The sequence below is a fragment of the Streptomyces catenulae genome, from assembly GCF_000718015.1.
GTDB classification, from domain to species: domain Bacteria; phylum Actinomycetota; class Actinomycetes; order Streptomycetales; family Streptomycetaceae; genus Streptomyces; species Streptomyces catenulae.
Map to the genome: position 1 here is coordinate 1 of NZ_JODY01000003.1, position 115,343 is coordinate 115,343.

A 115,343-nucleotide genomic window follows, 5' to 3' on the forward strand; every position below is an offset into this window, starting at 1 on the left:
GATGAGTTTGGTGGGGTCGGAGTCGAGGTCGACCATGTTTCCGGCCTCCTTGGCGGCGGAGGTGCCGGTGTTCATGGCGACGCCGACGTCCGCCTGGGCGAGGGCCGGGGCGTCGTTGGTGCCGTCGCCGGTCATCGCGACGAGTTTGCCGCCCGCCTGCTCCCGTTTGATGAGGGCCATCTTGTCCTCGGGGGTGGCCTCGGCGAGGAAGTCGTCGACGCCCGCCTCGGCCGCGATGGCCTTGGCGGTGAGCGGGTTGTCGCCGGTGATCATGATGGTCTTGATGCCCATCCGGCGCAGCTCGCCGAAGCGCTCCCGCATCCCCTTCTTGATCACGTCCTTGAGGTGGATGACACCCAGCACCCGCGCCGTCGCGGAGCCGCCGTCCCGGACGACCTCACCGACCACCAGCGGGGTGCCGCCGCTCGCCGAGATGCCGTCGACATGGTGGCCGATCTCCGCGGTCGGATGGCCGCCGTTGTCGCGGACCCAGCGCATCACCGCGGTCGCCGCGCCCTTCCGCAGCGACCGGCCGTCCGCCGCCAGATCCACACCGCTCATCCGGCTCTCCGCGGTGAACGGCACGAACCGCGCCCGGTGCAGCTCGCCCTCGTCCCGTCCGCGCAGCGCGTACCGCTCCTTGGCGAGGACGACGATCGAGCGGCCCTCGGGCGTCGCGTCGGCGAGCGACGACAGCTGGGCGGCGTCGGCGAGTTCCCCGATGTCCACCCCGTGCGCGGGCAGGAACGCCGCGGCCTGCCGGTTGCCGAGGGTGATGGTGCCGGTCTTGTCGAGCAGCAGCGTGGTGACGTCGCCCGCCGCCTCCACCGCGCGGCCGGACATCGCCAGGACGTTCCGCTGCACCAGCCGGTCCATCCCGGCGATGCCGATGGCCGAGAGCAGCGCACCGATCGTGGTGGGGATCAGCGCCACGACCAGCGCGGTGAGGACGACGAGGCTCTGCCCGGCACCCGCGAAGAGGGCGAACGGCTGGAGCGTCACCACGGCGACCAGAAAGATGAGGGTCAGGGAGGCCAGCAGGATGTCGAGCGCGATCTCGTTCGGCGTCTTCTGCCGGGCCGCGCCCTCGACCAGCGCGATCATCCGGTCGATGAAGGTCTCGCCCGGCTTCGAGGTGATCTTGACGACGATGCGGTCGGAGAGCACCTTCGTGCCGCCGGTGACGGCCGACCGGTCGCCGCCCGACTCCCGGATCACCGGCGCCGATTCCCCGGTGACGGCCGATTCGTCGACGCTGGCGATCCCCTCGACGACATCGCCGTCCCCCGGGACGGTCTGCCCCGCCTCGACCACCACATGGTCGCCCTGGCGCAGTTCGACGCCGGGCACCTCCTCCTCGGCGAGGTCGGCGGCGCCCGGCCGGTAACCGGTCAGCCGCCGCGCCGTCACCGTGGTCCGGGCCCGCCGCAACGCCTGGGCCTGCGCCTTCCCCCGGCCCTCGGCCACCGCCTCGGCGAGGTTGGCGAAGAGGACCGTCAGCCACAGCCAGGCGGTGATCGCCCAGGCGAAGACGCTCGGTGCCTGGGCGGCGGAGAGCGTGGTGAGGACCGCGCCGACCTCCACCACGAACATCACCGGATGACGGAACATCACCCGCGGATCGAGCTTGCGCGCCGCACCGGGCAGCGACCGCACCAGCTGCCCCGGATCGAGCAGCCCGCCCGGTACCCGGTCCCGGGCCGGGGTGGAGAGGGGCGTGGACATCAGTGCAGCGCCTCCGCGATCGGGCCCAGGGCGAGGGCCGGGAAGTACGTCAGCCCCACGACGACGATGACGACGCCGGTCAGCAGCGCGATGAACAGCGGCCGGTGGGTGGCGAGCGTCCCCGCGGTGACCGGGACGCGTCCCTGCCCGGCGAGCGAACCGGCGAGCGCCAGCACGAACACCATCGGCAGATACCGGCCGAGCAGCATGACGACCCCGAGGACCGTGTTGTACCAGCCGGTGTCCGCGCTCAGCCCGGCGAACGCCGAACCGTTGTTGTTCGCCGCGGACGTCAGCGCGTACAGCACCTCGGAGAAACCGTGCGGACCGCCGTTGAGCATGGCCGCCCGCTCACCGGGGAGCGCCATCGCCAGCGCCGCACCGGCGAGGACGAGGCCGGGCGTGGTCAGCAGATAGAGCGAGGCGCACTTCATCTCCCGGCCGCGCAGCTTCTTGCCCAGGTACTCGGGCGTCCGGCCGACCATCAGCCCGGCGACGAAGACCGCGACGATCGCCAGGACGAGGATGCCGTACAGCCCCGAGCCGGTGCCGCCGGGCGCGATCTCGCCCAGCATCATGTGGAACATCGTCATCCCGCCGCCGCCGGGCGTGTACGAGTCGTGGGCGGAGTTGGTGGCGCCGCAGGAGGTGAGCGTGGTGGCGACGGCGAACAGCGCCGAGCCCCAGATCCCGAACCGGGTCTCCTTGCCCTCCGTCATCCCGCCCGCCGCCCGCCCGGCGGCGGAGCTGACGGCGTGCAGTTCGTTGACGGTGACGATGACCAGGGCGGCGATCCAGATCAGCGCCATGACGGTCACGACGGCGTAGCCCTGCCGCTGGTCGCCGGTCATCGTGCCGAAGGTCCGCGGCAGCGCGAACGCGATCACCAGCATCAGATAGATCTCGATGAGGTTGGTGAGCGCGGTGGGGTTCTCGAAGGGGTGCGCGGAGTTCGCGTTGTAGAAGCCGCCGCCGTTGGTCCCCAGCTGCTTGACGACCTCCTGGGACGCGACGGCACCGCCGGGCACCCGCTGCCGGTCACCCGCGAGCGTCAGCACCTCCTGGGCGCCGTGCAGATTCTGGACCACCCCGGAGGCGGCCAGTACGAGTGCGAAGACGACGGCGAGGGGGAGCAGGACCCGCAGCACGATCCGGGTCAGATCCACCCAGAAATTGCCGACCAGATCGGTCCGCCGCCGGGTGAAGCCGCGGATCAGCGCCGCGACGACGGCGATGCCCACGGCGGCGGAGACGAAGTTCTGCACCGTGAACCCGGCCAGCTGGACCAGATGCCCCATGACCGACTCGCCCGCGTACGCCTGCCAGTTGGTGTTGGTGGCGAACGACGCCGCGGTGTTGAACGACAGATCCGCGGGGACCGGCCCCCGGCCCAGGGAGAGCAGCAGATGGTGCTGCAGCCGCAGGAAGGCGTACAGGAAGAGCACCGACACCGCGGAGAACGCCAGCATGCTGCGGAGATAGGCGGGCCAGCGCTGCTCCGCCCCGGGGTGCACCCCACCGGCGCGGTACACCAGCCGCTCGACCCGCGCATGGCCGGTGGCGGTGAGCACCCGCGCCAGATGGTCGCCCAGCGGCCGGTACGACAGGGCCAGCGCCGCCACCAGCACCAGCGCCTGGAGGCATCCGGCGAGCGTCTCGTCCATCCGCGCCCTAGAACTTCTCGGGGCGGACGAGGCAGACGATCAGGTAGATCACCAGCGCGACGGCGACCACCAGGCCGATGATGTCGTCCACGCTCACAGCCGCTCCGCCCCTCGGGCGGCCAGCTGGATGAGCGCGAACACCACGACCGTGAGGGCGATGTGGACGACGTCCGACACAGCTGAGCCACCTCGCAGCACCGGGGGAGCGGATCTGGGGACCCACTCTCCCCGAGGAACCCCGGATCCCGGCGGCGACGCGGCTGACGACCGGGGGTTCCCGCGGTGCCGCGGGGCCGACGGGGTGACGGCGGCCCGGCTAGTCCGATGAGCTGAGCGCGCCTTCCTGCGCGGCGCCGGAGCGCAGCCCGGCGGTCCACTTCTCCTCGATACGGCCGAACTTCCAGACGGCGAGCGCGACCACCCAGGTGGCGAAGAAGAGGCCGACGATGACGAAGCCGACGAGGTTGAGGTCGAGCCCGGCGATCCAGTCCCAGAAGAAGCCGTGCAGATCGAGCTTCTCGGCGAGCAGCCCGAGGAGTTCGACGGTGCCGATGAGCAGCGCGACGGCGACCGAGAGCCCGGTGATGGTGAGGTTGTAGAAGACCTTGCGGACCGGCTTGGAGAACGCCCAGCCGTAGGCGAAGTTCATGAACGAACCGTCGATGGTGTCCAGCAGCGACATCCCCGCCGCGAACAGCACCGGCAGGCAGAGGATGGCGTACCAGGGCAGCCCGGAGGCGGCGCCGGACCCGGCCAGCACCAGCAGCGCGACCTCGGTCGCGGTGTCGAAGCCGAGACCGAAGAGCAGGCCCAGCGGGTACATCTGCCAGGGCTTGGTGATCGACTTCATGACGCGGCCCAGGAGGCGGTTCATGAACCCGCGGTTGTTGAGCTGCTCCTCCAGCGCGTCCTCGTCGAACGATCCGGCCCGCATCCGCCGGAAGACCCGCCAGATGCCGACGAGGATGACGAGGTTGACGGCGGCGATGATGTAGAGGAAGACGCCGGAGACGGTGGTGCCGATCAGCCCGGTGATGTCGTGCAGCCGGGAGTTGTCGTCCTGCACCGGTCCGGCGAGTGTCTTCACGCCGAGGGAGAGCAGGAAGGCCAGCGCGAAGACGACGCTGGAGTGCCCCAGCGAGAACCAGAAGCCGACCGACAGCGGCCGCTTCCCCTCACCCATGAGCTTGCGGGTGGTGTTGTCGATGGCGGCGATGTGGTCGGCGTCGAAGGCGTGACGCATGCCCAGCGTGTACGCGGTGACCCCGATGCCGATCCCGAAGGTCTTGGTGCCCAGGCTGTAGTGTTCCGGCGCCACGATGGCGATCAGCGTGAACCACCCGATGACGTGCAGGGCGATGATGAACGAGGCCATGCCCGCCATCCGCCCCCACTCGGCGCGGGTCATCGAGCGGGCGATGCGCTGACGGCGGGTGAGCGCGGTACCGGCCGCGGACGGGGACGGGGACGTGGGCATGGACACTGCTTTCTTCCGAAGGACGTACCTCTCCACATTCCTGCGGGTCGGTTTTACTTGCAACCAATGTGCAGTAAAGCTTCGGAACGGCCCCCTCCGGTGAAAACCGCCACCGGACGGCGCCGATCGGCAGCGGATTTCCGCGCTCCGCCGCCCCTTTCGGAGGATGAACCCGCGCGGCGGCCCTTCCCGGAAAGGCGCGGTGTACGGGGTGAAGAGGCACACACAATCCCGACGCGGGAAACCGCCCGGGCTGTCGGTTCCGGCCGGTGGGGATGGTGCAGGATGGGCCGCGGATGTGGTGCGATGTGTACCGCACCCGGCGGTGTTTGTATGTTTATCCCTGGAATTGATCGATGTGGATATTGCGTCAGGCAGTGCCCCCACGAATGAGGTGAAGCGGTGAACGGCCCCGATGCCACCGATGAGCAGTGGGAGGGTCTGGCCGAGGTCGTCCCGCTGCGTAGCGGCAGTGAATGGCCTTCCTGGCCGGATCACCGTGCGCTCCCCGAAGACGATCCGACCGAGGAGAGCCGCCGTTTCGTCGTGATCAGGGTGCAGACTTTCGCGGACGCCCGCGAGGTCGCCGAGTACCTGATGGCGCAGATCCCCGTACTCCTCGACCTCAGCAGCGCCGACGCGGATGTCGCCAAGCGCATCCTCGATTTCTCCAGCGGCGTCGTCTTCGGGCTGGCCAGCGGAATGCACCGGGTCGACACCAATGTCTTCCTGCTCGCACCCCCGGGAACGGAGGTCGCGGAACCGGCCGTCGGCGGCGTCCCTCATTCGTAGGAAGAGCCGACGGTGTAACGGTTCTCCGACGGGCGCCCCGTGGGACCCTGCATAGCGTCGGGCTATGCATAGCGACAGCGCGCGTCCCGCGCTCACCGAGTTACGGCTCTCCGCCTTCCGCAACCACCGGGGCGTCAGCCTCCCGCTGAGCCCCGTCACCCTGCTCACCGGCCCGAGCGGCAGCGGCAAGACCGGGGCGCTCCAGGCGTACGGCATCCTCGCCCGGCTCGGCGCCGGGGAACGCCTCGCCGACGCGCTGGCATCCGTACCCGGCGGCGCCCCGGCGTGCGTACCGGCCGACGCGCGCCCCGACGAACAGGGCCGCCGGGGGTTCCGGATCGGCTGCACCGTCGACGGGCCGGCCGGTCCGGTCCACCTCGATCTGGCCGTCCAGACCGAGCCCGACCTGCGGATCGCCGGGGAACGGCTGACCGGCGGCGGCACCACCCTCCTCACCACCGCCCTGACGGACCCGGCCCGCCGCGCCGTCCAGGCCGCCTGGCACACCGCGGGCGCGGCGCCCGTCACCCGCGCACCCCTGCCCGACGACCGCCTCGGCACCCCGCTGCTACCGCTCCGCGTCGCGGGCAAGACCGCGGGTCAGCGCCTGGTGCTCGCCGCCGCGGAACAGGTCGTGGTGGCGCTCAGATCGGTGTTCCGGTGCGATCCGCGGCCGGAGGCGATCCGCGGCGAACGGCCCGCCACCGGATGCGCCGACACCGAACGGCCCGGGGGAGCGCCGGACGACCGGACGCCCCGGGAGCGGCGCACCGCCGTCCGCCCGGGCGCCACGAAGCGGACGGAGCCCCGCCCGGCCAGGGGCGAGGCGGCGTACGTGGCGCGGCTGCGGCCCTCCTGCGACAACCTCGCGGTGGTCCTGGAACGGATGGCCGAGGCGCGGGCACGGCGCCGTACCGGCCTGCTGACGGCGGCGCAGGGTGCCTGGACGGCGCCGGTCGAGGGGCTGCGCGCGGTGCCCCGGCAGCCGGACCGGCGGACGGCGGCCGACGGTCGGACGGCGGCCGACGGGCGGAGCGCCGCGGAACCGGCGCCGGGCCCGGTGGCGCTCCGGGAGGGGTCGACCGGACCGGCGGGCATCCGGGCCGTACTCGACCGGGTGCGCCCGGGGGAGATGCCGCTGGACCGGCTCGGCGACGGCGAACTGCGCTACCTGGGGCTCGCCGTGGTGCTGCTCACCGGGCCCTGGGCGCTGGCGATGGACCCGGTGGCGGAGATCCCGGAGGCCCGTCAGCAGCTGACGGTGGTCGCGGACGGCGCGGACCGCTGTATGGACGCCCGGCAGGCCGCCGAACTGATCGCGCTGGCCGCGCGGATGGCCGACCGCGGCCGGGTGCGGCTCCTGGGGACGGTGCGGGATCCGGTGGCCGCCGACGGACTGCCCGGGGTGCGGGTGCTACACCTGGGGGCATGAGTGAAGATCTCCCCACCCTCCAGCGGCGACTGGCCGCATTCGCCGCCGCCCGGGACTGGCAGCAGTACCACAACCCCAAGAACCTGGCGGCGGCGCTCAGCGTCGAGGCGTCCGAACTGGTCGAGATCTTCCAGTGGCTGACCCCTGAGCAGTCGGCCGCGGTGATGTCCGAACCCTCCTCCGCACACCGGGTGGAGGACGAGGTCGCGGACGTCCTCGCGTATCTGCTGCAGTTCTGCGAGGCCCTGGGGATCGACGCCCTGGCGGCCCTGGCCGCGAAGATCGAACGGAACGAATCCCGCTTCCCCGCGGTACGCGACGCCCGCCCGGACCGCGACCGCGCCGCGGACGGGACGCCGGAGGGGACGCCGGACGGGCCCGGCGGGGCGGATTCCGCCTCCTGAGCTTCGTCCGGCGGCCCCCCGCCGTTCCCCGGGAGCGCCCGCGGACCGGGCAGGTACGGGGCGAGGGCCGGGTGACGCCTCCGGTTGCGAGAGGAGTGAGGACGGCCGGGCCCGCCGGGGACCGGCCGTCGGCATCGCCGGGGGTGGCCGGTTCGGGCACCCCCGCGGGGCGCTTTCGGGCGTTTCCCCCGGCACCGGACCGGGGCGTCCCTGCTGCGCCACCCGCCGACTGCCGTGGCGGAACGGAGCGCCGTGCCGTCCGGGACCGGGGCGACGGTCGCGCTCCGCGGGTGCGCCGGAGCGGGCCGGGGAGACCGTGCCGGAAGGGAACGGAGGGGCTCGGGCACGCCATAAGTCACTCTCCGGAGTTATCGATCTCTCCACACCGCCTTGGTTGTCCACAGATTTGCGAATTCCCCTGGAGTTTTTGGGTGTTCACCCTCACTCTGGGTAGTGGAAGAGTGTGGGGTGAGACGGATGACGACGAAGGGAGGAACGCGCATGGACGCGGTGCGGATCATCGCGGCCAGTCGGCGCGGTCTGGCAGAGGCGAGCACGGTGCACGAAGTGGTCGTCGAGGCATGGCAGGCGCAAGCCCTGGCCGAGGCGGTCGGGAGCCATCTCGCGATATTCGGTCCGTACGAAGTGCGGTCCCGGGCACGGGGTTTGGGTGATGCGGGCGGGCGGTTCAGCGGGGGACTGCTCTGCCCGGTGACGGGAGGCGGTGGCCTGCGGGCGGCCCGGCTGACCGAAGTGAGGGACGTCAGAGCTGCGTTGACGGGGCTGAGCGGACTGCTGCGGGAGGTCTGCGAGGTGCTGGTCGGCGTCGTGTGCACGGCGGACGAGGAGGGCGTGTACTGGACCTGCGTCGAGGTGATGGACTCCGCGGACGAATCACGTGACCGCATAGCCGGAATACTCGAAATACTGGAGGTACGCGACCGCGACCTCGCCTGAGACACGGCACCGCGGACCGGCCGGCTTCCCCCGGCCCTCCGCAGACCTGATGCCGACGGCTGCGCGCTCCGGCCCTCCCCGGGCCCGATGACCCCAGCCGTCCGCCCCGGCCTTCCCCCGGGCCGGTCCCCGCCGGGCCCCTCCGGGTGGTGCCGGAGCCGCGCTCCCCGACGCGACGCCCGCCCCGGCAGGCCCGCGCCCCGGGGACGCACCCGCGGCTCCGCCGGTGGCTCCTTCCGTTCGCCGGATGCCCCGATCCGGGGCGCGCGGTCCGCGGCGACGGTTCCGCGGGGGCTGAGCGTGCAGGATGGAGTCATGGATCTGCGTATTTTCACGGAGCCTCAGCAGGGGGCTTCCTACGACACCCTTCTCACCGTCGCCAAGGCCACCGAAGACCTCGGCTTCGACGCCTTCTTCCGCTCCGACCACTACCTCGCGATGGGCAACTCCGACGGTCAACCCGGCCCGACGGACGCCTGGATCACCCTGGCCGGTCTCGCCCGCGAGACGCGGCGCATCCGCCTCGGCACCCTGATGACCGCCGGTACCTTCCGGCTGCCCGGTGTGCTGGCGATCCAGGTCGCCCAGGTCGACCAGATGTCCGGCGGCCGCGTCGAACTGGGCCTGGGCGCGGGCTGGTTCGAGGAGGAGCACAAGGCGTACGGCATCCCCTTCCCCAAGGAGAAGTTCGCCAGGCTGGAGGAGCAGCTCGCGATCGTCACCGGACTGTGGGGCACGGCGGCGGGCGAGGAGTTCTCCTACGACGGCACGCACTACCAGCTGACCAAGTCGCCCGCGCTGCCCAAGCCCGCCCAGCACAAGCTCCCGGTGCTGATCGGCGGCCACGGGGCGACGCGCACACCGCGGCTCGCCGCGCAGTACGCCGACGAGTTCAACATCCCGTTCGCATCCCTCCAGGACAGCGAGCGCCAGTTCGGCCGGGTGCGGGCGGCGGCGGAGGCGGCCGGACGCAAGGGCGACGACCTGGTGTACTCCAACGCCCTCGTCGCCTGTGTCGGCAAGGACGACGCCGAGGTGGCGCGCCGTGCGGCCGCCATCGGGCGGGAGGTGGACGAGCTGAAGGCCAACGGTCTGGCCGGTTCGCCCGCCGAGGTCGTCGACAAGATCGGGCGGTACGCCGAGATCGGTGCCTCCCGCGTCTACCTCCAGATGCTGGATCTGGACGACCTCGACCACCTGGAGCTGATCTCCGCCCAGGTGCAGTCGCAGCTCGGCTGAGCCCTGCGGTCGCCGCACCGGACCGGGATCCGGGGCACGGCGACCGCACCGGGCACAGGGGGCCGTCGGCCCGGCGGGTCACCGCCGGTCGGCGGCCCTCGTGCCGTTGGCGTGCCGCCCGGGGTGTGCGGCGGGGCGTGCGGCGGGGCGTGCGGCGGGGCGTGCCCTCAACTTCCGGGGCGGTCGGTCATCGCGGTCCGGGGCCCGGTGGGCGCGGTCCGGCACGGCCGTTCGCCGGGCGCCGGGTGAGGAGCGCGGACCGCCGGGCCGTGCGGGCGTTTCGTCGCCGCCGTCCATATGGTGCTTTGCCGTAATCGTCGTCAACCTGACGCCTCGCCGGACGGGTTTTCACGGCCCGTGAGGCGCCAAGTTGACGGCGGCTCGACGGAGGGCGGCGGCGCGCCGGTGGGCCCGATCGCCGTACCGGAATCCCGCCGCGCGCCGCGCCGGAGCCCGGCGGAGACGCTCCGGACCCCGGACGGAAGGGGCACAGGCGGGAAACCTGAGGCGAACGGAACCGGCCATGGAGGAGACCGCGGGCGGCCCGTGAACGGCGCGGCCCGGGCGGTCGCACGGGCCTCGGGCGCCCCTCGCGCAGCCCGTCCGTGGGCGCTCCGTGAGCCGCTTCGGCGGCCCCCACGGGAGGCGTCCGAGCGGTGTTCGCGGCGTCGCCACTGAAAAGATCCCGTTCTCCGCGGCACCGCACCGGCGCACCGATCGGGCGGGCGCAGGCACCGGGGAGCAGCGCCGACGCCGAACGGCGGTGCGGAGCGTACGCCTGGGAGGGGGCCCGGCGCTCACGCGGTGCACGGCGCCAGGAGCGGAGCGCGGCGCGGACACCCGGCGCACGGAGTCTCCGGCGCGCCCCCTGGGGAACGCGCCCGCGCGGGTCCGGCCGTGCCCTCATGCCGACTCGGGGAACACCCCGACGCGTCCCCGAGCCGTACCCCCACTTCTCCCCCGAATCGCGCCCGTGGCGTTCCCCGCGGGGCGGAAGCGGCCAAGATGGAGAGATGGGATTCCAAGTCGATTCCGAGGCCGGGCGGCTGCGCCGCGTCATCCTGCACCGTCCCGATCTGGAGCTGAAGCGGCTGACGCCGACCAACAAGGACGCGCTCCTCTTCGACGATGTGCTGTGGGTGCGCCGGGCGCGGGCGGAGCACGACGGGTTCGCCGATGTGCTGCGTGACCGCGGGGTGGCGGTGCATCTCTTCGGTGATCTGCTGGCCGAGACGCTCGACCTGCCCGCCGCGCGCGAGCTGGTCCTGGACCGCGTCTTCGACGAGAAGGAGTACGGCCCGCTCGCCACCGATCATCTGCGGGCCGCGTTCGACGGGCTGCCGGTCGAGGAGTTGGTCGAGGCGCTGGTCGGCGGGATGACGAAGCGGGAGTTCCTGGAGCGGTACCCGGAGCCCACCTCCGTCCGCTTCCATGTGATGGAGCTGGACGACTTCCTGCTGGGCCCGCTGCCCAACCATCTCTTCACCCGTGACACCTCCGCCTGGGTCTACGACGGGGTGTCGGTCAACGCCATGCGCTGGCCGGCCCGGCAGCGCGAGACGGTGCACTACGAGGCGATCTACGCCCACCATCCGCTCTTCCGCGACGAGGACTTCCACATCTGGTCGCAGGGCCAGGCGGACTATCCGTCCACCATCGAGGGCGGTGACGTGCTGGTGCTCGGCAACGGCGCGGTGCTCATCGGGATGAGTGAGCGGACCACGCCGCAGGCGGTCGAGATGCTGGCCAGAGGGTTGTTCGCCGCGGGATCGGCCCGCACCATCGTGGCGCTGGACATGCCCAAGAGCCGCGCCTTCATGCACCTCGACACGGTCATGACCATGATCGACGGCGACACCTTCACGCAGTACGCGGGGCTCGGCATGCTCCGCTCGTACACCATCGAGCCGGGTGGCGGCGAGGGCGATCTCAAGGTCACCGACCATCCGCCGGAGCACATGCACCGCGCGATGGCGGCGGCGCTCGGGCTGAGCGACATCCGGGTGCTCACCGCCACCCAGGACGTCCACGCCGCCGAGCGGGAGCAGTGGGACGACGGCTGCAACGTCCTCGCGGTGGAGCCGGGCGTGGTGGTCGCCTACGAGAGAAACGTCACGACCAACACCTTCCTGCGCAAGCGCGGCATCGAGGTCATCACCATCCCGGGCAGCGAACTGGGCCGTGGCCGGGGCGGTCCGCGCTGTATGAGCTGTCCGGTGGAGCGCGACGCCATACCGGGCACGGCCTGAGGCGGCCCGGCCGCGGGGCGCCGCCCGGCCGTTACCGGGGCGGCGCCCGATTAGGCTCCGTGCGGGTCCCGGCCCGGCTCCGGCCGTTCCCCGGCCATCCCTCGGCTCGCCCGGGGCCGCTCCCGCGTCCGCCCGGGGCCTGCCCCCCCGGCCCGCCCGGGACCCGCTCCCGGACCGCTCCGCCCCGTCCGCAGGCATCCGGACCGGCCGTCGCCGGGCGCGCCGAGACGGCTCCGGCATCCCACCTCTGAATAGTGATACGGCGGCTCGTATACACTTCCAGAATTCGTTGTCCGAAACACACCCTCGTGCCCCGATGCCGTGAACCAGGAGTCACCATGGCGATAGATCTCACCGGCCGCCACTTCCTCAAGGAGCTGGACTTCACCGCCGAGGAATTCCGCGGCCTGGTCGACCTGGCGGCCGAGCTGAAGGCCGCCAAGCGCGCCGGGACCGAGACCCAGCGGCTGCGCGGCCGCAACATCGCCCTCATCTTCGAGAAGACCTCGACCCGCACCCGCTGCGCCTTCGAGGTCGCCGCCGCCGACCAGGGCGCCTCGACCACCTACCTCGACCCGTCCGCGTCCCAGATGGGCCACAAGGAGTCCGTCCGCGACACCGCGCGGGTGCTGGGCCGGATGTTCGACGGCATCGAGTTCCGCGGCAACGCCCAGGCGGACGTCGAGGAGCTGGCCGCGCACGCCGGTGTCCCGGTGTTCAACGGTCTGACCGACGACTGGCACCCCACCCAGATGCTCGCCGACATCCTCACCGTCGTCGAGCACGGCGGCGGCCGCCCGCTGACCGACACCGCCTTCGCCTACCTCGGCGACGCCCGCTACAACATGGGCAACTCCTACCTCGTCACCGGCGCCCTGCTCGGCATGGACATCCGGATCGTCGCGCCCCGCCTGCTCTGGCCTTCCGACGAGGTCGTGGCCCAGGTCCACGCCCTCGCCGCGGCCAGCGGCGCCCGCATCACGCTCACCGAGGACGTCGCCGAGGGCGTACGCGGCGCCGACTTCGTGACCACCGACGTCTGGGTCTCCATGGGCGAGCCCAAGGAGGTCTGGGACGAGCGGATCGCGCTGCTCTCCCCGTACGCCGTGACCATGGACGTGCTGCGGGCCACCGGCAGGCCGGACGTGAAGTTCCTGCACTGCCTGCCCGCCTTCCACGACCTGGGCACCGCGATCGGCCGGGAGATCCACGCCCGCCACGGACTGACCTCGCTGGAGGTCACCGACGAGGTCTTCGAATCCGCGCACTCCGTCGTCTTCGACGAGGCGGAGAACCGCATGCACACCATCAAGGCAGTCCTCGTCGCCACCCTCGGCCGCTGACGACCGCCGCCCGCGGGGTGCGCCCGGCGCACCCCGCACCGCATACCCATACGCACAAATGGGCGATCATGCAGTCATAGCGGTTACCATCGACCGCTCACGGGAAAACCGGCCCACCGGCCGCCACCCGTTCTCCGCCCGCCGGACTCGACCAGCACCGGCAGCGCGCCCCGCACCACCAGAGATGAGAACCACCCCATGCGCCCGTCCGCATCCCCCCGCCCGTCCCAGGCGCGGCGCACACCGCTCGCCGCCCGCCCCGTGCTGCGCATCAAGTCCCCCGATGCGCTCCTCGCCGAATCGGGCACGGACCTCGACGGCAACGGCCTCACCCGCAGCATGGGCCTCTTCCAGGTCGTCTGCTTCGGCATCGGCGCGATCGTCGGCACCGGCATCTTCGTCGGCCTCTCCGACACCGTCGCCCACGCCGGTCCCGCCGTCCTCATCTCCTTTGTGCTCGCCGCGCTGACCTGCGTCTTCACCGCCTTCTCCTTCGCCGAGCTGGGCGGCGCGATACCGGTGTCCGGCAGCTCGTACTCCTACGCGTACGCCACCCTCGGCGAGCGGACCGCGTTCCTCGTCGGCTGGTGCCTGCTGCTGGAGTACGGCGTTTCGGTGTCGGCGGTCGCGGTCGGCTGGGGCCAGTACCTCAACGAACTGCTCGGCAGCCTCACCGGCTGGGAACTGCCCGCCGCGCTGGCCAGCCCGCCCGGTGACGGCGGCATCGTCAACATCCCGGCGGTCGTCGTGATGCTGCTCGCCGCGACGCTCCTGGTGCGGGGCATCCGCGAGAGCGCCCGTGCCACCGCCGCCATGGCCGTCCTGAAGATCGTGGTGCTGCTGCTCTTCTGCGGTATCGCCCTCTCCGCCTTCCGCGACGGCAACCTCACCCCGTTCGCGCCCGAGGGCGTCGCCGGGATCACCTCCGGCGCCTCCGTCGCGTTCTTCTCGTACATCGGCTTCGACGCGATCACCACCGCGGGCGAGGAGGTCAAGAACCCGCGGCGGAACATCCCGCTGGCGATCATGATCTGCATCGGCGTGGTCACCGTGCTCTACTGTCTGGTCGCCCTCAGCGCCATCGGCGCGCTCTCCGCCGGGGACGTCGCCGACAAGCCCGCCGCGCTCTCGCTGATCGTCAACCACGTCACCCACTCCGCCGTCGGCGGCGGGGTGATCGCCTTCGGCGCGGTCGTCGCCATCGCCTCCGTCGTCCTGGCGGTCATGTACGGCCAGACCCGCATCCTGATGTCGATGTCGCGTGATGGCTTGATCCCGAGGGTCTTCGCCCGGATCTCACCCCGTACCGCCACGCCCGTCGCCAACACCTGGATCGTCGCGGTCGTCTTCGCGATCCCCGCGGCCGTCGTCCCGCTCGACGTGGTGATGAACCTGACCACCATCGGCACCCTGTCGATCATGGCCGTGGTGAACATCAGCGTCATGGTGCTGCGCCGCACCCGCCCCGGTCTCGCCCGCCGCTTCCGGGTCCCGCTTTTCCCGCTCAGCCCGATCCTCGGCATCGCGTTCAGCATCTATCTGATCTACGGCACGGGCCGCGCGACCTGGCTGGAGTTCGCCGGATTCCTCGTCGTCGGCGCGATCGTCTACGCGTGCTACGGACGCCGCCACTCCCGCCTGCGGGACGCCGGGGAGGCGGCGCCGGACGCGGCGGGCGCACCGTCCGTCGAGGAGGCGCACCGCTCGGAGCCCGCGCCCCTGAGCTGACCCGTAGGGGGCCGGGGCCGCCCCGCGGGCGGTGGCCGGTCCCCGGGGCTCAGACCGCGGCGCGTGCCTCGCTGCCGCGCGGCTCCAGGTGGCTCAGCGCGCCCGCCGTCGCGAGCCCCGGCAGGGTGTGCTTCCACAGCGTGGTGACCCGGTCCGGCAGGTCGTTACGGTCGCTCGCCGCCAGCGAGAACAGCTGCACACCGAAGTACGACGAGACGAAGAACTCCGCCGCCCCCTCGGGCGAGACGCCGGGCAGCAGCTCGCCGTTCTCCTTGGCGTCCGAGAACATCCGCACGATGATGTCGATCCACGCCTGGTACGGCACCAGCGGTTCCTCGCTGAACGTCGTCTCCAACGCGATCCGGGTACCGGCCTGGAGCAGCGGGTCGTCCCGCAGGGCCACCGCCACCTGATGCGTGAAGTCGATCGCGTCCTGGAGCCGGGACTCGCTGACCTTCTGGTCGAAGTGCTGGGTCTGCTCCATGATCACCGCACGGGCCAGCGCGTGCTTGGAGGAGAAGTGGAAATACAGCGCGCCCTTGGTGACACCGGCCCGCTGGATGATCTCCGCCATCGTCGCGGCCTCGTATCCGCGGACGCCCATCACCTGCGCCGCCGCCTCAAGGACCGCACGCCGTGTGCGCACTGCGCGTTCCTGCTTGACCACCGATCGCCCTCCGTCTGCTCTCGTGGAGTTGTTGTGCCCGAGTGCGCCCGTCGCACGTGGCGGGGGTCTCGTTCCGCATCATAAGGATCCAACCGCTCGGTACGGCCCGGGAATCGGTGCCGGTCCGTGCGTCACGGAGCGCAATCGTCGCACCGGGCGACCCCCGCCGTTCACCCTCGCCCGCCTCGCCGTTCACCGTCGTGTCCGATGTGTCGCCCCTCCCACCGGCCCGCCCGTGGGGGAGCGCTGCCGCCCTGTCGGGGAGTCGGTCCGCACCCCTGGGACCTGCGTAATTACCGGCGCGTAGGCGGGAGAAGGGCGGTGCGGCGGTGACGGAGGGCTGTCCGGCGGGCCGTTGGGCGGCGGCGTCGCCGGGCCGCCGGGGCGGAGCGGTACGGGGTGCGGATACCGGTGGGAAGGGCGTGGATCCGTACGTCCGGTTGACGCACGGTGAAAATGTCCAACACCCCGGGGGTTGGCGGAAATTCATCGCCGTCGGTGTCTGACGGGTCTGACGGCTCGAACGGGACGGGCCGTTCAGGGGCTGCCGCCCGGGGTGTGGGGGCCGCGCGGTTCAGCTCGCGGCGGGGGCCGGGACGGCGACGGGGGCGTTGGGGAGGAGCGTCCAGACGTCGGCGAGCGCCGCCTCCGCCCACCAGGCGGGGTCCTCGTAGCCGAGGTGCAGCAGGCCCACCACGACCGACGTCAACAGCTGTGCGGTGCGGCGCGGTTCGATTTCCGATCGCGAAGCGCCACCGGCGCCGCCGGTCATCGCCTTGTCGAGGAAGAGCGCGTACCAGCGCCGCTCCAGCGAGGTGATCTCCAGCCCCGGTGCGGTCTCCGGGCGCAGGCGGAGCCCCGCGCGCAGCACCGGGTCGCTCTCCACCCGCAGGAACAGCTCCGCGGCGAAGTCCTGTACGGCGGTGCCGATCGGCTGCGGGGAGCGGATCAGACCCTCCTCGATGTGCTGGAGGGTGCTCAGCGCCGTGTCGCGCACCGCGAGGGTCAGGTCGTCCTTGGAGGTGAAGTGGAAGTAGAGCGCACCCTTGCTCAGCCGGGCCCGCCGGCTGATCTCGACCATCCCGGCAGCGGCCACCCCTTTCTCCAGGAAGGTCTCGGCGGCCGAGCGGATGAGCGCCTGGCGGCTCTGGATGGCGCGATGCTGCGTGGGCACGGTGTCCGTCCCGTCTCTAGTGCGGCTGCGAGCTGGCAGGACAGTCTACTGAGAAAACCAACCATGCGGTTCTGTATGGGGTTCCGGAATGGCCGGTATGGGGTGCGTGGCGTCGCATATCGTTCGCCCGTCCGGCCGTGGGAAAATGGTTGAAGAGCCCACGATTTCCGTGTGGGGCCTGGGATCACGCGGGTGAGAGCCTTCTGGGACGGGAGTGCATTGACAAACAGCGCAGACGGTTTTTAAATCTGCGAAGGCGGTAAACGGGATCCTCCTCTTCCGTGGTGACCGCCACGGCGGTGGCGCACCGCGTCGGGACAGCGGTGTGCCACGGAGGACCCTCCCCAGCCGTCGCCCGTCGTCGACCGCGGGCCACCGGGACCAGCCGGACGGCCACGCTCCCCAGCCAGTGCACCCATCGGAATCCGGAAAGGTCTCCAGCCATGCGCGTATCAGCGGTAGTCGGCGAACGTCCTGTGAGAGGCGTACGGGGCGCCGGAAGCGAGACGATCAAGGCTGCCGTCTTCGATCTGGACGGCACCCTCGCCAATACGCGCCCGGCCATCGCCAAACTCCTCGTCAAGGTGGCCGCCGAGCAGGGCCGTACGGTGACCCCACGGCAGGCCGCGGCCGCCGTCGGCAAGCCTCCGGGCCAGGCGTTCGGACGGCTGCTGGGCAAGCCCGAGGACGATGCCCAGGTGCTCGCCGCGATCAATCGCTACCGCGAGCAGTTCGCCGTCGACGTCATGTGCCTGGGGCCGCAGTTGCTGTTCCCGGGTGTAACGGCCGGACTCTCCGCGCTCCGCGCCCACGGTGTGGAGCTGGCGGTCGCGACGTCCAAGTCGACCCGTGGCGCCGAGGCGCTGCTGGATGTCATGGGCATCCGGGAGCTGGTCGGTCCGGTCATCGGCCAGGACATGGTCCGCCGCGGCAAGCCGCACCCGGAGATGGTGCTGCGGGCCGCCGGGCGGCTCGGCGTCGCCGCCTGGGAGAGCGCGTACGTCGGCGACACCGTCGGCGACATGCGGATGGCGGTGACCGCGCGGATGGAGGCGGTGGCCGTCACCTACGGCGCCGGGACGTTCGGGGAGCTGGCGGCGGTCGCCGGTACCCGGATGTGCAGCTCGTTCAAGGATGTGGTGTCGGTGATCGCCGCGGCCCGGCCGCGGCGGATGCCGGCTCCGGCGCTGGCGGCGCAGCGACGCCGCCGGTGACAACCGTGCGGGCGCGGTGTGCGCCCGTGGCACGAACCTGAAGGGCCGACGGCCCTGACGGGGCAGCGGCGCCGGGGGGCGCCGCTGTCCGGTGCCGGTACCGGGGGGTGCCGTCACCGAGGGGGAAGGGGCTGCCGCCGGGGGGCGGTGCCCGTAGGGGGAACGGGCGTCCGTGGGGACGGACGCCCGCAGTGATGCCCGCCGGGGGGCGGGTTGCAGGAGGGGCGTTCCGGGGGGAACCGGATTCCGCGGTCACCGCGGCCTGCCGCAGAGCCGTGCGGCGGGCCGTCGCGCCGTGGTGCCGAACCGAAACGCCCACCCGTCCGTCGCCGCGTTCACCGGCGACGGACGGAGACCGCCGCGCGGGCCCCCGGTCAGCCCTCCGTAAGGAGGGGAGAGGGCAGACCGGGGTCCGCCGAGCGGACGGGGGCACTTCCCGGGACCACCCGTACGAGCGAGGGCATGGCGCGGGGGCCGCGCCTTTCGGGCGCCGTTGCCGCGCCGGGCGGCGCCGTCGGGTGCCGGGCCGCTTCCGGGCGGCGGGGCGTCGGGCGGCGACTGTCAGTGGTGGGTGTCACGCTGGGTCGGGAGTGCCTCGTGAAAGGGACAGTCATGATCACCACCGAATTTCTGCTCGGCTCGCCCTGCTGGCTCGATCTCGGCACCCCGGATCTCCGGAAGTCCACGGCCTTCTACAGCGAGGTCTTCGACTGGACCACCGAGCCGTTCGGCGGCCAGGAGCCCGGCGGGTACACGGTCTGCCGCCGGGACGGGAAGGTGGCCGCCGCGATCGGCCCGTCGGCGGAGGACGGCGCCGGAGCCTCCTGGACGGTCTACTTCCACACGCCCGACGCCGAGGAGACGGTACGGGCGGTGCGGGAGGCCGGTGGCGAGGTGCGGGTCCCGCCGTCGCCCGTCGGGGGTGACAACGGATGGCACGCCCAGCTCACCGATCCGCAGGGCGGCCGGTTCGCGGTCTGGCAGCCCGGTGCGCATCCGGGGCTGGAGGTGGCGGACGTCCCCGGCAGCCTGGAGTGGACGGAGCTGTGCACCACCGACACGGCGGCGGCGCAGCGGTTCTACGGCAAGGTCTTCGGCTGGCACACCCAGGAGATCCCGCTGCCCGGTGGCGGCGGGGGCAGCTACACGCTGGTGACACCGCGCGGCGGCGGGCAGGAGCGGACGCAGGGCGGCATCGTGCAGCTCCCGGCCCAGGCGCTCTCCGGGACCGGCGGCGCGGCGTACTGGCACCCGGTGTTCGGCTCCGCCGACTGCGACGCCACGGTCGCCGCCGTCACCGCGCGCGGCGGCGCCGTCCGGATGGGCCCGGAGGACGCCGAGGGCGTCGGCCGCCTCGCGGTCTGCACGGACCCGGACGGCGCGGAGTTCGTGGTGCTGACACCGGAGAGGAGCTAGGGGGCGACGGCTCGGGCGGCGTGACCCCGGGGCCCGTCGCTACCCCGCGGCCGTCTCCCGGTGGGCCCGTAGCGCCCGGGAGAAGAGGTCGCGGTCCTGGCCCAGGACGAAGGCGGTGACGCCGTCGGCCCGCCACTCCCGGCGGCGTTCCTCGGTGGTGGCCATCGCGCAGAACGGCACACCGTGCCGGGCGCAGGCCGCGCGCAGGGTGTTCACCGCCTCCCGGACCCGGGGGTGGCGCACCTGCCAGGGCACGCCGTACGACTGCGACAGGTCGCCCGGCCCGGGCAGTACGAGGTCGATGCCGCCGCCGGCTTCCGCTTGACCTCGTCGGGGCGCAGCGCCTCATGCCTCCCCGCCGGAGGTGACGAAGTGGAAGCCGGGGCGCGGATGCATCAGGAAGTCGTGGTGCGAGATGTTCCAGGCGTACGCCCCGGCCAGGCCGAACGCCACCCGGTCACCGGCGCGCAGCCCCGGCGCCGCCACCCCGCGGGCCAGCAGGTCCTTCGGGGTGCACAACTGGCCGGTGAGGGTGATCCGGTCGCCCCGGGCGGCGGGCCGCGGCCACGGGTGCGGCCACGGCGCGTCGGACGGCAGCACGGTGCAGGGCTGGTCGTGGCCCTTGGTCGCGGGGGTGCGCAGATGGTGGGTGCCGCCGCGCACCACCGCGAACTCCTCGCCGTGGCTGGCCTTCACGTCCAGCACCTCCGTCGCGTACCAGCCGCAGTACGCGGTCAGCGCGCGGCCCGGTTCGATCCGCAGCGTCAGTTCCGGGTGGGCGCCCGCGAGTCGGCCCAGCCCCCCGCCGTACGTCTGCCAGGCGAAGCGTTCCCCGGGCGCCCCGTAGTCGACGGCCATACCGCCGCCGACGACGACCTCGGCGAGCGGGACGCCGTGCCGGGCGGCGAGCGCCGCCGCCCAGGTGACGATCGCGGTGGCCACCGCCAGCTGCTCGGGCGCCCGCAGACCGCTCGCCAGATGGGCGTGGACGCCGCGCAGTTCCAGCTGCGGCAGGGAGGCCACCGCCTCGACCAGGGCGTCCGCCTCGGCGGGGTCCGCGCCGAACGGGGTGGGGCGGCCGCCCATCGCCAGCGACACCCCGTCCAGGGCGTCGCCGTCCACCGGCAGGTTGAACCGCAGCAGCACCGCGATCCGCCGCCCCGGGGCGTGCCGGGCGGCGAGCGCACCGAGCATCCGCAGCTCGTGGCCGGACTCCACATGGAAGCGCGCCACGCCCAGCTCCAGCGCCCGGACCAGCTCCGCGGGCGTCTTGCCGGGGCCGCCGAACGCCAGCGGCGCGTCCGGCACCGCCCCGTGCACATGGGCGAGTTCACCGCCGGACGACACCTCGTAGCCGTCGACGTGCGGGCGCAGCGCCGTCAGGAGCCGCGGTTCCGGGTTGGCCTTCGCCGCGTAGTACAGCTCGACGCGGGGCGGCAGGGCGGCGCGGACCCGGGCGGCGTGGGTGGCGAGCGCCGTCAGGTCGTAGACGTAGGCGGGCAGGGCGTCCGGCGGCAGCGTGGCGATACGGGCGCGGACGGCGGGGGTGGGGTCGGTCACGGGGCGTTCCGGGGGGTGGTGCCGGCGCCGGTGAGGACGGATTCGGCGAGCGGGGAGGGCAGCCGGACGTATCCGGCGTCCCGGTCGGCCTTGCGCTCCCAGCGGGTGAGCAGATTGGCCTTGGCGGGCAGCGGGACCCCGGCCAGCAGCGCGGCCAGCCGCGGCGGGCAGCCGTACCGCTCGGCGTGCGACGCCAGCGTGGCGCGGACCCGCGCCCACAGCGCCGCCTCGGTGCCGGGGTGCAGATCGGCGAGGGCGGCGAGGAGTTCGGCGACGTGGTTGACGAGCAGGCAGTACACGACGCGGTCCCAGCCGCGCTGCGCGTCGTACGTCAGGGGCCCGGCGACCTCGGGCGGCAGCGCGGCGAGGGTGGCGGTGTGGTGTTCGGGGACGAGCTTGGTGCCCTCCAGGTCGCGGAAGAGGACCTGCGCGGGCATCCCGTCGCCGTCCACGCAGATCAGCACGTTCTGCAGATGCGGTTCGAGGACGAGTCCGTGGTCGAAGTAGGCGGCGAGGACCGGCGGGATCAGCAGGTCGAGGTAGGCGGCCCACCAGGCCAGCGCCTCGGCGGGGCCGCGTCCGGCGGGCAGACGGGAGACGTGCGCCGGGCTGGTTGGGTACTCGTCGGCGACGGCACCGGCCAGCAGCGGGGTGGTGCCGGGCAGCAGCCGCCGCGACAGCCCCTCGCGGACGATCACCCCGAACCCCTCGAAGAGCGCGGTGTCCGGCGTGCCGTCCGGGCCGGGCAGCGCCACGCTGCGGTAGGCCGGTTCGCGGAGCACGGCGCTGCCGGGGAAGCGGGTGGCCAGCTCGTCGAGGGTGGGGGCGAGCAGCCGGGTGAGGGCGACCGCGCCGGAGAGTTCGTAGGTGGCGTTCTTCCGCAGGCAGTTGGTGATCCGCACGTTCAGGCTGAACTTCAGGAATGTGTCGGGGGTGTGCAGGGTGCGCACCGAGGCGGTCGCGGTGAACGGGGTGGAGCCGGTGCCCAGGACGCGCAGGTCGCCGCGGTCGACGGCGGCGCGGAGCACCGGGTTGTCGCGGAGCAGGGCGTACTGCCAGGGGTGGGCGGGGAGCAGGCGGTAGCCGTCGGGGACGTCGGCGAGCGCGTCCAGCGGGGCGGCGGCGCCGTCGGCGGCGGTCTCCTGCGCCAGGAGGTCCTCGCGGACGGCGAGGTGCAGCAGCCCGAAGCGGCCGCCGGTCTCCGGCGCGTACGTCCGCCAGGCCGCCGGGTCGCCGGTGCGGGCCTTGGGGGTGGGGTGGAAGCGGTGGCCGAAGAGGAGGGCCTGTTCGGAGGCGACATAGGCGCCGGTCCACTCCGGGGCACCGGCGGGCACCGGCGGCTGCGGCAGCGGCCGGGCGGCGAGGGCTCCGGCCAGCGCCCGGTGGCCGGAGGCGAACTGGTCGAGGAACTCGTCGTTGTCGACGCCGGTGCGCAGCGCCAGCTCGGTGTGGACGTACTCGGCCAGGCGCCGCGGGCCGATCTCGCGCCAGCCGTCGCCGTCCCGGGCGGTGACCGGGCCGGTGAAGCGGTGCGCGCCCAGCAGCGAGGTGCGGCGCAGCGCGACCCGCAGCAGCACCCCGCGGCGCGGCAGCCGGAGCAGCAGATGGCCGCGGTCGACGGCGGTCTGGTGCTCGGGTCCGGAGACCTCGCGCAGCAGGCAGTTGAGGAGGGTGTGGGCCGCGGCGTGGTCCGCGGTGGGCAGGGGGCCGGGGGAGGCGGCGGGCACGGTCGTGGGACCGGCGGGGTTGGTGAGCGGGGGCATCACAGGCTCCTGCGGAGGCGGGGACGGCGGATGAGGGGGAGGGCGCAGGCGAACACCGTGGCCAGGGCGAGGGCGGTGCCGATGAGCAGCGGCGCGGACGGCCCGAACCAGGCGTTGCCGGCCGCGGCGGCCAGACCGGCGGCGACCGCACCGGCCTTGGAGAAGAATTCGATGGAGCCGAAGAGCCCGCCGGGCGCCCGGCCCGCGGCGCAGTCGGCGGCCAGCACCGACAGGCCGACCAGGCCCAGCGTCAGCCCGGCGCCCAGCACCAGCCGGACGGCGGCGAACCCCGCGAGCGAGGTGGCGGCGGCGTGCCCGGCGGACCCGGCGGCTGTGCAGGCGAAGCCGAGCACCAGGCCGGGGCGGGGGCGGCGTCGGCAGAAGCGGTGCGCGGCCACCGCGCCGACCAGGTAACACATGTGCGGCAGCGCGAACAGCGCACCGGAGGTCACCGGTCCGGTGCCCGGCAACCGCTCCTCGACGAGGGAGAGCAGATAGGGGAAGGAGATCACCGTCGAGAGGACGAAGACGAACTCCAGGGCGTAGAGGGAGCGCAGGGCGCCGGGGGCGGCGACCGCGGGGGCGGCGCCCACAGCGGTATCGGGCCCGTCGTCCCCGGCGGGGGTGTCGGCCGGTGCGGCGGTGCGCGGCGGCTCCGGCAGCGCCGCCAGCATCCCGGCGGCGGCCAGCGGCAACACCGCGAGCAGCGCGTACTGCCGGTGCGGGGAGAGCCACGGTGTCAGCGCGCCGACGACGACGGGCGCGCAGACCAGCGCGGCGCGGGCGCTGCCCTGCATCAGCGTCAGCGCCCGGGACAGCTCCGCGCCCTCCAGCGTCGCGCCGAGATAGCCGTTGGACGCGGCGAAGGTGCCGCCCAGCACGCCCTGGAGGACCAGCGCCGCGGCGAACAGCTCCAGCGAGTCGGCGAACCCGGCCAGCAGAAACGCCGCGGCCAGCCCCAACTGCGCCCGCAGCAGCAGCCGTTTGCGGCCGTAGCGGTCGGCGAGGCGGCCCCACAGCGGGGCGCCCACCGCGCCGAAGACGGTGGGGACGACGTAGAGCAGCCCGGCCCAGCGGGCGGCGCCCTCGCCCAGCTCCGGCAGGATCGCGGTGAGGTACGGCGGCAGGCCCAGCGCGGCGAACGACGCCACGAAGTAGCACCCGGCCACGGCGTGGACCTGGCGGCGGCCCGGCCGGGCGGGCGCCGGGGCGGCCGGGGCCGGGGCGGAGAGCGTCACCGCGGATCACCGCCGGGCAGCAGGTAGTTGGGCCCCTCGGTGTAGTACTTGTTGATGTCGGCGGCGCCGGAGCGTTCCTTGGAGAGCAGCGTCCCGGCGCTGACCATCGCCTTCACCGGCAGCGTCGGCGCCTCCAGCACCCGGGCCCGCAGCACCGCGCCGGGCGTGCCGGGCGCGGTGCCCTGCCGGTCGGCCGCCTCGGTCAGCCGGTCCCGTATCAGGTCCAGCAGGCGCGGCAGCGGGGCGCGGCCGGTGCGGGCCAGCCCGAACGCGTACGAGGCGGCGCAGAGGTGGACGGTGATGGTGGTGAAGACGGCGGCGAGGGCGGCTTCGTCGTAGGTGAAGATCCGCGGGTCGTCGAAGTCGGCGAGGCCCGGCGTGGCGTCGCCCAGGCGCTCCCGCATCCGGCCCGGGTGCAGCCGCGGCGCGTCGTTGTCCTTGAAGAGCAGCCGCAGCCGGGTGGGCCCGCCGTCGGGCCGGTCCAGCGCCACCGAGACGTTCTGCTGGTGCGACTCCAGCGCGATGCCGTAGCCGAAGAGGGTGGCCTGCCAGTCCAGGAGCAGTGCGAGGACCGCGTCGAGCAGGGCGAGCGGATCGCCGCCGTGGAAGCGGTCGGCGAGGTGGTCGAGGACGGAGCCGCCGCCGGGCGCCGGGGCGAGCAGCGCGGCCAGCGGCACCACGCAGCTGTCGTCCAGCCCGGCCGGGTAGCGGCGGCAGAGCACCGCCAGCATCTCGTGTCCGGCGTGCGCGTACACCGTCTCGTCGGCCTGCAGTATCCGTCCGGCGAAGCGCGGCTCGCGGGCGAGGACCTGGTCGAGGAGGTGCTGTGCGGCGGCGCCGTCGACGAGGGTGCGGGGCTTGATGGTGCGCCGGTTGCGCAGGCCCAGGGTGGCGGTGGCCAGCGGGAGCTTGAGGTGGAGCAGCGGGTCGTCGGCCACCGCCACCGTCCGCATCGACAGCGTCGGGACGGCGTCGAGGTACGGCCGCTCCGCGAGGACCGCCCGCTCGGTCAGCCCCCGGTCGCGCAGCGCCTGCACCAGCGGGGTGCCGGTGCTCAGCGGGTGGACGGGCAGCACGAAATGGCTGGCGTCCAGGTGCTCCAGGCCCACCGCGGCGGCCGTCGGCAGACACCCGGCCAGCGCGCCCGGGGCGCCCGCGACGTCCACCGCCTCCCGGGGCAGCGCCAGCCAGCGCAGCGCGAAGCGCGGATGGAACTCCGGTGCGTACGAGCGGAGCTGCTCCTCGGTCAGGCCGGAGCGGCCCCGGGAGGTCGGGTAGACGGGGTGGTCCAGACGGGCGGCGAGGGTGTCGTACGCCAGGCTCGCGGCGGGGCCCGTCCAGTGCGCCGGATCCGCGCCGTGCCGGGCGGTGAGCGCCGCCTCCACCGTGTGCCGGGTGCGGGTGTGCAGCCGCAGGGTGGCGAGGGTCTGGTGGCACTCCTCGGCGAAGGCGTCGTGGCCGCCATGGTCGACCGGGTCGGCGTGGGCGCGCAGCGCGCCGAGCGCCGCGCCGAGGGTGTCGAGGCGGGCGCCGTCGGCCTCCCGGACCAGCAGCGGCAGCCGGGCGGCGTCCGTGCTCTGGTAGCCGTCGCCGGTCACCGGCAGCAGCAGCGCCGGGGCCGCGCCGTCGGCGGGCAGCCGCAGCCACCGGCCGCCGGGGCGCACCAGCGGCGTGGTGCGGGTGCGCAGCCCGGCGACGTCCTCGCGCAGCAGGGCGCTCAGCACCCGCAGCAGCAGCGCGCCCTCGTCGTCGGCGTCCCCGGCGGTGTCCGGCGTGGTGGCGGTGGCGGTGGTCACGCGGTGATCTCCCAGCGTCCGTCGGCGAGGAAGGCGTCCGTGGCCCGGACGACGGCGTCCCGGTCGTCGCCGGTGGCCCGGATCACGCCGAGGTAGTCACGGTTGGTGTGGTGGTGCGGCCGGGTGGTGCCGACGGCGCGCAGCGGGCGGTAGGCGAGGTGGACGCCGTCGGCGGTGCGGTCGGTGGCGGCGGGCGCGGCGGTCAGCGTCCCGGCGCGGTCGGCGAGGGCATAGACGACGCGGGCGGCGCGGTCGGTGCGGGTGCCGAGGTCGGCGGGGAGCGGCTCGCCGAGGTGGGTGCGGAGGATGAGGGCGAAGAGCGGGACGCCCAGGACGTCGGCGAGTACCTGGTCGCACTGGTCGCCGATGGCACGGTAGTTGACCTCGATGAGCCGGGCCCGGCCCTGGTGCACCACGAACTCGGTGTGACAGGCGCCGAACCCGACGCCCAGCGCGTCGAGTTGGGCCAGCACCTGCGCGGTGACCGGCTCCGGTTGGGCGGCCACGAAGTCGTGCTGCGCCTCGATGAAGGCGGGTGGGGCGGAGACGGTGGTGCGGAAGCCGCCCAGGACGTGGCGGCAGTGGCCGTCGCCCAGCGTCTCCAGTGTGTACAACTGCCCGAGCAGGAACTCCTCGGCGAGCAGCGGGGCGTCCGGGCGGCGGCCGCGGATCGCGGTGGCGTGCGCCACCAGCTCGTCCGCGTCCCGGGCCAGCAGCACGTCCTCGCTGGCCACGCCCTCGCGCGGTTTGACGACGCACGGGTAGGGGAGCGCGGCACCGGCGAGGGCGGACGGGTCCTGGCCCGCGGGGAGTTCGGTGGCGTGGACGGTGTCGGCGCCGCGGGCGGCGAGGTGGCGGCGGAGCTCGGCCTTGTTCTTGGCCCGCAGCGTGGCCCGCCAGTCCTTGCCGGGCAGCCCGAAGTAGGCGGCGGCCAGCGCGGTCTGCGTCTGGAGATGGTCGCTGTTGGTGAAGACGGCGTCGGCCCGGTGGTGGGTGGCGATCCGCCCGATGACGGCGGCGACATCGGTGACCTCGCAGGCCAGGACCTCGACGCCGGGGCAGGCGGCCCGGTGGTCGTCCGGGTGGTCGGTCAGCACGGTGACGTCGAGGCCGAGCGCGGCGGCGGCGGGGAGGAAGCCGTCGGTGACCGAGTCGGTGGGGTTGCGGGCGAGCAGGTACATCCGCATGAGCGGGAACCCCTTCAGGGTCGGGGGCGGTGCGGGGGAGGGGAGCGGGCGTTCCGGAGACGTGAACCGCTCGCCCCGGTGGATCACTTGGCGGGCAGCGGTACGCCCGCGGCCTTCGCCACGTCGGCGAACATGTGCTCGGCCGCCTGGATACCGATGCCGGACATCCAGGTCTCGTCCGGCACCTCGAAGACCTTGCCGTGCTTCACGGCGGGCAGGCTCTTCCGGACCGGATTGGAGGTGACGTCCTCGCGCCGGGTCTTCTCCGGCACGTCCGCGACGGTGACGAGGACCAGGGTGCCGTGGTTCTTCCTGCGGATGGCCTCGCCCAGGTGGTGGGCGCGCTCCCGGTAGCTCGCCATCGCCGCGTCGGCCTTCTTCTCCAGGCCGGGCTCCGGCAGTGGCCCGGCGTCGGTGACCCCGCCGATCTCCGGCTTCAGGTAGGTGGGGAAGCCGCCCTCGGTCCTCATGTGCGGCGAGACCGCGCCGACCGGGTCGACGCCGAGCAGCGTGACGTCGTCCAGCTCCCCGGTGTCCGGCACCACGACCCGCTTGGGCTTCGACGGGACCGTCACCTCCGCCATCGCGGTCCTGATCGTACGGGGGAAGGCGCCGCCCGCGGTGTCCTTCGCCCCCGCGCCGCCGGAGCCGCCGCCGCACGCGGTGAGCGAGGCGGCACCCAGGACGGTGGCGAGCAGCGCGGCGGTGAACCGGCGACGGCCGCGCGGTACGGATCTGATGCCCATGAGTGGTGTCCTCCTCGGTCGGCGGTGTACGGGGTGCGGGGCGGGCGGGTCAGGCGGTGCCGGTGCCGCGGCGGGCGGCCCGGCCCGGCGGGACGACCAGCGGGGTGCCGGTCTCCGGGTCGGGCACCACCCGGCACTCCATGCCGAACACCGACCGGACCAGCTCCGCGTCGAGCACGTCGGCGGGGGCGCCGGACGAGGCGAGGCGGCCGTCCTTGAGGACCACGAGATGGTCGGCGTAGCGGGCCGCCTGACCGAGGTCGTGCAGGACCCTCACCACGGTCCGGCCCGCCTCGGCGTGCGGTTCGGCGACGAGATCGAGGACATCGAGCTGGTGGCGCAGGTCCAGGAAGGTGGTCGGCTCGCCGGTATCACCGTCGACGTCCAGGAGAGCAGCACCGGTTGGCGCACCGTGCCGCCGAGCGCGAGCCGGACGGGATCGAGGTCCCCGGCGCGCCGGGCGAGGGCCCGGGCGAAGAGCGCGGCTGCCGCGGCGCCCGCGAAGGCGAACCAGACGTACCGGCCGGGCCGGGTGAGAGGGGGCGCGTGGACGGCGGTGACGACGGCGGAGCCCGCACCGGCGTTGATGCCGAGAGTGGTGGGGGAGGCCAGGGGGTTGCGGGTGCTGCCCTGGACGACGGCTCCGGCGACGCCGAGCGCCGCGCCGACCGCGAGCCCCACCAGGGTGCGCGGCAGCCGCAGTCCGGTGATCACCAGGGCGTCGCGGCCGTGGGCGGTGCCGGTCAGGGCGTCCAGCACGGTGGAGAGCGGCACGGAACGGGTGCCCCGGGCGAGGCCGAGGGCGGCGCAGAGTGCCGGCGCGGCGAGCCCGGCGGCCGCTAACGGCAGCCGACGCAGCAGCGGCGGCGGCAGGGCCCGCGCGGACCCCGAACGGGTCACCGTCGCAGGGGGTTTGGTCGTCGACACGCGTCGTGACATTAGGTTAGGCAAACCTAAAGATGCAAGCGGCGGGCCGGGGATCCGGGGATACGTCCGCTTCTGCGCCACAGTCGCCCCACCAGCACCTCCGACCCCACCCCCGATTCCCGGCCCGCCGCAACGCGAAGGCGGCCGCCGGTACGGAACCGACGGCCGCCCGAGAAGGGAGGATCAGTGGCCGAACGACCGCTCGAACCGCTGGAAGGCGCCCTCCTGACGCCACTCCGCGGCCGCCTTCGGGCTGGAGTCGAGCAGTCGGCGGCACGCCGCCCCCGGCGCGGGGCTGCCGGGCCGCACCCCGCGGCAGGCGTCGACGGTGCGGTAGCCGTCACGGGTGGGGTTGCCCCGCCACAGATCGGCACCTTGCAGGAAGCCGTACTCCAACGACGCCCGGGCGAGGTCCTTCAGCTCCGGGTACGACAGACCGTAGGTACGGGCGGCGTAGGCGTACTCGTGGCTGATGTCGGTGCGGCTGATGCCCGGGTCGTCGGTGGACAGCACCACGGGCACACCGAAGGCGCGGTACGTCTGGAAGGGGTGCTCCGCACCGCGGACGCCGAGGATCTGGGAGTTGCTGGTCAGCGGGACCTCCACGGCGGTCTCCCGGGCGGCCATGGTGCGCGCCGTGCGCTGCCAGTTGTCCTCGTGGACGAGGTCCACGCCGTGGCCGATACGGTCGGCGTGCGCGACGTCGACCGCCTCCTGGATGTGGAACTTCAGCGCCTCCGGCTTGACCAGACCGGGCCACAACTCACCGGCGTGCAGCGTGACATGGGCCTTGGGGTAGACCGTGCGCAGATACTTCAGCATGCGCATCTGCAGACGGTAGTCGCGCACCGCCGTCTCCCCGTCCTCCGGCTGGACGAGGTTGATCGCGACGAACCGCCGGTCGCGCTCGGCCAGCCGCAGCCCGACGGCCATCTGGGTGAAGACCCGCTCCGGCGCACTGCCCCGGGAGACCTGGGAGATCCAGCGGACGGGCAGTCGGCAGCCGGGCTCGGCGCGGTCGGTGCCGCAGTGCGCGGTGGTGCGGAACTCCTCGTCCGTGGCGTCCGCCTCCCGCCGCGCCTCCGCGACGACGCGGTCGAGTCGGCCACCGGCCACCAACTTGTGGTGGAGCGCGGCGAAGTCGTCGTCCCAGCCGACCGCGTCGGCCAGCTTCTTCGCCCCGTCGGACGCGGGCGTGACCATCGTCTCCAGGTAGAACTGGTGCTGCGCGGCGGCGGTGTTGGCCACCTGGGCGAGCTGCTTGCCGCGGTGGCGCCAGGTCACCTCGCCGAACTTGCCGAAGGCGTCGAAGAAGTGGTCGTGGCCGTTGCCGTCGGCGGGGAAGTCCTGCATGGACCAGGCGCGTACGAGGGCGTCGTGGAACGCGCGGTCGTGGCGGGCGTCGGCGGCGGGGCGGGTGCCCGCCTTGCAGGGTGCGGTGACGGCGGTCATCGTGGCGGTTTCGATGCAGAGCCCGTCCTCGGCCGCCTGCGCGATGAGGTACTCGGGCGTGACCGCGCCGGAGAGGTGGTTGTGCAGGTCACCGCCCTTGGGGAGCCGTTTGAAGAAGGACTGCAGGGCACGCGGGTCGTGGCGGATGGACGCCAGATAGGCGTTGGTTCCCCACTCCGCCGCGGTCGCCGGGCGGAGGGCGGGGGCCGCGGCGCGGCCGCTGCCCGCGGGGGACGGGTCGGCGTGGGCGACGGGACCGGCGGTCACCGTGGCCACCAGGGCGAGGACGCCGAGTCCGGCGACGGCAGGGGTGCGGGGCCGGAACCGGCCCGGAGTATTCACAGGAGTCACTCCGGCATGATTGTGGCCCGACGCCCCGTACGTCCCCGAGCTGCCGTTCCATCACTCGTGTGGGTGATAGCGAGCGGCCCCGCCCCCGGAGGGACGGGGCCGCCGCGGAACGGTCCGGATTCAGCCGCGGGACGCCTTCGCCGCGACATCCTCCCGGTCCGGCTCCGTACGGGCGGCGGGCACCGGCGCGGAGATCCGCCCGGTCTCGGCGAGCACCACGATCGCGTCGTCCGCCGCCAGCGAGAGCGGCGCGCTCTTGGGCGGGTTGAGGACGACGCCGTACCCGGGCGGGGTGTCGCTCTCGCTCGCCCGGCGGTAGCCGATGGCGGTCTCCCCGCGCTGCCGGGCCGCCTCGATGACCGTCGCGAAGTTGGCCGGGGTGTCCGGCGCGAGGTAGCTACCGGCGGGCTTGAGGTAGATCTCCGAACCCTCGGGGTCGAAGAGGTCGCTGAAGACGGCGTACAGCTTGCGGTCCTCGACGAGTTGGGTCAGCAGCAGGCTGATGATCTTGGTGCTGACGATGAAGTCGTCCGCCTTGGTGACCTGCGCGATCTCCCGGTTGGCGTCGCTGTTCATCTCCGTGACGATCGAGTACGGGCTGCCGGTGCGGGTCGCGATGTCCCGCAGGTGCAGCAGCGTCACCAGGGTGCGGTCGTCGGCACGGTCGGAGCCGATGTCGTCGTCGGTCAGCACGATGATGTGCCGGTAGCGGTCGAGCCCCAGCGCCTCCAGCGACGGGCGGTGCGTCGGCTCGCAGCGGCGGAAGCCGACGGCGAGGTTCTCCAGCCCCTCCCGGGGCAGCGCCGCGGGTTCACGGGTCGCCGCGATATCGATCACCGAACCGGGCTCCACCAGCCGGTCGAGCAGCGTGATGATCTTCGCCGCACGGGAGTTCCAGCCGATGACGAGGGTGTGGTCGGGCCTGGACTCGCCGCCGCTGCCGGTGGTCATCGCCGACTCGACGATCTCCGGCCGGGTCTGCGCCCGCCGGATCAGCAGATCGTCCTCCGCGACCACCAGGATCTCGTCCCCGTCCGCGATCACCGCCTCCATCGGCGGGTTGACCTGCACCTCCCCGTTCTCCCGGCGCAGCCCGACGGGCACGCCCAACTCGAACCCGTTGAGCGCCTCACCGTACGTGCCACCCGCCAGGGGGCCCGCCGCGTACGGGTAGATCTCGTTGCCCTCGAAGCTGAGCAGCTCGTTGAAGACGGTCGACAGACCGGACTGCCGGTGCGACTGCACGATCAGCCGTACGGCGATGTCGTCGGCGTCGATGACGAGCGCCGCGTCCCCGGCCGCCAGCCGCGCCGCCGCCAGGTTCGGCGAACTCTGCACCGCCGCCACGATGTTGGGCCGCCGCCGCTTCCAGACCCGGCTGTTGAGCAGCAGCAACACCTTGATGACCTCGGTGTCGTTGTCGTCCCCGACCGGCGGCAGCACCATGACGGACTTGGCCGCGTCCAGGCTCACCAACTCCAGGTCCTGCCGCTGCAACGGGCTCCCGGAGCGGCAGATCACCCGGGTGCGGCCGGTCTCCGGGATCCGGCGGCGGATCTCCTCCTCCATCTTGACCTTGTCCCGGTCGGCGAGGATCACCACACACGAGCGCCGCTCGCTCTGATTGGCCTCCACCAGCTCCGCGAGCACCGTGAACACCTGCTCCGACCAGCCCAGCACCACGGTGTGCCCACGCTCGACCAGCCGCGACTTCCCCCGCCGCAGCTCCTCGATCCGCGCCTCAAGTCCGGTCGTCAGCACACCGATCAGGGCGCTGACGATGAAGATCCCGCCGATCGTCACGATCAGCATCAGCCCGAGGAAGACCGGCCCGCCGGTGTCCCCGCCCATCGTCCCGGGGTCGAGCGTGCGCAGCACACTCATCCAGACGACACCGGCCCAACCGCCGTTCTTCTCGGTGTCCTCGTCGGTGAAGAGCACCACCAGCACGGTCACCGCCGCGATCAGCACCACCGAGGCGAGCCCCAGCCAGCCGATCAGCGCGGGCGTCCCCCGGTCCATCGTCCCGTCGAACCAGTACCGCAACCGGCCCCGCAGGCCCCGTAGTTTTCTGCCCACCTGAAAAACTCCCTCACCGCGACCGGCTTCCCCCGCGCTCCGGCACGTCGCCATATTTGAAGATCAGTTAACCCTGAACCCTTACGCGATAAGGAACTTGAGCCTCCGATTGACCCGTTCGGGGACTTTCGACGAGATCAAGCCAGGCACGGACGAACACGCTTCGGGGAACCGCCACGCCCCCGGGTCCGCGGAGCTGCGGTACCCGGGGGCGTGGCGGGGGAGCGCCGGGGTGCGGCGCGTCGGCCGATCAAATATCCCGGAACGTCTCGATCTGGGCTCCGACGGAGTTGAGGCGTTCGGCCAGGTCCTCGTAGCCGCGGTTGATGACGTAGACGTTGCGGAGGACGGAGGTGCCCTCGGCGGCCATCATGGCGAGGAGGACGACGACGGCGGGGCGCAGGGCCGGGGGGCACATCATTTCCGCCGAGCGCCAGCGGGTGGAGCCGTCGACCAGGACGCGGTGCGGGTCGAGCAACTTGACCTGGGCGCCGAGGCGGTTGAGGTCGGTGAGGTAGATGGCGCGGTTGTCGTAGACCCAGTCGTGGATCAGGGTCTGGCCCTGTGCGGCGGCGGCGATGGCCGCGAAGAACGGGACGTTGTCGATGTTGAGGCCGGGGAACGGCATCGGGTGGATCTTGTCCAGCGGTGCCTGGAGTTTGGATGGGCGGACCGTCAGGTCGATCAGCCGGGTGCGGCCGTTGTCGGCCGGGTACTCCGCGCTGCGCTCGTGGTCGAGGCCCATCTCCTCCAGGACCGCCAGCTCGATCTCCAGGAACTCCACCGGGACGCGCCGGATGGTGAGTTCGGACTCGGTGACGACCGCGGCGGCCAGCAGGCTCATCGCCTCGACCGGGTCCTCGGAGGGCGCGTAGTCGACGGTGCGGTCGATGTGGGCGACGCCGTGGACGGTGAGGGTGGTGGTGCCGACGCCCTCGACCCGTACGCCCAACTGCTCCAGGAAGAAGCAGAGGTCTTGGACCATGTAGTTGGAGGAGGCGTTGCGGATGACGGTGGTGCCGTCGTGGCGGGCGGCGGCCAGCAGCGCGTTCTCGGTGACGGTGTCGCCGCGTTCGGTCAGGACGATGGCGCGGCGCGGGGTGACGGTGCGGTCGACCTCGGCGAGGTAGACACCGTCGGTCGCGGTGATCTCCAGCCCGAAGTGGCGCAGCGCCGTCATGTGCGGGGTGACCGTACGGGTGCCGAGATCGCAACCGCCCGCGTACGGCAGCCGGAAGTGGTCCATGCGGTGCAGCAGCGGGCCGAGGAACATGATGACGCTGCGGGTGCGGCGGGCCGCCTCGTTGTCCATCGAGGCGAGGTCCAGTTCGGCGGGCGGCACGATCTCCAGGTCGTTGCCGTCGTTGATCCAGCGGGTGCGTACGCCGATGCTGCCCAGGACTTCGAGGATGCGGTAGACCTCCTCGATCCGGGCCACCCGGCGCAGGGTGGTGCGGCCCGCGTTGAGGAGTGAGGCGCAGAGCAGCGCCACGCAGGCGTTCTTGCTGGTCTTGACGGCGATGGAGCCGGAGAGCCGGCGGCCGCCGACCACGCGCAGGTGCATCGGTCCGGGGAAGCCGAGCGACACGATTTCGCTGTCGAGGGCCTCGCCGATGCGGGCGATCATCTCAAGGCTGATGTTCTGGTTGCCGCGTTCGATGCGGTTGACCGCGCTCTGGCTGGTGCCGAGAGCGTCGGCGAGCTGCGTCTGTGTCCAACCGCGGTGCTGTCGGGCGTCACGGATCAGCCGGCCGATGCGTTCGAGGTAGTCGTCTGCCATGACATGACCGTATCTCAGATATGAGATGTGTTCATTTTCGCTAGTTGTTCTACTACTATGCGAATAACTGGAGGTTGACATGAACCCTGCCACTCCCTTCACCCGTCCCCCGGCCGACACCCTGCGGGTCGCGATCGCCGCGTTCCCCTTCCTGGTCGCGGTCGCCGTCGTCGTCGGCGTCCATCACCAGACTGCCGACCGGTTGCCGGATCCGCTCGCCACCCATTTCGGTGCCGACGGCACCGCGGACGGCTTCACCTCGGTCCACGGGTTCGTTCTCGGCATCGTTCTGGCGCTGTTGGCGCTGGGGATCGGCGGCGCCGTCCTCGCCCACCTGAAACGCCTGGTCCCGGCCGCGCCCTGGCTGCTCGCCACCGGCTGGTCCCTCGCCGCCGTCCTCGCCGTTCCGGCCTGCGCGACGCTGCTGGCCAACGCCGGTGCGGGGCGGGCGGAGGCGGCCCGGCTGCCGCTGTGGCAGCTGCTGCCCGCGCTCGCCGCCGGGCTGCTGGCGGGCGCCGTCGGACTGTGGCTCGGGGGCCCGCGGCGCCGCCCGGAACCGTCCGGTGCGCAGGGCGGTCCGCGCCTGCCGCTGGCGGCGGGGGAGCGCGCCGGATGGAGCCGGACGACCGGCTCCCCGCTGCTTGCGGCCCTCGGCCTGTTCACCTGCTGCGCCGGGGTCCTGCTCGGCTTCGTGTCCGGGCCGTTCGCCGGGGTCGCGCTGGGGCTGACGGGCGTGGTGGCCGGGGCGCTCGCCTCGGTCCGGGTGACCGTCGACCGGCGCGGGCTGGCCCTCGCGCCCGCCCTGCTGCCGTACGCTTTCCGGCGCATCCCCCTCGACCGGGTCACCGAGGCCACCTGCAGAAATGTCGAACCCTTCGCCGAGTTCGGCGGCTGGGGCTACCGCGTCCGCGCACACCGCAGCGGGCTGGTGCTCCGATCGGGTGAGGGGATCGTCCTGCAGCTGCGCAGCGGCCGGGAATTCGTGGTGACGGTCGACGACGCGGCGACCGCCGCCGCGCTGCTGAACACCCTGCTCGACCGCGCCCGTCCGCACCGAGGAGACTGAGTGCTGTTCCGGGTCGACCCCCGCTCCGCCGTGCCGCTCGGTGACCAGATCGCCGCCGCGGTCCGCGGCGCCATCGCCGACGGCTCGGTCCGTGCGGGGGAGCGGCTGCCCGCGGGCCGGGAGCTGGCCGCCTCGCTCGGCGTCAACGTCCACACCGTCCTCCGCGGCTACCAGCGGCTCAAGGAGGAGGGGCTGATCGAACTCCGCCGGGGCCGCGGCGCGGTGGTCACCGGCGCCGCGTCCCCGGCCCGCGCCCGCCTCGGCGAGGCGGCCGAACACCTCATCGCCCAGGCGCGGCAGCTCGGGCTGACCGACGACGAGATCGTCGGCGTGGTGCGCCAGGGGCTGGCCCCGCGCTGACCCGCCCGTACGGTCACCGGTCCCGAGGTCAGGCTCCGGTGGTCCCGTCCAGGGCCTCGCGCAGGAAGTCGGCGTGGCCGTTGTGCCGGGCGTACTCGTGGACCAGATGCAGCATCACCGTCCGCAGCGACACGTCCTCGCCCCACCGGGCCGCGTGGTACGCGGTGTCGAGGGACGGCGCCGCCGCCTCGATCCGGCGGGCGTGCGCCGCCTCTGCCTCCCAGGCGGCGAACGCCTGCGCGCGCGTCGCGCCCCGCGCGTCGTACGCCGCCTGGTAGTCACCCTCCGGCGACCAGACCAGCGGGACGTCCTCGCCGCCCACCACCCGCCGGAACCACGCCCGCTCCACCTCGGCCAGATGCCGTACCAGCCCGAGCAGCGAGAGCGCCGAGGGCGGACTGGCCGGGCGGCGCAGCTGGTCGTCCGTCAGGCCCTCGCACTTCATGGCGAGCGTGGCGCGGTGGAAGTCGAGAGCGGCGCGGAGCGTCTCCCGCTCGCCTCCGGTGCGCGGCGGATCGATCCGTTCGACGGCCATGGGTCCCCCCGTTCCGGCCCGGTCCCGGCGCGCCGCGGGCGCGGCGCCCGGCCGGGCAGCGGCCCGAACCTACCGCCCGTACCGCGCCCCTGTCCGGCGGATGCGCGGCAGGGCGGGCGGCCAGGGGGGCGACCCGAACAGCCCCGTCTGCGCGCGCGGACCCGGTCGCGGGCCTACGTTCGTCCTCGCGGCGGGAGGCGCGATGCGGTATCGGGCCCGCCGGGGCATGACCAGGTCGCGGCGATGTACTAGAGTTATCTCGACATCGAGATATCTGCCCAGAGGCGTACCGCTGCCGCGCCAGTAAGGCATGCCTTACTAAGGCTCACCTTACCGGATCGGCGCGGACCTGCGACGGCAGGATGCGGTGGTACGCGCGAATTCATGCATGAAGGAGACTGTCGTGTCGGCGAACAGCTTCGACGCCCGCAGCACGCTGCAGGTGGGCGACGAGTCGTACGAGATCTTCCGGCTGGACAAGGTGGAGGGCTCCGCCCGTCTGCCCTACAGCCTGAAGGTGCTGCTGGAGAACCTGCTCCGCACCGAGGACGGCGCGAACATCACCGCCGACCACATCCGGGCGCTGGGCGGATGGGACTCCCAGGCCCAGCCCAGCCAGGAGATCCAGTTCACGCCGGCCCGCGTGATCATGCAGGACTTCACCGGCGTCCCCTGCGTCGTCGACCTCGCCACCATGCGTGAGGCCGTCAAGGAGCTCGGCGGCGACCCGGCGAAGATCAACCCGCTGGCCCCGGCCGAGCTGGTCATCGACCACTCCGTCATCGCCGACAAGTTCGGCACCAACGACGCCTTCGCCCAGAACGTCGAGCTGGAGTACGGCCGCAACCGCGAGCGCTACCAGTTCCTGCGCTGGGGTCAGACCGCCTTCGACGAGTTCAAGGTCGTCCCCCCGGGCACCGGCATCGTCCACCAGGTCAACATCGAGAAGCTGGCCCGGACCGTCATGGTCCGAGGCGGCCAGGCCTACCCCGACACCCTGGTCGGCACCGACTCGCACACCACGATGGTCAACGGCCTGGGCGTCCTGGGCTGGGGCGTCGGCGGCATCGAGGCCGAGGCCGCGATGCTCGGTCAGCCGGTCTCCATGCTGATCCCGCGCGTCGTCGGCTTCAAGCTGACCGGTGAGCTGCCCGCCGGCACCACCGCCACCGACCTCGTGCTGACCATCACCGAGATGCTCCGTAAGCACGGTGTCGTCGGCAAGTTCGTCGAGTTCTACGGTGAGGGCGTCGCCGCCACCTCGCTGGCCAACCGCGCCACCATCGGCAACATGTCGCCGGAGTTCGGCTCCACCGCCGCGATCTTCCCGATCGACGACGAGACCCTGAACTACCTGCGTCTGACCGGCCGTGACGCCCAGCAGGTCGCGCTCGTCGAGGCGTACGCCAAGGAGCAGGGCCTCTGGCTCGACCCGGCCGCCGAGCCCGACTTCTCCGAGAAGCTGGAGCTCGACCTCTCCACGGTCGTCCCGTCGATCGCCGGTCCGAAGCGTCCGCAGGACCGCATCGTCCTCGCCAACGCCGCGCAGCAGTTCGCCACCGACGTGCGCAACTACGTCTCCGTGGACGAGGAGGCCGGCAAGGAGTCCTTCCCGGCGTCCGACGCCCCGGCCGTCTCCCCGAACGGCGTCCCGTCGAACCCGGTCACCGTCACCGCCCCCGACGGTTCGACCTACGAGCTGGACCACGGCGCCGTCACCGTCGCCGCGATCACCTCCTGCACCAACACCTCGAACCCGTACGTCATGGTCGCCGCCGCGCTGGTCGCGAAGAAGGCCGTGGAGAAGGGCCTGACCCGTAAGCCGTGGGTCAAGACCACCCTCGCCCCGGGCTCGAAGGTCGTCACCGACTACTTCGACAAGTCGGGTCTGACGCCGTACCTCGACAAGGTCGGCTTCAACCTCGTCGGCTACGGCTGCACCACCTGCATCGGCAACTCCGGCCCGCTGCCGGAGGAGGTCTCCAAGGCCGTCAACGACCACGACCTCGCGGTCACCTCGGTCCTCTCCGGCAACCGGAACTTCGAGGGCCGGATCAACCCCGACGTCAAGATGAACTACCTGGCGTCCCCGCCGCTGGTCGTCGCGTACGCGCTGGCCGGTTCGATGAAGATCAACATCACCGAGGAGGCGCTCGGCACCGACCAGGACGGCAAGCCGGTCTTCCTCAAGGACATCTGGCCGACCGAGGCCGAGGTCAACGACGTCGTGGCGAACGCCATCGGCGAGGACATGTTCAACAAGTCCTACGAGGACGTCTTCGCGGGCGACGCCCAGTGGCAGGCCCTGCCGATCCCGACCGGCAACACCTTCGAGTGGGACGGCGAGTCGACCTACGTCCGTAAGCCCCCGTACTTCGAGGGCATGGCCATGGAGCCGTCGCCGGTCGGCGACATCGCGGGCGCCCGCGTCCTGGCCAAGCTGGGCGACTCGGTCACCACCGACCACATCTCGCCCGCCGGTGCCATCAAGGCCGACACCCCGGCCGGTAAGTACCTCACCGAGCACGGTGTGGAGCGCCGCGACTTCAACAGCTACGGCTCGCGCCGCGGTAACCACGAGATCATGATCCGTGGCACCTTCGCCAACATCCGCCTGCGCAACCAGATCGCGCCGGGCACCGAGGGCGGCTTCACCCGCGACTTCACGCAGGAGGGCGCGCCGGTCTCGTTCATCTACGACGCGTCGCAGAACTACCAGGCCGCCGGTACCCCGCTGGTCATCCTGGCCGGTAAGGAGTACGGCTCCGGCTCCTCGCGTGACTGGGCCGCCAAGGGCACCGCGCTCCTCGGCGTCAAGGCCGTCATCGCCGAGTCGTACGAGCGCATCCACCGCTCGAACCTCATCGGCATGGGCGTCCTGCCGCTGCAGTTCCCCGAGGGCGCGTCCGCCGAGTCGCTGGGTCTGACCGGTGAGGAGACCTTCTCGGTCACCGGCGTCACCGAGCTGAACGACGGCACCACCCCCCGCACGGTCAAGGTCACCACCGACTCCGGCGTGGAGTTCGACGCGGTCGTTCGCATCGACACCCCCGGCGAGGCGGACTACTACCGCAACGGCGGCATCCTGCAGTACGTCCTGCGCTCGCTGATCAACAGCTGATCCGGGACCCGGCCGCCTGACGGCCGGAAACGCCCGAAGGGCCGCACCCCGCTCACCCGGGGTGCGGCCCTTCGGCGTGTCGGCTACCCCAGCAGCTCCACCTCCGCCAGCGTCCCCGGGCCGTCCGGGACGAGGCGGTAGTGCCGGTACGCGGCGGGGGACGGGACGGTGAACGCCCGGGTCTGGTGGTCCCAGCGGAAGGGCTCGGCGGTGCGGTGGTCGAGCCGCTTCCAGGTGGTGCCGTCCGGGGAGCCCTCCAGGGTCCAGCCCTTGGGCGCCGTGGTGCGGTCGGCCGAGGTGAGGGTGTAGGTGGTGACCCGGGCGGCCTTCGGCAGGTCGATACGGGTCGGGGTGAGCGGTGCCGCCGTCGCGGAGGTGTTGTCGAAGAGCGGCCCGGCGGACGGGTCGGTGACGTCCGTGGGCGGTGCGGGCACCTTGTCGTCGTGGGTGAGGGAGGTCGGCGCATCGTCCTTGCCGGTGCCCCAGGACGAGGGGCGGTCGCCCATCGCGAAGTCCAGGGTGGCGCCGCGGGCGAGCAGGGCGTGCGGCAGCGCGGTGGACGTCCAGGGCTTGCCGTTGACGCGCAGCCCCTGGACGTAGACGTTCCGGGCACTGTTGCGCGGGGCGTTGACCACCAGGTCGCGGCCGTTCTCCAGATGCACGGTGGCCTTGGTGAAGAGCGGCGAGCCGACCGCGTACTCGCCCTGACCCATCACCAGCGGATGGAAGCCGAGGGCGCCGAAGACGTACCAGGCGGACATCTCGCCGTTGTCCTCGTCGCCTGGGTAGCCCTGGCCGATGTCGCTGCCGACGTAGAGCCGGGAGAGCACCTCGCGGACCTTCGCCTGGGTCTTCCAGGGCTGCCCCGCCGCGTCGTAGAGATAGGCGATGTGGTGCGAGGGCTGGTTGCTGTGGCCGTACATGCCCATACGGGTGTCGCGCGCCTCGGTCATCTCGTGGATGACGTCACCGTAGGAACCGGCGAACTCCTTGGTGCCCGTCTCCGGCGTCGCGAAGTACGCGTCGAGCTTCTTCGCGAGGCCCGCCCGGCCCCCGTAGAGGTTGGCCAGGCCGCGGGTGTCCTGCGGGGCGGGGAAGGCGTACGTCCAGGCGTTGGTCTCGGTGTAGTCGTGGCCCCAGACGCGCGGATCGAATTTCTCCGGCGGCAGCCGCCAGGCGCCCCGCGCGTCGCGGCCCTGGAAGAAGCCGACGGCGGGGTCGAAGAGGCGGACGTAGTTCCGCGCCCGGCCGAGGAAGTACGCCGCCTCCTCCTTGTAGCGCGCCCGGTGGGTCTTCGCGTACAGCGCCTGTCCCATCCGGGCGATGCCGAAGTCGTTGAGGTAGCCCTCCAGCGCCCAGGACAGGCCCTCGTGGGTGTCGGTCGAGGTGTAGCCGAGGAAGGGCGAGGTGGTCATGCCCTTGCGGCCCACCCCGGACTGCGGCGGCGCCACCGTCGCGTTCTTCACCGCGGCGTCGTAGGCGGCCTCGGCGTCGAAGTGGACGCCCTTGAGGTACGCGTCGGCGAACGCCACGTCCGAGCTGGTGCCCGTCATCAGGTCCGCGTAGCCGGGGGAGGACCAGCGGGAGGTCCAGCCGCCGTCCTTGTACTGCTGGACGAAACCGTCGACCAGCTTCCCGGCCCGGCCGGGGGTGAGCAGGGCGTAGGCGGGCCAGGCGGTGCGGTAGGTGTCCCAGAAGCCGTTGTTGACGAAGACGGAGCCGTCGACGATCTTCGCGCCGGTGTGTGTCGGGGTGTCCTCGCCGGTCGGCGGGGTGAACGGGCTGGCGTAGCGGGTGCGCGAACCGACCCGCTCGGAGCCGGAGTTGGGGTAGAGGTACATCCGGTAGAGGTTGGAGTAGAGCGTCGTCAGCTGGTCGGCAGTGGCGCCCTCGACCTCGACGCGGCCCAGCAGACCGTCCCACTGCTTCTGGGCGCGGCGCTCGGTGGTGGTGAACGGCGTCCCGGCGGGGATCTCCCGGTCGAGGTTGGCCTTGGCCTGGGCGGTGCCGATCAGGGAGGTGGCGAGCCGCAGCGTCACCGTCCGGTCCGCGCCGGGCGCGAACCGCAGATAGCCGGTGACGTCCTTGCCGCCGCCCCCGCCGAGCCGTCCGCCCTTGGTGACCGGCGCGTCGAACGTCCCGTAGACGAAGAGGCGGGTGGCGCCGGTGGACAGGCCGCTCCTGACGTCGGAGTAGCCGCTGACGGTGGCGTGCTCGGGGTCGAGGGTGAGGCCGCCCTTGTTGTTGACGTTGTCGAAGATCAGGTTCGCGTCGTCGCCGGGGAAGGTGAAGCGCATCTGGGCGGCGTGGTCGGTGGGGGCGATCTCCGCCTTGAGACCGTTGTCGAAGGTGACGCCGTAGTAGTGCGGCCGGGCCGTCTCGTGCTCGTGGTGGAACGGCAGCGCGCGGGCGGTGCGCGAGGCGTCCGGGGTGCCCGCCGCGGTGGACGGCATGACCTGGAACGTCTGCCGGTCGCCCATCCACGGGCTGGGTTCATGGCTGGCGGCGAACGCCTGGAGGGTGGGCAGGTTGTCGGCGTTGTTCTTGCGGGCGTACTCGTAGAGCCAGTCCGTGGAGCCCGCGTCGGTCACCGGCGTCCAGAAGGTGAAGCCGTTCGGGACGGCGGTCGCCGGGAAGGTGTTGCCGCGCGAGAAGCTGCCGCTGGAGAGGGTGCCGCGGGTGGTCCGCACGTAGTCGGAGAGGTGAGCGCGCGGCTTCTGGGGCGCCTGCCGCCCGAGGGTGAGGTCGTCGATCCAGCCGCGGAACGAGGGGGCCTTGTGCGGGGCGCGCGGGGCGTCGTACGCGACGAGGATCCGGGCGACGGTCTTCCCGGCGGCGACCGCGCCGATGCGGGCGGTGCGCGCGTTCCACTGGTTGACGTAGAGCATCCGCGCCTCGGCCTGACCGCGTGGCGTCAGGGGCGCCCCGTACTGGTCGGTGGCGCCCAGGTCGCTGAGGTAACTGCCGTCGGTGAAGGCGAGATCCACCGCGACATGGGTGGCCGGATACTCCGGATCCACCGTCGCCATCTGCGGAAAGACCTTGTACGAGAGTGTGGTGTCCGCGGTGACGGGGGTGTGGACGGCGAAGACCTTGTTGTACGCGTAGCCGCGGCCGGTGGCGGTGTGGGTCCCGGCGTACTCCAGGGCGTGCCGACCGGAGAACCCGGCGCCGTTCCTGGACGTCGGGGTGGCGTCGGGCCCGGTGCCGATACGGGTGGCCATGCCCGGGGCGGCGGGGCCGGAGGGCGGGGTGACGCCGTCCGTCCGCGGGCGGCCTTCGGGGTCCCGGTCGGCGGTGTCGGTCCAGTCGGGCGCCGGTTGCCCCGGCTCGAAGGAGGAGCGGAACTCCCCGGCGGCGGGCGGTGGTTGGCGCGGGGTGGCCCGGGCCGCCGGGCCGAAGGCGGTGACGGTGAGCAGCGCGGCCGCGACCAGCGCGGTGGGCCGGGCGAGCGTCCGTAGCGGGGTGTGCCGGTGTCCGATCCGCACGCGAACCCTCTCAACGTGGTTGACATCGTTGTCAGTTGGAGCGAGTAGAGACAAGTAAGGAGGGCGGCCGGGTGGGTGTCAAGAGTGGGGGAGGCGGCGCACGGGCCGGGGTGTACGCCGTGGTGCGGCAGGGTGCGCGCCGGGGTGCGCCCGGGCGGTTCGACCAGGTCTCAACTCGGGAAAGAGAGTGAGGAACGCCGCATTCGATCTTGCCCCGTCACCCGAAAGTGGACTATACCTGTCGGCGTCCGAACGGCCCGTCAACGGCCGTGGATCCGGGGGGAAATGCGGGTGGCCGAATGTGCCCGCGGTTTCCCGGCAGACCCGGCGCACATCCCGTACCACTCAGCTCCATCTGACGACCTGCGGTGCCGGGGAGTTTCGTGCACCGCCTGAGTCCTGAAGAAGGCGAGGACTTGAGCATGGGATCCACCTCGGAATTCAACCGGCGCGATCTGGTCAAGCGGGCGGCGGCCCTGGGAATTGTCGCGCTTCCCGCGATGAGTCTCCTTTCCGCCTGCGCCAGCTCCGGCGGTGGCGGCGGTGACAAGGCGGCGAAGGGCACCAAGTCGGCGAAGAACCCGCTGGCCGTCAACGACAGCGCCGGTCTGGACGTCGTGATCTTCGACGGCGGCTTCGGCGACGCCTATGCGAAGAACGCGCTGGCGGAGTACACCAAGGAATTCCCGAAGGCCGCCGGAAAGGCCAAGCTGACTTCCACCCAGAAGATCCAGTCGACGCTGCAGCCGCGTTTCAACGGTGGCAACCCGCCGGATCTCGTCGACAACTCCGGCGCCGAGCAGATGGATTTCGGCACCCTCGTCAGCAAGGACCAGCTGACCGATCTCAACGCCCTCCTCGACGCCCCGTCGATCGACGACCCGAGCAAGAAAGTACGCGAGACGCTGCGCCCCGGCGTCGTCGAAATGGGGCAGTTCGGCGGCAAGGAAACCTGGATTCTCTACTACGCGTACACCGTCTACGGCGTGTGGTATTCGAGAGGTAATCTCGCGAAACTCGACGCGGAATACCCGGAGACCTGGGACGATATGCTCGCGCTCTGCGCGAAGGCCAAGAAGAAGGGGATAGCCGGGTGGACGTACCCGGGTAAGTACCCCTACTACTTCCCGTTCTCCCTCTACCCGTTCATCGGCAAGATCGGTGGGCCGGAGGTGCTGCGGCGGATCGACAACCTGGAGCCGAACGCCTGGCACGACCCGGCGGTCAAGGCGGCGTTCGAGGCGTACTACGAGCTGTACCGCAAGGGCTACATCCTCAAGGGCTCGCCCGGTCTCGACCACCTCCAGTCGCAGAACGCCTGGGCGGAGGGGAAGGCGCTCTTCATCCCCAACGGCTCCTGGGTGGAGAACGAGTCCGCCAAGCAGATCGCCCAGGACCCGCACTTCCAGCTCGCGGTCGGCGCCCCGTCCAGCCTCTCCGCCGCGGACAAGATGCCCTTCGGCACCCTCTGGGCGTCCGGCGGCGAGCCGTACATCGTCCCGAAGGAGGCGCACAACGCCGAGGGCGGTATGGAGCTGCTGCGCGTCATGCTCGGCCGGAAGGCGGCGCAGAACTTCATCAAGCAGGTCTCCTCGCTGACCTCGCTGGACGGCGGCACGGACGGCGTCCAGCTGCCGCCGGGGCTCGAATCCGCGCAGTCCGTGCTGGAGAAGGCGGGCAAGAACGTCCTCAATCCCCGGCTCCAGGACTGGTACGTCGCGCTGCAGAAGGAAAAGATCGGTGTCGGCGCCATCGGCGAAATGATGGCCGGTCGGATGACGCCCGACGAGGCGATCAAAAAGATCCAGAAGTACGCGGACGACACCCGCGCCGACTCCAGCGTCACCAAGTACAAGCGCTGACCCATGAGGGGAGCGAGCCACCGGCACCATCCGCAGCGCAAGAACGGGACCGGCAGTCATGCAGCACGGTAAATACCGTTTCATCGCGGGATTCCTGATCGTTCCGCTGGTGATTTACGCGGTCTTCGTGATCTCACCTTTCGTACAGGCCATCTACTACTCCCTCACGGACTGGACGGGCCTGAGCCCGAACCTGCGGATGGTCGGCTTCGACAACTACGTACGCCTCTTCCACGACTCCGTCTTCTGGGCCGCGGTGGGAAACAGTGTGACGCTGTTGCTGCTGCTTCCCGTGGTCACGCTCAGTCTCGGGCTGTTCTTCGCCTTCATGCTCAATGTCGGTGGCCGCCGCCGGAAGAAGGCGGTCATCGGCGGAGTACGCGGATCCGGCGTCTACAAGATCATTTATTTCTTCCCGCAGGTCCTCTCCGTCCCGATCGTCGCGCTGCTCTTCCAGTTCGCGTACAACCCGGAAAGCGGCGCCCTGAACTCCTTTCTCGGCGCCATCGGTCTCGACGGTGTGCAGCCGGACTGGCTGGGCGATCCGCAACTGGCGCTCTGGTGCGTCATGGGCGCGATGGTGTGGGCCAATGTCGGCTTCTACGTGGTGCTGTTCTCGGCCGGGATGAGTTCGATCCCCAAGGACTTCTACGAAGCCGCGCTGCTGGACGGCGCGAACCGCGTGAACACGTTCTTCCGGATCACCCTGCCGCTGCTCTGGGACACCGTGCAGACCGGCTGGATCTACATGGGAATTCTCGCCCTGGACGTCTCCGCCTTCGCTTTCGTGCAGATCATGAGCGTCGGTCCGGGCGGCCCCGACTACTCGACCGAGGTCCTGCCGCTCTACGTCTACCAGCGGACCTTCCGCGACGGTCAGGCCGGATACGCGACCGCCATCGGCGTCTCCCTGCTGATCGTGACCCTCGTCTTCTCGGCCGTCGTCATGCGGCTGGGACGGCGCGAGCGACTGGAGTTCTGATGAGTGCGCAGACCGAGCCCGCCGCCCGCCACGCCGCACCGAAGGGCGGACCGGGCCGCGCGGGGCGCCGCGGCGGCGAGGGCGGCGTGCTGAACGTCTTCTCCCACGGCGTCCTGGTGATCTGGGGCCTGCTGGTCACCATGCCGCTGCTGTGGGCGGTGGTCTCCTCCTTCAAGGACGACGCGGAGATCTTCAGCTCGCCCTGGAGCCTGCCCTCGGTGTTCCACCCGGACAACTGGGTGCGCGCCTGGGAGAAGGCGAACATGAGCGAGTACTTCCTCAACTCGCTGATCGTGGTGGGCGGTTCGCTGATCGGCACGATGGTGCTCGGCTCGATGGCGGCCTATGTGCTGGCCCGCTTCGACTTCCCCGGCAACCGCTTCCTGTACTTCCTCTTCGTCGGCGGCATGGGCTTCCCGGTGATCCTGGCGCTGGTGCCGCTCTTCTTCGTCATGAAGAACATGGCGCTGCTGGACACCTACCACGGGCTGATATGCGTCTACATCGCGTATTCGCTGCCGTTCACGGTCTTCTTCCTCAGCGGGTTCTTCAAGACGCTGCCGACCTCGGTGGCGGAGGCGGCGCTCATCGACGGCGCCTCCCACACCCGGACGTTCTTCCAGGTCATGCTGCCGATGGCGAAGCCGGGCCTGATCAGCGTCGGCATCTTCAACTTCCTGGGGCAGTGGAACCAGTACCTGCTGCCGACGGTGCTCAACGTCGGCGACCCGCACAAGAAGATGCTCACCCAGGGGCTGGTCGCGCTCGCGGTCAGCCAGGGGTACAAGGGCGACTGGTCCGGGCTCTTCGCCGGGCTGACCATCGCGATGCTCCCGGTGCTCGCGGCGTACATCATCTTCCAGCGGCAGGTGGTCGCCGGGCTCACCGCCGGCGCGCTCAAGTAGCCGCCGGGGCTGTGAGGGCCCCGCGCCGCCTTCCCGGGGCGCGGGGCCCTCGGCTGCCCGGAGCGTCCGGCGCGGCGGGCCCCGCGGCGCCGTCGCCGGGGCGCTCCCGGGCGTCGCACCGCTCCGGCGCGGGCGCCCGTCCCGCCCCTTCCACCTCCGGTCGAGGACTTGACGGGAGGTGATCCGTACGGCTCAGCTTAGATTCACATGTTGGAGACAAGCCGGGCCCCGCTGGTGTGGTCCGGTCGGGCGGGCGGTCGTCGTGCCGTACGCCTCAGGCGGGAGTGGATGAGCCGATGGAGACTCCGGGGTCGCAGTCCTCGCTGCACCGGGCCAATCTGGAGCGGGTCGTGCGCGCGGTACGTATGGCGGGCTCGCTCACCCAGGCGGAGATCGCCCGGAGCACGGGGCTGTCCGCGGCGACCGTCTCGAACATCGTTCGTGAGTTGAAGGACGGCGGCACCGTCGAGGTGACGCCCACCTCCGCCGGGGGGCGCCGGGCCCGCAGCGTGTCGCTCTCCGGTGACGCCGGGATCGTCGTCGGCATCGATTTCGGCCACTCCCATCTGCGGGTCGCGGTCGGCAACCTCGCCCACCAGGTGCTCGCCGAGGACGCCGAGCCGATCGACGTGGACGCCTCCGCCGCCGAGGGGATGGACCGCGCCGAGCGGCTGGTCGCCCGGCTCGTCGAGGCGACCGGTATCGCCCGGGACAAGGTCATCGGCGTCGGGCTCGGCGTGCCCGGCCCCATCGACGTCGAGTCGGGCACCCTCGGCTCCACCGCGATCCTGCCGGGCTGGACGGGCACCAACCCGGGCGCGGAACTGTCCGGGCGCCTCGGCGTCCCCGTCCACGTCGACAACGACGCCAACCTCGGCGCCCTGGGCGAGCTGGTCTGGGGCAGCGGGCGGGGCGCCGCCGACCTGGCGTACATCAAGGTGGCCAGCGGCGTCGGCGCCGGTCTGGTCATCGGCGGGCGGATCTACCGCGGGCCGGGCGGTACGGCGGGCGAGATCGGCCACATCACGCTCGACGAGTCCGGGCCGGTCTGCCGCTGCGGCAACCGCGGCTGCCTGGAGACGTTCACCGCCGCCCGCTACGTCCTGCCGCTGCTCCGGCCCGGCCACGGCCCGGATCTGACGATGGCGCGCGTGGTGGAGCTGGCCCGCGAGGGCGACCCCGGGTGCCGACGGGTCATCGCGGACGTGGGCCGCCACGTGGGCAGCGGCGTCGCCAACCTCTGCAATCTGCTCAACCCGAGCCGGGTGGTGCTCGGCGGCGATCTCGCGGAGGCGGGGGAGCTGGTGCTCGGGCCGATCCGGGAGTCGGTGTCGCGGTACGCGATCCCCAGCGCGGCACGGCAGTTGGGCATCGTGCCCGGCACGCTGGGCGGCCGCGCGGAGGTGCTCGGGGCGCTCGCGCTGGTGCTCAGCGAGATGGGGGACGCCACCCTGCTCGACGGCGCGCAGGCCGTCCACGGCGCCGCGTCCGCATGAGGAGGCCCGGTGCACGGAAGGTGGCTGAGCCGCGTATGACTTCAGGCACCTAACGTATGGCACCGTTGTCATCTCGTTAAGAATTTACTCCTTGACGGCCCGCTGGCGGCCGAGTTGACTTCCAGCCACCTCGGCCGCAAGGACGCGGCCTCGTCAGGGAGGCAAGCTCACATGAATGTCTGGACGCGTCGCGCCGTCATAGGCACCGCCGCCGTTTCGATGGCCCTCTCGGTCGCCGCCTGCGGCAAGGCGGGCGGCGACGGCAAGGCCGCGGGCGGGGACGGCAAGACCATCGGCCTGCTGCTGCCGGAGAACAAGACCACCCGCTACGAGACCTTCGACCGGCCGCTCATGGAGGCGAAGATCAAGGCGCTCTGCGCCGACTGCGAGGTCAAGTACAACAACGCGGCGCAGGAGACGGAGACCCAGAAGAAGCAGTTCGACGCGCTGATCACCCAGGGCGTCAAGGTGATCATCCTGGACCCGGTCGACTACAAGGCCACCAAGTCCTGGGTCAACCAGGCGGCCAAGAAGGGCGTCAAGGTCGTCGCGTACGACCGGCTGGCCGAGGGCGAGATCTCCGCGTACGTCTCCTACGACAACGAGAAGATCGGCCGCCTCCAGGGCGAGGCGCTGGTCAAGGCGCTCGGCAGCGACGCGAAGAACAGCAACGTCGTGATGATCAACGGCTCGCCGACCGACGCCAACGCGCCGTTCTTCAAGCGGGGCGCGCACACCGTCCTCGACAAGCAGGTCAAGAAGATCGTCTACGAGCAGGACATCCCGGACTGGTCGTCGGACGAGGCCAACAAGAAGATGAGCGCGGCCATCGACTCGCTCGGCAAGGACGGCTTCCAGGGCGTCTACGCCGCCAACGACGGCGAGGCGGGCGGCGTGATCACCGCCCTCAAGCAGCAGGGCGTCAAGGTCCCGGTCGGCGGCCAGGACTCCGAACTGGCGGGCCTGCAGCGCGTTCTCAAGGGTGACCAGGCGTTCACCATCTACAAGCAGATCAAGCCGCAGGCGGACGCCACCGCCGAGATCGCGGTGAAGCTCCTCAAGGGCGAGAAGATCGACGGGCTGACGTCCACCGAGGTCGACAGCCTCAGCGGCGACGTCAAGGGCATCCCGGCGAAGCTCTACGACGCCCAGGTCGTGACCAAGGACAACGTCAAGGACACGATCATCAAGGACAAGGTCTACAAGGCGAGCCAGCTCTGCACCGCCGATGTGAAGGCGGCGTGCGAGAAGGCCGGTATCAAGTAGCCCGTCCGGTCCGCCCGGGGCGCGCGAGGCGGCAGCCGCCGCCGGACCCGCGGCCCGGGCGGACCGCCGCACCGGCCCCGCGCCGCGCCCCGGCCCGCGCCCCCGTATCCCGGTGCCCCGTCACACCCCACCCCCCTCGCACAACCCGGTGCCCCGCACCACCGTCCCGCCCCTGTGAAGGCGGCGAAGGAGATGATGTCCGTGTCCGCTACGCCCGTGCTGGCGTTGCGCAAGGTCTCCAAGCGGTTCGGCGCCGTCCAGGCGCTCACCGACGTCACGCTGGAGATCCACCCCGGTGAGGTGGTCGCCCTGGTCGGCGACAACGGCGCCGGTAAGTCCACCCTCGTCAAGACGATCTCGGGTGTGCACCCGGTCGACGACGGCACCATCGAGTGGGAGGGCGCGCCGGTCCGCATCGCCAAGCCGCACGACGCCCAGGAGTTGGGCGTCGCCACCGTCTACCAGGACCTCGCGCTCTGCGACAACCTCGACGTCGTCGCCAACCTCTACCTCGGCAACGAGCTGCGCGGCGCGGGCGTCCTGGACGAGATCGCGATGGAGAAGCGGGCCAAGGAACTGCTGGACACCCTGTCCATCCGTATCCCCAGCGTCCGTATCCCGGTCGCGGCGCTCTCCGGCGGGCAGCGGCAGGTCGTGGCCATCGCCCGCGCGCTGATCGGCGAGCCGAAGGTCGTCATCCTCGACGAGCCGACCGCCGCGCTCGGCGTCGAGCAGACCGCGCAGGTCCTCGACCTCGTGGAGCGGCTGCGGGAGCGGAACCTCGGCACCATCCTCATCAGCCACAACATGGCCGATGTGCAGGCCGTCGCCGACCGGGTCGCGGTGCTCCGGCTGGGCCGCAACAACGGCGTCTTCGACGTCGCCGACACCTCGCACGAAGAGATCATCGCGGCCATCACCGGCGCCTCGGACAACGCCGTCACCCGCCGCAGGGCCCGTACCGAGCAGGTCAGGAAGGAGGAGGCGCGATGAGTGACCTCACGAAGAAGACGGCGGAGACCGCCGAGCCGGAGACCGCCGAGGCGCCCGCCGTCCCGGCCGTCGACCCCCGCCTCCTCGTCCGGGAGCGGGGCTTCGCCGGGTATCTGGAAGAGTTCGCCCGCCGCCTGCGCGGCGGTGAGCTGGGGTCGCTGCCGGTCGTCGTCGGGCTGATCGTCATCGCCGTCGTCTTCCAGCTGAAGAACAGCTCCTTCCTCTCCGCCGACAGCCTCGCCAACATCGGCGTCTACACCTCCGGCCTCGGCATCATGGCCGTCGGCATCGTCTTCGTGCTGCTGCTCGGCGAGATCGACCTCTCCGTCGGCTCGGTCGCCGGTGTCGGCGCGGCGGTGTGGGCGGTGCTGAGCGTCACCCACGGCGTCAACGACTGGCTCGCTGTCCTCCTCGCCGTCGCGGCGGGCGCCGCCATCGGCACCCTGCACGGCTTCTTCTTCGCCAAGATCGGCGTCCCCGCGTTCGTCGTCACGCTCGCCGGATTCCTCGGCTGGAGCGGTCTGCAGATCTGGCTGATGGGCAAGGAGGGCTCCATCAACACGCCCTCGGGCAGTGTGGTGGAGAACCTCACCGGCTACTACTTCGAGGACAAGGCGGCCGCCTACGGCCTCGCCCTCGTCGCCGTCCTGGCGTACGCCGGGTCGCTGCTGTGGGAGGCGCGCCGCCGCCGGGCCGCGGCGCTGCCGTCCCGCCCGGCGAGCGAGATCGCGCTGCGCACCGGCGTCGTCGCGGTCCTCGCCTTCGCCGTCGCCTACGTCCTGAACGAGCCGGACGGCGCCCGCGGGCTGCCGCTGGCGCTGGTGCTCTTCCTCGCCGTCCTCGTCCTCGCGGACTTCGTGGTGCGCCGCACCTCCTACGGGCGGCAGATCTTCGCGGTCGGCGGCAACGCGGAGGCGGCCCGCCGCGCCGGTATCAACGTCAACCGGATCCGCGTCACGGTCTTCGCGGTCTCCGGCATGCTGGCGGCCTTCGGCGGGCTCTTCATCGCCAGCCTCTCCGGCGGCGCCACCAAGAACCTCGGCGCCGGGAACACCCTGATGAATGTGATCGCCGCGGCGGTCATCGGCGGCACCAGCCTCTTCGGCGGGCGCGGCAAGATCTGGTCGGCGCTGCTCGGCATGCTCGTGATCCAGTCGATTCAGCAGGGTCTGAACCTCCTCGGCATGGCGAGCGAGATCCAGTACATGATCACCGGTGCGGTGCTGCTCGCGGCGGTGGTCATCGACTCGCTCTCCCGCCGGACGCAGAAGACCGCCGGACGGACCTGAGCCCGGCCCGTACCCGCGCGCAGCGGCCCCCACCAGGCACCTTCCGGTGGGGGCCGCCGTATGTGCGGCGGGCGGCCGAATCCCACGGGTCACCCGAGTGACATACATCGCGAGGCCCGAAGGTCGCGGCGGGCACCGGAACATTAGACTCGGCTGATCAGCAACCTCGACCAGTTTCGAAGCACGACAAGCAGGGAGGCACAGTGCAGAAGGTGCCGCGCGAAGCGCGCCAGGCCGGGGCGGTGGCCGGAGACGGACGGGAGTTGCTGACCCGTATCGAAGGTCCACGCGACCTGGACCGGCTCACCCCGCAGCAGCTCGGACAGCTCGCCGGGGAGATCCGTACCTTCCTCGTCGACGCCGTCGCCCGGACCGGCGGCCACCTCGGCCCCAACCTCGGTGTGGTCGAGCTGACCATCGCCCTGCACCGGGTCTTCGACTCCCCGAAGGACCGCGTCCTCTTCGACACCGGACACCAGTCCTACGTCCACAAGCTGCTCACCGGCCGCCAGGACTTCGGCCGGCTGCGCGCCAAGGGCGGCCTGTCCGGCTACCCCTCGCGCGCCGAGTCCGAGCACGACGTCATCGAGAACAGCCACGCCTCGACGGTGCTGGGCTGGGCCGACGGTCTGGCCAAGGCCAACCAGGTGCGCGGCAAGGACGACCATGTCGTCGCGGTGATCGGCGACGGCGCGCTGACCGGCGGTATGGCCTGGGAGGCGCTCAACAACATCGCGGTCGCCAAGGACCGCCCGCTGGTCATCGTCGTCAACGACAACGAGCGCTCCTACGCGCCGACCATCGGCGGCCTCGCCGACCACCTCGCCACGCTGCGCACCACCGACGGGTACGAGAAGTTCCTCGCCCGCGGCAAGGACCTGCTGGAGCGCACCCCGGTCGTCGGCAAGCCGCTCTACGAGACGCTGCACGGCGCCAAGAAGGGCCTCAAGGACTTCATCGCCCCGCAGGGCATGTTCGAGGACCTGGGCCTGAAGTACGTCGGCCCGATCGACGGCCACGACCTGGAGGCGCTGGAGTCGGCGCTGACGCGCGCCAAGCGCTTCGGCGGCCCCGTCATCGTCCACTGCCTGACGGAGAAGGGCCGCGGCTACAAGCCCGCCGAGCAGGACGAGGCGGACCGTTTCCACGGCATCGGCGTCATCCATCCGGACACCGGTCTGCCGGTCGCCGCGTCCGGCGCCGACTGGACCTCCGTCTTCGGCGAGGAGATGGTCAAGCTCGGCCACGAGCGCGCGGACATCGTCGCGATCACCGCCGCGATGCTCCAGCCCGTCGGCCTGAAGAAGTTCGCCGCCGCCTTCCCCGACCGGATCTACGACGTCGGCATCGCCGAGCAGCACGGCGCGGTCTCCGCCGCCGGTCTGGCCACCGGCGGTCTCCACCCGGTCTTCGCGCTGTACGCCACGTTCCTCAACCGCGCCTTCGACCAGGTGCTGATGGACGTCGCGTTGCACAGGTGCGGCGTGACCTTCGTCCTGGACCGCTCCGGTGTCACCGGCACCGACGGCGCCTCCCACAACGGCATGTGGGACATGTCACTGCTCCAGGTCGTGCCCGGCCTGCGGATCGCCGCGCCGCGCGACGCCGACCAGGTCCGCGCGCAGCTGCGGGAGGCCGTCGAGGTCGATGACGCGCCGACGGTGGTGCGCTACTCCAAGGGCGCGGTCGGTCCGGCCGTCGAGGCGGTCGGCACGGTCGGCGGCATGGATGTGCTGCGCGCCCCGGTGGCGGTCGCCGGGCGCCCCGATGTGCTGCTGGTCTCGGTCGGCGCGCTCGCCCCGATGTGCCTGGAGGTCGCCGCCCTCCTCGACAAGCAGGGCATCTCCTCCACCGTCGTCGACCCGCGCTGGGTCAAGCCGGTCGACCCGGAGCTGCCCGGTCTCGCCGCCGAGCACCGCGTCGTGGTCACCGTCGAGGACAACATCCGCACCGGTGGCGTCGGCGCGGCCGTGGCGCAGGCGCTGCGGGATGCGGGCGTGGACCTCCCGCTGCGTGACTTCGGCATCCCCGAGCGCTTCCTCGACCACGCCTCCCGCAAGGAGGTCATGGCCGAGATCGGGCTGACCGCGCCGGACATCGCCCGGCAGGTCACCGGTCTGGTGGCCAAGCTGGACGGCCGGTTCGAGGGCGCGTCGGCGAGCGCCGCGGGCTCGCCGCGTCCGGCGGAGGTCGCGGGCGACTGACGCCCCTCGCGCTTCCTGGGCCGGTCGGCCACCTCCGGGTGCGCCGACCGGCCCATCCGTTTGTCCGCCGCCGCGCTCCAAAGGGTGAATCGCCGCCGCCCGGGCCCGCCACCCCTGACGATTTGTCTGTGTTGCAGAGAATCTGCCAGTTCAGGTGAGGGTCGTCCAGGCGGAGGTTCGCCCATGAGCACAGAGCAGGGGCCACAGGCCCGGACACGCCGCGACCGCGGGGTGTTCCGGACCAAGAGCGTCGAGCAGTCCATCCAGGACACCGAGGAGCCGGAGCACGCGCTCAAGAAGTCCCTGTCGGCGTTGGACCTGACGGTCTTCGGCGTCGGTGTGGTCATCGGCACCGGCATCTTCGTCCTCACCGGCAAGATCGCGAAGGAGCAGGCGGGCCCGGCGGTCGCCCTCTCCTTCGTCGTCGCCGGAGTGGTCTGCGCCCTCGCCGCGCTCTGCTACGCGGAGTTCGCCTCCACCGTGCCGGTCGCCGGATCGGCGTACACCTTCTCCTACGCCTCGCTCGGCGAGTTCCCCGCCTGGATCATCGGCTGGGACCTGGTCCTGGAGCTGGCGCTGGGGTGCGCGGTGGTCGCGGTCGGCTGGTCCGGCTACATCCGCTCGCTGCTGGACTCGGCGGGCTGGCACCTGCCCGCCGAGCTGTCCGGGACCCAGGGCGGGATGTTCGGCTTCGACCTGCTCGCCTGCGTCCTGGTCCTGGTGCTGACCGCCATCCTCGTCCTCGGCATGAAGCTCTCGTCCCGGGTGACGAACGTGATCGTCGGGATCAAGGTGACGGTGGTGCTGCTCGTCGTCATCGCCGGGGCATTCTTCATCAGCGGCGAGAACTACCACCCGTTCCTGCCGCCCACCCGCCCGCACGCGGGGGAGAGCGGCTACGCCGCCCCGCTCTCCCAGCTCCTGTTCGGCTTCACCCCGTCCAACTACGGCGTCATGGGCATCTTCGCCGCCGCCGCGGTCGTCTTCTTCGCCTTCATCGGCTTCGACATCGTCGCCACCGCCGCCGAGGAGACCCGCCACCCGCAGCGCGATGTGCCCCGCGGCATCCTCGGCTCCCTCGCCATCTGCACCTTCCTCTACGTCGCGGTGTCGATCGTGGTCACCGGGATGCAGAAGTACACCGAGCTGTCGACCGACGCCCCGCTCGCCGACGCCTTCAAGGCGGTCGGCCACCCCGTCTACGCCGGGATCATCAGCTTCGGCGCGGCGGTCGGTCTCACCTCGGTCTGCATGATCCTGCTGCTGGGGCAGAGCCGGGTGTTCTTCGCGATGAGCCGCGACGGGCTGCTGCCGCAGTTCTTCTCCCGGGTGCACCCCACCTTCGGCACGCCCTACCGCTCCACGGTCCTGCTGGGCACGGTCGTCGCCGTCGTCGCCGGGTTCACCTCGATCAACGAGCTGGCCGAACTGGTCAACATCGGCACGCTCTTCGCCTTCGTCGTGGTCGCCCTCGGCGTCGTCCTGCTGCGCCGCTCCCGCCCCGACCTGCCCCGCGCCTTCCGCACCCCGCTGGTCCCGCTGGTCCCCGTGCTGTCGGTGCTCGCCTCGCTCTGGCTGATGCTCAACCTGCCCGCCGAGACCTGGCTCCGCTTCGCCGTCTGGATGGTCGTCGGCTTCGTCGTCTACGTCACCTACGGCCGGACGCACAGCCGTCTGGAGGGCCGCCGGGCGGCCGAGAAGGGCGCGGTCGGCGGCGGTTGAAGACGCGGCCGCCCCACCCGTCCGCCGCGTTGAGGAGGCGGGGCCGCCCTCAGTCGTCCGCCTCGGCTCCCGGACGGCGACCGCCGCCCCGGGCGTCACGGACCGCGCGCGGGCCCGTCACCCGCGCGCCCAGCGCCTCGACACGGGCCCGCAGCCCGCGGTCGGCGGTCACCACCAGACAGTCCCGCCCGGCGCCCTCGGCCGCCACCAACTCCACCATCCGGTCGTCGCCGCTGCCGGGCGCGGACTCCACCCGCACCCCGTCGACGGAGGCCACCTCCCGCGCCGCGCCCTCGACCACCAGCACCAGCTCCACCGGCGGTTCGGCGTACCCGGGCAGACCCGCGGCGGCATGCACGGCCAGTCCGTCCCGCAGCCGCTCCGCGGCGCCGCGCCGATCGCGCCACCAGCCGTCCGGGACCGACCCGACGACGTTCGCCGCATCGACGATGACCAAGGAATCCATGGCCCCACCCTGTCATGTGCCGGACGGACGGCAGCACGACGGCGCGGGCCGACTCCACCGAGCCGACCCGCGCCGCCGCGTTGCCAGGTGCCTTACGCGGGCACGCTCGCCAGGCCCGGGGCCAGGAACTTCTTGCCCGTCACCCGCTCGGAGACGCCCGCGCGGTCCAGGTACGGCGTGATGCCGCCCAGGTGGAAGGGCCAGCCCGCGCCGGTGATCAGGCACAGGTCGATGTCCTGCGCCTCGGCGACGACGTCCTCGTCCAGCATCAGACCGATCTCCTGCGCCACGGCGTCCAGCACGCGGTCGCGGACCTGCTCCTCGGTCAGCACCGAGTCGCCCTGCTTCAGCAGCGCGGCGACCTCCGGGTCCAGCTCCGGCTTGCCGGAATCGTAGACGTAGAAGCCGCGCTTGCCGGCCTCGACGACGGCCTTGAGGTTCGGCGAGACGGTGAACCGCTCGGGGAACGCGCCGTGCAGCGTCTCGGAGACGTGCAGACCGATCGCCGGGCCGACCAGCTCCAGCAGGACCAGCGGCGACATCGGCAGCCCCAGCGGCTCGACGGCCTTCTCCGCCACGGCGACGGGCGTGCCCTCGTCGATGACGTTCTGGATCTCGCCCATGAAGCGGGTCAGGATGCGGTTGACGACGAACGCCGGGGCGTCCTTCACCAGCACCGCGGTCTTCTTCAGCGACTTGGCGACGGCGAAGGCGGTGGCCAGCGACGCGTCGTCGGTCCGCTCGGCGCGGACGATCTCCAGCAGCGGCAGGATCGCGACCGGGTTGAAGAAGTGGAAGCCGACGACCCGCTCGGGGTTCTTCAGCTTCGACGCCATCTCGGTGACCGACAGCGAGGAGGTGTTGGTCGCCAGGATCGCGTGCGCCGGGACGACCGCCTCGACCTCGGCGAACACCTGCTGCTTGACGCCCATCTCCTCGAAGACGGCCTCGATGACGAAGTCCGCGTCGCCGAAGGCGGCGGCCTTGTCGAGGTGACCGCTGACCAGGCCCTTGAGGCGGTTCGCCTTGTCCTGGTTGACGCGGCCCTTGAGCAGCAGCTTGTCGATCTCGCCGTGGACGTACGCGACGCCCTTGTCGATCCGGGCCTGGTCGATGTCGGTGAGGACGACCGGGACCTCCAGACGGCGCGCGAAGAGCAGCGCCAGCTGGGAGGCCATCAGACCGGCGCCGACGACACCGACCTTGGTGACCGGGCGGGCCAGCTTCTTGTCCGGCGCACCGGCGGGCCGCTTGGCGCGCTTCTGCACCAGGTTGAACGCGTAGATGCCGGAGCGGAGTTCGCCGCCCATGATCAGGTCGGCGAGCGCCCGGTCCTCGGCGTCGAAGCCCTGCTGACGGTCGCCGTTCTTCGCGGCGGCGATGATGTCCAGCGCGCGGTAGGCGGCCGGGGCGGCGCCGTGCACCTTGCCGTCGGCGATGGCCCGGCCGCGGGCGACGGCCTCGTCCCAGGCGGCGCCGCGGTCCGGCTCGGGGCGGGCGACCTCGGTCTCACCGGTCAGCACCGAGGCGGTCCAGATCAGCGACTGCTCCAGGAAGTCCGCGCCCTCGAACAGCGCGTCCGCGATGCCGAGGTCGAAGACCTGCTCCCCCTTGAGCTGCTTGTTCTGGTTGAGCGAGTTCTCGATGACCACGCTCACCGCGCGGTCCGCGCCGATGAGGTTCGGCAGCAGCACGCAGCCGCCCCAGCCGGGCACCAGACCGAGGAAGACCTCGGGCAGCGAGAACGCGGGCACGGCCTTCGAGACGGTGCGGTACGAGCAGTGCAGCCCGACCTCGACGCCACCGCCCATCGCCGCGCCGTTGTAGTACGCGAACGTCGGCACGGCCAGGCCCGACAGCCGCTTGAAGACGTCGTGGCCGCCCTTGCCGATGGCCAGCGCGTCCTCGTGACGCTTCAGCAGCTCGACGCCCTTGAGGTCGGCGCCGACGGCGAAGATGAACGGCTTGCCGGTGATGCCGACGCCGACGACGGAGCCGTCCGCCGCCTCCTTCTCGACCTGGTCGATCGCGGCGTTCAGATTGGCCAGCGACTGCGGGCCGAAGGTGGTCGGCTTGGTGTGGTCCAGGCCGTTGTCCAGCGTGATGAGCGCGAAGCGGCCCGCGCCCTTCGGCAGGTCGAGGTGGCGTACGTGCGCCTGGGTCACGACCTCGTCCGGGAACAGCTCGGCCGCACCCTTCAACAGCTCAGCGGTGGTGCTCACTTGCCTGCCCCCTCGAAGTGCGGGTTCTCCCAGATCACGGTGGCGCCCATGCCGAAGCCGACGCACATGGTGGTGATGCCGTAGCGGACGTGCGGCTGCTCCTCGAACTGCCGGGCCAGCTGCGTCATCAGCCGGACGCCGGAGGAGGCCAGCGGGTGGCCGAAGGCGATGGCGCCGCCGTACTGGTTGACGCGCGGGTCGTCGTCGGCGATGCCGTAGTGGTCGAGCAGCGAGAGCACCTGGACGGCGAACGCCTCGTTGATCTCGAACAGGCCGATGTCGTCGATGGTCAGACCGGCCTTGGCCAGCGCCTTCTCCGTCGCCGGGACCGGGCCGATGCCCATGACCTCCGGCTCCACGCCCGCGAAGGCGAAGTCGACCAGGCGCATCTTGACGGGCAGCCCCAGCTCGCGCGCCACGTCCTCGGCGGCGATCAGCGAGGCGGTCGCGCCGTCGTTGAGACCGGCGGCGTTGCCCGCGGTCACCCGGCCGTGCGGACGGAACGGCGTCTTGAGCCCGGCGAGGTTCTCCAGCGTGGTGCCCGGGCGCATCGGCTCGTCGGCGGTGGCCAGACCCCAACCGGTCTCGCCCGCCTCGGCGTTGGTGCGGCGTACCGAGATCGGCACCAGGTCGGCCTGGATCTGGCCGTTGGCGTACGCCTTCGCGGCCTTCTCCTGGCTGCGGACGGCGTAGGCGTCGGCGCGCTCCTTGGTCAGGTGCGGCAGCCGGTCGTGGAGGTTCTCCGCCGTCATGCCCATGAACAGCGCCGACTGGTCGACCAGCTTCTCGCTGACGAACCGCGGGTTGGGGTCGACGCCCTCACCCATGGGGTGGCGACCCATGTGCTCGACGCCACCGGCGACGGCGATGTCGTACGCACCGAAGGAGACACCACCGGCGATGCTGGTGACGGCGGTCATCGCACCGGCGCACATACGGTCGATGGAGAAGCCGGGCACCGACTGCGGCAGGCCCGCCAGGATGCCGGCGGTGCGGCCCAGGGTCAGGCCCTGGTCGCCGATCTGCGTGGTCGCCGCGAGCGCGACCTCGTCGATCTTCGCGGGGTCCAGGTCCGGGTTGCGGCGCAGCAGCTCCCGGATGCACTTGACGACCAGGTCGTCGGCGCGGGTCTCGTGGTAGATGCCCTTCGGGCCCGCCTTGCCGAACGGGGTGCGGACGCCGTCGACGAAGACGACGTCCCTAGCGGTACGAGGCACGTTGGCTCTCCTCCAGGTGCGGGATGGCACTGCTGCGGGGCGCCCCCGGAGGGACGCATCACACCGACATGCTACTTACGGGTAACCATGCTGCACAGCCCCCTCGCCCGGAGCGGTGAAGGTCACATCGCGCGGGGCGCGGCGCCGTGGAGATGTGATCAACCGAAGGCGCACATAAAGTGCCCTTATGGACACAAAGCGTAAGGATCTGGTGGTGCGCGGTCGGCGGCGTCCCGTAGGGCCCCGCACGCTGGGAGCGGTGTGCGCGGTCGCCGCCGCCGGTGCGCTCCTCGCGGGCTGCGGCAGCGGCGGCAAGAGCGTGAGCGGCGCGCCGGACAGTCCCGAGGTGGCGTCCCCGGCGGCGGCCACCTCCCCGGGCGGCTCCCCGATGGCCTCACCCGGCCGGAATCTGACCAAGGCGCAGAGCGAGCGCAAGGAACTCTTCGCGAAGACCAAGGCCGACTACGAGCATGTGCTGACCGCCGCGGAGGGCGCCGTACCACACAGCAAGCCCGTCTCCACCGAGCTGAAGGGCGGCGACGGCGGCAACCCCGTGTGGGAGACGGTGATGGCGACGCGCGACGGCACCGCGCACGCGCTCCGCGTCGACGCGGTCACCGGAAAGGCGGGCAAACCCGTCACCGAGCAGCAGAAGTCCGAGGACCGCAAGGCGCTGGCCACACGGCTGCGGGACGCCACGGTCACCGCGCCGATGGCGGCGAAGACCGCGATGGCGAAGAAGAGCGGCAAGGTGTCGGCGGTCGAGCTGGAGAACGCCGATCACGGCAAGCCGGTCTGGAAGGTGGACGTCGTCTCGACCTCCGACTGGAAGAAGACGACCTTCGACGTCGACGCCAAGGACAACAAGATCCTCAAGGAACACACCGACCAGCACTGACCCCGCGCTCCGGTCGGCGGCCCGGCGCCGTACGGCCCGAGCGGCCGTCCGTGCCCCGGCGGGCCCATGGGCCCGCCGGGGCACGGACGCGCCGTCAGTCGCTGTGCTGCGTCAGCGCCTGGGCGAGCAGCGGCGTGACCAGCTGGACCTGCCAGGGGCGGGCGCCGTACCCGGACAGCGCGGCGGAGACCGTGTCCCCGGTCGGCTCGGCGGGCGGCTCCCAGCACACCCGGCGCACCGTGTCCGGCGTGATCAGGTTCTCCTGCGGGAGGTTCAGCTCCTCCGCCAGCGCGGTCACCGCGGCACGCGCCGCCGAGAGCCGCGCCGCGGCCACCGGGTCCTTGTCCGCCCAGGCGCGGGGCGGCGGCGGGCCGTTGAGAGGCGCGCCGGGCTGCGGCAGCTCGCTGTCGGGCAGCGCCCGCGCCCGGTCCACGGCCGCCTGCCACTGCTCCAGCTGACGGCGGCCCATACGGTGCCCGAAGCCGGGCAGCGCGGCCAGCGCGTGGGCGTTCGGCGGGAGGTTCAGCGCCGCCTCCACGATCGCGGCGTCGCCGAGCACCTTGCCCGGGGAGACGTCGCGCTTCTGGGCCACCTTGTCGCGCGCCGTCCACAGTTCACGGACGACGGCCATCTGGCGTCGGCGGCGCACCTTGTGCATCCCGGAGGTGCGGCGCCAGGGATCCTTGCGCGGCGGGGCCGGGGGAGCGGCGGCGATGGCGGCGAACTCCTGCCGGGCCCACTCCAGCTTCCCCTGCTGCTCCAGCTCCTCCTCCAGCGCATCGCGCAGATCCACCAGCAGCTCGACGTCGAGCGCGGCGTAGCGCAGCCACGGGTCGGGGAGCGGACGGGTGGACCAGTCGACGGCGGAGTGGCCCTTCTCCAGCGCGAAGCCGAGGACGTTCTCGACCATCGCGCCGAGACCCACCCGCGCGAAACCGGCGAGCCGGCCCGCCAGCTCGGTGTCGAACAGCCGGGTCGGCACCATCCCTATGTCGCGCAGGCACGGCAGGTCCTGGGTGGCGGCGTGCAGCACCCACTCGGTGTCGGCGACGGCCGCGCCCAGCGTGCCGAGGTCCGGGCAGCCGACCGGGTCGATCAGGACGCTGCCCGCGCCCTGACGGCGCAGCTGGACGAGGTAGGCGCGCTGGCCGTAGCGGTAGCCCGAGGCGCGCTCGGCGTCGACGGCGAGGGGGCCGCTGCCCGCCGCGAGGGCGGCGACGACCTCGGCGAGGGCGTCACCGCTGGCGGTCACCGGGGGGATGCCCTCACGGGGCTCCAACAGGGGTTCCGGCGCCGGTCGGGAATCCGGAGGCGAGTCTCCGGCTGCTCGCAGTGGAGTGTCTGCTGCGGTCTTTTGGGCGTCGGTCACCGGTCAAGGGTATCTGTGTATGCGCATCGCCCGTCGAGGGGAACGTTCCCTCGGCGGGCGATGTGTCGAGGGTGCAGGTCAGTGGATGATGCCGGTGCGCAGCGCCACGGCCACCATTCCGGCCCGGTCGCCGGTGCCGAGCTTGCGGGCGATCCGGGCGAGGTGGCTCTTGACGGTCAGGGCGGACAGGCCCATCGACACGCCGATCGCCTTGTTGGACTGGCCCTCCGCCACCAGCCGCAGCACCTCGACCTCCCGGCCCGACAGTTCGCGGTAGCCGCCGGGGTGGCCCGGGGCGCCCGGCGGGCGGCGCTGCATCCGGGCGGCGTGGGCGCCGATCGGCGCGGCCCCCGGGCGGCCCGGCAGGCCGAGGTTGGTGCGGGTGCCGGTGACGACATAGCCCTTGACGCCGCCCGCGAGGGCGTTGCGTACCGCGCCGATGTCGTCGGCGGCGGAGAGGGCGAGGCCGTTGGGCCAGCCCGCGGCGCGGGTCTCGGACAGCAGCGTCAGGCCGGAGCCGTCGGGCAGATGGACGTCGGCAACGCAGATGTCGCGTGGGTTGCCGACCCGGGGGCGGGCCTCCGCGATCGACGACGCCTCGATCACGTCCCGTACTCCGAGGGCCCACAGGTGGCGGGTGACGGTGGAGCGGACGCGAGGGTCGGCCACGACGACCATGGCCGTCGGCTTGTTCGGGCGGTAGGCGACCAGGCTCGAAGGTTGCTCGAGGAGAACAGACACCGGGCCTCCTGGGGGAGTGGCGGGACGGTTGCGACCGGGCTACAAGGGGCGAGCCGGGACGTTCCGTATCTGAAGGGTCACTGACCTCTTCGGCAGCAATCGGAGGGGACTTTAGGCATCGATCACGATTTAGTTAGTGTCAATTCGGACAAATCGGATGCGTGAGCGATCATACGTGAACACCGGGGTGATCAGCGGTGCCCCTGTTCCCGCACACCACCCGTGAGGACGGCGCCGATCGTGCGGCGGGGGCAAGCACGAGGGCGCCGCACCGTCGTGGTGCGACGCCCTCGTCCGGGGTCCGGGGTCCGGCCCGGGAACACTTCAGCGGGGCTGGGCCCCCCGGCGCTGGGGCAGCGGCACCACCCCGCCGCGCGGGCCCGGCTCCTGCGGCGCCGGGGGCAACCCGGCCACCTGACACAGCAGATCGCACCAGGCCGCCAGGTGCGCGCCCGCGTCGGGCACCCCGCCGGGGCCCTCCGCCGGGGTCCACGACGCGCGGATCTCCAGCTGGGTGGCGGGCTCCCGCGCCGCCAGCCCCCCGAAGTGGTGCGACGACGCCCGGGTCACCGTCCCGCTCGCCTCGCCGTACCGCACCCCGCGGGCGTCCAGCGCGCCCGTCAGCCACGACCAGGAGACCTCGGGCAGCAGCGGATCGGCGCCCATCTCCGGCTCCAGCTCCGCGCGGGCCAGCGTCACCACCCGGAACGTGCCCTGCCACGCCTCGTGCCCGGCGGGATGGTGCAGCAGCACCAGCCGCCCGTCCGCCAGATCCGCGTCCTCGCCGTCCGCGCCCGCGCCCCGCTCGACCACCGTGGCCTCCAGCGCGGCGGCGTACGGCGCGAGCCGTTTCGGCGCCGGGACCACCTCCAGCTCGATCTCGGGACGCGGCCGGGCCGCGCGGAGCGACTCGACCGCTCGTCGGAAGGGGATCGGGGTCTCGTCCGCGCTGTCCGAGAGGTGTTCGTACGCCGCAGCCATGCCCGGAAGCGTAGGCGGAAGTGGCGCCGCGGAGGGGGAGGACACCCGGTGCGCGCGTCGCCCGTTCGGAGGTGTCCGGCGCCGCATGCGAAGATTCCGTCCGTGAGCGCCAACGACCGCCCGACGGGCCAGCAGCAGACCGGAACGTACGACTCGGCCTTCCTCAGGGCCTGCCGGCGCGAGCCGGTGCCGCACACCCCCGTGTGGTTCATGCGGCAGGCGGGGCGGTCGCTGCCCGAGTACCACAAGGTCCGCAAGGGCATCGCGATGCTCGACTCCTGCACCCGGCCCGAGCTGGTCACGGAGATCACCCTCCAGCCGGTGCGCCGCCACCACGTCGACGCCGCCGTCTACTACAGCGACATCGTCGTGCCGCTCAAGGCCATCGGCATCGACCTCGACATCAAGCCGGGCGTCGGCCCCGTCATCGAGAACCCGATCCGCACCCGCGCCGACCTGGACCGGCTGCGCCCGCTGGAGCCCGGCGACGTCACGTATGTCACCGAGGCCGTGCGGATGCTCGTCCAGGAGCTGGGCTCCACGCCGCTCATCGGCTTCGCCGGTGCGCCGTTCACGCTCGCCAGCTACCTGGTCGAGGGCGGCCCGTCGCGCAACCACGAGCACACCAAGGCGCTGATGTACGGCGACCCGCAGCTCTGGGCCGACCTGCTCGACCGCCTCGCCGTGATCACCTCCGCCTTCCTCGACGTGCAGATCGAGGCCGGGGCGAGCGCCGTGCAGCTCTTCGACTCCTGGGTCGGCGCGCTCGCGCCCGCCGACTACCGCCGCTCGGTGCTGCCCGCCTCCGCGAAGGTCTTCGAGTCGGTCGCCCACCACGGCGTGCCGCGGATCCACTTCGGCGTCGGCACCGGCGAGCTGCTGGGCCTGCTCGGCGAGGCCGGGGCGGACGTCGTCGGCGTCGACTGGCGGGTCCCGCTGGACGAGGCGGCCCGCCGGGTCGGCCCCGGCAAGGCGCTCCAGGGCAACTTCGACCCGGCCGTGCTCTTCGCCCCGCGCGAGGCGGTGGAGGCCAAGGCCCGCGAGGTGCTGGACGCGGCCGCCGGTCTGGAGGGCCACATCTTCAACCTCGGCCACGGCGTCCCGCCGACCACCGACCCGGACGCGCTGACCCACCTCGCCGAGTACGTCCACACGCAGACCGCGCGCTGAGCCGCGCCGGGGCGCCGGGCCTCACATCCCGGCGGCCCGGACCGCCGCCGTGGCCTTCCGGGCCGCGACCAGCACCGGATCCCAGACCGGGGAGAACGGCGGCGCGTACCCCAGGTCGAGCATGGTCATCTGCTCCACCGTCATCCCGGCGGTCAGCGCGACCGCCGCGATGTCCACCCGCTTCCCGGCGCCCTCCCGGCCGACGATCTGCACCCCCAGCAGCCGCCCGGTACGCCGCTCGGCGAGCATCTTCACGTGCATCGGCCGGGCGCCGGGGTAGTACCCGGCGTGGTTGGTCGACTCGATGGTCACCGTCACGAACTCCAGCCCCTCGGCGCGGGCCTGGTGCTCCAGCAGGCCGGTGCGGGCGATCTCCAGATCGCAGACCTTGCTGACGGCGGTGCCGACCACGCCGGGGAAGGTGGCGTAGCCGCCCGCGACGTTGGCGCCGATGACCTGGCCGTGTTTGTTGGCGTGGGTACCGAGCGCGAGATGGCGGGTGTGGCCCGAGATCAGGTCGAGCACCTCCACGCAGTCACCGCCCGCCCAGACGTTCTCCCGGCCGCGCACCCGCATCGACAGATCCGTCAGCAGCCCGCCGGACGGCCCCAGCGGCAACCCCGCGGCCTCGGCCAGCGCCGTCTCCGGCCGGACGCCCATGCCCAGCACGACCACGTCCGCCGGATACTCCGCGTCCTCGGTGGCCACCGCGCGGGCGCGCCCCTCGTCGTCGGTCAGCACGGCGGTGACCACGGCGCGGCGCACCGTCTCGATGCCCAGACCGCACATCGCCTCGTGCACCCGCGCGCCCATGTCCGGATCGAGGGTGGACATCGGCTGCTCGCCGCGGTCCAGCACGGTGACCGCGTAGCCGTGGTGGATCAGCGCCTCGGCCATCTCCACGCCGATGTACCCGGCGCCGATCACCACGGCGCGGCGGCCCGGGGACGCGGCGAGGGTGTCGATCAGGGCGCGGCCGTCGTCGAGGGTCTGCACGCCGTGCACCCCGCGCGCCTCGATACCGGGCAGCGGGGGGCGCAGCGGCCGGGCGCCGGTGGCCAGCACCAGCTTGTCGAACTCCGTCCAGCTCTCCCGCCCGCCGTCGTCCAGCGCCCGCACCCGGCCGCGCTCCAGATCCAGTTCGGTGACCTCGGTGCGCATCCGCAGATCGATGGCGCGCGCCCGGTGCTCCTCGGGCGTCCGGGCGATCAGCGCGGCGGGACCGTCGACCGTGCCGCCGACCCAGTACGGGATGCCGCACGCGGAGTACGAGGTGAAGTGGCCGCGCTCGAACGCGGTGATGGCCAACTCGCCGGGGCCTTTCAGCCGCCGGGCCTGCGAGGCGGCCGACATGCCCGCCGCGTCGCCGCCGATGACCACGAGCCGTTCCGCCATGGAAGCCCCTCACGCCGTCCGCCGTGCCCGCCGCGGGAACCGCCCGCACGAGCCCACCGCGATCAGGCTACGGCCCGGCACCGACAACGGCGGGGGAGCGCGGCGGGCGGGCGCGGCCGGGCCGCCACCGGGGCCCGGCCGCGGCCCGCCGCCTACCGCTCCAGGACGACCGCCAGCCCCTGCCCCACCCCGATGCACAGGGCGGCCAGGCCGGTACCGGAGCCGCGGGCCGCGAGCTGGTGGGCCACCGCACCGGCCAGCCGCGCCCCCGACGCCCCCAGCGGATGGCCGATCGCGAGGGCGCCGCCGCGCGGGTTGACGAGCGTGGGGTCCAGCTCCGGCCAGCGGCCGATGCACCCCAGCGCCTGCGCGGCGAACGCCTCGTTCAGCTCGAAGACCGCCAGGTCCCCGAAGCCGCGCCCGGCGCGCTCCAGCGCCCGCCGCACCGCGCCGACCGGGCCGAGCCCGTAGAACTGCGGCTCCACGCCCGTCACCGCGCTCGCACGGATCCGGGCCAGCGGCTCCCGGCCGATGGCCCGCAGCCCCTCCTCGTCGGCGAGGAGCAGCGCCGCCGCACCGTCGTTGAGCGGCGCGGAGTTCCCGGCGGTGACCGTCCCGCCGGTGCGGCGGAAGACCGGCTTCAGCCGGGACAGCGCCTCCAGGGACGACGTCTCCCGGATCGTCTCGTCGCGCGCCTGCTCCACCCCGGGCAGCGGCACCACCTCCGCGTCGTACTGCCCGGTGCGCCAGGCGCGGGTCGCCTTCTGGTGGCTGGCCAGCGCGAACACGTCCTGCTGCTCGCGGGTGATGCCGTGCAGATCGGCGATCTTCTCCGCGCCCTCGCCCAGCGCGACCGTCCACTCCGGCCGCATCCCCGGGTTGACCATCCGCCAGCCCAGCGTCGTGGAGAACAGCTCCTGATGGCCCGTCGGGAAGCCGCGGTCCGGTTTGGCGAGGACGTACGGCGCCCGGCTCATCGACTCCACACCGCCCGCCACCGCCACGTGCGCATCGCCCAGCGCGAGGGCGCGGGCCGCCTGGACGACGGCCTCCAGCCCGGAGCCGCACAGCCGGTTGACCGTCACCCCGGGCACCGTGTCCGGCAGTCCGGCCAGCAGCACCGCCATCCGCGCGACGTTGCGGTTGTCCTCCCCGGCGCCGTTCGCGTCGCCCAGGACGACGTCGTCGATGAGCGCCGGATCCAGCTCCGGGCTGCGCGCCACCAGCGCCCCCAGGACGTGGGCGGCGAGATCGTCGGGGCGGACGCCCGCCAGCGCCCCGCCGTATTTGCCGACCGGGGTCCGTACGGCGTCGACGACGTAGACGTCCCGTGCGCGCTGCTCGGTCATCAAGACTGTCCTCGCTGTGTGGGGCTGTCCGGGGAACCGGCGGACCGGGCCGTCCGGGCACGCGAGCGCGCGAGGCGGCAGCGGCGCGGGCGGGCGCCGGGCCGCCGCCCGCCCGAGTCTTTGCCGGGCCCCCGACGCTGTCAACGCGGTCCTCGGCCAACGTCCCCGGAGCGCTCTGAGAGAGTGGGGGCATGAGCGCAGCGCACACCAGTACGGGCCGGGCAGCCGGCCGCCATGTGGTCGTCGTCGGCGGCGGCATCGCCGGACTCGCCGCGGCGCACCGCCTCCTGGGCGGCGGCGCCACCGTGACCCTTCTGGAGGCGTCCGGGCGGCTCGGCGGCAAGCTGCGGGCCGGGGAGATCGCCGGTGTCCCCGTGGACCTGGGCGCCGAGTCGATGCTGGCCCGGCGGCCCGAGGGCGTGGAGCTGGCCCGCGCCGTCGGCCTCGGCGACCGCCTCCAGCCGCCCGCCACCGCCTCCGCCACCCTCTGGACGCGCGGGGCGCTGCGCCCCATGCCCAAGGGCCACGTCATGGGCGTCCCCGGCGACCTCGCCCCGCTCGCCGCCTCCGGCGTGATCTCGGCGCAGGGCCTCGACCGCATCGCCGCCGACGCCGATCTGGCGCGCACCGAGGTCGGCGAGGACGTCGCGGTCGGCGCGTACGTCGCCGAGCGGCTCGGCCGTGAGGTCGTCGACCGGCTCGTCGAACCGCTGCTCGGCGGCGTCTACGCGGGCGACGCCTACCGCATCTCGATGCGCGCCGCCGTCCCGCAGCTCTTCGAGGCGGCCCGCGCCGAGCGGTCGCTGATCGCCGGTGTCCGCGGGATCCAGGCGCGCGCCGCCGAGGCGGCCCGGGACCTCCCCGCCGACCGGCCGGTCTTCATGGGCATCGACGGCGGCATCGGCACGCTGCCCGGCGCCGTCGCGGACGCGGTGCGCGCCGCCGGTGGCGAGATCGCGCTGCACACCCCGGTCCGCGCGCTGCGCCGCCGCGGCGCCGACGGCTGGTGGGTGGAGACGGGCGACCGCACCATCGAGGCGGATGCGGTGGTCCTGGCGGCGCCCGCCGGGCCCGCGGCGCGGCTGCTGCGGGACGACTGCCCGGCCGCCGCCACCGAGCTGGACACCGTCGACTCCGCCTCGATGGCGCTGATCACCCTGGCCTTCCGCCGCGCCGATGTGGCGGGGATCCCGGAGGGCAGCGGCTTCCTCGTGCCGCCCGTGGACGGCCACCGCATCAAGGCGTCCACGTTCGCCAGCCGCAAGTGGGGCTGGCTCGCCGACGCCGACCCGGAGCTGTTCGTGCTGCGCACCTCCGTCGGCCGCTACGGCGACGACGCCCTGCTGGGCCGCGACGACGCCGAACTGGTGGAGATCTCGCTCGCCGACCTCGGCGCCGCCGTCGGCCTCGCCGCCCGCCCCGTGGCCTCCACCGTCACCCGCTGGGACGGCGGGCTGCCGCAGTACTTCGTCGGCCATCCGGACCGCGTCGCCCGGATCCGCGCGGCGCTCCCCGGGGCGCTGCGGGTGTGCGGCGCGGCCTACGACGGCGTCGGCATCCCGGCGTGCATCGGGTCGGCGCGGCGGGCCGCCGACGAGATCCTGGCGGGCCTGGAGACCCGGGCGCCGGACTTCTCCGGAGGCGAGTGAGAATGGACGGTATGACAGACGCTTCCACCCCCGCCGCGGACCGGGCGCAGAACGCCGGCAAGAAGGCGAAGGACCTCAACGACACCATTCGCTACACCCTGTGGTCGGTGTTCCGGCTGCGGGACGTCCTCCCCGAGGACCGCAGCGGCTACGCCGACGAGGTCGAGGAGCTGTTCACCCAGCTCGCCGCCAAGGACGTCGTGGTCCGCGGCACCTACGACGTCTCCGGGCTGCGTGCCGACGCCGACGTGATGATCTGGTGGCACTCGGAGAGTGCGGACGCCCTCCAGGAGGCGTTCAACCTCTTCCGCCGCACCCGCCTGGGCCGCGCCCTCACCCCGGTGTGGTCCAACATGGCGCTGCACCGCCCCGCGGAGTTCAACAAGTCGCACATCCCGGCGTTCCTCGCCGACGAGCGCGCCCGCGACTACGTCAGCGTCTACCCGTTCGTCCGCTCCTACGAGTGGTACCTCCTCCCCGACGACGAGCGCCGCAAGATGCTCGCCGACCACGGCAAGATGGCCCGCGGCTTCCCGGACGTCCGCGCCAACACCGTGCCGTCGTTCTCGCTCGGCGACTACGAGTGGATCCTGGCGTTCGAGGCGGACGACCTGTACCGCATCGTCGACCTGATGCGTCACCTGCGCGGCTCCGAGGCGCGTAGGCACGTCCGCGAGGAGGTGCCGTTCTACACCGGTCGCCGCAAGCCGGTCGCCGAACTGGTCGCCGGTCTGGCCTGATCCGGACCCGTTACGGCCCGAGTGCCACGACGACGGCGGGCCGCCCCGGGTGGGGCGGCCCGCCGTCGTCGTGTCCGGGGGTCACAGCGGGCTGGTCGCGCCCCTCCCCGCCTTCTCGGCGGGGTGCTTCGGGTCGTCGGGCTTCGGCTCGGCGCGCGGGGCGCAGTACACCCGGTGCCCGGGGACCGTGCCGTGCAGCAGATACGCCTCCACATGCGCGTTCACACAGGAGTTGGGGCCGTACGCGACGCCGTGGGTACCGGCGCCGTTCTCGGTGACCAGCGACGAGCCCGGCAGCCGCTCCTGGAGCGCCAGCGCGCCCGGGTAGGGCGTCGCGCCGTCGCGCTCGGCGGCCAGCAGCAGGACCGGCGGCAGCGCGCCGGGCGCGGTGCGGATGTCGACCGGGCCGTGCCGCCCGGGCAGCGCCTGCGCCGCGCGGGCGGCCGCCGCGTACCGGGCGGCCTCGCCGACCTCGTCCGTCCCCGGGACACCGGCCGCGGCGCGGTCCTCGGCCCGGCCGGTCGCGGCGTTCAGCCCGGCGCGGGCCGACTGCGCGGCGTCCGGCCAGAAGGCGCACGGCAGGTTCATCCAGACGTTGTCCCAGGTCTCGAAGGGCGCGCGCCGCGCCACCTCGGCGTTGTCCCGGTCCCAGGTGCGCAGGTCGTGCGGCCAGGCGGCGTCGTTGCAGGAGACCGCGGTGTAGACCGCGTTGCTGTTCTCGTCGGCGACCGCGTCCTCGGGGTCGGGCGTCGCCTGGTCCCGCAGCGGCTTGTCGTCGCCGTGCAGATACGCCGACAGGGCCCGGGCCCGGCGCGGCCAGTAGACGTCGTTGTAGCCGGTGCGCAGGAACGCCGACTGGAGCTGCGCGGGCCCGACCCTGCCGCCCGCCGGGTGGCTGCGCAGCCGGGTGAGCGCGGTGTCGTACGCCTGCTGCACGGACTGCTCGGTGGTGCCCAGGTGGTAGGCGCTCTGATGGCGGGCGACCCAGCGCAGCCAGTCGCGCCAGCGGCCCTGGAACGCGACGTTCTGCGCGAGGTTGTTGCCGTACCAGATCTGCCGCGGGTCCGGGTCGACGACGCTGTCGAAGATCATCCGCCGGACGTGCCCGGGGTAGAGCGTGGCGTACAGCGCGCCGAAGTACGTCCCGTAGGACGCGCCCATGAACGTCAGCTTCCGCTCGCCGAGCGCGGCGCGCAGCATGTCGAGGTCGCGGGCGTTGTTGACGGAGTTGTAGAACGGCAGGTCGGCACCGGCGTTCCGGGCACAGCCGCGGGCGTACGCCTCGGCCTGCGCGGTCTTCGTGCGCTTGAAGGCGGCGGTGGGGTGGACCTGGCTGTCGGTCGGCGCCTTGGCGAACTCCTTCGGGTCCTGGCAGGACAGCGGCGCCGACCGGCCGACGCCGCGTGGGGCGTAGCCGACGAAGTCGTAGGCGCGGGCGGTGCGGCGCCACTTGGGCAGCGTGCCGTAGAGCGGGAAGTCCATGCTGGAGCCGCCCGGACCGCCCGGGTTGAAGATCAGGGCGCCCTGCCGCTCCTTGGGCGCGGTGGCCCGGATCCGGCTGACGGTCAGCTTGATCTGCTTGCCCTGGGGGCGCCCGTAGTCGAGCGGCACGGTCAGCGCGGCGCACTCGACGTCCGACGGCAGATGCTCGACCGGGGCGCAGCGCCCGAAGGTGAGGGGGCGCGCGAGGGGCGCGGGCGGCGCGGCGGGCGCGCGGGTGGCGCTGTCCGCCGGGGAGGTGGCGAGGGCGCCCAGGAGGAGCGACCCGATGGTTCCGTACAACGCGAGTGCTCTCACGGAGCGTCCCTTCGTCGTGCCCGGCACGACGCGGCCCGCGCGCGGCCACATACGTGCATACGGAAGGGATGGTTGGTGCGGCGATCGGTGAAGTAAAGCACCGGGCCGCGGTGTTGCCCGCTATACCCCGGATGAGTGGAGGGCCGAGCGCAGCGACGGGTCGTCCAGCGCCCGCGGGCCGTGCAGCGCCAGCGCGGTCAGGGCGTCCCCGGAGGCCGGGCGGCCGGTCCCGGCGGCGCGGCGCAACCGGCCCGCGCCCGCCTCCGTCGCCCAGCGGGCGGCCGGGCGGTACTCGGCGCGCGCCGTCGCCCACGTACCGGCGGTGAGGACGAGCGGCAGCGCGAACCAGCCGAGCAGCGGCCCGACGGCGCGCTCCGGCGGCGCCTGCCAGACCGCCGCGGCGGCGGCCAGCAGCACCACGAGGGTGGCGGCCCGCACCTGCCGCAGCGCCTCGCGGAGACCGCGGTACGGGTCGGTCCGCGGCGCCAGACCGGCGGCCGTCAGCCGCTCCGTGAGGGACCGCAGCGCCTCCGTGGCGGCGAGCCCGTCGCGGATGGCGGGGATGCGGCGCTGACCGTCGGCGCCGATGGCGGCGAGGACCGCGCACTCGACGGCGTCCCGGCCGACCGGGTCGACGACCGTGGCCCAGCCGGTGTGCGCCAGCAGGAGGCGGCGCTGCTGCGCCATCGACACCAGGGTGACGTCGGCGACCCGGTCCGGCCCGCCCGCCAGGAACGCCGTCTCGTACAGCGTCGGCCCGTACGGCGGTCCGGGCTCCGGGACGGCCGACGGGTGGGGCGGTTGCGGCGGCAGGGCGCGGGCGGTGCGGCAGACGCGGAGGCAGGCGACGGCGGTGGCGAGCACGGCGACGGCGAGAAAGAGGAGCCCCATGGCGAAATTTCTACGGGAACACCTGTCCGGCCGCCACGGCGTATCTCAGGATGTGGGAACCGGGCGGGCGGCCCCGGGGCGTGGCCGGAACCGGCCCCCGCCCCGCCGCGCCCGCCCCGCGCTCAACCGCCGCACGAGGACCCGCAGGAGGACCCGCCGCCCCCGCACGACGACCCGCCGCCACAGGAGGACCCGCAGGACGAGCCCCCGTGGTGCGAACCGCCGCAGGACGAGCCGCCGCCGTGGTGCGAGCCGCCGCACGAGGAGCCGCCGCCGTGGTGGTGCGAGCCCCCGCAGCTCGACCCGCCGGACGTCCCGCACCAGGCCGGGCCGTCGGACGCGTCGTTCCAGCCGCTGTCGCCGTCGGACGACGACGCGCCGTTCACGGCCATCGCGGTCCGGGCCTGGGCCAGCTGCTCCCGCAGCACTTCGTCCGTGAGCAGCGTGGCGCTGCCGATCGCCACCAGGAGCGCCGCCGGGACCGCCGGGTTCAGGGCCGCGAGCGGATGGTGGGTGGCCTGGGCCGCCCGCAGCGCGAGCCGCCCCGGCTCCGTCAGCCGCCGCCCGCCGCTCTGCCGGCAGATCCCGCCGACGACCAACGCCACGACCACCGCGGGCACGATCACCACCACGGTGGGCACCTCGACCGGATCCGTGTCGAGGTGACCGGTGACGGTGAGCAGCAGGGCGCACAGGAGCAGCACCACGGAGCCCGCCATCTGGGAACCGGCCCACACCCGGGCGGGCCGCCCGCGCGCCGGGCGCCGCATCAGCCCGCGATCGGCGAGCCGGTCGCCGATCGCCTGGACCGCGGGATCGGTCATCGCGCGGCGCCGTACCTCGGCCAGCGCGCCACCGGGCGTCGCCGCCGCGGCGTTCAGCACGGCCGCCTCCACGGCGTCGCGCGGGTCGTTGCGGAGCACGGTCAGCACACCGGGCTCGCCGACGGCCGCCCGGCCGTCCTCGTGCAGCGCGGCGACGGCGGCGTCCACCACACGGGCGGGACCGCCGCCCAGGAACGCGATCTCCCACACGTCGTGGGTGGGCGCGTCCACCAGCCGGATCCGGTTCTCCGGACGCCGCCCGCGGACGGTGGCCACGATCAGGCCCGCCGAGGACAGCACCACCACCACGTACACCCAGGCAATGAAGGACACCGCGGTCACCTCCGGTGCGAGGCGGACCGGACGGCCCGCAGAAGTCGGGAGAGCAAGGGGGAGCGGGTGAGCCGGGCCAGGGGCCCGGTGCGGGGCGGCCGGGGGCCCGCCCGGTCCTGCCACCACCGCGTGAGCCGGGCCCGCGCCCCGGCGTCGTCCGGCCGCCCCTGCGCCAGCAGATGGGCGGCGAAGTCCAGGGCGTCGCGCCGGTGACCGCCGGTCAGCGGGCGGCCGCGGGCGTAGGCGAGGAACGCCGGGCGGTAGCCCGCCCCCAGGATCTCGGGCAGCTCGGGCGCGATCTTCGCGATCACCGTGGCCCGCTTGGCGACCAGCGCCCGCCGCTGCACCTCCAGCCGTACGGGATCGAACCCCTCGGGCACCGGCGCCCCGGCGACCAGCGCCGCCAGCAGCTCCTCCTGGGCGCGGGCCAGACGGGCGCGGGCGGCCTCGGTGGCGTCCGGGGCGGGGACGTGCCGGGGGGCGTGCGCCGACTCCCGGGCGCCCGGGGTGTCCGCCGTCCGTATCGGGCCGTGGTCCGGTCCGCCGTCAGGCCGCCGCGTCATGCCGGGCCCCCTCCAGCACCGCACGGATCGCGGTCAGCTCCCCGGCCAGCTCACCGGGCTCGGGGAAGTCCTCGTCGCGCTCCAGCAGCACCCCGGGCGGCACCGTCCGCGCGCACAGCTCCGCGAGGACGTCCAGCACCGGACGGGTCACCGGATGGGCGTGGCTGTCGTGCCACACACCGTCGCGCTCCACACCGCCCGCGACGTGCACATAGGCGAGCGCCTCCAGCGGCAGCGCGTCCAGGACGGTGGCCGGATCCTCACCCCGGTTGACGTGGTTGGTGTGCAGATTGGCGACGTCGACGAGGAGCCGCACACCGGTCCGCTCGACCAGTTCGGTCAGGAACTGCCCCTCGGTCAGCTCCTCACCGGGCCAGGAGAGGAGCGCCGCGATGTTCTCCAGCGCCAGCGGCACCGGCAGCGCCTCCTGGGCGATCCGCACATTGGCGCAGAGCACGTCGAGCGCGTCGCGGGTGCGCGGCACCGGCAGCAGATGGCCCGCCTCCAGCGGCGGCGAACCGGTCGCCGGACCCCCGGCCCGGACGAACGCGAGATGCTCGGTGACCAGCGGCGCGTCCAGCGCCACCGCACGCTCGGCGAGCGCCGTCAGCCGCCCCGGGTCGGGCCGGTCGGCGCCGCCCAACCCCAGCGACACCCCGTGCGGGACCACCGTCAGACCCCGGGCGCGCAACTCCTGGAGCGCCGGGGGCAGATGGTCGGGGCAGAGGTTCTCGGCCACCACCTCGACCCAGTCCAGGCCGTCGAACCCGGCGATCTCCGCGGCGATCTCCGGCCGCCATCCGATGCCTGTTCCCAGGCGTTCCATGCGCTCCCCCTTGCACTGCCGTACTCACCGGTACTTCACCCCGGCGCCGCCCGCCGAACCCTGCGCGCACCGGGTTCAGAGCTGGATTTGAGCTTCCCCGCGCGGCCCGCGCCGCGGGCCGTACGCCGTCAGCGCGCCACCTCGAACCCGGCGGCCGTCCCCAGGGCCAGCAACACCCCGCCGGTGGCCTGATCCAGCCGCCGCCGCACCCGGGGACGCCCGAAGAAGGCGCGCGCCCGGTGGACGGCGCAGGCCAGGGTGCCCAGCCACACCACGCCCAGCACGGCGTGCACCGCCACCAGCAGCAGCGTGGTCGCCACCACCGGTGCGCCGTGCGGGATGAACTGCGGCAGCAGCGACAGGTAGACGACGCCGACCTTGGGGTTGAGGACGTTGGTCAGCAGCCCGGTGCGGAACGCCCGCAGCGGCGAGATCCCGGCCGCGCCCGCGCCGTCCGCCGTCCCCTCGGCGACGGCCGGGGCCGCCTCGCCCGGGGCGGTACGGTCGCGCCGCGCGGCCCGCAGGGCCTGGACGCCCAGCCACATCAGATACAGCGCCCCGGCCACCCGCAGCGCCCCGTACGCCGCCTCGGAGGCGGACAGCATCGCCGTCAGCCCGACCGCCCCGGCCAGCCCCCAGACGAAGCACCCGGCGGCGATGCCGAAGGCGCTGCACAGCGCGGCCCGCCGCCCCGAACCGAGCGCGGTGCGCAGCACGACGGCGAAGTCGGGCCCCGGCGAGACGGTCAGCAGCGCGGCGACGGCGGTGAAGCCGAGAAGAGACGTGAACACGCCACAAAGGTACGGGTCGGGTTCCGGCCACCGGCAGGGGGCCCGGGATTCCGCCCGCCCCGGGCCACGCCCCGCCCCGGGCCACACCCCGCCGCGGTGCCCCGCTGCCGACGCCTACGGCCGTCGACCCCCGGGCAGCGGGCAGAACGGATCGCCGCCCTCGGCCACCACGGTCGGGCCGGGGGCGATCTCGGTGAAGCCCGCGTCGTGGACCACCGGGAGCCCGCCGCGGGTCAGCCCGTCCCAGGCGTCCGCCGGTGCGGTCCGTACCGACAGCGGGAAACCGGCGTCCCGCCAGGCCGCGCGCTCCGGTGCGGACAGCTCCCACCAGGCCAGCTGCGCGCCGTGCCCGGCCTGCGCCATGGTCTTGCCCGCCGACATCGTCACGCCCGGGTTGAGCCAGAGCACCGGATTCCCGGCGGGCGGCGCGGACGGCGGCTCCGGGTCGTCCAGTTCGGTGCCGGAGACCTGGAGGCGGGCCAGGTCCTTGGGCCAGCCGTCGAGCGGTACCGGGGGATGGACGCGGACCTCGGCATGGTCGCCGGTCACCGTGATGCCCGGCAGCGCCTCGGCCCGCCGCCACTCGGCGCCGCGCGCCCGCCGCACCACCTTGCGGATCCGGGCGTCCTGCCAGTCCCGGACGGCCGCGGCCCACTCGCCGTCGCCGGTGGCGCGGGCGTCGGAGAGCAGCACCAGCACGGCGCGGGCGGCCGTCTCCAGCGCGTCGGTGCGCGCCGGGGGAGCGGCCCGCTCGATGCGGACGACGAGCGGCAGGACGAACTGCGGTGAGGCGTCCCGCTCCGCCGCGCTCCTCAGGTGCGCGCCGACCGCGGTCGAGGAGGCGGTGTCATGGGCTTCGGTGCTGGTCATCCGCCCAGTGTGCCAGCCGCTCCGACGCCGTCCGCGCGCCGATCGGTACGGCTTCGAGGGCCCTTCCCCGGGTGACGAGGTCCGGGGAACGGCCCCGCGACCGCCGCCGTTGGCACGGTGAGGACGGGGACGGGACGGCGAGGAGGGGCCATGCGGTTGGACGGTGTCGGCCGGAGGTACGGAGTGCGCGGGCCGTGGGTGGTGCGCGGGGTGGACCTCGATCTGCCGCAGCGCGCGCTGGTACGGGTCGAGGGGGCCAACGGCAGCGGGAAGTCCACCCTGTTGCGGCTGTGCGCCGGGATCGACCGCCCCACCACGGGCCGGATCCGCGGCCGCCCCCGCACCGCGTACGTCCCCGAACGCTTCCCGCCCGCACTGCCGTTCACGGCCCTCGGGTACCTCACCCACCTGGGCCGGGTGCACGGGCTGCGCGGCCCGGCGGCGGCCCGGGCGGCCGGGGTGTGGCTGGAGCGGTTCGGCGCCGCGGGGCACGCCGGTACGCCGCTGTCCGCGCTGTCGAAGGGCACCAGCCAGAAGGTGGCGGTCGCTCAGGCGCTGCTCGCCGCACCGGAGTTGCTCGTGCTGGACGAGGCGTGGACGGGGCTGGACGCCGCGGCCCGGGGCGAGTTGGACCGCGCGGTCGCCGAGCGGGTCGCCGACGGCGCGACGGTCCTCTTCGTCGACCACGACCCCCGGCGGCTGGCCGGTGCGGCCGACGCCTGCCACCGCATCGCCGACGGGCGGCTGCGTCCCGCGCCGCAGCCCTCGGACGCGGCGGACCGCCCCGCGGAGGCCGGGCCCCGGGTGACGGTCCACGCCGAGCCGCCCGGCGCCGGTGGGGAGCTGCCCGGGGAGTTGCCGGGGCGGCCCGTGACCGTGCGGGAGCCGGACGGCACGGCCCGGCTGACGGTACCCGCCGCGTACTCCGACGCGCTGCTGCGGGCCCTGCTGACGGCCCGTCCGCCGTGGCACATCCGGACGGTGGCCGCCCCGGCGGGGCCGCGGTCGGAGAGCCCAGCGGGCGGCTGTGGTGCCGTACCCGACGCGGGGGAGCCGGACGGCGGGACGGCGGCCCTTGGCGCCGTCCCGGAGGGCTCCGCGCCCCGGGCCGCGACCGGTCCGGCCCCGGCGGGCTCCGCCTCCCCGGCCGTCACCTCTCCGGCAGGCACGGAAGGAGGCTCCCGGTGATCGCCCTGCTGCGCTATCAGACGGGCCTGCTGCTCGGCTCGCACCGCTGGCTGCCGCCGGTACTGCTGTACGCCGGGTTCCTGGTCGTCGGGGTCGGGGCGGGCAGTCCGGTGCTCGACGCCTTCGCGTTCGCCGCGGCGGCGCTGCTGCCGCTGACGGTCTGGCTGACCCGGGTCTGTGTGACCAACGAGCCGCCTGCCGCCCGTAGTTGCGTCGCCACCGCGGCGGGCCCGGCGCGGGCGCACCTCGCGGCGGTGCTGACGGCGGCCCTCGTCGCGCTGCCGCCCGCGCTCGCGGGGACGGCGTTCGTCGCGCTCTTCTCCGACCCCCGCTCCAACGACCACCGGGTCGCCGTGGACCTGCTGCCCGCGACGGCCTGCGGGCTTGCTGCCGCCGTGGTCTGTCTGCTGCTGGGCACCGCGGTCGGGGCGGTGTGCAACCGTCCGGTGCTGCACGGCACCGCGCTGCCGGTCTGCGCCGGGCTGCTCGGCTGCGTCGTCCTGGTCGTCCCGGCGCTCTCCCCGGCAAGCGCGGTGGTCCGGGGCCTGGTGGCGGGCTCGATGAGCGGTACGGCCGCGATGCCGTGGCTGCCGCTCGGCGCCGCGATACCCCTGTCCGCCGGGCTGGTGGCCGCCGTCTGCCACCTCGCCGCCCGCCGGGGCTGACGGTCCGGCGCGGCGCACCGGCGGGGCACGGCGCCCCGCCGGTGGGTTGCGCTACGCGCCGGTGACCAGCGGGCCCGCGTCGCGGGCCAGGGCGGTCAGGCGGGAGATCGCGCGGAAGTACTTCTTGCGGTAGCCGCCGCGCAGCATCTCCTCGCTGAACAGCTCGTCGAACGCCTTGCCGGAGGTGACCACGGGCACCTCACGGTCGTAGAGCCGGTCGGCGAGGACCACCAGGCGCAGCGCGGTCGACTGGTCCGGCACGGCCTGCACATCGGTGAGGCAGACCGCCTGGATGCCGTCGCACATCGCGCCGTAGCGGCTCGGGTGCACCTTCGCCAGATGCTCCAGAAGGGAGGGGAAGTCGTCGAGCGAGGCGCCCGGCGTGCGGTACGCGGTGCGGGTGACGGTCTCGTCGTCGTACGGGGCGGGCGCCTCGGGCAGACCGCGGTGGCGGTAGTCCTCGCCGTCGATGCGCAGCGGCCGGAAGTGGGCGCTCAGGCCCTGGATCTCGCGGAGGAAGTCGGCGGCGGCGAAGCGGCCCTCGCCGAGCTTGCCGGGCAGCGTGTTGGAGGTCGCGGCCAGCGCCACACCGGACTCCACCAGCCGGGACAGCAGGCTGGAGACCAGCACCGTGTCGCCGGGGTCGTCCAGCTCGAACTCGTCGATGCACAGCAGACGGTGGTCGCCGAGGGTGCGGACGGTCTCCTGGAAGCCGAGCGCGCCGACCAGGTTGGTCAGCTCGACGAAGGTGCCGAACGCCTTGCGCTCGGGCGGGGCGTCGGTGGCGTGCCACAGGGAGGCCAGCAGATGGGTCTTGCCGACGCCGTAGCCGCCGTCCAGGTAGACGCCGCGCGGGCCCTTGGGGGTGGCGGGCTTCTTCGCGAACCAGCGGCGTTTGCCGCCGACGGCCGAGGCGCCGCCGCCGATGCCCGCGGCGAAGGCGCTGAGCACTGTCACCGCCTCGGCCTGGCTGGGCTGCTTCGGGTCCGGGAGGTAGGTGTCGAAGCGGGCGCCCTGGAAGCGCGGCGGCGGCACCATCTCGGCGACCAGCCGGTCGGCGGGGACGTGCGGGGCGCGGGAGGTCAGCGCGGCGGGCGCGGCGTCGGCGCCGTCCGGCGACTCGGCTATCGGCGCGGACGGAGAGGACGGGGGCTGGGAAGACGACACAGCGCTCCAGCCTAGTCGCTCCGTGGTGGGTCGAGGGCCGTCGGGCGAGCCATGTCACACTGCGGCCCATGCGACGCCTGTACCCCCTCCCCGCCCCTGCCCCCGCTGCTCAGGACCCGGCCGCCGTGCCGTCGGGCCCGGACGCGTCCACCGACCGCGAGTGGGCGCTCGACGAGCTGGCGGACGCCTACGCGTACCCGGCCGAGGACGATCCGCTGCGCGTCGGGCGGCCGGGGTGGCTGCGCGCCAACATGGTGGCGTCGCTGGACGGTGCGGCGCACCACGAGGGCCGTTCGCAGCCGCTCTCCGGCACCGCCGACATGCGGATCTTCGGGGTACTGCGGGCGCTCGCCGATGCGGTGGTGGTCGGGGCCGAAACGGTCCGTCAGGAGGGGTACCGGCCGGCCCGCGCCCGGGAGGCGTTCGCCGCGCGGCGGGCCGCCGCCGGACAGGGCCCGGCCCCCGCCGTCGCCGTGGTGACCGCCGGGCTGGGCCTGGACCTCACCCTGCCGCTGTTCACCGCGCCGCTGGTGCCCACGCTCGTCGTCACCGGCGCCGGGGCTCCGGCCGAGCGGGTGGCCGCGGCGCGGGCGGCGGGGGTGGAGGTGCTGTTCGCGGGCGAGGGGCAGGGCGTCGATCCGGCGCGGGTCCCGGCGGTGCTGGCCGCGCGGGGGCACCGGCGGCTGCTGACCGAGGGCGGGCCGTCGCTGCTGGGGCAGTTCGCCGCCGCCGGGGTGCTGGACGAGATGTGTCTGTCGCTGGCGCCGGTCGTCGCGGTGGGCGACGCGCCGCGGATCATGGACGGCCCGTCGGTCGCCGTTCCGGAGCGGTTCGCCCTGGCGTCCGTCCTGGAGGAGGCCGGGTTCCTGTTCACCCGATACCGTCGAAGCTGACAATCAGCGGAATTACCCGTTCCGCTTAGCTTCCTTTGGGCACACTTAGAGCCAACGGAACCCCCGTGTGACGGCGGGGGCAGGATGGATTCTGTGGGGTGCCGCGGCAGGCCGTGCCCCGGAAGAAGAGAAGAAGGGCGTCCGTCGTGTTCACGAGCGTATTGATGATCGAGAAGCCTCTGACGCCCGCCGACGTCGATTTCGTCACCACGCTGCACGGCGACGACCCGGTCCGCTTCGTCGTCCTCATGCAGCCGCGCGGTGCGCAGGACCTGCTGCTGCGGGCCATCGACGACGTCGCCCTGGGCGAATTCGACGACGCGGTGCGCGAGGGTGAGGAGCCGGAGGGCGACGCGGCGGACGCACCGGCCGAACGCGCGCTGGCGCACACCCTCGCGGCGCTCCGCGCCACCGGCGCCGAGGCCACCGGACGGGTCGCCGAGCGGCATCCGCTGGACCGGCTGCGCGAGATCGTCGAGGAGACGGGCGCGGACGAGGTGATCGTGCTGACCACCCCCCATTTCGTGGAGGAGTTCTTCCACCGCGACTGGGCCTCCCGCGCCCGCCACAAGGTCGGCGTACCGGTCCTCAAACTGTTCTCGCACGCCCCGGAAGATCCGCCCCGGCCGCAGGAGTGAGCCGCCCGTCCGCCACCTCGACGACCGCGTCGACCGCCGTCAGATGCGACCGGTCGTGCGTGACCAGCACCGTCGCCGTGCCGCGCCGGTGGGTGAGCGTGGTCAGCAGCTCCAGCACCGCCGCGCCGCGCGCATGGTCGAGGGCACTGGTCGGCTCGTCCACCAGCAGGACGGCCGGGTCGTTCATCAGCGCCCGCGCGATGTTGACGCGCTGACGCTGACCGCCGGAGAGCTGGTGCGGCCGCCTGTCCGCCACGCCCTCCAGCCCGACGGCGGCCAGCAGCTCCTGCGCCCGCCGCCGCGCGGCGCGGGCCGGACGGCCGTCGAGGTGGGCCATGACCTGGAGCTGTTCGGCGGCGGTCAGCGAGGGGAGCAGGTTCGGCTGCTGGAAGACGGTGCCGACGGTGGTGCGGCGCAGCGCCGTCAGCGCGGCGCGGCCCAGTCCGGTGGTCTCCCGTCCGGCGAGCACCACCCGCCCGCTGTCCGGCGTGATCAGCGTCGCGGCCACCGCCAGCAGACTGGACTTGCCCGAGCCCGACGGCCCGATCACCGCCGTCAGGGATCCGGCCGGAACGGTCAGCGAGACGCGGTCCAGCGCGGTCAGCCGGGCGTCGCCGTCCGGGTAGGTCAGCGTGACATCGGTCAGTTCGAGGCTCATCGGGCACTTCCCAGGGCGGTCAGCGGGTCGACGGACGTGATACGGCGGATGGCGAGGGCGGCGCCGGCGGCTCCCAGCGCGATCATGATCAGCGCGGGGACCAGCACGGTCGACGGCGTGAGGACGAACGGCACCGCGGTGCCGACGAGCGCGCCCAGCCCGGCGACGAGCGCGGCGCCCACCCCCGTCCCGAGGACCAGCAGCACGACCGCCTGGCCGAGCGCGTCCTTCAGCAACCGGCCGGTGGACGCGCCGAGCGCCTTGAGCACCGCCACGTCGCCGCTGCGCTGGATCGTCCAGACGGTGAAGAACGCGCCGATGACCAGCGCCGAGATGACGAACAGGAACCCGCGCATCAGCTGCAGCGAACCGTTCTCGGCGGTGTACGAGCCGATGCCCGCCAGCGCCCCCGCCGAGGTCACGGTCGTGGTGCCGAGCCGGGCGTCGGCGGCGGCCAGATCGGCGCCGGACGCGGTCAGCGCCACCACCGTCGCCCCGTCCCCGCCGCCGGGCAGCGCCCGCCACTCGTCCAGCGACGTCCAGACCACCGGGGTGTGGCTGTACATCGCGGCGCCCGAGACGGCGCCCACCGTCACGGTGCGGCCCCCCAGGGTGAGCCGGTCGCCACGGGCGAGGCCCAACTCGTCCGCGGCCTTCCGCGACAGCACGGCGCTTCCGGCCGCCGGTGCGTCCCCGGGGGCGAGCGTCGAGCCGGGCCCGACGCCGAACACCGACACGGCGGCGGTGTGCCGCCCCGCCTCGGCCTTGGTGGTGGCGATGCCCAGCGGTTCGGCGCGCCGCACGCCCGGCACCGCGGACCAGGCGTCCACCGTCCCGCGCGACAGCCGGGAGTCGGTGAACGACACCGTGCCGCCGTCGGCGGGCTTCGAGAACACCAGGTGATCGGCGGGGAGCGCGGTGATCGCCGAGGTGTTCTCGCGGCCCAGGCCCGCGGTCAACCCCGACAACAGACCGACCAGCACCGTGATGAGCACGATGACCGTGCCCATCAGGGCGAACCGGCCCCTCGCAAATCTCAGATCCCTCCAGGCGACGAACACGGCCCCATCCCTCTTGTTTCTGCGGCGGCCGGGCCCACTGCCCGGCGGATGGCTCCACCGTCCCGCCCCGGGACGCCCCGGGGCATCGCGCCCGGGAGCGGTTCCCCCGGATCGAAAGGCGCGGCGGCCGCTCAACCTTTCGATGGATGCCGCTCCCCGGCCCCGTGCCTAATCTGGAGAAATCGTGACCGACCCCGCCCTGACCCCCGCCGTGCGGGTGCTGCGCAGCTGCCTGCACCTGATGGTGGCGGCGCTCCTCGCGCTCGCCGCCGCCCGCGCCGTCGCCGACGGCAACCCGTACACCCCCGCCGTCGTCGCCGTCTCCGCCGTCCTCCTCGGCTGCTACGTCGCGGGCCCGCTGCTGCCCGGCGTCCGCCCGCGCAGCGGCGGCGCGGCCCTGTGGCTGGCGGTCCTCGCGGCCGTCTGGATCGTGCTGCTGGCGCTCACCCAGGACGGCGTCTGGCTCGCCTTCCCGCTCTTCTTCGTCCAGCTGCACCTGCTGGCGCCGCGCTGGGGCCTGCCCGCCGTCGCCGTCACCACGGCCGTCGCGGTCGCCGGGTTCGCCCGCCACACCGGGACGCTGAACGTCGGCACGGTCATCGGCCCGGTGCTGGGCGCCGCCGTCGCGGTCGCCGTCGTCCTCGGCTACCAGGCCCTCTACCGGGAGAGCGAGCAGCGCCGCCGGATCGTCGAGGAGCTGACCGCCACCCGCGGCGAACTGGCCGCCGCCGAGCACGCCGCCGGGGTGCTGGCCGAACGCGAACGCCTGGCCCGGGAGATCCACGACACGCTGGCGCAGGGCCTGTCCAGCATCCAGCTGCTGCTGCGGGCCGCCGAACGCGCCCTGCCGTCCCGCCCCGAGACCGCGCTGGGACACGTCGTGCACGCCCGCGCCACCGCCGTCGACAACCTCGCCGAGGCCCGCCGCTTCGTCCGCGAACTGAGCCCGCCCGACCTGGAGGCCGGATCGCTGCCCGCCGCCCTGGAGCGGCTCTGCGCCACCACCGCCCGCGCCTCCGGCCTCGCCGTCCACTGCCAGGTCTCCGGCACCCCCGCCGAACTCCCCACCCCGCACGAGGTCGCCCTGCTGCGCATCGCCCAGTCCGCGCTGGCCAACACCGTCCGGCACGCCGGGGCCCGCCGCGCCGAGCTGACCTTGAGCTACATGGACACCGAGGTCGCCCTGGACGTCGTCGACGACGGCGCCGGGTTCGACCCCGGTGCCCCGCCGCCCGCCGCCGACGGCACCGGCTTCGGCCTCGCCGCCATGCGGGCGCGCGCCCGCGCCCTGCACGGCGCGCTCGCCGTCGAATCCGCCCCCGGCGAGGGCACCGCCGTCGCCGTCACCCTGCCCCTGCCGCCCGCCCCCGGAGAGGCCGCCCCGTGACCGACCCCGCCCCCATCCGGCTGCTGCTCGCCGACGACCACCCCGTCGTCCGGGCCGGACTCCGCGCCGTCCTGGAGACCGAACCGGGCTTCGCGGTCGTCGCCGACGTCTCCACCGCCGAGGAGGCCGTCACCCTCGCCGCACTGCCCGGCATCGACGTCGTCCTGATGGACCTCCGCTTCGGCGGCGAGATGCGCGGCTCCCAGGCGACCGCCGCCATCACCGCCCGCCCCGGCGCACCCCGCGTCCTCGTGCTGACCACCTACGACACCGACGCCGACATCCTCGCCGCCATCGAGGCGGGCGCCACCGGCTACCTCCTCAAGGACGCCCCGCCCGAGGAGCTGGCCACCGCCGTCCGCGCCGCGGCGGCCGGGAAGTCGGCCCTCGCGCCGACCGTCGCGCTGCGCCTGATGGACCGGATGCGCGACCCCGCCGTCGCCCTGTCGCGCCGCGAGACGGAGGTGCTCCAGCTCGTCGCGGACGGCCTGTCCAACGCCGAGGTCAGCAAGCGCCTCTTCCTCAGCCAGGCCACCGTCAAGTCCCACCTGGTGCACATCTACACCAAGCTCGGCGTCGACTCCCGTACGGCGGCGGTGGCGGCCGCCACGGCGCGCGGGCTGATCCGCCGCTGAGCCCGCCCGCCGCCGCGGCGCGGAGCGGCCGGGCACGCGTTGTCGGAGGTGGGTGCGAGAATCGACCGCAGCACGAGAGCCGCGACGATCAGGGAGTCACCCATGGCAGCCGCCATCCCAGCCTCGATGGACCGACCGCACTTCATCGGCATCGGCGGAGCCGGTATGTCGGGCATCGCCAAGATCCTCGCGCAGCGCGGCGCCCGGGTCGCGGGCAGTGACGCCAAGGAGTCCGCGACCGCCGCCGCCCTCCGTGAGCGGGGCGCCACCGTCCACATCGGCCACGCCGCCGACCACCTCGCCGCGGACGCCACCGCCGTCGTCGTCTCCTCCGCGATCCGCGACGACAACCCCGAGCTGGCCGCCGCCCGCGAGCGCGGCATCCCGGTGGTGCACCGCTCCGACGCGCTCGCCGCCCTGATGGACGGCGTCCGCCCGATCGCCGTCGCCGGCACCCACGGCAAGACGACGACCACCTCCATGCTCGCCGTCTCCCTGACCTCGCTCGGCCTCAAGCCGTCGTACGCGATCGGCGGCGACCTCGACGCCCCCGGCTCCAACGCCGAGCACGGCACCGGCGAGATCTTCGTCGCCGAGGCCGACGAGAGCGACCGCAGCTTCCACAAGTACGCGCCCGAGGTCGCCATCGTCCTCAACGTCGAGCTGGACCACCACGCCAACTACGCCTCGATGGACGAGATCTACGAGTCCTTCGAGACCTTCGCCGGACGCATCCGCCCCGGCGGCACGCTGGTGATCTCCGCCGACCACCCCGGCGCCCGGGAGCTGACCGCGAAGATCGCCGGGAAGTTCGACATCCAGGTCGTCACCTACGGCGAGTCCAAGGACGCCGACGTCCGCATCCTGAAGATCAACCCGCGCGGTCTGACCAGCGACGTCAGCGTCTCCCTGGCCACCGGCCGGATCCTGACCTTCACCGTCTCCGTCCCCGGCAGCCACTACGCCCACAACGCCGTCGCCGCCCTCGCCGCCGGTATCGCCCTGGGCCTGCCGCCGCACAACCTCGCCTCCGCGCTCGGCACGTACACCGGCGTCAAGCGCCGCCTCCAGCTCAAGGGCGAGGCGGCCGGTGTGCAGGTCATCGACTCCTACGCGCACCACCCCACCGAGATGACCGCCGACCTGGAGGCCATCCGCGGCGCCGCCGAGGGCGCCCGGGTGCTGGTCGTCTTCCAGCCGCACCTCTTCTCCCGCACCCAGGAGCTGGGCAAGGAGATGGGCCAGGCGCTCGCCCTCGCCGACGCCTCCGTCGTCCTCGACATCTACCCGGCCCGTGAGGACCCGATCCCGGGCATCACCAGCGCCCTGATCGTCGACGCGGCGCGCGCCGCCGGTGCCGATGTCACCGCCGTCGCCGACCGCACCGCCGTCCCGGACGCCGTCGCCGGAATGGCGAAGCCCGGTGACCTTGTTCTCACCATGGGCGCGGGCGACGTCACCGACCTCGGCCCCGCGATCCTGTCCCGCCTGGCCGGCTGAGCTGAGGAGACCCCATGCCGTACGAGATCGACAAGCCCGACGAGGAATGGCGCGCCGAGCTGAGCCCCGGCGAGTACCAGGTGCTGCGGCAGGCGGGCACCGAGCCCGCCTTCGTCGGTGAGTACACCGACACCACCACCGAGGGCGTCTACTCCTGCCGCGGCTGCGGCGCCGAGCTGTTCCGCTCCGACACCAAGTTCGCCAGCCACTGCGGCTGGCCGTCCTTCTACGACCCGAAGGACTCCACGGCGGTCGAGCTGATCGAGGACCGCTCGCACGGCATGGTCCGCACCGAGGTCCGCTGCGCCCGCTGCGGCTCCCACCTGGGCCATGTCTTCGAGGGCGAGGGCTACCCCACCCCGACCGACCAGCGGTACTGCATCAACTCGATATCCCTGCGGCTGACGCCGGACGCGGGCTGACCGTCGTGGGACACGGGCCGGGCGCCTCCGCGGAGCGCGCCCGGCCCGGTCTCAGCGTTCGACGGTCACCGCCGTCACCACCAGCCCGTCGGCGACCAGCCAGCCGCCGTGGAAGGCGGTCAGTTCCTGTCCGTCGATCTCGGGGCCCTCGACCAGCAGCCGGGCGGTGAAGGACGCGTCGGTGGGGTCGAGGGTGAGGACGGCGTCCTCGAAGCCCAGCCAGCGGCCGGTGAGCGGGTACCACGCCTTGTAGACGCTCTCCTTGGCGCTGAAGATCAGCCGGTCCCAGTGGATCTCCGGCTGCGCCGCCTGCAGCGCGGGCAGCGCGGCGCGCTCCTCGGGCAGCGTGATCAGACCGAGGACGCCGGGGTCGCGGACGGGCTCGTTGGGCTCCGCGTCCAGCCCGACGGAGCGGACGTCGGTGGCGCGGGCGACGGCGGCGCCGCGGTAGCCGGTGCAGTGCGTCATCGCGCCGACCAGCCCCTCCGGCCACCGGGGCGCCCGGTCGGCCCCCGGCACCAGTGGCGCCGGGGGGACGCCGAAGGTCGCCAGCGCCGCGCGGGCACAGGCCCGTACGGTGCCGAACTCCCGCTGCCGGGAGGGGACGGCGCGGGCCACGGCCGCGCGCTCCTCGGGGAACATCTCGTCCAGCGGCCGGTCCTCGAACGCCTCGGCGGTCGCGATCGGCGGCGGCAGCAGCTTCTCGATCATGCTGGGACCCCGGCGGTGACCGGCGGCAGGATCTGCACCGGGCGGCCCGGCTCCTTCGCCCGCGGACGCCATTCGCGCGGATAGCCCAGCGACACCTCCTGGTGCGGGATGCCGTCGCAGGTCAGCAGGCGCGGGATGTGCAGATGGCCGTAGACGACGGTCCGGGCGCGGAAGCGGCGCGGCCAGTCGGCGGTCGCCTCGCTGCCGCACCACAGGGAGAACTCCGGGTAGCGCAGCGGCCGCAGCGGCTCGCGGACCAGCGGGAAGTGGTTGACGAGGACGGTGGGCAACTCCTCGGGGATCTCCCTCAGCCGCGCCTCGGTGACCGCCAGCCGCTCCCGGCACCAGGCGTCGCGCGTCGGGTGCGGATCCGGGTGCAGCAGGTACTCGTCGGTGCAGACCACGCCCGCCTCGTGGGCGGTGGCCAGCGCGGAGTCCTTGTCGTGGGTGCCCGGCGGCCGGAACGTGTAGTCGTAGAGGAGGAAGAGCGGCGCGATGACGGCGGGGCCGCCGTCGCCCTCCCAGACGGGGTACGGGTCCTCGGGCGTGAGGACGCCCAACTCCCGGCAGACGGCGACCAGATGCTCGTAGCGGGCGACGCCGCGCAGCTGTACCGGGTCGTCGGGCGGGGTCCACAGCTCGTGGTTGCCGGGGACCCACACCACCCGGGCGAAGCGGTCACGGAGCAGGGAGAGGGCCCAGCGGATGTCGGCGACCTGCTCGCCGATGTCCCCGGCGACCAGCAGCCAGTCCGCGTCCGACTCCGGCCGCAGCCGTTCGACGATCTCGCGGTTCTCGTCGTACCGGACGTGCAGGTCGCTGACGGCGACGAGTTTCCCGGGCCGGTCGCCCGGCGTGCCGGGACCGTCGGCGGGCCGGGGACGGTCGGGGGCGTGGGGCAGCGGGCCCGTGGCGCGGATCTCGTAAGTCACCCGCGCAGTAAAGACCGTGGGGGAGGGGGGAGGGAAGGGGCCCCCGGTGCGGACGGGGCGCGTCGGCCCGGACCGGCGGAGCGCTCCCGGGGCCGGTCGGGCGGTGTTCTGGGGCCGGTCCGGGCGTCCTGGGGCGGGACGGATTCCTTTTACGTTCCCGGGGCGGCGCCGGGGTGTCACGGGGCGGTGCCCCGGCGGATACGGGTGGCGAGCCAGAGGTCGAAGCGGTCGTCCGGGTCGTCGAGGTGGCGTCCGGTGAGGGCCATGGCCTTGTCGAGGCGGTTGCGGACGGTGTGCCGGTGGATGCCGAGGCGGCGGCTGGTGGCGTCCCAGGCGCCGCCGGTCTCCAGCCACGCGGTGAGCGTCGCCACCAGCTCCGCGCCGTGGTCGTCGAGGTCGAGCGGGCCCAGCACGGTGTCGGCGTAGCCGAGCAGCGTCGGCCGGTCACCCAGGCCCAGCAGCAGGCGGCTGGTGCCGGAGCCGCGGGCCTCGGCCGGTTCGCCGGTGGCCCGGCTGACGCCGAGCAGCCCGGTGGCCTGACGCAGCGACACCCGGGCGGAGACGGGCGCGGTGGCCGGTCCGATCCCCGCCGGACGGCCCGCCGCGAACCGTCCCAGCACCTCGCGGACGTCGCACTCCTCCGCGGCGACCGCCTCGACCACCCCGCCGCGGACCCGCACCAGACCGCCGGGCAGGGCCAGCGCCAGATCGGCGGCGAGGTCCTGGGCGGCCGCCGCCCGCGCCGCGCCGTCCGGCCCGCCGGGCGCCCCGACCGCGACGCCCCGCACCCGCCCGGTCGTCAGACCCGCCGAAACCAGCAGGTCAGCGGCGCGTTCGGCGGTCGGCCCGTCGTCGGCGAGGAGTTCGGACAGCAGCGCCGAGCGGCGGCGGCGCTCCGGTTCGTCCCGCAGATGGCGGCGCTCCAGCTCCAGGGAGAGCAGCGAGACGAGGCCGGGGACGACGGCGCGGGCGGCGCCGTCCGGGCGGCCGGTGAGCAGCAGCAGCCCGCGCAGCCGCCGGGCGCCGAGCGGCTGCACCTCCAGATGGTGGCCGTCGGCGGTGCTGGTGGCGCTGGTGCGCAGCCCCTGGGCGGCGACCCGGTCGACGAGGTCGCGGGCCGCCTCCGGGAGCGGTACGCCGTCCCCGGGGTCCGCGCCGGTCGCCAGGGGGCGGCCCAACGGGTCGAGGACGGTGGCGCCCACCCCGGTGGCGGCGGTCCACTCCCGCAGCACGGTCGGCAGCCCGCCGCCGACCGCCGCGGCGGTCAGCCGCCGCTGGGTGGCGAACGACCGGTGCAGCGCCGCCCGCCGCTCCTCGGCCCGGGCCGCGAAGACCGCCTTGGTGACGGCGATGAACGGCACCTCGTCCGGGACGGTCAGCAGCGGCAGCCCGGCCTCCCGCGCGGCGTCGGCCAGCGGCCGGGGCGCCTCCTGGTACGGCAGGTCGTTCCCGAGGCCGAGCGCCAGACAGGCGGCGCCGCCCCCGGCGACGTCCCGGACGTACGCCCGGCAGCCCTCCGGGTCGTCCGGCAGCAGCAGTCCGATGGTCATCAGCAACTCGCCGCCCTGTAGCCACTTTCCGGGTCGCAGCAGGTCGGAGACTGTCGCGGCCTCGACGACGCGCTCCCGCAGCGGCGGCGGGACGTCGTAACCGGTGGACAGCGCGAGGTCCGTCCGGGCCAGCAGGTCGGCGATACGCAGGGGCATGGGGACAGTTTCCGTCACCGCCGACGCCGGGGGCGCGCGGGAGTCCGCGCGCGCCGCCGTCCGCCGGGCCGCGCCCCCGGCGCGCCGGTCGTGCCGTGCGCCGTCGGGCCCGGCGGGTACGCGGGTACCGGCTTGCCCCGGGCTGCCCGCCGGGGGCCGTACCGGGGCGAGCCCGGCAACCCCGTACGCCCGCCGCCGCAGCGCCGACCTGGTGCGACGTCAGGACCGCGGCGCGGGGCGGCCGGAACGGGTACCTCGCCTGGACAGCACGTCACCCGCCCCGGAGAATCAGCCCATGACTTCGCTCGACTTCCCCGCCCGACCGGCGCGCCCGTCGGACGCGGACCGGGAACGTGCGCTGCATCTGCTGCGCGAGGGCGCCGCGGAGGGACGGCTGTCGCAGGACACCTTTCTGCGTCGGCTGGAGCTGGTTCTCACCGCGCAGCAGCACTCCGAACTCTCCCTGGCCACCGCCGATCTGGAGAGCCGCGGCAAGGTTCAGGGCGCGCTGTTGCGGGTGGTGGGCCGGGTGTCGGCGTTCCATCTGCGGATCCGTCGCGCCTGGCGCACGGAGCGGCTGCCGAAGCTGATGCTGCCGGTGCCCGGGCCGATCCCGCTGAGCATAGGGCGGGCGCCCGGCGCCGGGCTGCGGCTCAACCACGAGACGGTCTCCCGCAACCACGCCGAACTCCGCAGCGAGGGCAACGGCTGGATGCTGCGCGACCTCGGCTCGACCAACGGCACCTGCGTCAACGGTCTCCGGGTGGTCGGCGAGGTCCCGGTGGGCCCCGGCGACCACATCAGCTTCGGGAACATGGACTACGTCCTGACGGAGCGCTGACCGCCGCGCCCGGGGAGGGCCGGGCGACGCACGGTGCGGGCGCACGACGTGGGGCGCGGGGCCGTCCGCCGCGCGCCCCCGGGCGGACGGCTCGGCGGGCCGCCGCCCGGGGGCGTGCGGGCAAGGGCCGTGCGCCGTCGGCTCACTCCGCCGTCAGCAGCGCCACCGGCGCCCCGTCCAGCAGCTCGTCGAGGTCCACCGCCGCACCGCCTTCCCGGACCCGGCCGGTCAGCGCCTCCCGCCAGCGCCCCGCGTCCGGCAGCCGCAGCGTGGTGCCCCGCCAGCCACCGGAGCGCGCCAGGCGCAGCGACAGCCGGGTCGCGACGGAGACCGCCGCCCCGCCGCGGCAGAAGGCGACACAGTGCGCCGCCGCGGGCCCGGTGGCGTACAGCGGCAGGTAGGAGCCGTCCGCGCCGAACGCCTGCGGGCGGTCGCGGCGCAGCCGCAGCGCCGCGGCGGTCAGCGCCAGCTTCTCGGCGGACAGGTCGGACGGGGCGCCGCCGTCGTCCAGCCGGGCGAGCAGTGCGGGCAGCGGCCGGGCCGGGCGGCGGTTGTCCGGGTCCACCAGGGCGGTGTACTCCCGCTCGCTGTCCTGGTAGAGGTCCGGGACGCCGGGCATCGTCAGATGCAGCAGGGCCGTGCCGAGCACATTGGCGCGGAGGAACGGCGCCAGTTCGTCCGCCAGTTTCCGCACCACCGCGGCGCCCGGCCCGCCCGGTCCCGAGCGTACGAACCGTGCGACGGCGTCCTCGTAGCCGGTGTCCGGGGCGCTCCACGAGGTGCGCAGCCCCGCCTCCCGTACGGACTTGAGCACCGCCGCCGTCAGCCGCTCGGCCACCGGAGGCTCCCCAGTGGGCGGGGTGCCCAGTCCGAAGGCGTTCTGCCAGGCGAGCCACGCCACCACCGGGTCCGGCGCCCCGGGGGCGCCGTCCGGCTCTCCCCGGGGAGCGGCGCCCGGCTCGCCCGGGGGGCCGTCCTCCGGTCCGCCCCGGGGCCGGGCGCCCGCCTCGCGCAGGGCGTCGCGCCACCGGTCGGGGCACTCCGACAGCACCGCGATCCGGGCCCGTACGTCGCCGCTGCGCTTGGTGTCGTGGGTGGTCAGCACCGTCGACGTCCCCGGCCACTCGGCCTGGAGGTGGGCGCAGTACGCGTGGAACGCCTCGGGGTCCAGCGCGGGCCGCCCGGGGTCGCCGCCCACCTCGCAGGCGGAGAGCAGCACCGGGTGGCGGTACCCGGCGGTGTCCTCCACGGACTTGGCGTGCAGCGCGGACGCGGTCTGCGCGAACCGCGCGGCGAACGCGGCCACCTCGCCCCGCAGCGCGTCGCCCCCGGGACCGGGGGCGCCCACCCCCTCGTCGCCCGCCCCCTCGGCCTCCCCGGGCGCGCCCCCGGTCCCGGTCGACTCCCGGGCCGCGTCCGCCCGTTCCGTGCCGCCCAGGGCCAGCGTCCGGATCAGCTCCACCGACCGGGCCTCCGCGGCGACCGGGAACGCTTCGCGGGCGCCTCGGGCCGCCGCGTCCAGCAGGGCCGCGTCCCGGGCGGCGCCGGACGCCCGCGCCGGGTAGGGGCGGTAGACCGGCAGCCGCACCAGCAGCTCCCGGATCGCCCGGCGCAGCGCCCAGGGCGCGTGGTCCCCGCCGTCCGCCGCGGCGATCCGCCCGGCCGCCCGCACCAGGCGCTCCACCTCCGCGGCCAGCCCGTCGTTCAGCACCTCGTACGCGGCCCGGCGCACCGTCACCGCCCAGTCGCCGCCCCGGTCCGGGGGCGGGGCGGCGTGGGCGCGGTAGTGCGCGAGCAGTGTGCGCGCCCCCTCGGGGCAGACGAAGAGGGCGTCGAGGTGGCGCAGCGCGTCGTAACCGGTGGTCCCGGCGCAGGTCCAGTCGCGGGGCAGCCGCTCCACGCCGGTGAGGATCTTCTCCACCACGGTGCGGCAGCCGCCCGTGGCGGTGTCCAGCCGCTCCAGGTAGGCGGCCGGGTCGGCGAGCCCGTCCGGGTGGTCGACGCGCAGGCCGTCGAGGACGCCGTCCCGCACCAGCCGCACCACCGTGGCGTGCGTCGCCTCGAACACCTCCGGGTCCTCGACCCGCACCCCGATCAGCTCGGGGACGGTGAAGAACCGGCGGTAGTTCAGCTCGGTGCGGGCCAGCCGCCACCAGGCGAGCCGGTACCACTGGGCGTCCAGCAGGCGGGGCAGCGGCAGCTCCTCGGTCCCCGGGCGCAGCGGGAAGGCGTGCCGCCCGTAGCGCAGCGTGCCGTCCGTGACGCGCAGCCGCGGCAGTTCGTCGCCGAGCCGCCCGGCGAGCACCGGGAGCAGCACCCGTCCGCCGTGCCCGGCCTCCCAGTCGATGTCGAACCAGCGCGCCCAGGGGGAGGCGGGCCCGTCCCGCAGCACCCGCCACAGCGGCCCGTTGAGGGACATCGGGGCGGGGACGGCCATGTGGTTCGGCACCAGGTCCGCGATCAGCCCGAGGCCGTGCGCCCGGGCGGTGGCGGCCAGCGCCCGCAGCCCGCGCTCACCGCCGAGTTCGGCGCGGACGGCCGTGTGGTCGACCACGTCGTAGCCGTGCGTCGAGCCGGGGACCGCCTCCAGCACCGGCGACAGATGGAGGTGCGAGATGCCCAACCGGGCCAGGTACGGGACGGCCTGCCCGGCGGCGGCGAACGGGAAGTCCGGCTGGAGCTGCAGCCGGTAGGTGGCGGTCGGCGGGGGAGCGGACGGGTGCGTCATGGGAGCAGCCGTACCCGGCGCACCGGCCCGCCCGCGCGCCCCCGCGCGCGATCCCCTCTCCGGACGCACCGAACGGGTGGCACCCACGCCCGGTCGGGCGAGCGGGCCGGGCCGGGGCCCGCACGAGCCGGACCCGCACCGTGCGGCGCGTCCCCGGGCCCGCACCGTGCGGCGCGTCCCCGGGCCCGGCGCTACGCGGCCCCCACCGGCCCGTACGGCTCCGTGGGCCGCTGCAGCACCACCAGGCTGCGCCCGGTCAGCGTCAGGCGGTCACCGGCCTTCACCACGGCCCCGGCGCCGTCCGTGCCGTCCCCGGCGAGGGGCCGCGCGGTGTCGACCACGACCCGCCACCGCCGCCCGTGGCGCGGCGGCACGGTGAACTCCTGCTCCTCGGGGTGGGCGTGGAAGAGCAGCAGGAACGAGTCGTCCGCGATCGGCTCGCCCCGGGGGCCGGGCTCCGAGATCGCCCGGCCGTTGAGGAAAACCATCAGGGACCTTGCCTGTGCGGACTCCCAGTCGTCCGGGCCCATCTCCGTCCCGTCGCAGGTGAACCACGCGATGTCCGACAGCGCGTCCTCGGCCCCCGGGACCGGCCGCCCCTGGAGGAAGCGCCGCCGCCGGAACACCGGGTGCTCGCGGCGCAGCCGCACCAGCCGCCGTACGAACGCCGCCAGCTCGCGCTCCCCGGTGTCCTCCGGCGTCGGCCAGCGCACCCAGGAGACCTCGTTGTCCTGGCAGTACGCGTTGTTGTTGCCGCCCTGGGTGCGGCCGAACTCGTCGCCGTGGGACAGCATCGGCACCCCCTGGGAGAGCATCAGGGTGGCGACGAAGTTCCGCATCTGGCGTGCCCGCAGCGCCCGGATGCCGGGGTCGTCGGTCGGCCCCTCGGTGCCGCAGTTCCACGAGCGGTTGAAGCGTTCCCCGTCGCGGTTCTCCTCGCCGTTGGCCTCGTTGTGCTTCTCGTCGTACGCCACCAGGTCGTGCAGGGTGAAGCCGTCGTGGCAGGTCACGAAGTTCACCGAGGCGATCGGGCGGCGTCCGTCGCCCTGGTAGAGGTCGGAGGAGCCGGTCAGCCGGGAGGCGAACTCCGCCAGCGTGCGCGGCTCGCCCCGCCACAGGTCGCGCACCGTGTCGCGGTACTTGCCGTTCCACTCCGTCCACAGCGGCGGGAAGTTCCCCACCTGGTAGCCGCCCTCCCCGAGGTCCCAGGGCTCCGCGATCAGCTTGACCTGGCTGACCACCGGGTCCTGGTGCACCAGGTCGAAGAAGGACGACAACCGGTCCACCTCGTGGAACTGCCGCGCCAGCGTCGCCGCCAGATCGAACCGGAACCCGTCGACGTGCATCTCCTGCACCCAGTAGCGCAGCGAGTCCATCACCAGCTGGAGGACGTGCGGACTCCGCATCAGCAGGGAGTTCCCGGTGCCGGTGGTGTCCGTGTAGTGCCGCCGGTCCTCGGCGAGCCGGTAGTACGAGGCGTTGTCCAGCCCCCGGAAGGAGAGCGTGGGGCCCAGGTGGTTGCCCTCGGCGGTGTGGTTGTAGACGACGTCGAGGATCACCTCGATGCCCGCACGGTGCAGCGCCCGCACCGCCGACTTGAACTCCAGCACCTGCTGCCCCCGGTCGCCCCAGGACGCGTAGGCGTTGTGCGGGGCGAAGAACCCGATGGTGTTGTAGCCCCAGTAGTTGGCGAGCCCGGCGTCGGCCAGCCGGTGGTCGTGGACGGACTGGTGCACCGGCATCAGCTCCAGCGCGGTCACCCCCAGCCCCGTCAGATGCTCGATGACCGCCGGGTGCGCCAGCGCCGCATAGCTGCCGCGCAGCTCCTCGGGGAGGTCCGGGTGGCGCATCGTGAGTCCCTTGACGTGCGCCTCGTAGAGCACCGTCTCGTGGTACGCGGTACGCGGCGGCCGGTCGTCGCCCCAGTCGAAGTACGGGTTGACCACCACCGACGCCATGGTGTGCGGCGCCGAGTCCAGGTCGTTGCGGGACTCCGGACGGCCGTGGTGGTAGCCGTAGACGGCCTCGTTCCAGTCGATCCGGCCGCTCAGGGCGCGCGCGTAGGGGTCCAGGAGGAGCTTGGCGGGGTTGCAGCGGTGGCCGCGCGCCGGGTCGTAGGGGCCGTGCACCCGGAAGCCGTACCGCTGGCCCGGCATCACCCCGGGGAGGTAGGCGTGGCGGACGAACGCGTCGGTCTCCCGTAGTTCGACGGCGGTCTGCGTCCCGTCGTCGTGCAGCAGGCACAGTTCGATGCGCCGGGCGGCTTCGGAGAAGACCGCGAAGTTGGTGCCGGCGCCGTCGTAGGTGGCACCCAGCGGATACGTCTGTCCCGGCCAGACCTGCATGCGTCGGCTTCCACCTTCTCGTCGGGGGCTGCGGTCACGCCACGACACACGTCCGCGGACCGCCTCGGATCCTTCCCCGGCTCACCCCGCACACCTGGTACATCCCCCGACTTTCCCCGGAAAGCGGGCATTTTCGAGCCTAGTGGGGCCTTTCTGTCGTGTCGTCACCGTCCGCCGCCGGTGACCAGCTCCCGTACGCCAGATGCGGTAGCGGCTAGCTCATCCAGAGGGAGTCCACCAGTAAGGGCCCGGCCAATCACCCGGCGCCCGGGCGTTCGAGCCCCGCGCGTCCCGGCGTCACCACGCGCCCCCACACGCCCCTGCGCCAACCGCCCCGGACGCCGCGCCGAAAGCCTGGACCTGCGGCGGACACGGCCCACGACGCCGCCGGGGCGACGGCTCCCGGGTGGCGCCGGGCCAGCGCCCCGGGGCCGCACCCGGGCCACCGGGTGGCGGTACGGCTATGAATCCGCTCACGTCGCCCCCGCATTTCGGGGCGCAACGGCCACCTCTGACATGGGGAGTTGACGGACGGGTCGCCCCATCCTGCTGCACCGGTCCCCGCGCCGCAGTAGTCTGCCTTGATCGTTGGCACGGAGGTTCGGAAGGCGGTGGCAGGTGAGCGGCGGGCTGGAGTTGCCCCCTGGTGACGAGGGTCACGAGGGTCATGAGGGCGGCTCCGTCGACGCGCCGCCCGGCGCGGTGTCGCTGGCGCGGCCACTGGAGATCGGCGCGGAACTCGACTGGGGCACCCAGGCGTGGAGCGAGGTACGCACCCGCGCCCGCCGGGCCGGTCGCGCCTACATCTGGCTGAATCTTGTCGAGCAGCGGCTGCGCGCCGTGGTCTCCGCGGTGCTGCGCCCCATCTACGAGCCGGTGCACGGCGACGAATGGGTGATCGCCGCCGCCGGACCGGCCGGACAGGAGTGGGTCCAGCGTGCGGTGGCCGTCCGGGAGGTCAGCCGCCGCAAGGGCTACCTCCTCGACCCCGCCGACGACAACATCGTCAGCTTTCTGACCCTGCCGCAGCTGCGCGAGCTGATGGTCCAGCACTGGCCCTGTTTCGAGCCGTACTTCGACGACCGCCGCGACGTCGAGCTGGGCCTCGACGAGCTGGAGGTGGCCCGCAACATCGTCTCCCGCAACCGCGCCCTGTCGGAGACCGTCCTCGCCCAGGCGGAGCGCGCCTCCGCCCGGCTGCTGGACCTCCTGGGCTCCGGCAGCGGCACCCGCACCTCCGGACGGCTGCCCATCGACGCCGTCGAGGACCTGGTGGGCGACCGGTACGCCGATGTCGTCGGCGTCCACGCGGACCGGGTGCGGCTCCAGCGGCAGCTGCCCGCCGAGGACCTCTTCGGAGGCGCCCGCCGCCTCGACGCGGTCGGCATCGGGCTCAACCTCCTCGTGCAGAACTACTCCGGCCGCCGCCTGGTCCACCTCGCCGAGTCGGGCTGCCGGATCCGGCTGCTCTTCCTCAACCCCGCGAGCAGCGCGGTCCGCCGCCGGGAGCGCGAGATCGGGCTGAAGAAGGGCGAGATGAGCCGCTCCATCGAGATGAACATCCTGCACATGCGGCGGGTGCGGGCGCGGCTGCGCGACCCGGGGGCGTTCGAGATCCAGGTCTTCGACGAGACCCCGCGGTTCACCGCCTACCTCGTCGACGGCGACGGGCCCGACGGGCTGGCTGTCGTCCAGAGCTATCTGCGCCGCAGCCGCGGCATGGAGTCGCCGGTGCTGGTGCTGCGCGGCGGCGGCCGGGACGTGGTCCGCCAGGGCGGCGCGGGCCGGGAGGGCGAGGCCGGGCTCTTCGAGACCTACCGCGAGGAGTTCGAGAGCGAGTGGGCGGACTCCCGACCGGTGTCCTGACCTGGGACGGAGCCGGTCCGGGCGCGCGTACGCCGGACCGGGGCCGCCCCGCGACCCACTGTCCGCTTCGTCCCCTTCCGTTCATGGGTGCCGGTCGCGTTGTCAGTGGCGCGTGCGAGAGTGGCGGAGCAACGGGGGACGCACCACCGAAGGAGGCCCCGCCATGAGCTGGCATCAGGACCTGTTGGCCGGTTTCGACCTGGAGACCACGGGCACCGACATCGAGCGGGACCGCATCGTGACCGCCGCGCTGATCCGCCTGGACGCCGACGGCACGACCGTGGTCCGGCAGACGTGGCTGATCGACCCGGGCGTCCCGGTGCCCGAGGAGGCCGCCGCGATCCACGGCATGTCCACCGCCTACGTCCGCGAGCACGGCGCCCCGGCGAGGACCGCCGTGGAGGAGATCACCGAGGCACTGGCCGAGGCCCTGGGCGCGGGGATACCCCTGGTGGTGATGAATGCCCGGTACGACCTCTCGCTCCTGGACCGGGAGTGCCGCCGCCACGGCGTGCGGCCCCTGACCGAGCGCCTGGGCCGCGCCCCCTCACCGGTCATCGACCCCCTGGTCCTGGACCGCCACGTCGACCGCTACCGCAAGGGCAAGCGCGCCCTCCAGGCCCTCTGCGGCCACTACGGCGTGCCGCTCGACGGTGCGCACGAGGCGGGCGCCGACGCCGTCGCCGCGGCCGGTGTCGCCCGGCGGATAGGCGAGCGGTATCCGGCCGTCGCCCTGCCGTCCCCGGAGGCGCTGCACACGCTCCAGGAGGGCGCGGCGGCCGAGCAGGCCGCCGACTTCCAGGCGTATCTGCGGCGTTCGGGCAAGCCGGAGGCGTATGTCGAGGGCGCCTGGCCGCTCATCCCGCACCAGGCGTCCCGCGACTGACCCACCCGCCGCTCCGGCACGCCGTCAGAACGGATACCAGCGCACCGTGGTGTCCTTCTCCCGCAACGAGGCGATGCGCCGCGCGAACTCCGTACGCGCCGCCGGGTTGCCCGGTGCGTGCTGGGAGACCCAGGCGCAGCTGGCGGTCTCCCGGGAGCCGCGCAGCACCGCGCACCCCTCCCAGTCCCGTACGTCCCAGCCGTAGACGGAGACGAAGGTGTCGTACGCCTCGGCGGCCAGCCCGTAGCGGTCGCGGCTGAGGGCGAGCACCACGAGGTCGTGCTCGCGCAGATCGGAGGAGAAGGTCTCCAGGTCGACCAGGACCGGACCGTCGGGTCCGACATGGACGTTGCGGAGCAGGGCGTCGCCGTGGATGGGGCCGCGCGGCAGATGCGGCTCCAGCGCCGTCGCGGCGAGCGCGAAGGCGTCCCGGCGGCCACGCAGATACTCCGCGTCCTGCGGCGAGACGGCGTCCCCGGCCAGCCGCAGCCACCGCTCGACGCCACCGAGGAGTTCCCGCCGCGGCAGGGTGAACGGCGGCTCCGGCAGCGCGTGCACCAGCCGTAGCAGCGCCGCCAGGTCGGCGGGTTCGGCGGGGCGGACACTGTCCGGCAGCTGCTCCCAGTACGTCACGGGGTGACCGTCGGCCAGCTGCGCCCGCGGCTCGGCGGCGCGGACGGCGGGGATACCGGCCTCCGCCAGCCAGCGGGCCACGGCCAGCTCCCGCTCGGCGCGTTCGAGGAGTTCGGCGCTGCGGCCGACCCGGATGACCGGCCCGCGCCCGCCGAGCGCGAAGACGGCGTTCTCGCCGAGCGACAGCAGCCGGGCGTCGGCCGCGGCGTCGGGCTGCCCGGCGGCCGCCAGCGCGGCGCGGGCGCGGGCCTCGGTGAAGGCGCCGGGGCGCGGTTCGTTCATGGTGTTTCCTCCTGCCGGGCGTGACGTGCCCAGTTTCGCAGGTACGGGCTCCGGGCCCGGCGGGCAGGCCCGGGGCGGGGCGGGGAGGGGAGGGGGCGGCCGATCCCGGAAGGAGTCGGCGCGGAGGCGCGCTCAGGTGGCGGGCTCAGCGACGGGCCGGGGGAAGCACGCTCACCGGCGGACCGACCGACGGACTCGCGCGAGGGGTGCGGGGCTCCGCTCACCGACCCCACATGCGACCCGCCGCGAACGGGCGGCGCAACACACAGCACAGCCGCCGAACCGGGCGCGATGCACAGCGGCCTGACCTCACGATGCCTGACGGTCGCTCCGGCCTCCGGACCGTCAGCTCACACGCGGTACGAGCCGCTACGCCAACGGGCCCTCGGTAGCGGCCACTCCACCGTCTGTAACCGCAGATTGCCGAAATGTAAACGGCATTGAGACTCGAATGTTCAACTACCCGCTTCTTTTGGTCCACTTGTGACCGATTTTGTCTTTATGCAGGGTTGTTGTTTATCTCACACGGGGCGGCTGGCCTTGAATTGAACTCGTCAATCCGACAGGGTTTCGATCGGCCCGGTGCAGGACTTCCTGTCGAACCGGGCCATTGCGCAACGCTTTCCCCCCACACCACGAACGAGGAGAAACCCTCGCTATGGCTCACAAGCGTTCCAGCAAGAAGCGGCTCGTCACGGCAATCACCGCCGCCGTAGCCGCCACTGGTATCGCCGCCGTCACCGCGGTCACCGCGGGTGCGACGCCCGCCGAAGGCAAGATCTACGGTGCCGAGGCCAAGGGTGCCGTCAACGGCAGCTACATCGTCATGATGAAGAAGTCGATCGGCAGCGCCTCGGTCTCCGCCACCGCCCACAACGACCTCGCCTCCAAGTACGGCGGCAAGGTCAAGCGGAACTACACCGCCGCCCTCAACGGCTTCTCGGCCACCGGCCTGAGCGCCGACGACGCCAAGCGCCTCGCGGCCGACCCGGCCGTCGACAAGGTCGTCCAGAACAAGAAGTTCCACATCGACGCCACCCAGGACAACCCGCCGTCGTGGGGCCTGGACCGCATCGACCAGACGGACACCAAGGGCGACAAGAAGTACACCTACCCCGACTCCGCGGGTGAGGGCGCGACCGCCTACGTCATCGACACCGGCGTCCGCATCTCGCACAAGGACTTCGGCGGCCGTGCCTCCTACGGCTTCGACGCGGTCGACGGCGACAACGACGCCAACGACGGCAACGGCCACGGCACGCACGTCGCGGGCACCATCGCCGGTACCGACCACGGTGTCGCCAAGAAGGCCAAGATCGTCGCCGTCCGCGTGCTGGACGACCAGGGCTCCGGCACCACCGAGCAGGTCGTCGCCGGTATCGACTGGGTGACCAAGAACCACAAGGGCCCCTCGGTCGCCAACATGTCGCTCGGCGGCGGCGCCGACGAGGCGCTCGACGCGGCCGTCAAGAAGGCCATCGCCTCCGGCGTGACCTTCGCCGTCGCGGCGGGCAACGAGTCGGCCGACGCCTCCCAGGGCTCCCCGGCGCGGGTGAAGGAGGCCATCACGGTCGCCTCCAGCACCAACAAGGACGAGCAGTCGGACTTCTCCAACTACGGCAGCGTCGTCGACCTCTACGCCCCCGGCTCCGACATCACCTCGGACTGGAACACCGGCGACACCGCCACCAACACCATCTCCGGTACCTCCATGGCCACCCCGCACGTCGTGGGTGCGGCCGCGGTCTACCTCGGAGCCCACCCGGACGCCAAGCCGGACGAGGTCTCCAAGGCCCTCACGGACGGCGCCACGCCGGACAAGATCTCGAACCCGAGCGAGGGCACGCCCAACAAGCTGCTGAAGGTCGTCGAGTAACCGACGTTCCCCCAGCACCACCCGCCGGCCGTCGCGCTCGCCCCCACGGGGCGCGGCGGCCGGCGTCGTTGCGTCGAAGTGCCGTGCCGGAACGCGGAGTTATCCACAGGAGGATGCCTCCGGAAAACGCGATGTGCCTCCCCTCGCTACCGTCGGTCGCATGCACGGAGGACTGCCGTTCATCGGCATCAGCACACTCGTCTACGGCCTGATCGGGCTGCTCACGCTCGTGGCCGGAGCACTTCGCACCGCAGGGGGAGTTCGGCATGCACACCATCACCGTCATCGTTCCCGCACACAACGAGGAGGAGGGACTGCCCGCCACGCTGGAGTCACTGGCGCGGCAGACGGTGCCACCTGACCGCGTCCTCGTCGTCGACGACGCCTCCACCGACCGCACGGGCGAGGTGGCCACCGCACACGGCGCCACCGTCCTGCGCCCGCCGCGGAACCTCGGCAGCAAGGCCCGGGCGCAGAACCACGCGCTGCCGCACTGCACCACCGACCTGGTGCTCGCCGTCGACGCGGACACCGTCCTCGCGCCCGACTACATCGAGACGGTGCTGCCGGTCTTCGACGACCCGACCGTCACCGTCGCCGCCGGAACGGTACGCACCCGCCACACCCGCACCGTCTGGGAACGCGGCCGCTCCACCGAGTACCTCTTCGGCTTCCACTGGCACCGGCCCATCCAGGCGCGCGCCAACAGCCCCATGGTCTGCTCCGGTTGTTGCTCCGTCTTCCGGCGCGTGGATCTGACGGCCTTCGGCGGCTTCCCGGAGCGCACCATCGTGGAGGACATGGACTACACGTGGAGCCAGCAGATCGCCGGGCGCAAGGCGGTCTACGTCTCCGACGCGGTGGCCCTCGCCGCCGATCCGGAAGACCTCACCTACCTGCGGAAACAGGTCTGGCGGTGGATGGCGGGCTTCTGTCAGAACGTCCGGCTCCACCTCGGCGCGCTGATCCGCCGCAAACCGCTGCTCGCGCTGTGGGTGACGCTCGCCGTCTTCGAGATCGTCACCGCCCCGCTGTGGTGGGCGACCCCGTTCGCGCTGGCGGTCCTCACCGACCGGCCGCTGCCCGCCACCCTCGGCTGGTGGGCCGGGACCGATCTGCTCCTGACCGCGCCACCCCTCCTCTACGCCGCCCGGCGCCGCGGACTGCGCACCCTCGCCGTGCTGCGGGACCTGCCCTGCGTCTACGCCACCAAGGCGGTCAACCTCGTCTACGCCTGGAAAGCCCTCGTCGTCGAACTGCTCCTGGTGCCGCTCGGACTGTCGAAGGGGCTGACGGTCTACGAGAAGGGGCGGGCCGACACCCCGGTGGCGCCCGCCGACCGGAAACGCCTGGCTCAGGAGGCGAGCAACGCCGCCCGCTCCCGGCGGTCGGCCCGGGTGGTGGCCGATGCGTCGTAACGCCGCAGCAGCAGCCGGGCCAGCTCCGGGGCGGGGCCGAGGACCGGCGCCAGGACGTCCGCCCGTGCCTCCCGGGCGCCGCGGGCGATCCGGTCCGGCAGGAAGCCGGGCGCGATGACGTACGGGGCGACGGCGACGCGTGCGGCACCCTCGGCCCGCAGGGCCCGCACGGCGTCGGCCGTGCGGGGCAGAGATGCGGAGGCGAACGCAGGTCGCACGGCACACCAACCAGAGGTGCGCCGCCACTCCCGCGCGGTTTCAGCGATCACTGCGATCGCCTCCGGGTCACTGGAGCCCGCCGCGGCCAGGACGATCCCGGTCGAGCGGCGGTCGCCGGGCCGCAGCCCGGCCTCGGCCAGCCGCCGCTCCAACGCGGCGGTCAGCAGGGGGGAGGGGCCGAGGACCTCGGCCCGGCGGACGGTCAGCCGCGGCAGGCGCGCGGTGGCCTCCCGCAGCGCCGCCGGGATGTCCGACTTCGCGTGGAAGGCGCGGGTGAGCAGCAGCGGCAGCGCCACCACCTCCCGCGTCCCCTCCGCAGCCAGCCGTTCCAGCACACGGGGGACGGACGGCGCGTTGAAGTCGAGATACCCGACCTCCACGCGCAGCCCCGGCCGCAGCGCCCGCACCCGTGGGCAGAGCGCGGAGACGGTGGCCGCGTGCCGCGGGTCGCGGCTGCCGTGGGCGACGACGAGAAGGGTGGGTGAGGTGTCCATGGGTCAGCTCTTCACCAGAAGTCCGCGGCTGCGCAGCACCCGCCGTTCGAGCGGCGCGAAGACCAGCAGCTCGATACCGATACCGACGACGAGGATCAGCAGGATCGCGGAGAGCACCCAGGGCATGTCCTGGAACTCCCGGCCCTGCTCCAGGAGCTGGCCGAGGCCGGTGCCCAGATCGGGGGCGTTGACGATGAGTTCGGCGGCCATCAGGGAGCGCCAGGAGAACGCCCAGCCCTGCTTGAGTCCGGCGATGTAGCCGGGCAGCGCGGCCGGGAGCAGGACGTGCCGCACCCCGGCCACACCGGTCGCGCCGATGGTGCGGCCCGCCCGCAGATAGAGAGGGGAGATCTGGTCGACCCCGGCCACCAGGCCGTTGGCGATCGACGGGACGGCGCCGAGCAGCACCACCGCGTAGATGGTGGCGTCGCTCAGACCGAACCAGATGATCGCGGCCGGGACCCACGCCACCGACGGCAGCGACTGCAACCCGCTGAGGATCGGACCGATCGCGGCCCGCACCGCCTTGACGCGGGCCACGACCAGCCCGAGGACGGTGCCGAGCACCACCGAGGCGAGGAAGCCGAGCGCACCGCGGGACAGGCTGGTCCACACATAGCCCAGCAGCGTGCCCTCCAGCCACTTCTCCTGGAGGGAGCGGGCCACCTCGACGGGGCTCGGCAGCAGGTAGTGCGGCTTGACCTCGAAGTGGTAGGCGAGCTGCCACAGCACCAGCACGATGACGACGGCGATGACCGGAGGGAGCGCCTTCGATGCGAGCGTACGCAGCCAGGGTTGCCGGGCGGCCACGGAGGACTCCAGGGCGTCGAGCCCGGCCTCCAGGCCCGCCAGATCGGCGCCGTCCCGGTCCGTGCCGCCCCCCGCGGGCGCGGTCGCCGCGGCGTCGGCGGGGGTGGGCGCGTCCGGGGAGTCCGTGGCGTCCGGTGTGTCGCCGGGGGTGTTCCCGGCGGGGCCGGTGGTGGTCTCAGTGCTGGCCATGGCGGCGGATCTCCCCACGCAGCTGTTCGGTGATCTCGACGGAGAGGTCGGCGACCGCGGCGTCCTCGATGCGGCGCGGCTGGGCGATCCCGACCCGCCACTCCCGGGCCACCCGGCCGGGTCGGGAGGAGAGCAGCACGACGCGCTCGGCGAGCCGTACCGCCTCGCGGACGTTGTGGGTGACGAAGAGCACCGACAGCCCGCCGGAGCCGGAGCCGGAGCCGGAGGCGGTGTCGTTCGCGGTGTGCCAGATGCGGGTCAGCTCGTCGTGCAGCACATCGCGGGTGATGGCGTCCAGCGCGGCGAACGGCTCGTCCATCAGCAGCAGCCGGCTGTCCTGGGCGAGGGCCCGGGCCATCGCGACACGCTGGCGCATGCCGCCGGAGAGTTCGTGGACGCGCTTGCCGTACGCGCCCTTGAGGCGGACGAGTTCGAGGAGCCGTTCGGCCTCCTCACGGCGCTCCGCGCGCGGCACCCCGCGCAGCCGCAGCGCCAGTTCGACGTTGCGTCCGGCGGTCAGCCAGGGGAAGAGGGCGTGTTCCTGGAACATCAGCGCGGGGCGGCCGCCGGGCGTCTCGATGGTGCCGGACGTCGGCGCGTCGAGCCCGGCCACCAGGTTCAGCAGCGTGGACTTGCCGCAGCCTGAGGCGCCGAGCAGGCAGACGAATTCGCCGGGTGCGACATCGATGCTGATGTCGTCGAGCACATGCTGGCGGGCGCCGGGGCGGCCGAAGGACTTCGAGACGTGGTCGATGCGCGCGGCGTACGAGGCCGCCGGGCCCGCGTCCGCCGTGGTGGTCGGCCGCTTGGTGAGGGTGGTGGTCGTCATCGGTGTCACCTCCTGGAGTGCGGTGCGGGCGTCAGTCGTCGCCGAGACCGGCGGCGTCGACGGGCTTCTTGCCTTCGGCCTTGAGGACCTTGTTCAGCAGCCGCAGGTCGTAGATGCCCTTGAGGTCGGGCTTCTGGAGCAGACCTGCCTTGACGGCGTGGTCCGCCTCCAGCTGGAGCGTGGCGGCCAGCGGGTCGTCGGTGACATCGGTGTTCTTGAAGGCCGGGCCGATGATGTCGGCGGGCAGCGCCTTGCCGGAGATCTGCGGGTCGGCGAGCTTCTCGTTGAGCGCCTTGACCGCCTGGGCGGGGTGCGAGCGGATCCAGGCGTTGGTCCGCACCGAGGCGCGCAGCACCGCCTCGACGGCCTTGGGGTGCTCGGCGAGGAACTTCTGCGAGACGATCATGTTCGTGATGACGAACTTGCCGTCCTTCCACAGATCCTTCTCGTCCAGCAACGTCTTGCCGCCGACGCTGACGAGCTTGGCGGCGGTCGGCTCGGGCACCCAGGCGGCGTCGATGGCGCCCTGCTGGAAGGCGGTCGGCGTCACCTTGTTCTCGGTGCGCTGGACGGTGACGTCGCCCTTGCCGGTGGTGGCGTCGACGCGGTAGCCCTTCTCCGCCAGGTAGTTGAGGAGCGCCACGTCCTGGGTGTTGCCCAGCTGCGGGGTGGCGATCTTCTTGCCCTTGAGGTCGTCGAGGCTCCTGACCTTCTTGGGGTTGACGACGAGCGAGACGCCGCCGGAGGCCGAGCCGCCGATGATCTTCAGGCTCTTGCCGTGGGACTTGGCGTAGCCGTTGATCGCGGGGGAGGGGCCGATCCAGCCGATGTCGATGGCGCCGGAGTTGAGCGCCTCGATCTCGGCGGGGCCCGCGTTGAAGACCGAGGACTTCACCGCGGTGCCACCCAACTCCTTCTGGAACAGCCCCTGTTGGAGGCCGATCAGCGGGGTGGCGTGGGTGACGTTCCCGAAGAAGCCGATCTTGACGGTGTCCAGGCCGTCGGTCTTCGGCCCCTCGGCGGTGACCTGGGCCGCCGGGTCCTTCCTGGCCTCGGAGCCGTAGCCGCAGGCGCTGACCGCCCCGAGCAGCAGCAGGGCGAGGGCGGCGGCCGCCGGATGGCGGGGTCGAACGGCAGGCACGGGAGGCGTTCCTCTCGTAGGGCCGGGGCAGTACGCGCCCCTCTAGGGCGCGCCCGGCGGTGCGACGGGTCTTCGTACGGGCGTGGGCGGGCAGGCGGAGTGGTGCGTCGTCAGCTCACACATCGGCCGACTCCGCCCTGCCCGCTGCCGAGGGCGCCGCTGCCGATGCGGCCGCCCTCCTTCGCGAAGGTCGAGAACACGTCCTGGTGCACGGTCAGAAGTCCCAGCCCTCGTCGTCGGCCGCCGCCTCGGCCGCCTGCGCCGCGAAGGCGGTGCCCGCCATGCCCGCGGTCAGCGTGGTGCCGTCCGACGGGTCGATCAGCAGGAAGGAGCCGGTACGGCGGGAGTCGGCGTACGCGTCCAGGGCCAGCGGTTCGGCGGTACGGACCCGGACCCGGCCGATGTCGTTCGCCGCCAGCTCGCCGGGGGCCGGGTGCTGGGAGAGGTCGTCCAGCGTCAGCCGCGACGGGATCTCCTTGACGATCGCCTTGACGGTACGGGTGGTGTGCTTGAGCAGCACCCGCTGACCGGCGGTGAGCGGACGGTCGGCCACATGGCAGACGGTCGCCTCGACGTCCTGGGTGACGGCCGGTGCGCCCGCCGCGGGGGCGAGCAGGTCGCCGCGGGAGATGTCGAGGTCGTCGGCGAGGGTGACGGTGACCGACTGCGGCGCCCAGGCGGCCTCGACGGCCCGGCCGAGCAGGTCGATGCCGGTGACGGTGGAGACGCGGCCGGACGGCAGCACGCTCACCGTGTCGCCGACCCGCAGCACACCGGAGGCCATCTGACCCGCGTAGCCGCGGTAGTCGGGGTGTTCGGCGGTCTGCGGGCGGATGACGTACTGCACCGGGAAGCGGACCGGGTCGTGTGCCGGGTCGGTGTCGACGGGCACGGTCTCCAGGTGCTCCAGGACGGTCGGGCCGCCGTACCAGTCCATGTGCGCCGACGGGGCCACCACGTTGTCACCGGCGAGCGCGGAGATCGGGATGGCGGTGACCTCCGGGACGCCCAGCGACGCCGCGTAGGCGGTGAACTCCTCGGCGATGGTGGCGAAGACCGGCTCGGCGTAGTCGACCAGGTCCATCTTGTTGACGGCCAGCACCACGTGCGGGACGCGGAGCAGCGCGGCGACGGCGGCGTGCCGACGGGTCTGCTCGACCACGCCGTTGCGGGCGTCGACGAGCACCACGGCCAGTTCGGCGGTGGAGGCGCCGGTGACCATGTTGCGGGTGTACTGCACATGCCCGGGGGTGTCGGCGAGGATGAACCGTCGCTTGGGGGTGGCGAAGTAGCGGTAGGCGACGTCGATGGTGATGCCCTGCTCGCGCTCGGCGCGCAGCCCGTCGGTCAGCAGCGCCAGGTCGGGCGCCTCCTGGCCGCGGCCCAGCGAGGCCCGCTCGACGGCTTCGAGCTGATCGGCGAGGACCGACTTGGAGTCGTGCAGCAACCGTCCGACCAGCGTGGACTTGCCGTCGTCGACGCTTCCGGCGGTGGCGAACCGCAGCAGCGAGGCCGCTCCGTGCTCAACAACAGTGCTCATGGCTAGAAGTACCCCTCGCGCTTGCGGTCCTCCATGGCGGCCTCGGACATCTTGTCGTCGGCCCGCGTCGCGCCCCGCTCGGTGAGGCGGGAGGCGGCGATCTCCGCGACGACCGCCTCGATGGTGGCGGCGTCGGAGTCGACGGCGCCGGTGCAGGACATGTCGCCGACGGTGCGGTAGCGCACCGTCCGGGTCTCCAGACGCTCGCCGTCCTTGAGGCCGCCCCATCCGCCGGGCGACAGCCACATGCCGTTACGGGAGAAGACCTCCCGCTCGTGCGCGTAGTAGATGGCGGGCAGTTCGATCTTCTCGCGGCCGATGTACTGCCACACGTCCAGCTCGGTCCAGTTGGACAGCGGGAAGACGCGGACGTGTTCGCCGGGGGAGTGGCGGCCGTTGTAGAGCTGCCACAGCTCGGGGCGCTGGCGGCGCGGGTCCCAGCCGCCGAACTCGTCGCGCAGCGAGAAGACCCGCTCCTTGGCGCGGGCCTTCTCCTCGTCGCGGCGGCCACCGCCGAAGACCGCGTCGAAGCGGCCCTGGGTGATGCCGTCGAGCAGCGGCACGGTCTGTAGCGGGTTGCGCAGCCCGTCGGGGCGTTCGCGCAGCTCACCGCGGTCGATGTAGTCCTGGACGGCGGCGATGTGCAGCCGCAGCCGGTGCTCGGCGACGACCCGGTCGCGGTAGTCGAGGACCTCGGGGAAGTTGTGCCCGGTGTCCACGTGGAGCAGGGCGAACGGCACCGGCGCGGGGGCGAACGCCTTCAGCGCCAGGTGCAGCATGACGATGGAGTCCTTGCCGCCGGAGAAGAGGATCACCGGCCGCTCGAACTCGCCCGCCACCTCGCGGAAGATGTGGACCGCCTCCGACTCCAGGGCGTCCAGGTGTGACAGCGCGTACGGGCCGGTGCCGCCGGTGCTCCCGGCGGCAGCGGTGGTGGTCGTGGTCATGCTGCCCCTTTCGTCGGGCTCTCCTTCGCCGTGTGCCCGGGCCCGGGGCGGCGGCGCCACGGCGGGTTCGGGGGCGCTCACACCAGGCCCCGTTCGGTGAGCAGACCGTGCAGCGCGGCCGCCGACTCCGGCACGGTCTGGGTGTGCGAGGCGATCCGCAGATCGGGCGCCTCGGGCTGCTCGTACGGGTCGTCGACGCCGGTCAGGCCGGAGATCTCACCGGCCGCCTGCTTGGCGTAGAGCCCCTTGACGTCCCGCTCGGAGCAGACCTCGACGGGCGTGGCGACGTGCACCTCCAGATACGGGGTGCCCTCGGCCCGGTGGCGTTCGCGGACCGCCGCGCGGGAGGCGGCGTACGGGGCGATGACCGGTACCAGCGTGGTGACGCCGTTGCGGGCGAGGAGTTCGGCGACGAAGCCGATGCGCTGGACGTTGGTGTCGCGGTCGGCGCGGCTGAAGCCGAGTCCGGCGGAGAGGAAGGTGCGGATCTCGTCGCCGTCGAGGACCTCGACGCGGCGGCCCTCGGCGCGCAGCCGGTCGGCGAGGGCGCGGGCGATGGTGGTCTTGCCGGCGCTCGGCAGGCCCGTCAGCCACACGGTGGCGCCGGTCATGGGTATCTCCTCAACTTCCGCTGCGGCGGTGGCAGTCGCTGTCTTCGTCATCCGTGCAGTCCGCACTCGGTCTTGTTGCGCCCGGCCCAGCGCCCGGCCCGCGCGTCCTCACCGGCGAGGACCCGGCGGGTGCACGGGGCGCAGCCGACGGAGGCGTAGCCGTCCTGGAGCAGCGGGTTGGTGAGCACGCCGTGCTCGGTGACGTACGCGTCGACGTCCGCCTGCGTCCAGCGGGCGATCGGCGAGACCTTCACCTTGCCGCGGCGGGCGTCCCAGCCGACGACGGGGGTACCGGCGCGGGTCGGCGACTCGTCGCGGCGCAGCCCGGTGGCCCAGGCGTCGTACCCGGCCAGCCCCCGCTCCAGCGGTTCGACCTTCCGCAGGGCGCAGCACAGGTCCGGGTCGCGGTCGTGGAGCTTCGGCGCGTGCTCGGCGTCCTGCTCGGCCACCGTTCGCCGGGGCGTGAGGGTGAGGACGTTGACGTCCAGCACCGCGGCGACGGCGTCGCGGGTGCCGAGGGTCTCGGGGAAGTGGTAGCCGGTGTCGAGGAAGACGACGTCCACGCCGGGCGCGACGCGCGAGGCGAGGTGGGCGACGACCGCGTCCTCCATCGAGGAGGTGACGCAGAAGCGGGGCCCGAAGGTCTCGGCCGCCCACCGGAGGATGTCGAGCGGATCGGCCTCCTCCAGTTCGCGGCCCGCGCGTTCGGCCAGTTGCGGGAGTTCGGACGCGGTGGTCACGGGGCACCTCCGGCGGAGCCGTCGGACGGGGACGGGGCGAGGCCCTGCGCGAGCAGACCGAGGAACTTCAGCCGGAAGGCGCGGTTGCAGGAGCGGCACTCCCACGCGGCACCGGTGCCCCGCTCCGAGGGCGTCTCGGAGGGGCGCAGGTCCTCGTCCCCGCAGTACGGGCAGTGGAACGGCGCGGCGCGTTCGCTCACTTCAGCGCACCCTCTTCCGCACGGCCCACCCACTGGGCGAACCGCTCGCCCTCGGTGCGCTGCTCGGTGAAGGCGGTCAGCACCCGCTCGATGTAGTCGGGGAGTTCGGCGGCGGTGACCTTCAGCCCGCGCACCTTGCGGCCGAAGCCCGCCTCCAGACCGAGCGCGCCGCCCAGGTGCACCTGGTAGCCCTCGACCTGTCGGCCGTCGCCGTCCAGCATCAGCTGGCCCTTGAGACCGATGTCCGCGACCTGGATACGGGCGCAGGCGTTGGGGCAGCCGTTGAGGTTGATGGTGACCGGCTCGTCGAAGTCCGGGAGGCGGCGCTCCAGTTCGTCGATGAGGGACGCGCCGCGGCCCTTGGTCTCGACGATCGCGAGCTTGCAGAACTCGATGCCGGTGCAGGCCATCGTGCCGCGGCGGAACGGCGACGGGGTCACCCGCAGGTCCAGCGCCTCCAACCCGGCGACCAGCGAGTCGACGCGGTCCTCGGTGACGTCGAGGACGAGCATCTTCTGCTCGGTGGTGGTCCGCACCCGGCCTGAGCCGTGGGCCACGGCCACCTCGGCGATCTTGGTGAGGGTGGCGCCGTCCACCCGGCCGACGCGCGGGGCGAAGCCGACGTAGAACCGGCCGTCCTTCTGGCGGTGCACCCCGACGTGGTCGCGCCAGCGCTGCGCGGGTTCGGCGGGGGCCGGACCGTCGTGCAGCTTGCGGCCCAGGTAGTCGTCCTCCAGCACCTGGCGGAACTTCTCCGGGCCCCAGTCGGCGACGAGGAACTTCAGCCGGGCGCGGGTGCGCAGCCGGCGGTAGCCGTGATCGCGGAAGATCGAGATGACGCCCTCGTGGACCTCGGCCGCCTCCTCGGCGGAGACCCAGGCGCCGAGCCGTACGCCGAGCTTGGGGTTGGTGGAGAGCCCGCCGCCGACCCAGACGTCGAAGCCGGGGCCCAGCTCCGGGTGGACGACGCCGACCAGCGAGATGTCGTTGATCTCGTGGGCGACGTCCAGCAGCGGGGAGCCGGAGACCGCGGTCTTGAACTTCCGCGGGAGGTTGGAGAACGCGGGGTTGCCGACGATCCGGCGGTGGATCTCCTCGATGACCGGCGTGCCGTCGATGATCTCGTCCTCGGCGATCCCGGCGACCGGCGAGCCGAGGATGGCGCGCGGGGTGTCGCCGCACGCCTCGGTGGTGGACAGGCCCACGCCCTCCAGGCGGCGCCAGATCTCCGGGACGTCCTCGATACGGATCCAGTGGAACTGGACGTTCTGCCGGTCGGTGATGTCGGCGGTGCCGCGCGCGAACTCCTGGGAGATCTCGCCGATGACCCGCAGCTGGTCGGTGGTCAGCCGCCCGCCGTCGATGCGGACCCGCAGCATGAAGAACTCGTCGTCCAGCTCCTCCGGCTCCAGCACCGCGGTCTTTCCGCCGTCGATCCCGGGGCGGCGCTGGGTGTAGAGGCCCCACCAACGCATCCGTCCGCGCAGGTCGTTGGGGTCGATGGAGTCGAAACCGCGCTGCGCGTAGATCGTCTCAATGCGTGTCCGCACATTGAGACCGTCATCGTCCTTCTTGAACTGTTCGTTGCCGTTGAGCGGGGTGAAGTGACCGGCGGCCCACTGACCCTCGCCGCGGTGGCGTCCGGCCTTGCGGCGGGTCGTGGCAGCTGCGGGGCGTTCCGGGGTGGCGGCCATGGGGGTACGTCCTTCGGGGCGGCTCAAGGGAGGCGGGAGGGCACGGGAAAACCCGCGGTGACCTGCGCGGACACGCGGTGGAGCGGCGCGCGGCGGCGCGTCGTGAAAAGGGGAGGAGGAGAGGTCTCGGTGCGTCCGCGACGACGGGGACGGCAGGTGCGGGGAAGCGCGGTGGTGCCGGCGGTGCTGCCGGGGCGGTGACCCCTGGCCGATGCAGCGTCAGCGCGCCGGACAGATCGCGCTGGACAGGCGGCCGAGGTCGACGTGGAGTCGGCTCACCAACGCAATTCCTGTTCGAGACATGACCGCAGCGTGGCACGCCGTTCTCGCGGCAGTCCACCATCGTCCGGAGTCTGGACAGCTTGGTCCCGCATCGCGAGATGATGTGGTCTTGATCACGCGGTCATCGTGCCCTACGGAGCCGTTCCACCGGGGCACGCGGACGGCGGCGCGCCCCGGTACGCGGCGGTCCGTCACACCGGACGGGGCGCGCCCTCCCAGACGGGCAGCGCGGTGTCCCCGGCGCCCGGCCACGGCCCCGGCGTCTCGGTCACGGCCTCCTGCTCGACGGTGGTGTCGTACAGCCGGAAACCGCGCCGCTCGTAGTTGCGCAGCGCATGGCGCCCGTCCTTGCTGCAGGTGTGCACCCACACCCGGCGCGTCGGCGGTCGCCCCTCGTACCGCTCGCCCAGATCCCACGCCCGTGCGGTGCCGGACGACAGCAGATGGCCGCCGACGCCCTGCCCGCGGAACGCCGGGATCAGGCCGAAGTAGGCGATCTCGGTGACGCCGTCGGCCCGGCCGTCCAGTTCGATGAAGCCCGCCGGGGTGCCGTGCACGTACGCCACCCAGGTCTCCACGCCCGGCTGCGACAGATACTCCGCCCACCGCGCGTACGGCCACCCCAGCCGGTCGGTCCACAGGATGTCGCCGCCGACGGCGGAGTAGAGGAACCGGCTGAACTCCGGCAGCGGGCGCTCGGCCCGGACGATCCGGACGCCCTGTGCGGCGGGCGGCTCGGCGGCGGGCGCCAGATCGCCCGGCGCGGTCTGTTCGAGGTACCAGGTGGTGACGGTGAGGCTGCTCATGGCGGCAGCCAATCACGGCGCCCCGGCCGCCGGATGCCCGCCCCGGGGAGTGACGAGCCGGGCGAAGACGACGACGTTACCGGCGTACCCGGAGCCCGCGTGGTAGCTGCCGCCGCAGGTCAGCAGCCGCAGCTCGGGGCGGCCCGTCGAACCGTAGACCTGCTCGGCGGGGAAGCGGTCCTTGGCGAAGGTCCGCACGGAGTAGACGGCGAAGACCGCACGGCGCCCGTCGCGGCGGCGCACCTCGACCGTGGCGCCCCGCTTCAGCCCGCCCAGCCCGTAGAAGACCGCGGGGCCGGTGTAGCTGTCGACGTGCCCGACGAGGACGGCGGTGCCGCGTTCGCCGGGGGTCGGGGCGTCCCGGTACCAGCCGGTGACGCGGGTGTCGGCGGACGGCGGCGCCTCGATCGCCCCGTGGGCGTCCAGACCGCGGGCGATCACCGGGGCGGACACCTGGAGCGCCGGGATCACCACCCGGTCGGGGACGGAGCGCGGCAACGGCGGCGCCGCCGGGGCGGGGGCGGCGGGCGCGGCGCGGGTGGGGCCGGGCCGGGGCGGGCCGCCCGGCCGGTCCGGCAGCCCCGTACGGATGAGGAAGATCCCGGTCAGCGCGAGCAGCGCCAGCGCGCCCCAGGGCCGCTGCCGCCGGGCCGTCGGCTCCGGGCGCCGCTCCGGCCACGCCGCCCTCAGGCTCATCGCACTCCCTCCGCCGCCCACCGCGCGCCTCCGCTCCCGGCACCGTAGGCGCGCGGTGGGCGGCGGGCGATCGGGGAGGGGCGATCGGGGGAGGGGTGCGCCGGGCGGCGGGTGGGGCCGGTTTCCTTCAGGAAGGCTTCCTGAACGCTGCCCGACGGGCCGCGGCGGGCCGCCGAGTCCGGCAGTCCGCCGCGAAGGAACTCAGGCGTCCCGCGGGTACCAGCGCAGTTCGACGGTGTTGCCGTCCGGGTCCTGTACGTAGACGGAGACGGCGGTGCCCCGGGCGCCGTAGCGTTCGCCGGGGCCGTCCAGGACGGTGAAGACGCCGGAGTCGATGACCTGTTGCCAGTCGAGCGGCTCGACCACCAGGCAGAGGTGGTCGACGTTGGCGCCCCGCGGCCGTCCGTCGGACGCCTCGACGAGGTCGATGATCGTGGTCGGGCTCACCCGCACGGACGGGAAGGGCGCCTGGCCGGTCCGCCACTCCGCCACCCGCACCGGTTCCAGCCCCAGCGGGCCGGTGTAGAAGTCCAGCGAGCGCTCGATGTCGGCGACGTTGAGGACGAGATGGTCGAAGGCGATCACACGCATGGCTGTCTCCGTGGGGTTGGGTTGGGGGAGGCACCCGGCGCCGGAAGGGGCGACGGTCCCGGGCTCACCGGGCCGGTCCGGGCCGCAGGCCGACCATCGTGGTCCGTCGTGGTCCGACGTGGTCGGCGTCCCGTCGGCCGTGGTCACCAGCATCGGCGAGCGGGTATCCATCGGTCCAACACCTGCTGGTCATCGGTATCCATCGTGTTCGATCATGGATCGATGGACCTCCAGCAGATGCGCTACGTCGTCGCGGTGGCGGAGACCGGCGGCTTCACCCGCGCCGCCGAGCGGTGCCATGTCGTCCAGTCGGCGCTCAGCCACCAGGTGGCCCGGCTGGAGAAGGAGCTGGGGGCCCGGCTGTTCGAGCGGACC

Annotated in this window: 94 protein-coding genes and 2 pseudogenes (1 of these 96 running past the window's edge); 40 read left to right on the forward strand and 56 right to left on the reverse strand. The window is 73.3% G+C overall.

Annotated elements, in window-relative coordinates; genetic code table 11:
• From kdpB to nicT, 4 genes are all read right to left on the reverse strand, one after another.
• Window positions 1-1,725: potassium-transporting ATPase subunit KdpB (kdpB, locus tag IF23_RS0104165; RefSeq protein ID WP_037677312.1), on the reverse strand; the 1,725-nt coding region annotated here is incomplete at its 3' end.
• Window positions 1,725-3,389: a potassium-transporting ATPase subunit KdpA gene (gene kdpA / locus IF23_RS0104170; RefSeq protein ID WP_030279873.1), complete on the reverse strand. Its 1,665-nt coding sequence runs from the start codon at window positions 3,387-3,389 to the stop codon at window positions 1,725-1,727. The genes kdpB and kdpA, both read right to left, overlap by 1 nt.
• Window positions 3,390-3,396: 7 nt before the next feature.
• Window positions 3,397-3,486: a K(+)-transporting ATPase subunit F gene (gene kdpF / locus IF23_RS33390; RefSeq protein ID WP_107126871.1), complete on the reverse strand. Its 90-nt coding sequence runs from the start codon at window positions 3,484-3,486 to the stop codon at window positions 3,397-3,399.
• 219 nt (window positions 3,487-3,705) lie between these two features.
• The gene (nicT, locus tag IF23_RS0104185; protein WP_030279875.1) at window positions 3,706-4,797 is read right to left on the reverse strand and encodes a Nickel transporter NicT; all 1,092 of its coding nucleotides are present in this window, start codon (window positions 4,795-4,797) and stop codon (window positions 3,706-3,708) included.
• Window positions 4,798-5,268: 471 nt separating this feature from the next.
• Between nicT and IF23_RS0104190 the strand changes: the two genes are divergently transcribed.
• The 8 genes from IF23_RS0104190 (at window position 5,269) to IF23_RS0104225 (ending at window position 15,010) form a co-directional block, all read left to right on the forward strand.
• Window positions 5,269-5,658 carry a cell division protein SepF gene (locus tag IF23_RS0104190; RefSeq protein WP_030279877.1) on the forward strand — a complete coding sequence of 130 codons (390 nt, stop codon included), beginning with the start codon at window positions 5,269-5,271 and terminating at the stop codon, window positions 5,656-5,658.
• 64 nt (window positions 5,659-5,722) lie between these two features.
• Window positions 5,723-7,090, forward strand: a complete 1,368-nt coding sequence (locus tag IF23_RS0104195; protein WP_030279879.1) for an AAA family ATPase — start codon at window positions 5,723-5,725, stop codon at window positions 7,088-7,090.
• Window positions 7,087-7,494, forward strand: a complete 408-nt coding sequence (locus IF23_RS30915) for a nucleotide pyrophosphohydrolase (protein WP_037677316.1) — start codon at window positions 7,087-7,089, stop codon at window positions 7,492-7,494. Before IF23_RS0104195 ends, IF23_RS30915 begins: the two co-directional genes overlap by 4 nt.
• A 501-nt stretch (window positions 7,495-7,995) precedes the next feature.
• Window positions 7,996-8,451, forward strand: coding sequence for a DUF6099 family protein (locus tag IF23_RS0104205; protein WP_030279884.1), 456 nt, complete (start codon window positions 7,996-7,998; stop codon window positions 8,449-8,451).
• Between the two features lie 315 nt (window positions 8,452-8,766).
• A complete protein-coding gene (locus tag IF23_RS0104210; RefSeq protein ID WP_030279886.1) occupies window positions 8,767-9,690 on the forward strand; it encodes an LLM class F420-dependent oxidoreductase in 924 nt (307 codons plus the stop codon).
• Between the two features lie 1,013 nt (window positions 9,691-10,703).
• A complete protein-coding gene (locus IF23_RS0104215; protein ID WP_030279888.1) occupies window positions 10,704-11,939 on the forward strand; it encodes an arginine deiminase in 1,236 nt (411 codons plus the stop codon).
• A gap of 338 nt (window positions 11,940-12,277) precedes the next feature.
• Entirely contained in the window at window positions 12,278-13,282 is a 1,005-nt protein-coding gene (gene argF / locus IF23_RS0104220; protein WP_030279891.1) for an ornithine carbamoyltransferase, read from the forward strand.
• A gap of 198 nt (window positions 13,283-13,480) precedes the next feature.
• Entirely contained in the window at window positions 13,481-15,010 is a 1,530-nt protein-coding gene (locus IF23_RS0104225) for an amino acid permease (protein ID WP_051739204.1), read from the forward strand.
• A gap of 49 nt (window positions 15,011-15,059) precedes the next feature.
• Here the strand turns inward: IF23_RS0104225 and IF23_RS0104230 are convergent, their stop codons facing one another.
• The gene (locus IF23_RS0104230; protein ID WP_245654882.1) at window positions 15,060-15,656 is read right to left on the reverse strand and encodes a ScbR family autoregulator-binding transcription factor; all 597 of its coding nucleotides are present in this window, start codon (window positions 15,654-15,656) and stop codon (window positions 15,060-15,062) included.
• 595 nt (window positions 15,657-16,251) lie between these two features.
• Window positions 16,252-16,851 (reverse strand): TetR/AcrR family transcriptional regulator, encoded by a 600-nt coding sequence (locus IF23_RS0104235; RefSeq protein WP_030279896.1) that lies wholly within the window; start codon window positions 16,849-16,851, stop codon window positions 16,252-16,254.
• Window positions 16,852-17,327: 476 nt separating this feature from the next.
• Here IF23_RS0104235 and IF23_RS0104240 point away from each other — a divergent pair, with 476 nt between their 5' ends.
• Both IF23_RS0104240 and IF23_RS0104245 read left to right on the forward strand, forming a co-directional pair.
• Window positions 17,328-18,065, forward strand: a complete 738-nt coding sequence (locus IF23_RS0104240) for an HAD family hydrolase (RefSeq protein WP_245654883.1) — start codon at window positions 17,328-17,330, stop codon at window positions 18,063-18,065.
• A gap of 612 nt (window positions 18,066-18,677) precedes the next feature.
• Complete coding sequence (locus IF23_RS0104245) at window positions 18,678-19,481, forward strand: VOC family protein (RefSeq protein WP_030279900.1); 804 nt, start codon at window positions 18,678-18,680, stop codon at window positions 19,479-19,481.
• A 39-nt stretch (window positions 19,482-19,520) separates the two neighbouring features.
• Here IF23_RS0104245 and IF23_RS33395 read toward each other — a convergent pair whose 3' ends face one another.
• The 12 genes and pseudogenes from IF23_RS33395 to IF23_RS0104305 form a co-directional block, all read right to left on the reverse strand.
• Entirely contained in the window at window positions 19,521-19,736 is a 216-nt protein-coding gene (locus IF23_RS33395) for a hypothetical protein (RefSeq protein ID WP_245654884.1), read from the reverse strand.
• Window positions 19,737-19,826: 90 nt separating this feature from the next.
• Window positions 19,827-21,041, reverse strand: coding sequence for a type III PLP-dependent enzyme (locus IF23_RS0104255; protein WP_030279902.1), 1,215 nt, complete (start codon window positions 21,039-21,041; stop codon window positions 19,827-19,829).
• A complete protein-coding gene (locus IF23_RS0104260) occupies window positions 21,038-22,804 on the reverse strand; it encodes an IucA/IucC family protein (protein ID WP_030279905.1) in 1,767 nt (588 codons plus the stop codon). Before IF23_RS0104260 ends, IF23_RS0104255 begins: the two co-directional genes overlap by 4 nt.
• Entirely contained in the window at window positions 22,804-24,042 is a 1,239-nt protein-coding gene (locus IF23_RS0104265) for an MFS transporter (RefSeq protein ID WP_051739207.1), read from the reverse strand. Before IF23_RS0104265 ends, IF23_RS0104260 begins: the two co-directional genes overlap by 1 nt.
• A complete protein-coding gene (locus IF23_RS0104270) occupies window positions 24,039-25,838 on the reverse strand; it encodes an IucA/IucC family protein (protein WP_037677319.1) in 1,800 nt (599 codons plus the stop codon). The genes IF23_RS0104265 and IF23_RS0104270 overlap by 4 nt, the downstream gene beginning before the upstream one ends.
• Window positions 25,835-27,025 (reverse strand): ATP-grasp domain-containing protein, encoded by a 1,191-nt coding sequence (locus IF23_RS0104275; protein ID WP_030279911.1) that lies wholly within the window; start codon window positions 27,023-27,025, stop codon window positions 25,835-25,837. Before IF23_RS0104275 ends, IF23_RS0104270 begins: the two co-directional genes overlap by 4 nt.
• A gap of 83 nt (window positions 27,026-27,108) precedes the next feature.
• Window positions 27,109-27,771: an ABC transporter substrate-binding protein gene (locus IF23_RS0104280; RefSeq protein ID WP_030279913.1), complete on the reverse strand. Its 663-nt coding sequence runs from the start codon at window positions 27,769-27,771 to the stop codon at window positions 27,109-27,111.
• A gap of 49 nt (window positions 27,772-27,820) precedes the next feature.
• On the reverse strand, window positions 27,821-28,051 hold the full coding sequence (locus IF23_RS30925) for an ATP-binding cassette domain-containing protein (RefSeq protein ID WP_425423796.1): 231 nt from the start codon (window positions 28,049-28,051) through the stop codon (window positions 27,821-27,823).
• A 77-nt stretch (window positions 28,052-28,128) separates the two neighbouring features.
• A pseudogene (locus tag IF23_RS0104290) lies at window positions 28,129-28,620 on the reverse strand (iron chelate uptake ABC transporter family permease subunit); the annotation flags it as partial.
• Between the two features lie 261 nt (window positions 28,621-28,881).
• Entirely contained in the window at window positions 28,882-30,501 is a 1,620-nt protein-coding gene (locus IF23_RS0104295) for an adenosine deaminase family protein (RefSeq protein WP_078653778.1), read from the reverse strand.
• 120 nt (window positions 30,502-30,621) lie between these two features.
• The gene (locus IF23_RS0104300) at window positions 30,622-32,580 is read right to left on the reverse strand and encodes a CASTOR/POLLUX-related putative ion channel (protein ID WP_245654885.1); all 1,959 of its coding nucleotides are present in this window, start codon (window positions 32,578-32,580) and stop codon (window positions 30,622-30,624) included.
• A 250-nt stretch (window positions 32,581-32,830) separates the two neighbouring features.
• On the reverse strand, window positions 32,831-34,360 hold the full coding sequence (locus tag IF23_RS0104305) for a helix-turn-helix domain-containing protein (protein ID WP_030279922.1): 1,530 nt from the start codon (window positions 34,358-34,360) through the stop codon (window positions 32,831-32,833).
• Between the two features lie 79 nt (window positions 34,361-34,439).
• Between IF23_RS0104305 and IF23_RS0104310 the strand changes: the two genes are divergently transcribed.
• Complete coding sequence (locus IF23_RS0104310) at window positions 34,440-35,426, forward strand: DUF1648 domain-containing protein (protein ID WP_037677323.1); 987 nt, start codon at window positions 34,440-34,442, stop codon at window positions 35,424-35,426.
• Window positions 35,427-35,786 carry a GntR family transcriptional regulator gene (locus tag IF23_RS0104315; protein ID WP_030279926.1) on the forward strand — a complete coding sequence of 120 codons (360 nt, stop codon included), beginning with the start codon at window positions 35,427-35,429 and terminating at the stop codon, window positions 35,784-35,786.
• A 28-nt stretch (window positions 35,787-35,814) separates the two neighbouring features.
• Here the strand turns inward: IF23_RS0104315 and IF23_RS0104320 are convergent, their stop codons facing one another.
• On the reverse strand, window positions 35,815-36,321 hold the full coding sequence (locus tag IF23_RS0104320; protein WP_030279928.1) for a DinB family protein: 507 nt from the start codon (window positions 36,319-36,321) through the stop codon (window positions 35,815-35,817).
• 403 nt (window positions 36,322-36,724) lie between these two features.
• Here IF23_RS0104320 and acnA point away from each other — a divergent pair, with 403 nt between their 5' ends.
• Window positions 36,725-39,442, forward strand: a complete 2,718-nt coding sequence (gene acnA, locus IF23_RS0104325) for an aconitate hydratase AcnA (RefSeq protein ID WP_030279930.1) — start codon at window positions 36,725-36,727, stop codon at window positions 39,440-39,442.
• Between the two features lie 83 nt (window positions 39,443-39,525).
• Here acnA and IF23_RS0104330 read toward each other — a convergent pair whose 3' ends face one another.
• On the reverse strand, window positions 39,526-42,930 hold the full coding sequence (locus tag IF23_RS0104330) for a GH92 family glycosyl hydrolase (protein WP_030279932.1): 3,405 nt from the start codon (window positions 42,928-42,930) through the stop codon (window positions 39,526-39,528).
• Window positions 42,931-43,352: 422 nt separating this feature from the next.
• On the opposite strand from IF23_RS0104330, the gene ngcE reads away from it, so the two are divergent.
• From ngcE to IF23_RS0104375, 9 genes are all read left to right on the forward strand, one after another.
• A complete protein-coding gene (gene ngcE / locus IF23_RS0104335; protein ID WP_030279934.1) occupies window positions 43,353-44,792 on the forward strand; it encodes an N-acetylglucosamine/diacetylchitobiose ABC transporter substrate-binding protein in 1,440 nt (479 codons plus the stop codon).
• A 58-nt stretch (window positions 44,793-44,850) separates the two neighbouring features.
• Entirely contained in the window at window positions 44,851-45,774 is a 924-nt protein-coding gene (locus tag IF23_RS0104340) for a carbohydrate ABC transporter permease (protein ID WP_030279936.1), read from the forward strand.
• Window positions 45,774-46,679: a carbohydrate ABC transporter permease gene (locus tag IF23_RS0104345; protein ID WP_030279938.1), complete on the forward strand. Its 906-nt coding sequence runs from the start codon at window positions 45,774-45,776 to the stop codon at window positions 46,677-46,679. The genes IF23_RS0104340 and IF23_RS0104345 overlap by 1 nt, the downstream gene beginning before the upstream one ends.
• 296 nt (window positions 46,680-46,975) lie before the next feature.
• Complete coding sequence (locus tag IF23_RS0104350) at window positions 46,976-48,175, forward strand: ROK family transcriptional regulator (protein WP_030279945.1); 1,200 nt, start codon at window positions 46,976-46,978, stop codon at window positions 48,173-48,175.
• Window positions 48,176-48,346: 171 nt separating this feature from the next.
• Complete coding sequence (locus tag IF23_RS0104355; protein WP_030279947.1) at window positions 48,347-49,441, forward strand: sugar ABC transporter substrate-binding protein; 1,095 nt, start codon at window positions 48,347-48,349, stop codon at window positions 49,439-49,441.
• Between the two features lie 192 nt (window positions 49,442-49,633).
• Window positions 49,634-50,434, forward strand: coding sequence for an ATP-binding cassette domain-containing protein (locus IF23_RS0104360; protein ID WP_078653805.1), 801 nt, complete (start codon window positions 49,634-49,636; stop codon window positions 50,432-50,434).
• A complete protein-coding gene (locus IF23_RS0104365) occupies window positions 50,431-51,723 on the forward strand; it encodes a sugar ABC transporter permease (RefSeq protein WP_030279951.1) in 1,293 nt (430 codons plus the stop codon). The genes IF23_RS0104360 and IF23_RS0104365 overlap by 4 nt, the downstream gene beginning before the upstream one ends.
• A 203-nt stretch (window positions 51,724-51,926) precedes the next feature.
• Window positions 51,927-53,927 carry a 1-deoxy-D-xylulose-5-phosphate synthase gene (gene dxs / locus IF23_RS0104370; protein ID WP_030279953.1) on the forward strand — a complete coding sequence of 667 codons (2,001 nt, stop codon included), beginning with the start codon at window positions 51,927-51,929 and terminating at the stop codon, window positions 53,925-53,927.
• A 183-nt stretch (window positions 53,928-54,110) separates the two neighbouring features.
• Entirely contained in the window at window positions 54,111-55,649 is a 1,539-nt protein-coding gene (locus IF23_RS0104375; protein ID WP_030279955.1) for an amino acid permease, read from the forward strand.
• 49 nt (window positions 55,650-55,698) lie between these two features.
• Here IF23_RS0104375 and IF23_RS0104380 read toward each other — a convergent pair whose 3' ends face one another.
• From IF23_RS0104380 to IF23_RS0104390, 3 genes are all read right to left on the reverse strand, one after another.
• Window positions 55,699-56,115, reverse strand: a complete 417-nt coding sequence (locus IF23_RS0104380; RefSeq protein ID WP_030279957.1) for a PIN domain-containing protein — start codon at window positions 56,113-56,115, stop codon at window positions 55,699-55,701.
• A gap of 92 nt (window positions 56,116-56,207) precedes the next feature.
• Complete coding sequence (locus IF23_RS0104385; RefSeq protein ID WP_030279959.1) at window positions 56,208-58,337, reverse strand: 3-hydroxyacyl-CoA dehydrogenase NAD-binding domain-containing protein; 2,130 nt, start codon at window positions 58,335-58,337, stop codon at window positions 56,208-56,210.
• On the reverse strand, window positions 58,334-59,554 hold the full coding sequence (locus IF23_RS0104390; protein WP_030279961.1) for a thiolase family protein: 1,221 nt from the start codon (window positions 59,552-59,554) through the stop codon (window positions 58,334-58,336). Before IF23_RS0104390 ends, IF23_RS0104385 begins: the two co-directional genes overlap by 4 nt.
• 187 nt (window positions 59,555-59,741) lie before the next feature.
• On the opposite strand from IF23_RS0104390, the gene IF23_RS0104395 reads away from it, so the two are divergent.
• Window positions 59,742-60,452: a PepSY domain-containing protein gene (locus IF23_RS0104395; protein WP_078653780.1), complete on the forward strand. Its 711-nt coding sequence runs from the start codon at window positions 59,742-59,744 to the stop codon at window positions 60,450-60,452.
• Between the two features lie 94 nt (window positions 60,453-60,546).
• On the opposite strand, the gene IF23_RS0104400 is transcribed toward IF23_RS0104395, so the two are convergent.
• The 3 genes from IF23_RS0104400 to IF23_RS0104410 all read right to left on the reverse strand — a co-directional run bounded on the left by IF23_RS0104400 (window position 60,547) and on the right by IF23_RS0104410 (window position 63,543).
• Window positions 60,547-61,821, reverse strand: a complete 1,275-nt coding sequence (locus IF23_RS0104400; RefSeq protein ID WP_078653781.1) for an HRDC domain-containing protein — start codon at window positions 61,819-61,821, stop codon at window positions 60,547-60,549.
• A 78-nt stretch (window positions 61,822-61,899) separates the two neighbouring features.
• Entirely contained in the window at window positions 61,900-62,562 is a 663-nt protein-coding gene (locus IF23_RS0104405) for a response regulator transcription factor (RefSeq protein WP_030279967.1), read from the reverse strand.
• 324 nt (window positions 62,563-62,886) lie between these two features.
• The gene (locus tag IF23_RS0104410; protein ID WP_030279969.1) at window positions 62,887-63,543 is read right to left on the reverse strand and encodes a DUF3000 domain-containing protein; all 657 of its coding nucleotides are present in this window, start codon (window positions 63,541-63,543) and stop codon (window positions 62,887-62,889) included.
• A gap of 102 nt (window positions 63,544-63,645) precedes the next feature.
• Between IF23_RS0104410 and hemE the strand changes: the two genes are divergently transcribed.
• Complete coding sequence (gene hemE / locus IF23_RS0104415) at window positions 63,646-64,713, forward strand: uroporphyrinogen decarboxylase (protein WP_030279971.1); 1,068 nt, start codon at window positions 63,646-63,648, stop codon at window positions 64,711-64,713.
• Window positions 64,714-64,734: 21 nt separating this feature from the next.
• On the opposite strand, the gene IF23_RS0104420 is transcribed toward hemE, so the two are convergent.
• Complete coding sequence (locus tag IF23_RS0104420) at window positions 64,735-66,108, reverse strand: FAD-dependent oxidoreductase (RefSeq protein WP_030279973.1); 1,374 nt, start codon at window positions 66,106-66,108, stop codon at window positions 64,735-64,737.
• A 152-nt stretch (window positions 66,109-66,260) separates the two neighbouring features.
• Window positions 66,261-67,457, reverse strand: coding sequence for a thiolase family protein (locus tag IF23_RS0104425; RefSeq protein WP_030279975.1), 1,197 nt, complete (start codon window positions 67,455-67,457; stop codon window positions 66,261-66,263).
• Between the two features lie 191 nt (window positions 67,458-67,648).
• Here IF23_RS0104425 and hemG point away from each other — a divergent pair, with 191 nt between their 5' ends.
• On the forward strand, window positions 67,649-69,106 hold the full coding sequence (gene hemG, locus IF23_RS0104430; protein ID WP_030279976.1) for a protoporphyrinogen oxidase: 1,458 nt from the start codon (window positions 67,649-67,651) through the stop codon (window positions 69,104-69,106).
• Window positions 69,107-69,117: 11 nt separating this feature from the next.
• Window positions 69,118-69,846 (forward strand): hydrogen peroxide-dependent heme synthase, encoded by a 729-nt coding sequence (hemQ, locus tag IF23_RS0104435; protein ID WP_030279978.1) that lies wholly within the window; start codon window positions 69,118-69,120, stop codon window positions 69,844-69,846.
• A gap of 81 nt (window positions 69,847-69,927) precedes the next feature.
• Here the strand turns inward: hemQ and IF23_RS0104440 are convergent, their stop codons facing one another.
• From IF23_RS0104440 to IF23_RS0104470, 6 genes and pseudogenes are all read right to left on the reverse strand, one after another.
• The gene (locus IF23_RS0104440) at window positions 69,928-71,643 is read right to left on the reverse strand and encodes an alpha/beta hydrolase (RefSeq protein WP_030279980.1); all 1,716 of its coding nucleotides are present in this window, start codon (window positions 71,641-71,643) and stop codon (window positions 69,928-69,930) included.
• 120 nt (window positions 71,644-71,763) lie between these two features.
• A complete protein-coding gene (locus IF23_RS0104445; RefSeq protein ID WP_030279982.1) occupies window positions 71,764-72,534 on the reverse strand; it encodes a TIGR04222 domain-containing membrane protein in 771 nt (256 codons plus the stop codon).
• Between the two features lie 122 nt (window positions 72,535-72,656).
• Entirely contained in the window at window positions 72,657-73,691 is a 1,035-nt protein-coding gene (locus IF23_RS0104450; RefSeq protein ID WP_157847973.1) for a TIGR04222 domain-containing membrane protein, read from the reverse strand.
• Between the two features lie 5 nt (window positions 73,692-73,696).
• A pseudogene (locus IF23_RS35560) lies at window positions 73,697-75,080 on the reverse strand (MbnB/TglH/ChrH family RiPP precursor modification enzyme).
• 128 nt (window positions 75,081-75,208) lie between these two features.
• A complete protein-coding gene (locus IF23_RS0104465; protein ID WP_030279989.1) occupies window positions 75,209-75,871 on the reverse strand; it encodes a LysE family translocator in 663 nt (220 codons plus the stop codon).
• Between the two features lie 114 nt (window positions 75,872-75,985).
• On the reverse strand, window positions 75,986-76,741 hold the full coding sequence (locus IF23_RS0104470; RefSeq protein WP_030279991.1) for an aminoacyl-tRNA hydrolase: 756 nt from the start codon (window positions 76,739-76,741) through the stop codon (window positions 75,986-75,988).
• A gap of 150 nt (window positions 76,742-76,891) precedes the next feature.
• Here IF23_RS0104470 and IF23_RS34325 point away from each other — a divergent pair, with 150 nt between their 5' ends.
• Both IF23_RS34325 and IF23_RS34330 read left to right on the forward strand, forming a co-directional pair.
• Window positions 76,892-77,929 (forward strand): ATP-binding cassette domain-containing protein, encoded by a 1,038-nt coding sequence (locus IF23_RS34325; RefSeq protein WP_037677329.1) that lies wholly within the window; start codon window positions 76,892-76,894, stop codon window positions 77,927-77,929.
• Window positions 77,926-78,594: a hypothetical protein gene (locus IF23_RS34330; RefSeq protein ID WP_030279995.1), complete on the forward strand. Its 669-nt coding sequence runs from the start codon at window positions 77,926-77,928 to the stop codon at window positions 78,592-78,594. The genes IF23_RS34325 and IF23_RS34330 overlap by 4 nt, the downstream gene beginning before the upstream one ends.
• A gap of 51 nt (window positions 78,595-78,645) precedes the next feature.
• On the opposite strand, the gene zapE is transcribed toward IF23_RS34330, so the two are convergent.
• The gene (zapE, locus tag IF23_RS0104485; RefSeq protein ID WP_030279997.1) at window positions 78,646-79,761 is read right to left on the reverse strand and encodes a cell division protein ZapE; all 1,116 of its coding nucleotides are present in this window, start codon (window positions 79,759-79,761) and stop codon (window positions 78,646-78,648) included.
• 68 nt (window positions 79,762-79,829) lie between these two features.
• On the opposite strand from zapE, the gene IF23_RS0104490 reads away from it, so the two are divergent.
• Both IF23_RS0104490 and IF23_RS0104495 read left to right on the forward strand, forming a co-directional pair.
• Window positions 79,830-80,654 (forward strand): dihydrofolate reductase family protein, encoded by an 825-nt coding sequence (locus IF23_RS0104490; RefSeq protein ID WP_037677331.1) that lies wholly within the window; start codon window positions 79,830-79,832, stop codon window positions 80,652-80,654.
• Window positions 80,655-80,818: 164 nt separating this feature from the next.
• Window positions 80,819-81,292, forward strand: a complete 474-nt coding sequence (locus IF23_RS0104495; RefSeq protein ID WP_030280002.1) for an indole-3-glycerol-phosphate synthase — start codon at window positions 80,819-80,821, stop codon at window positions 81,290-81,292.
• On the opposite strand, the gene IF23_RS0104500 is transcribed toward IF23_RS0104495, so the two are convergent.
• Window positions 81,243-81,950, reverse strand: coding sequence for an ABC transporter ATP-binding protein (locus IF23_RS0104500; RefSeq protein ID WP_037677335.1), 708 nt, complete (start codon window positions 81,948-81,950; stop codon window positions 81,243-81,245). The two genes, IF23_RS0104495 and IF23_RS0104500, sit on opposite strands and share 50 nt — an antisense overlap.
• Entirely contained in the window at window positions 81,947-83,011 is a 1,065-nt protein-coding gene (locus IF23_RS0104505; RefSeq protein ID WP_030280006.1) for an ABC transporter permease, read from the reverse strand. Before IF23_RS0104505 ends, IF23_RS0104500 begins: the two co-directional genes overlap by 4 nt.
• A 241-nt stretch (window positions 83,012-83,252) precedes the next feature.
• On the opposite strand from IF23_RS0104505, the gene IF23_RS0104510 reads away from it, so the two are divergent.
• From IF23_RS0104510 to msrB, 4 genes are all read left to right on the forward strand, one after another.
• Window positions 83,253-84,398, forward strand: coding sequence for a sensor histidine kinase (locus IF23_RS0104510; protein ID WP_078653806.1), 1,146 nt, complete (start codon window positions 83,253-83,255; stop codon window positions 84,396-84,398).
• Window positions 84,395-85,033 (forward strand): response regulator transcription factor, encoded by a 639-nt coding sequence (locus IF23_RS0104515; RefSeq protein WP_030280010.1) that lies wholly within the window; start codon window positions 84,395-84,397, stop codon window positions 85,031-85,033. The genes IF23_RS0104510 and IF23_RS0104515 overlap by 4 nt, the downstream gene beginning before the upstream one ends.
• Before the next feature lie 102 nt (window positions 85,034-85,135).
• A complete protein-coding gene (gene murC / locus IF23_RS0104520) occupies window positions 85,136-86,533 on the forward strand; it encodes a UDP-N-acetylmuramate--L-alanine ligase (protein WP_030280012.1) in 1,398 nt (465 codons plus the stop codon).
• Between the two features lie 14 nt (window positions 86,534-86,547).
• Entirely contained in the window at window positions 86,548-86,955 is a 408-nt protein-coding gene (gene msrB / locus IF23_RS0104525) for a peptide-methionine (R)-S-oxide reductase MsrB (protein ID WP_030280014.1), read from the forward strand.
• 51 nt (window positions 86,956-87,006) lie between these two features.
• Here the strand turns inward: msrB and IF23_RS0104530 are convergent, their stop codons facing one another.
• The 3 genes from IF23_RS0104530 to IF23_RS0104540 form a co-directional block, all read right to left on the reverse strand.
• Entirely contained in the window at window positions 87,007-87,666 is a 660-nt protein-coding gene (locus IF23_RS0104530; RefSeq protein WP_030280015.1) for a 4'-phosphopantetheinyl transferase family protein, read from the reverse strand.
• Window positions 87,663-88,598: a metallophosphoesterase family protein gene (locus IF23_RS0104535; RefSeq protein ID WP_030280017.1), complete on the reverse strand. Its 936-nt coding sequence runs from the start codon at window positions 88,596-88,598 to the stop codon at window positions 87,663-87,665. Before IF23_RS0104535 ends, IF23_RS0104530 begins: the two co-directional genes overlap by 4 nt.
• A 176-nt stretch (window positions 88,599-88,774) precedes the next feature.
• Window positions 88,775-90,304, reverse strand: coding sequence for a PucR family transcriptional regulator (locus IF23_RS0104540; protein WP_030280019.1), 1,530 nt, complete (start codon window positions 90,302-90,304; stop codon window positions 88,775-88,777).
• A gap of 295 nt (window positions 90,305-90,599) precedes the next feature.
• Between IF23_RS0104540 and IF23_RS0104550 the strand changes: the two genes are divergently transcribed.
• A complete protein-coding gene (locus IF23_RS0104550) occupies window positions 90,600-91,145 on the forward strand; it encodes an FHA domain-containing protein (protein ID WP_030280021.1) in 546 nt (181 codons plus the stop codon).
• Window positions 91,146-91,287: 142 nt separating this feature from the next.
• On the opposite strand, the gene treY is transcribed toward IF23_RS0104550, so the two are convergent.
• Both treY and glgX read right to left on the reverse strand, forming a co-directional pair.
• The gene (gene treY, locus IF23_RS0104555) at window positions 91,288-93,873 is read right to left on the reverse strand and encodes a malto-oligosyltrehalose synthase (RefSeq protein ID WP_030280022.1); all 2,586 of its coding nucleotides are present in this window, start codon (window positions 93,871-93,873) and stop codon (window positions 91,288-91,290) included.
• 191 nt (window positions 93,874-94,064) lie between these two features.
• Complete coding sequence (gene glgX / locus IF23_RS0104560) at window positions 94,065-96,218, reverse strand: glycogen debranching protein GlgX (RefSeq protein WP_030280023.1); 2,154 nt, start codon at window positions 96,216-96,218, stop codon at window positions 94,065-94,067.
• A 618-nt stretch (window positions 96,219-96,836) separates the two neighbouring features.
• Between glgX and IF23_RS0104565 the strand changes: the two genes are divergently transcribed.
• On the forward strand, window positions 96,837-98,084 hold the full coding sequence (locus tag IF23_RS0104565; RefSeq protein ID WP_030280024.1) for an SAV2148 family HEPN domain-containing protein: 1,248 nt from the start codon (window positions 96,837-96,839) through the stop codon (window positions 98,082-98,084).
• 163 nt (window positions 98,085-98,247) lie between these two features.
• Window positions 98,248-98,970 carry a 3'-5' exonuclease gene (locus IF23_RS0104570; protein ID WP_030280025.1) on the forward strand — a complete coding sequence of 241 codons (723 nt, stop codon included), beginning with the start codon at window positions 98,248-98,250 and terminating at the stop codon, window positions 98,968-98,970.
• Window positions 98,971-98,994: 24 nt separating this feature from the next.
• Here the strand turns inward: IF23_RS0104570 and IF23_RS0104575 are convergent, their stop codons facing one another.
• On the reverse strand, window positions 98,995-99,885 hold the full coding sequence (locus tag IF23_RS0104575; protein ID WP_030280026.1) for an aminoglycoside phosphotransferase family protein: 891 nt from the start codon (window positions 99,883-99,885) through the stop codon (window positions 98,995-98,997).
• A gap of 658 nt (window positions 99,886-100,543) precedes the next feature.
• Here IF23_RS0104575 and IF23_RS0104580 point away from each other — a divergent pair.
• Together IF23_RS0104580 and IF23_RS0104585 are read left to right on the forward strand one after the other, a co-directional pair.
• Complete coding sequence (locus IF23_RS0104580; RefSeq protein ID WP_030280027.1) at window positions 100,544-101,761, forward strand: S8 family peptidase; 1,218 nt, start codon at window positions 100,544-100,546, stop codon at window positions 101,759-101,761.
• Between the two features lie 266 nt (window positions 101,762-102,027).
• On the forward strand, window positions 102,028-103,179 hold the full coding sequence (locus tag IF23_RS0104585) for a glycosyltransferase family 2 protein (RefSeq protein ID WP_051739213.1): 1,152 nt from the start codon (window positions 102,028-102,030) through the stop codon (window positions 103,177-103,179).
• On the opposite strand, the gene IF23_RS0104590 is transcribed toward IF23_RS0104585, so the two are convergent.
• The 13 genes from IF23_RS0104590 to IF23_RS0104650 form a co-directional block, all read right to left on the reverse strand.
• Window positions 103,116-103,892, reverse strand: a complete 777-nt coding sequence (locus IF23_RS0104590) for a sirohydrochlorin chelatase (protein ID WP_030280029.1) — start codon at window positions 103,890-103,892, stop codon at window positions 103,116-103,118. The genes IF23_RS0104585 and IF23_RS0104590 overlap by 64 nt on opposite strands.
• 3 nt (window positions 103,893-103,895) lie before the next feature.
• Window positions 103,896-104,891 carry an ABC transporter permease gene (locus tag IF23_RS0104595; protein ID WP_030280030.1) on the reverse strand — a complete coding sequence of 332 codons (996 nt, stop codon included), beginning with the start codon at window positions 104,889-104,891 and terminating at the stop codon, window positions 103,896-103,898.
• Entirely contained in the window at window positions 104,878-105,720 is an 843-nt protein-coding gene (locus tag IF23_RS0104600) for an ABC transporter ATP-binding protein (RefSeq protein ID WP_030280031.1), read from the reverse strand. Before IF23_RS0104600 ends, IF23_RS0104595 begins: the two co-directional genes overlap by 14 nt.
• Window positions 105,721-105,751: 31 nt before the next feature.
• On the reverse strand, window positions 105,752-106,861 hold the full coding sequence (locus IF23_RS0104605) for an aliphatic sulfonate ABC transporter substrate-binding protein (RefSeq protein WP_030280033.1): 1,110 nt from the start codon (window positions 106,859-106,861) through the stop codon (window positions 105,752-105,754).
• A 214-nt stretch (window positions 106,862-107,075) separates the two neighbouring features.
• The gene (locus IF23_RS0104610; protein ID WP_030280035.1) at window positions 107,076-108,401 is read right to left on the reverse strand and encodes a sulfate adenylyltransferase subunit 1; all 1,326 of its coding nucleotides are present in this window, start codon (window positions 108,399-108,401) and stop codon (window positions 107,076-107,078) included.
• 2 nt (window positions 108,402-108,403) lie between these two features.
• Window positions 108,404-109,348: a sulfate adenylyltransferase subunit CysD gene (cysD, locus tag IF23_RS0104615; RefSeq protein WP_030280037.1), complete on the reverse strand. Its 945-nt coding sequence runs from the start codon at window positions 109,346-109,348 to the stop codon at window positions 108,404-108,406.
• 77 nt (window positions 109,349-109,425) lie between these two features.
• Window positions 109,426-109,959: an adenylyl-sulfate kinase gene (gene cysC, locus IF23_RS0104620; protein ID WP_030280044.1), complete on the reverse strand. Its 534-nt coding sequence runs from the start codon at window positions 109,957-109,959 to the stop codon at window positions 109,426-109,428.
• A gap of 47 nt (window positions 109,960-110,006) precedes the next feature.
• The gene (locus IF23_RS0104625) at window positions 110,007-110,699 is read right to left on the reverse strand and encodes a phosphoadenylyl-sulfate reductase (protein ID WP_030280047.1); all 693 of its coding nucleotides are present in this window, start codon (window positions 110,697-110,699) and stop codon (window positions 110,007-110,009) included.
• Complete coding sequence (locus IF23_RS0104630; RefSeq protein WP_030280049.1) at window positions 110,696-110,899, reverse strand: hypothetical protein; 204 nt, start codon at window positions 110,897-110,899, stop codon at window positions 110,696-110,698. Before IF23_RS0104630 ends, IF23_RS0104625 begins: the two co-directional genes overlap by 4 nt.
• Entirely contained in the window at window positions 110,896-112,593 is a 1,698-nt protein-coding gene (locus tag IF23_RS0104635; RefSeq protein ID WP_030280052.1) for a nitrite/sulfite reductase, read from the reverse strand. Before IF23_RS0104635 ends, IF23_RS0104630 begins: the two co-directional genes overlap by 4 nt.
• Before the next feature lie 473 nt (window positions 112,594-113,066).
• Window positions 113,067-113,681 (reverse strand): GNAT family N-acetyltransferase, encoded by a 615-nt coding sequence (locus IF23_RS0104640; RefSeq protein WP_051739214.1) that lies wholly within the window; start codon window positions 113,679-113,681, stop codon window positions 113,067-113,069.
• A gap of 12 nt (window positions 113,682-113,693) precedes the next feature.
• Entirely contained in the window at window positions 113,694-114,377 is a 684-nt protein-coding gene (locus IF23_RS0104645) for a class F sortase (RefSeq protein WP_051739217.1), read from the reverse strand.
• 201 nt (window positions 114,378-114,578) lie between these two features.
• Window positions 114,579-114,968, reverse strand: coding sequence for a VOC family protein (locus IF23_RS0104650; protein WP_030280058.1), 390 nt, complete (start codon window positions 114,966-114,968; stop codon window positions 114,579-114,581).
• Between the two features lie 222 nt (window positions 114,969-115,190).
• On the opposite strand from IF23_RS0104650, the gene IF23_RS0104655 reads away from it, so the two are divergent.
• On the forward strand, window positions 115,191-115,343 hold the 5' portion of the coding sequence (locus IF23_RS0104655; protein ID WP_051739219.1) for a LysR family transcriptional regulator. 753 nt of this gene lie beyond the right edge of the window; 153 of the gene's 906 nt are visible here — the first part of the coding sequence; the start codon lies at window positions 115,191-115,193; the stop codon falls past the right edge of the window.

Coding starts and splice junctions, on each gene's coding strand:
- kdpA (WP_030279873.1), bottom strand. CDS start 3,389: ATGGACGAGACGCTCGCCGGATGCCTCCAGGCGCTGGTGCTGGTGGCG.
- nicT (WP_030279875.1), bottom strand. CDS start 4,797: ATGACCCGCGCCGAGTGGGGGCGGATGGCGGGCATGGCCTCGTTCATC.
- IF23_RS0104195 (WP_030279879.1), top strand. CDS start 5,723: ATGCATAGCGACAGCGCGCGTCCCGCGCTCACCGAGTTACGGCTCTCC.
- IF23_RS30915 (WP_037677316.1), top strand. CDS start 7,087: ATGAGTGAAGATCTCCCCACCCTCCAGCGGCGACTGGCCGCATTCGCC.
- IF23_RS0104205 (WP_030279884.1), top strand. CDS start 7,996: ATGGACGCGGTGCGGATCATCGCGGCCAGTCGGCGCGGTCTGGCAGAG.
- IF23_RS0104210 (WP_030279886.1), top strand. CDS start 8,767: ATGGATCTGCGTATTTTCACGGAGCCTCAGCAGGGGGCTTCCTACGAC.
- IF23_RS0104215 (WP_030279888.1), top strand. CDS start 10,704: ATGGGATTCCAAGTCGATTCCGAGGCCGGGCGGCTGCGCCGCGTCATC.
- argF (WP_030279891.1), top strand. CDS start 12,278: ATGGCGATAGATCTCACCGGCCGCCACTTCCTCAAGGAGCTGGACTTC.
- IF23_RS0104225 (WP_051739204.1), top strand. CDS start 13,481: ATGCGCCCGTCCGCATCCCCCCGCCCGTCCCAGGCGCGGCGCACACCG.
- IF23_RS0104245 (WP_030279900.1), top strand. CDS start 18,678: ATGATCACCACCGAATTTCTGCTCGGCTCGCCCTGCTGGCTCGATCTC.
- IF23_RS0104260 (WP_030279905.1), bottom strand. CDS start 22,804: ATGCCCCCGCTCACCAACCCCGCCGGTCCCACGACCGTGCCCGCCGCC.
- IF23_RS0104275 (WP_030279911.1), bottom strand. CDS start 27,025: ATGCGGATGTACCTGCTCGCCCGCAACCCCACCGACTCGGTCACCGAC.
- IF23_RS0104280 (WP_030279913.1), bottom strand. CDS start 27,771: ATGGGCATCAGATCCGTACCGCGCGGCCGTCGCCGGTTCACCGCCGCG.
- IF23_RS0104305 (WP_030279922.1), bottom strand. CDS start 34,360: ATGGCAGACGACTACCTCGAACGCATCGGCCGGCTGATCCGTGACGCC.
- IF23_RS0104310 (WP_037677323.1), top strand. CDS start 34,440: ATGAACCCTGCCACTCCCTTCACCCGTCCCCCGGCCGACACCCTGCGG.
- IF23_RS0104320 (WP_030279928.1), bottom strand. CDS start 36,321: ATGGCCGTCGAACGGATCGATCCGCCGCGCACCGGAGGCGAGCGGGAG.
- ngcE (WP_030279934.1), top strand. CDS start 43,353: ATGGGATCCACCTCGGAATTCAACCGGCGCGATCTGGTCAAGCGGGCG.
- IF23_RS0104340 (WP_030279936.1), top strand. CDS start 44,851: ATGCAGCACGGTAAATACCGTTTCATCGCGGGATTCCTGATCGTTCCG.
- IF23_RS0104345 (WP_030279938.1), top strand. CDS start 45,774: ATGAGTGCGCAGACCGAGCCCGCCGCCCGCCACGCCGCACCGAAGGGC.
- IF23_RS0104350 (WP_030279945.1), top strand. CDS start 46,976: ATGGAGACTCCGGGGTCGCAGTCCTCGCTGCACCGGGCCAATCTGGAG.
- IF23_RS0104355 (WP_030279947.1), top strand. CDS start 48,347: ATGAATGTCTGGACGCGTCGCGCCGTCATAGGCACCGCCGCCGTTTCG.
- IF23_RS0104360 (WP_078653805.1), top strand. CDS start 49,634: ATGATGTCCGTGTCCGCTACGCCCGTGCTGGCGTTGCGCAAGGTCTCC.
- IF23_RS0104365 (WP_030279951.1), top strand. CDS start 50,431: ATGAGTGACCTCACGAAGAAGACGGCGGAGACCGCCGAGCCGGAGACC.
- IF23_RS0104375 (WP_030279955.1), top strand. CDS start 54,111: ATGAGCACAGAGCAGGGGCCACAGGCCCGGACACGCCGCGACCGCGGG.
- IF23_RS0104380 (WP_030279957.1), bottom strand. CDS start 56,115: ATGGATTCCTTGGTCATCGTCGATGCGGCGAACGTCGTCGGGTCGGTC.
- IF23_RS0104395 (WP_078653780.1), top strand. CDS start 59,742: ATGGACACAAAGCGTAAGGATCTGGTGGTGCGCGGTCGGCGGCGTCCC.
- IF23_RS0104410 (WP_030279969.1), bottom strand. CDS start 63,543: ATGGCTGCGGCGTACGAACACCTCTCGGACAGCGCGGACGAGACCCCG.
- IF23_RS0104420 (WP_030279973.1), bottom strand. CDS start 66,108: ATGGCGGAACGGCTCGTGGTCATCGGCGGCGACGCGGCGGGCATGTCG.
- IF23_RS0104425 (WP_030279975.1), bottom strand. CDS start 67,457: ATGACCGAGCAGCGCGCACGGGACGTCTACGTCGTCGACGCCGTACGG.
- hemG (WP_030279976.1), top strand. CDS start 67,649: ATGAGCGCAGCGCACACCAGTACGGGCCGGGCAGCCGGCCGCCATGTG.
- hemQ (WP_030279978.1), top strand. CDS start 69,118: ATGACAGACGCTTCCACCCCCGCCGCGGACCGGGCGCAGAACGCCGGC.
- IF23_RS0104445 (WP_030279982.1), bottom strand. CDS start 72,534: ATGGGGCTCCTCTTTCTCGCCGTCGCCGTGCTCGCCACCGCCGTCGCC.
- IF23_RS0104470 (WP_030279991.1), bottom strand. CDS start 76,741: ATGACCAGCACCGAAGCCCATGACACCGCCTCCTCGACCGCGGTCGGC.
- IF23_RS34325 (WP_037677329.1), top strand. CDS start 76,892: ATGCGGTTGGACGGTGTCGGCCGGAGGTACGGAGTGCGCGGGCCGTGG.
- IF23_RS0104490 (WP_037677331.1), top strand. CDS start 79,830: ATGCGACGCCTGTACCCCCTCCCCGCCCCTGCCCCCGCTGCTCAGGAC.
- IF23_RS0104495 (WP_030280002.1), top strand. CDS start 80,819: ATGATCGAGAAGCCTCTGACGCCCGCCGACGTCGATTTCGTCACCACG.
- IF23_RS0104500 (WP_037677335.1), bottom strand. CDS start 81,950: ATGAGCCTCGAACTGACCGATGTCACGCTGACCTACCCGGACGGCGAC.
- IF23_RS0104510 (WP_078653806.1), top strand. CDS start 83,253: ATGGTGGCGGCGCTCCTCGCGCTCGCCGCCGCCCGCGCCGTCGCCGAC.
- murC (WP_030280012.1), top strand. CDS start 85,136: ATGGCAGCCGCCATCCCAGCCTCGATGGACCGACCGCACTTCATCGGC.
- msrB (WP_030280014.1), top strand. CDS start 86,548: ATGCCGTACGAGATCGACAAGCCCGACGAGGAATGGCGCGCCGAGCTG.
- IF23_RS0104530 (WP_030280015.1), bottom strand. CDS start 87,666: ATGATCGAGAAGCTGCTGCCGCCGCCGATCGCGACCGCCGAGGCGTTC.
- IF23_RS0104540 (WP_030280019.1), bottom strand. CDS start 90,304: ATGCCCCTGCGTATCGCCGACCTGCTGGCCCGGACGGACCTCGCGCTG.
- IF23_RS0104550 (WP_030280021.1), top strand. CDS start 90,600: ATGACTTCGCTCGACTTCCCCGCCCGACCGGCGCGCCCGTCGGACGCG.
- treY (WP_030280022.1), bottom strand. CDS start 93,873: ATGACGCACCCGTCCGCTCCCCCGCCGACCGCCACCTACCGGCTGCAG.
- glgX (WP_030280023.1), bottom strand. CDS start 96,218: ATGCAGGTCTGGCCGGGACAGACGTATCCGCTGGGTGCCACCTACGAC.
- IF23_RS0104570 (WP_030280025.1), top strand. CDS start 98,248: ATGAGCTGGCATCAGGACCTGTTGGCCGGTTTCGACCTGGAGACCACG.
- IF23_RS0104575 (WP_030280026.1), bottom strand. CDS start 99,885: ATGAACGAACCGCGCCCCGGCGCCTTCACCGAGGCCCGCGCCCGCGCC.
- IF23_RS0104580 (WP_030280027.1), top strand. CDS start 100,544: ATGGCTCACAAGCGTTCCAGCAAGAAGCGGCTCGTCACGGCAATCACC.
- IF23_RS0104585 (WP_051739213.1), top strand. CDS start 102,028: ATGCACACCATCACCGTCATCGTTCCCGCACACAACGAGGAGGAGGGA.
- IF23_RS0104590 (WP_030280029.1), bottom strand. CDS start 103,892: ATGGACACCTCACCCACCCTTCTCGTCGTCGCCCACGGCAGCCGCGAC.
- IF23_RS0104595 (WP_030280030.1), bottom strand. CDS start 104,891: ATGGCCAGCACTGAGACCACCACCGGCCCCGCCGGGAACACCCCCGGC.
- IF23_RS0104600 (WP_030280031.1), bottom strand. CDS start 105,720: ATGACGACCACCACCCTCACCAAGCGGCCGACCACCACGGCGGACGCG.
- IF23_RS0104610 (WP_030280035.1), bottom strand. CDS start 108,401: ATGAGCACTGTTGTTGAGCACGGAGCGGCCTCGCTGCTGCGGTTCGCC.
- cysD (WP_030280037.1), bottom strand. CDS start 109,348: ATGACCACGACCACCACCGCTGCCGCCGGGAGCACCGGCGGCACCGGC.
- cysC (WP_030280044.1), bottom strand. CDS start 109,959: ATGACCGGCGCCACCGTGTGGCTGACGGGCCTGCCGAGCGCCGGCAAG.
- IF23_RS0104635 (WP_030280052.1), bottom strand. CDS start 112,593: ATGGCCGCCACCCCGGAACGCCCCGCAGCTGCCACGACCCGCCGCAAG.
- IF23_RS0104640 (WP_051739214.1), bottom strand. CDS start 113,681: ATGAGCAGCCTCACCGTCACCACCTGGTACCTCGAACAGACCGCGCCG.
- IF23_RS0104645 (WP_051739217.1), bottom strand. CDS start 114,377: ATGAGCCTGAGGGCGGCGTGGCCGGAGCGGCGCCCGGAGCCGACGGCC.
- IF23_RS0104650 (WP_030280058.1), bottom strand. CDS start 114,968: ATGCGTGTGATCGCCTTCGACCATCTCGTCCTCAACGTCGCCGACATC.